The 114,302-nt window shown below is 62.8% G+C and carries 99 protein-coding genes, 1 tRNA gene and 2 pseudogenes (2 of these 102 only partly in view); 43 read left to right on the plus strand and 59 right to left on the minus strand.

What is annotated here, in order from left to right:
* The 5 genes from ssuC to XnspCFBP7698_RS06335 form a co-directional block, all read right to left on the minus strand.
* On the minus strand, window positions 1–299 hold the 5' end (the start) of the coding sequence (ssuC, locus tag XnspCFBP7698_RS06315) for an aliphatic sulfonate ABC transporter permease SsuC (protein WP_123137321.1). It extends 496 nt beyond the left edge of the window; only the first 299 of its 795 coding nucleotides appear in the window; the start codon lies at window positions 297–299; the stop codon falls past the left edge of the window.
* 118 nt (window positions 300–417) lie between these two features.
* Window positions 418–1,530 (minus strand): aliphatic sulfonate ABC transporter substrate-binding protein, encoded by a 1,113-nt coding sequence (locus XnspCFBP7698_RS06320; RefSeq protein WP_123137322.1) that lies wholly within the window; start codon window positions 1,528–1,530, stop codon window positions 418–420.
* Window positions 1,531–1,541: 11 nt separating this feature from the next.
* A complete protein-coding gene (gene mgrA / locus XnspCFBP7698_RS06325; RefSeq protein WP_123137323.1) occupies window positions 1,542–2,582 on the minus strand; it encodes an L-glyceraldehyde 3-phosphate reductase in 1,041 nt (346 codons plus the stop codon).
* Window positions 2,583–2,598: 16 nt separating this feature from the next.
* Window positions 2,599–3,927, minus strand: a complete 1,329-nt coding sequence (locus XnspCFBP7698_RS06330; RefSeq protein ID WP_104579911.1) for an LLM class flavin-dependent oxidoreductase — start codon at window positions 3,925–3,927, stop codon at window positions 2,599–2,601.
* Between the two features lie 49 nt (window positions 3,928–3,976).
* Entirely contained in the window at window positions 3,977–6,124 is a 2,148-nt protein-coding gene (locus XnspCFBP7698_RS06335) for a TonB-dependent receptor (RefSeq protein ID WP_104579957.1), read from the minus strand.
* Between the two features lie 363 nt (window positions 6,125–6,487).
* Between XnspCFBP7698_RS06335 and XnspCFBP7698_RS06340 the strand changes: the two genes are divergently transcribed.
* Window positions 6,488–6,796, plus strand: coding sequence for a GIY-YIG nuclease family protein (locus XnspCFBP7698_RS06340; RefSeq protein WP_039405696.1), 309 nt, complete (start codon window positions 6,488–6,490; stop codon window positions 6,794–6,796).
* 46 nt (window positions 6,797–6,842) lie between these two features.
* On the plus strand, window positions 6,843–7,550 hold the full coding sequence (locus XnspCFBP7698_RS06345) for a glutathione S-transferase (RefSeq protein WP_104579912.1): 708 nt from the start codon (window positions 6,843–6,845) through the stop codon (window positions 7,548–7,550).
* A 156-nt stretch (window positions 7,551–7,706) separates the two neighbouring features.
* Here the strand turns inward: XnspCFBP7698_RS06345 and XnspCFBP7698_RS06350 are convergent, their stop codons facing one another.
* The 5 genes and pseudogenes from XnspCFBP7698_RS06350 to XnspCFBP7698_RS06370 all read right to left on the minus strand — a co-directional run bounded on the left by XnspCFBP7698_RS06350 (window position 7,707) and on the right by XnspCFBP7698_RS06370 (window position 13,275).
* A complete protein-coding gene (locus XnspCFBP7698_RS06350) occupies window positions 7,707–8,522 on the minus strand; it encodes a DUF3014 domain-containing protein (RefSeq protein ID WP_104579913.1) in 816 nt (271 codons plus the stop codon).
* Between the two features lie 267 nt (window positions 8,523–8,789).
* Window positions 8,790–9,959, minus strand: coding sequence for a lysozyme inhibitor LprI family protein (locus XnspCFBP7698_RS06355; protein WP_104579914.1), 1,170 nt, complete (start codon window positions 9,957–9,959; stop codon window positions 8,790–8,792).
* On the minus strand, window positions 9,956–11,557 hold the full coding sequence (locus tag XnspCFBP7698_RS06360; RefSeq protein WP_047695079.1) for a hypothetical protein: 1,602 nt from the start codon (window positions 11,555–11,557) through the stop codon (window positions 9,956–9,958). Before XnspCFBP7698_RS06360 ends, XnspCFBP7698_RS06355 begins: the two co-directional genes overlap by 4 nt.
* A gap of 348 nt (window positions 11,558–11,905) precedes the next feature.
* A pseudogene (locus XnspCFBP7698_RS06365) lies at window positions 11,906–12,790 on the minus strand (hypothetical protein).
* 11 nt (window positions 12,791–12,801) lie between these two features.
* Complete coding sequence (locus XnspCFBP7698_RS06370; RefSeq protein ID WP_047695101.1) at window positions 12,802–13,275, minus strand: DUF3574 domain-containing protein; 474 nt, start codon at window positions 13,273–13,275, stop codon at window positions 12,802–12,804.
* A gap of 202 nt (window positions 13,276–13,477) precedes the next feature.
* Between XnspCFBP7698_RS06370 and XnspCFBP7698_RS06375 the strand changes: the two genes are divergently transcribed.
* The 6 genes from XnspCFBP7698_RS06375 to XnspCFBP7698_RS06400 all read left to right on the plus strand — a co-directional run bounded on the left by XnspCFBP7698_RS06375 (window position 13,478) and on the right by XnspCFBP7698_RS06400 (window position 25,990).
* The gene (locus XnspCFBP7698_RS06375; RefSeq protein WP_047695078.1) at window positions 13,478–15,913 is read left to right on the plus strand and encodes a TonB-dependent receptor; all 2,436 of its coding nucleotides are present in this window, start codon (window positions 13,478–13,480) and stop codon (window positions 15,911–15,913) included.
* Window positions 15,914–16,113: 200 nt separating this feature from the next.
* Window positions 16,114–16,872 carry a trehalose-phosphatase gene (gene otsB, locus XnspCFBP7698_RS06380; protein ID WP_104579915.1) on the plus strand — a complete coding sequence of 253 codons (759 nt, stop codon included), beginning with the start codon at window positions 16,114–16,116 and terminating at the stop codon, window positions 16,870–16,872.
* A gap of 45 nt (window positions 16,873–16,917) precedes the next feature.
* Entirely contained in the window at window positions 16,918–18,696 is a 1,779-nt protein-coding gene (locus XnspCFBP7698_RS06385) for a glycoside hydrolase family 15 protein (protein ID WP_104579916.1), read from the plus strand.
* Window positions 18,693–20,060, plus strand: coding sequence for an alpha,alpha-trehalose-phosphate synthase (UDP-forming) (gene otsA, locus XnspCFBP7698_RS06390; protein WP_039405569.1), 1,368 nt, complete (start codon window positions 18,693–18,695; stop codon window positions 20,058–20,060). Before XnspCFBP7698_RS06385 ends, otsA begins: the two co-directional genes overlap by 4 nt.
* A gap of 791 nt (window positions 20,061–20,851) precedes the next feature.
* Window positions 20,852–23,287, plus strand: coding sequence for a membrane-bound PQQ-dependent dehydrogenase, glucose/quinate/shikimate family (locus XnspCFBP7698_RS06395; RefSeq protein WP_179455795.1), 2,436 nt, complete (start codon window positions 20,852–20,854; stop codon window positions 23,285–23,287).
* Window positions 23,288–24,121: 834 nt separating this feature from the next.
* Window positions 24,122–25,990 carry a methyl-accepting chemotaxis protein gene (locus tag XnspCFBP7698_RS06400; protein ID WP_104579917.1) on the plus strand — a complete coding sequence of 623 codons (1,869 nt, stop codon included), beginning with the start codon at window positions 24,122–24,124 and terminating at the stop codon, window positions 25,988–25,990.
* A gap of 438 nt (window positions 25,991–26,428) precedes the next feature.
* Here XnspCFBP7698_RS06400 and XnspCFBP7698_RS06405 read toward each other — a convergent pair whose 3' ends face one another.
* From XnspCFBP7698_RS06405 to rluD, 4 genes are all read right to left on the minus strand, one after another.
* Window positions 26,429–26,812, minus strand: a complete 384-nt coding sequence (locus XnspCFBP7698_RS06405; RefSeq protein WP_052077045.1) for a thiol-disulfide oxidoreductase DCC family protein — start codon at window positions 26,810–26,812, stop codon at window positions 26,429–26,431.
* A 97-nt stretch (window positions 26,813–26,909) separates the two neighbouring features.
* Window positions 26,910–27,416: a DUF4166 domain-containing protein gene (locus XnspCFBP7698_RS06410; RefSeq protein ID WP_104579918.1), complete on the minus strand. Its 507-nt coding sequence runs from the start codon at window positions 27,414–27,416 to the stop codon at window positions 26,910–26,912.
* A gap of 20 nt (window positions 27,417–27,436) precedes the next feature.
* A complete protein-coding gene (gene pgeF / locus XnspCFBP7698_RS06415) occupies window positions 27,437–28,252 on the minus strand; it encodes a peptidoglycan editing factor PgeF (protein ID WP_104579919.1) in 816 nt (271 codons plus the stop codon).
* Window position 28,253: 1 nt separating this feature from the next.
* Window positions 28,254–29,249: a 23S rRNA pseudouridine(1911/1915/1917) synthase RluD gene (gene rluD / locus XnspCFBP7698_RS06420; RefSeq protein WP_104579920.1), complete on the minus strand. Its 996-nt coding sequence runs from the start codon at window positions 29,247–29,249 to the stop codon at window positions 28,254–28,256.
* Window positions 29,250–29,369: 120 nt separating this feature from the next.
* Here rluD and XnspCFBP7698_RS06425 point away from each other — a divergent pair, with 120 nt between their 5' ends.
* On the plus strand, window positions 29,370–30,251 hold the full coding sequence (locus tag XnspCFBP7698_RS06425) for an outer membrane protein assembly factor BamD (protein WP_104579921.1): 882 nt from the start codon (window positions 29,370–29,372) through the stop codon (window positions 30,249–30,251).
* 148 nt (window positions 30,252–30,399) lie between these two features.
* On the opposite strand, the gene XnspCFBP7698_RS06430 is transcribed toward XnspCFBP7698_RS06425, so the two are convergent.
* Window positions 30,400–32,040, minus strand: coding sequence for an NAD+ synthase (locus XnspCFBP7698_RS06430; protein WP_047695069.1), 1,641 nt, complete (start codon window positions 32,038–32,040; stop codon window positions 30,400–30,402).
* 1 nt (window position 32,041) lies between these two features.
* Window positions 32,042–32,434, minus strand: a complete 393-nt coding sequence (locus tag XnspCFBP7698_RS06435; protein WP_184388242.1) for a DUF559 domain-containing protein — start codon at window positions 32,432–32,434, stop codon at window positions 32,042–32,044.
* A gap of 238 nt (window positions 32,435–32,672) precedes the next feature.
* On the opposite strand from XnspCFBP7698_RS06435, the gene XnspCFBP7698_RS06440 reads away from it, so the two are divergent.
* Window positions 32,673–32,942, plus strand: coding sequence for a hypothetical protein (locus tag XnspCFBP7698_RS06440; protein ID WP_123137324.1), 270 nt, complete (start codon window positions 32,673–32,675; stop codon window positions 32,940–32,942).
* Between the two features lie 30 nt (window positions 32,943–32,972).
* Here the strand turns inward: XnspCFBP7698_RS06440 and sucD are convergent, their stop codons facing one another.
* Complete coding sequence (gene sucD, locus XnspCFBP7698_RS06445) at window positions 32,973–33,848, minus strand: succinate--CoA ligase subunit alpha (protein WP_005921370.1); 876 nt, start codon at window positions 33,846–33,848, stop codon at window positions 32,973–32,975.
* 24 nt (window positions 33,849–33,872) lie between these two features.
* The gene (sucC, locus tag XnspCFBP7698_RS06450) at window positions 33,873–35,042 is read right to left on the minus strand and encodes an ADP-forming succinate--CoA ligase subunit beta (protein ID WP_039405518.1); all 1,170 of its coding nucleotides are present in this window, start codon (window positions 35,040–35,042) and stop codon (window positions 33,873–33,875) included.
* A 232-nt stretch (window positions 35,043–35,274) separates the two neighbouring features.
* Here sucC and XnspCFBP7698_RS06455 point away from each other — a divergent pair, with 232 nt between their 5' ends.
* Together XnspCFBP7698_RS06455 and XnspCFBP7698_RS06460 are read left to right on the plus strand one after the other, a co-directional pair.
* Entirely contained in the window at window positions 35,275–36,888 is a 1,614-nt protein-coding gene (locus tag XnspCFBP7698_RS06455) for a HAMP domain-containing sensor histidine kinase (protein ID WP_047695066.1), read from the plus strand.
* Window positions 36,889–37,435: 547 nt separating this feature from the next.
* Complete coding sequence (locus XnspCFBP7698_RS06460; protein ID WP_199680055.1) at window positions 37,436–38,830, plus strand: sigma-54 dependent transcriptional regulator; 1,395 nt, start codon at window positions 37,436–37,438, stop codon at window positions 38,828–38,830.
* Window positions 38,831–39,254: 424 nt separating this feature from the next.
* On the opposite strand, the gene XnspCFBP7698_RS06465 is transcribed toward XnspCFBP7698_RS06460, so the two are convergent.
* From XnspCFBP7698_RS06465 to XnspCFBP7698_RS06495, 7 genes are all read right to left on the minus strand, one after another.
* Window positions 39,255–39,374, minus strand: a complete 120-nt coding sequence (locus tag XnspCFBP7698_RS06465) for a pilus assembly protein (protein ID WP_104579922.1) — start codon at window positions 39,372–39,374, stop codon at window positions 39,255–39,257.
* Window positions 39,375–39,438: 64 nt separating this feature from the next.
* Window positions 39,439–39,558, minus strand: coding sequence for a pilus assembly protein (locus XnspCFBP7698_RS06470; protein ID WP_104579923.1), 120 nt, complete (start codon window positions 39,556–39,558; stop codon window positions 39,439–39,441).
* Between the two features lie 64 nt (window positions 39,559–39,622).
* Window positions 39,623–41,359 carry a type IV-A pilus assembly ATPase PilB gene (pilB, locus tag XnspCFBP7698_RS06475; RefSeq protein WP_104579924.1) on the minus strand — a complete coding sequence of 579 codons (1,737 nt, stop codon included), beginning with the start codon at window positions 41,357–41,359 and terminating at the stop codon, window positions 39,623–39,625.
* 157 nt (window positions 41,360–41,516) lie between these two features.
* Window positions 41,517–42,116: a methionine biosynthesis protein MetW gene (locus tag XnspCFBP7698_RS06480; RefSeq protein WP_158255439.1), complete on the minus strand. Its 600-nt coding sequence runs from the start codon at window positions 42,114–42,116 to the stop codon at window positions 41,517–41,519.
* Window positions 42,109–43,155, minus strand: a complete 1,047-nt coding sequence (locus XnspCFBP7698_RS06485) for a glycosyltransferase (RefSeq protein ID WP_104579926.1) — start codon at window positions 43,153–43,155, stop codon at window positions 42,109–42,111. Before XnspCFBP7698_RS06485 ends, XnspCFBP7698_RS06480 begins: the two co-directional genes overlap by 8 nt.
* Window positions 43,152–43,946 carry a glycosyltransferase family A protein gene (locus XnspCFBP7698_RS06490; RefSeq protein ID WP_104579927.1) on the minus strand — a complete coding sequence of 265 codons (795 nt, stop codon included), beginning with the start codon at window positions 43,944–43,946 and terminating at the stop codon, window positions 43,152–43,154. The genes XnspCFBP7698_RS06485 and XnspCFBP7698_RS06490 overlap by 4 nt, the downstream gene beginning before the upstream one ends.
* Window positions 43,947–43,950: 4 nt before the next feature.
* Window positions 43,951–44,331, minus strand: coding sequence for an SMR family transporter (locus tag XnspCFBP7698_RS06495; protein ID WP_104579928.1), 381 nt, complete (start codon window positions 44,329–44,331; stop codon window positions 43,951–43,953).
* 345 nt (window positions 44,332–44,676) lie between these two features.
* On the opposite strand from XnspCFBP7698_RS06495, the gene XnspCFBP7698_RS06500 reads away from it, so the two are divergent.
* The 6 genes and pseudogenes from XnspCFBP7698_RS06500 to XnspCFBP7698_RS21320 all read left to right on the plus strand — a co-directional run.
* Window positions 44,677–45,093 carry a pilin gene (locus XnspCFBP7698_RS06500; protein ID WP_199680057.1) on the plus strand — a complete coding sequence of 139 codons (417 nt, stop codon included), beginning with the start codon at window positions 44,677–44,679 and terminating at the stop codon, window positions 45,091–45,093.
* A 78-nt stretch (window positions 45,094–45,171) separates the two neighbouring features.
* Window positions 45,172–47,154 (plus strand): hypothetical protein, encoded by a 1,983-nt coding sequence (locus XnspCFBP7698_RS21315; RefSeq protein ID WP_146093185.1) that lies wholly within the window; start codon window positions 45,172–45,174, stop codon window positions 47,152–47,154.
* 170 nt (window positions 47,155–47,324) lie between these two features.
* Entirely contained in the window at window positions 47,325–48,527 is a 1,203-nt protein-coding gene (locus tag XnspCFBP7698_RS06505) for a type II secretion system F family protein (RefSeq protein ID WP_104579929.1), read from the plus strand.
* Between the two features lie 6 nt (window positions 48,528–48,533).
* Window positions 48,534–49,397: an A24 family peptidase gene (locus tag XnspCFBP7698_RS06510; protein WP_039519369.1), complete on the plus strand. Its 864-nt coding sequence runs from the start codon at window positions 48,534–48,536 to the stop codon at window positions 49,395–49,397.
* A gap of 13 nt (window positions 49,398–49,410) precedes the next feature.
* On the plus strand, window positions 49,411–50,034 hold the full coding sequence (coaE, locus tag XnspCFBP7698_RS06515) for a dephospho-CoA kinase (protein WP_104579930.1): 624 nt from the start codon (window positions 49,411–49,413) through the stop codon (window positions 50,032–50,034).
* 53 nt (window positions 50,035–50,087) lie between these two features.
* Window positions 50,088–50,290 (plus strand): annotated as a pseudogene (locus XnspCFBP7698_RS21320) (SymE family type I addiction module toxin); the annotation flags it as partial.
* Between the two features lie 101 nt (window positions 50,291–50,391).
* Here XnspCFBP7698_RS21320 and XnspCFBP7698_RS06525 read toward each other — a convergent pair.
* The 3 genes from XnspCFBP7698_RS06525 to rimK form a co-directional block, all read right to left on the minus strand.
* Entirely contained in the window at window positions 50,392–51,723 is a 1,332-nt protein-coding gene (locus tag XnspCFBP7698_RS06525; RefSeq protein ID WP_166744818.1) for a HAMP domain-containing sensor histidine kinase, read from the minus strand.
* Complete coding sequence (locus XnspCFBP7698_RS06530; protein ID WP_003490678.1) at window positions 51,716–52,393, minus strand: response regulator transcription factor; 678 nt, start codon at window positions 52,391–52,393, stop codon at window positions 51,716–51,718. The genes XnspCFBP7698_RS06525 and XnspCFBP7698_RS06530 overlap by 8 nt, the downstream gene beginning before the upstream one ends.
* 678 nt (window positions 52,394–53,071) lie before the next feature.
* Window positions 53,072–53,977: a 30S ribosomal protein S6--L-glutamate ligase gene (gene rimK, locus XnspCFBP7698_RS06535; protein ID WP_166752024.1), complete on the minus strand. Its 906-nt coding sequence runs from the start codon at window positions 53,975–53,977 to the stop codon at window positions 53,072–53,074.
* 478 nt (window positions 53,978–54,455) lie between these two features.
* Here rimK and glgX point away from each other — a divergent pair, with 478 nt between their 5' ends.
* A complete protein-coding gene (gene glgX / locus XnspCFBP7698_RS06540; protein ID WP_104579932.1) occupies window positions 54,456–56,588 on the plus strand; it encodes a glycogen debranching protein GlgX in 2,133 nt (710 codons plus the stop codon).
* A gap of 359 nt (window positions 56,589–56,947) precedes the next feature.
* On the opposite strand, the gene XnspCFBP7698_RS06545 is transcribed toward glgX, so the two are convergent.
* The 3 genes from XnspCFBP7698_RS06545 to XnspCFBP7698_RS06555 form a co-directional block, all read right to left on the minus strand.
* Complete coding sequence (locus XnspCFBP7698_RS06545) at window positions 56,948–57,340, minus strand: H-NS family nucleoid-associated regulatory protein (RefSeq protein WP_047693010.1); 393 nt, start codon at window positions 57,338–57,340, stop codon at window positions 56,948–56,950.
* Between the two features lie 88 nt (window positions 57,341–57,428).
* Window positions 57,429–57,821, minus strand: a complete 393-nt coding sequence (locus XnspCFBP7698_RS06550) for a hypothetical protein (protein ID WP_104579963.1) — start codon at window positions 57,819–57,821, stop codon at window positions 57,429–57,431.
* A 378-nt stretch (window positions 57,822–58,199) separates the two neighbouring features.
* Entirely contained in the window at window positions 58,200–58,721 is a 522-nt protein-coding gene (locus tag XnspCFBP7698_RS06555) for an STN domain-containing protein (RefSeq protein WP_146093187.1), read from the minus strand.
* A gap of 895 nt (window positions 58,722–59,616) precedes the next feature.
* Between XnspCFBP7698_RS06555 and XnspCFBP7698_RS06560 the strand changes: the two genes are divergently transcribed.
* The 3 genes from XnspCFBP7698_RS06560 (at window position 59,617) to XnspCFBP7698_RS06570 (ending at window position 60,681) form a co-directional block, all read left to right on the plus strand.
* Window positions 59,617–59,958, plus strand: a complete 342-nt coding sequence (locus XnspCFBP7698_RS06560; protein ID WP_104579934.1) for a hypothetical protein — start codon at window positions 59,617–59,619, stop codon at window positions 59,956–59,958.
* Window positions 59,959–60,023: 65 nt separating this feature from the next.
* Window positions 60,024–60,305 (plus strand): DUF6516 family protein, encoded by a 282-nt coding sequence (locus XnspCFBP7698_RS06565; RefSeq protein WP_017166112.1) that lies wholly within the window; start codon window positions 60,024–60,026, stop codon window positions 60,303–60,305.
* A 7-nt stretch (window positions 60,306–60,312) separates the two neighbouring features.
* On the plus strand, window positions 60,313–60,681 hold the full coding sequence (locus tag XnspCFBP7698_RS06570) for a transcriptional regulator (protein ID WP_042835107.1): 369 nt from the start codon (window positions 60,313–60,315) through the stop codon (window positions 60,679–60,681).
* Window positions 60,682–60,752: 71 nt separating this feature from the next.
* On the opposite strand, the gene XnspCFBP7698_RS06575 is transcribed toward XnspCFBP7698_RS06570, so the two are convergent.
* Entirely contained in the window at window positions 60,753–62,348 is a 1,596-nt protein-coding gene (locus XnspCFBP7698_RS06575; protein ID WP_104579936.1) for a MobA/MobL family protein, read from the minus strand.
* 265 nt (window positions 62,349–62,613) lie between these two features.
* Between XnspCFBP7698_RS06575 and XnspCFBP7698_RS06580 the strand changes: the two genes are divergently transcribed.
* The 4 genes from XnspCFBP7698_RS06580 to XnspCFBP7698_RS21735 all read left to right on the plus strand — a co-directional run bounded on the left by XnspCFBP7698_RS06580 (window position 62,614) and on the right by XnspCFBP7698_RS21735 (window position 65,311).
* Complete coding sequence (locus tag XnspCFBP7698_RS06580; RefSeq protein WP_104579937.1) at window positions 62,614–62,940, plus strand: hypothetical protein; 327 nt, start codon at window positions 62,614–62,616, stop codon at window positions 62,938–62,940.
* 264 nt (window positions 62,941–63,204) lie between these two features.
* Window positions 63,205–63,474, plus strand: coding sequence for an HNH endonuclease (locus tag XnspCFBP7698_RS06585; protein WP_233548946.1), 270 nt, complete (start codon window positions 63,205–63,207; stop codon window positions 63,472–63,474).
* Window positions 63,468–64,028: a hypothetical protein gene (locus XnspCFBP7698_RS06590; protein WP_104579939.1), complete on the plus strand. Its 561-nt coding sequence runs from the start codon at window positions 63,468–63,470 to the stop codon at window positions 64,026–64,028. The genes XnspCFBP7698_RS06585 and XnspCFBP7698_RS06590 overlap by 7 nt, the downstream gene beginning before the upstream one ends.
* A gap of 47 nt (window positions 64,029–64,075) precedes the next feature.
* On the plus strand, window positions 64,076–65,311 hold the full coding sequence (locus tag XnspCFBP7698_RS21735; protein ID WP_233548930.1) for an HNH endonuclease: 1,236 nt from the start codon (window positions 64,076–64,078) through the stop codon (window positions 65,309–65,311).
* 11 nt (window positions 65,312–65,322) lie between these two features.
* Here XnspCFBP7698_RS21735 and XnspCFBP7698_RS06600 read toward each other — a convergent pair whose 3' ends face one another.
* From XnspCFBP7698_RS06600 to XnspCFBP7698_RS21525, 4 genes are all read right to left on the minus strand, one after another.
* A complete protein-coding gene (locus XnspCFBP7698_RS06600; RefSeq protein ID WP_199680109.1) occupies window positions 65,323–65,949 on the minus strand; it encodes a hypothetical protein in 627 nt (208 codons plus the stop codon).
* 64 nt (window positions 65,950–66,013) lie between these two features.
* Window positions 66,014–70,024, minus strand: a complete 4,011-nt coding sequence (locus tag XnspCFBP7698_RS21610; RefSeq protein WP_199680059.1) for a hypothetical protein — start codon at window positions 70,022–70,024, stop codon at window positions 66,014–66,016.
* Between the two features lie 36 nt (window positions 70,025–70,060).
* Window positions 70,061–70,702, minus strand: coding sequence for a DUF1629 domain-containing protein (locus XnspCFBP7698_RS06620; protein WP_104580849.1), 642 nt, complete (start codon window positions 70,700–70,702; stop codon window positions 70,061–70,063).
* A 576-nt stretch (window positions 70,703–71,278) separates the two neighbouring features.
* The gene (locus tag XnspCFBP7698_RS21525; RefSeq protein ID WP_158255457.1) at window positions 71,279–71,509 is read right to left on the minus strand and encodes a hypothetical protein; all 231 of its coding nucleotides are present in this window, start codon (window positions 71,507–71,509) and stop codon (window positions 71,279–71,281) included.
* 21 nt (window positions 71,510–71,530) lie between these two features.
* On the opposite strand from XnspCFBP7698_RS21525, the gene XnspCFBP7698_RS06630 reads away from it, so the two are divergent.
* Window positions 71,531–72,142 carry a hypothetical protein gene (locus tag XnspCFBP7698_RS06630; RefSeq protein WP_233548931.1) on the plus strand — a complete coding sequence of 204 codons (612 nt, stop codon included), beginning with the start codon at window positions 71,531–71,533 and terminating at the stop codon, window positions 72,140–72,142.
* 128 nt (window positions 72,143–72,270) lie between these two features.
* Window positions 72,271–72,630 (plus strand): hypothetical protein, encoded by a 360-nt coding sequence (locus XnspCFBP7698_RS06635; RefSeq protein ID WP_104580848.1) that lies wholly within the window; start codon window positions 72,271–72,273, stop codon window positions 72,628–72,630.
* Between the two features lie 59 nt (window positions 72,631–72,689).
* On the opposite strand, the gene XnspCFBP7698_RS06640 is transcribed toward XnspCFBP7698_RS06635, so the two are convergent.
* The 10 genes from XnspCFBP7698_RS06640 to XnspCFBP7698_RS21615 form a co-directional block, all read right to left on the minus strand.
* Entirely contained in the window at window positions 72,690–73,166 is a 477-nt protein-coding gene (locus tag XnspCFBP7698_RS06640) for a hypothetical protein (protein WP_104580847.1), read from the minus strand.
* A gap of 64 nt (window positions 73,167–73,230) precedes the next feature.
* Window positions 73,231–73,872 (minus strand): DUF1629 domain-containing protein, encoded by a 642-nt coding sequence (locus XnspCFBP7698_RS06645; protein ID WP_199680110.1) that lies wholly within the window; start codon window positions 73,870–73,872, stop codon window positions 73,231–73,233.
* 752 nt (window positions 73,873–74,624) lie between these two features.
* Window positions 74,625–75,245: a hypothetical protein gene (locus tag XnspCFBP7698_RS21325; protein ID WP_131705291.1), complete on the minus strand. Its 621-nt coding sequence runs from the start codon at window positions 75,243–75,245 to the stop codon at window positions 74,625–74,627.
* A gap of 105 nt (window positions 75,246–75,350) precedes the next feature.
* Window positions 75,351–75,557, minus strand: coding sequence for a hypothetical protein (locus XnspCFBP7698_RS21330; protein WP_127459521.1), 207 nt, complete (start codon window positions 75,555–75,557; stop codon window positions 75,351–75,353).
* A gap of 89 nt (window positions 75,558–75,646) precedes the next feature.
* Window positions 75,647–76,366, minus strand: coding sequence for a hypothetical protein (locus XnspCFBP7698_RS06650; RefSeq protein WP_104580846.1), 720 nt, complete (start codon window positions 76,364–76,366; stop codon window positions 75,647–75,649).
* A gap of 140 nt (window positions 76,367–76,506) precedes the next feature.
* Window positions 76,507–76,707, minus strand: coding sequence for a hypothetical protein (locus XnspCFBP7698_RS06655; RefSeq protein ID WP_039732138.1), 201 nt, complete (start codon window positions 76,705–76,707; stop codon window positions 76,507–76,509).
* Window positions 76,708–76,776: 69 nt separating this feature from the next.
* On the minus strand, window positions 76,777–77,256 hold the full coding sequence (radC, locus tag XnspCFBP7698_RS06660) for a DNA repair protein RadC (RefSeq protein ID WP_104580845.1): 480 nt from the start codon (window positions 77,254–77,256) through the stop codon (window positions 76,777–76,779).
* Between the two features lie 395 nt (window positions 77,257–77,651).
* Complete coding sequence (locus tag XnspCFBP7698_RS06665; RefSeq protein ID WP_039732135.1) at window positions 77,652–77,876, minus strand: hypothetical protein; 225 nt, start codon at window positions 77,874–77,876, stop codon at window positions 77,652–77,654.
* Between the two features lie 286 nt (window positions 77,877–78,162).
* Entirely contained in the window at window positions 78,163–78,660 is a 498-nt protein-coding gene (locus XnspCFBP7698_RS06670) for a hypothetical protein (RefSeq protein ID WP_039732237.1), read from the minus strand.
* 36 nt (window positions 78,661–78,696) lie between these two features.
* Window positions 78,697–79,203: a hypothetical protein gene (locus XnspCFBP7698_RS21615; protein ID WP_039732238.1), complete on the minus strand. Its 507-nt coding sequence runs from the start codon at window positions 79,201–79,203 to the stop codon at window positions 78,697–78,699.
* Window positions 79,204–80,172: 969 nt separating this feature from the next.
* Between XnspCFBP7698_RS21615 and XnspCFBP7698_RS06680 the strand changes: the two genes are divergently transcribed.
* Window positions 80,173–81,573 (plus strand): site-specific integrase, encoded by a 1,401-nt coding sequence (locus tag XnspCFBP7698_RS06680; RefSeq protein WP_104580844.1) that lies wholly within the window; start codon window positions 80,173–80,175, stop codon window positions 81,571–81,573.
* A 91-nt stretch (window positions 81,574–81,664) separates the two neighbouring features.
* On the opposite strand, the gene XnspCFBP7698_RS06685 is transcribed toward XnspCFBP7698_RS06680, so the two are convergent.
* The 5 genes from XnspCFBP7698_RS06685 to XnspCFBP7698_RS06705 form a co-directional block, all read right to left on the minus strand.
* Complete coding sequence (locus XnspCFBP7698_RS06685; RefSeq protein WP_104580843.1) at window positions 81,665–82,423, minus strand: hypothetical protein; 759 nt, start codon at window positions 82,421–82,423, stop codon at window positions 81,665–81,667.
* The gene (locus tag XnspCFBP7698_RS06690; RefSeq protein ID WP_104580842.1) at window positions 82,420–84,198 is read right to left on the minus strand and encodes an AAA family ATPase; all 1,779 of its coding nucleotides are present in this window, start codon (window positions 84,196–84,198) and stop codon (window positions 82,420–82,422) included. Before XnspCFBP7698_RS06690 ends, XnspCFBP7698_RS06685 begins: the two co-directional genes overlap by 4 nt.
* 179 nt (window positions 84,199–84,377) lie before the next feature.
* A complete protein-coding gene (locus XnspCFBP7698_RS06695; RefSeq protein WP_046832447.1) occupies window positions 84,378–84,833 on the minus strand; it encodes a hypothetical protein in 456 nt (151 codons plus the stop codon).
* Window positions 84,834–84,835: 2 nt separating this feature from the next.
* Window positions 84,836–85,345, minus strand: a complete 510-nt coding sequence (locus XnspCFBP7698_RS06700; RefSeq protein ID WP_046832448.1) for a hypothetical protein — start codon at window positions 85,343–85,345, stop codon at window positions 84,836–84,838.
* A gap of 108 nt (window positions 85,346–85,453) precedes the next feature.
* Entirely contained in the window at window positions 85,454–85,822 is a 369-nt protein-coding gene (locus XnspCFBP7698_RS06705) for a helix-turn-helix transcriptional regulator (protein ID WP_123137353.1), read from the minus strand.
* A gap of 108 nt (window positions 85,823–85,930) precedes the next feature.
* On the opposite strand from XnspCFBP7698_RS06705, the gene XnspCFBP7698_RS06710 reads away from it, so the two are divergent.
* From XnspCFBP7698_RS06710 to XnspCFBP7698_RS06720, 3 genes are read left to right on the plus strand one after another with little or no spacing between them, the layout of a single operon-like run.
* Window positions 85,931–86,692 (plus strand): hypothetical protein, encoded by a 762-nt coding sequence (locus XnspCFBP7698_RS06710; protein WP_104580840.1) that lies wholly within the window; start codon window positions 85,931–85,933, stop codon window positions 86,690–86,692.
* A gap of 47 nt (window positions 86,693–86,739) precedes the next feature.
* The gene (locus tag XnspCFBP7698_RS06715; protein WP_104580839.1) at window positions 86,740–87,054 is read left to right on the plus strand and encodes a hypothetical protein; all 315 of its coding nucleotides are present in this window, start codon (window positions 86,740–86,742) and stop codon (window positions 87,052–87,054) included.
* The gene (locus tag XnspCFBP7698_RS06720) at window positions 87,051–87,428 is read left to right on the plus strand and encodes a hypothetical protein (RefSeq protein ID WP_199680061.1); all 378 of its coding nucleotides are present in this window, start codon (window positions 87,051–87,053) and stop codon (window positions 87,426–87,428) included. The genes XnspCFBP7698_RS06715 and XnspCFBP7698_RS06720 overlap by 4 nt, the downstream gene beginning before the upstream one ends.
* 543 nt (window positions 87,429–87,971) lie before the next feature.
* On the opposite strand, the gene XnspCFBP7698_RS21335 is transcribed toward XnspCFBP7698_RS06720, so the two are convergent.
* The 4 genes from XnspCFBP7698_RS21335 to XnspCFBP7698_RS06740 all read right to left on the minus strand — a co-directional run bounded on the left by XnspCFBP7698_RS21335 (window position 87,972) and on the right by XnspCFBP7698_RS06740 (window position 92,655).
* A complete protein-coding gene (locus XnspCFBP7698_RS21335; protein ID WP_146093246.1) occupies window positions 87,972–88,961 on the minus strand; it encodes a hypothetical protein in 990 nt (329 codons plus the stop codon).
* 78 nt (window positions 88,962–89,039) lie between these two features.
* Window positions 89,040–90,611, minus strand: a complete 1,572-nt coding sequence (locus XnspCFBP7698_RS06730; RefSeq protein ID WP_104580837.1) for a site-specific integrase — start codon at window positions 90,609–90,611, stop codon at window positions 89,040–89,042.
* Window positions 90,612–90,678: 67 nt separating this feature from the next.
* A tRNA-Gly gene (locus XnspCFBP7698_RS06735) sits at window positions 90,679–90,752 on the minus strand.
* Between the two features lie 118 nt (window positions 90,753–90,870).
* Window positions 90,871–92,655 (minus strand): autotransporter domain-containing protein, encoded by a 1,785-nt coding sequence (locus tag XnspCFBP7698_RS06740; protein ID WP_104580780.1) that lies wholly within the window; start codon window positions 92,653–92,655, stop codon window positions 90,871–90,873.
* Between the two features lie 188 nt (window positions 92,656–92,843).
* On the opposite strand from XnspCFBP7698_RS06740, the gene thiS reads away from it, so the two are divergent.
* The 4 genes from thiS (at window position 92,844) to XnspCFBP7698_RS06760 (ending at window position 96,822) form a co-directional block, all read left to right on the plus strand.
* Window positions 92,844–93,044, plus strand: coding sequence for a sulfur carrier protein ThiS (thiS, locus tag XnspCFBP7698_RS06745; protein ID WP_104580779.1), 201 nt, complete (start codon window positions 92,844–92,846; stop codon window positions 93,042–93,044).
* 48 nt (window positions 93,045–93,092) lie between these two features.
* Window positions 93,093–93,887, plus strand: a complete 795-nt coding sequence (locus XnspCFBP7698_RS06750; RefSeq protein WP_104580778.1) for a thiazole synthase — start codon at window positions 93,093–93,095, stop codon at window positions 93,885–93,887.
* A gap of 238 nt (window positions 93,888–94,125) precedes the next feature.
* Window positions 94,126–94,884: a tRNA (guanosine(46)-N7)-methyltransferase TrmB gene (gene trmB, locus XnspCFBP7698_RS06755; RefSeq protein ID WP_104580777.1), complete on the plus strand. Its 759-nt coding sequence runs from the start codon at window positions 94,126–94,128 to the stop codon at window positions 94,882–94,884.
* Between the two features lie 75 nt (window positions 94,885–94,959).
* Complete coding sequence (locus tag XnspCFBP7698_RS06760) at window positions 94,960–96,822, plus strand: SLC13 family permease (protein WP_047693072.1); 1,863 nt, start codon at window positions 94,960–94,962, stop codon at window positions 96,820–96,822.
* Window positions 96,823–96,992: 170 nt separating this feature from the next.
* On the opposite strand, the gene XnspCFBP7698_RS06765 is transcribed toward XnspCFBP7698_RS06760, so the two are convergent.
* On the minus strand, window positions 96,993–97,334 hold the full coding sequence (locus tag XnspCFBP7698_RS06765) for a Rieske (2Fe-2S) protein (protein ID WP_104580776.1): 342 nt from the start codon (window positions 97,332–97,334) through the stop codon (window positions 96,993–96,995).
* A 251-nt stretch (window positions 97,335–97,585) separates the two neighbouring features.
* Here XnspCFBP7698_RS06765 and XnspCFBP7698_RS06770 point away from each other — a divergent pair, with 251 nt between their 5' ends.
* The 5 genes from XnspCFBP7698_RS06770 to XnspCFBP7698_RS06790 all read left to right on the plus strand — a co-directional run bounded on the left by XnspCFBP7698_RS06770 (window position 97,586) and on the right by XnspCFBP7698_RS06790 (window position 101,922).
* Window positions 97,586–97,861 (plus strand): membrane protein, encoded by a 276-nt coding sequence (locus XnspCFBP7698_RS06770; protein ID WP_047693074.1) that lies wholly within the window; start codon window positions 97,586–97,588, stop codon window positions 97,859–97,861.
* 224 nt (window positions 97,862–98,085) lie between these two features.
* Complete coding sequence (locus XnspCFBP7698_RS06775) at window positions 98,086–98,799, plus strand: fumarylacetoacetate hydrolase family protein (protein ID WP_047693075.1); 714 nt, start codon at window positions 98,086–98,088, stop codon at window positions 98,797–98,799.
* Window positions 98,800–98,859: 60 nt separating this feature from the next.
* Window positions 98,860–99,291: a large-conductance mechanosensitive channel protein MscL gene (gene mscL / locus XnspCFBP7698_RS06780; protein ID WP_039415313.1), complete on the plus strand. Its 432-nt coding sequence runs from the start codon at window positions 98,860–98,862 to the stop codon at window positions 99,289–99,291.
* Window positions 99,292–99,398: 107 nt separating this feature from the next.
* On the plus strand, window positions 99,399–100,817 hold the full coding sequence (locus XnspCFBP7698_RS06785) for a M28 family peptidase (RefSeq protein WP_104580775.1): 1,419 nt from the start codon (window positions 99,399–99,401) through the stop codon (window positions 100,815–100,817).
* Between the two features lie 52 nt (window positions 100,818–100,869).
* Complete coding sequence (locus XnspCFBP7698_RS06790; protein ID WP_104580774.1) at window positions 100,870–101,922, plus strand: LacI family DNA-binding transcriptional regulator; 1,053 nt, start codon at window positions 100,870–100,872, stop codon at window positions 101,920–101,922.
* A 383-nt stretch (window positions 101,923–102,305) separates the two neighbouring features.
* Here the strand turns inward: XnspCFBP7698_RS06790 and XnspCFBP7698_RS06795 are convergent, their stop codons facing one another.
* From XnspCFBP7698_RS06795 to XnspCFBP7698_RS06805, 3 genes are all read right to left on the minus strand, one after another.
* Window positions 102,306–103,919, minus strand: a complete 1,614-nt coding sequence (locus XnspCFBP7698_RS06795) for a glycoside hydrolase family 6 protein (RefSeq protein WP_233548947.1) — start codon at window positions 103,917–103,919, stop codon at window positions 102,306–102,308.
* Between the two features lie 776 nt (window positions 103,920–104,695).
* Window positions 104,696–107,632: a TonB-dependent receptor gene (locus tag XnspCFBP7698_RS06800; RefSeq protein ID WP_104580773.1), complete on the minus strand. Its 2,937-nt coding sequence runs from the start codon at window positions 107,630–107,632 to the stop codon at window positions 104,696–104,698.
* Between the two features lie 142 nt (window positions 107,633–107,774).
* On the minus strand, window positions 107,775–111,242 hold the full coding sequence (locus XnspCFBP7698_RS06805; protein WP_104580772.1) for a LamG-like jellyroll fold domain-containing protein: 3,468 nt from the start codon (window positions 111,240–111,242) through the stop codon (window positions 107,775–107,777).
* A gap of 218 nt (window positions 111,243–111,460) precedes the next feature.
* Here XnspCFBP7698_RS06805 and XnspCFBP7698_RS06810 point away from each other — a divergent pair, with 218 nt between their 5' ends.
* Complete coding sequence (locus XnspCFBP7698_RS06810) at window positions 111,461–113,425, plus strand: glycoside hydrolase family 97 protein (RefSeq protein WP_104580771.1); 1,965 nt, start codon at window positions 111,461–111,463, stop codon at window positions 113,423–113,425.
* A 296-nt stretch (window positions 113,426–113,721) separates the two neighbouring features.
* On the plus strand, window positions 113,722–114,302 hold the 5' end (the start) of the coding sequence (locus tag XnspCFBP7698_RS06815) for a neprosin family prolyl endopeptidase (RefSeq protein WP_158255453.1). It continues 895 nt past the right edge of the window; 581 of the gene's 1,476 nt are visible here — the first part of the coding sequence; it begins with the start codon at window positions 113,722–113,724; its stop codon lies off the right edge, out of view.

A 114,302-nucleotide genomic window follows, 5' to 3' on the forward strand; every position in this document is an offset into this window, starting at 1 on the left:
CTGCTGTCGAGCAGCCGTTCCGCCACCTGCGACACGCCCGTCAACAGGCCCAGTGCCAGGCCGATGCTGCCGCCGATGGCCAGGCCCACCGCCGCGCGCCAACCGCTGATGGCCAGGTGCTGCCACAGCTCACCACTTTGCACGAGCGTGATGCCGGCACGCAGTACCGCATCGGGCGCAGGAAGAATGCGCTGCGGCAGCCAGCCCGTGGCCGCGGCAATCTGCCATGCCAGCAGCAATGCCAGCGGCAGCAACCAGGGCACCAAGCCAGCGCCCAGACGGCGTGCGCGGGCGCTCATTGCAGCACCGTGGCGGCGGCGCATCGCATTACCGCGTGTTGCATCGACACGTGGGCGCTCACCTGCGCGCGCGCAGGTCCCCGGTGCCGCATTGCACACGTGCATGCCATCGAGCGCATCACTTGCCCGCCGGCTGTGCAGCGGCAGGCGCAGGCGCGCGCCACACCGCCGGTGCCACCAGCACGCGCTTGGGCAGCAGGCGCTGTGCATGGAACAGGTCGGCAGTGGCTTGCTGGGCCTTGATGACCTGCGCATTGAGCGGCTGCACGCTGGCCGGCAGGCGGTGCGCCAGTGTGCGTTCGACCACTGCAGGCGGCAGCCCGCTCACCTGCGCCAGCACCTTGATGCTGCCGGCGCGGTCGCGCTCCAGCAGGCCATCGGCCTGGTTGAGTTGCACCATCACCTGTTGCACGAACGGACCCCACGCGGTGGCGTAGCGGCGCGACGACAGGAAGAACCCGCCGGTCAGCCCCAGCCCTTCGCCGTTGGCAAGCAGGCGTGCACTGCCATCCAGGGTCAGGGCCGAATACCACGGGTCCCAGATGGCCCATGCATCCACCTGCCCGGCCGCGAAGGCCGCACGCGCGTTGGCCGGCGACAGATACAACGGCGTGACGTCGCGCAGGCTCAGGCCGGATTTGGCCAACAAGCGCAACAACAGGTTGTGCGCGCTGGAGCCTTTCTGAAACGCGACGCGCTTGCCCTTGAGGTCGGCCACCGTGCGCAGCGTGCTCTTGGTCGGCACCAGGATGGTCTCGGCCTTCGGCGTGGGTGGTACCCAACCCACATACAGCAGGTCGGCCCCGGCGGCCTGCGCGAACAACGGCGGAATGTCGCCGGCGCCGCCGAGGTCGATGCTGCCCACGTTCAAGGCTTCCAGCAATTGCGGGCCGGCCGGAAATTCCACCCAGGTGATCCTGGTGCGCGGAAAGCGCTGTTCCAGCAAGCGATGCTGCTTGGCCAGCACCAGACTCGACACCGCCTTTTGATAACCGATGCGCAACTGCGCGGGCTCGGCCGCAAGCGCAGGCTGCACCAATACGATGCTGGAGAACAGCAACGCAGACACCCACACGGCCACCCAGCCCGCGCGCGCAGCTGTCAGCCGGCGGCGCGCCGCACGCAGCCAGCGCTTTGCACCTACCGTACCCGCCGCCTGCGTTTCGCCGCCACGCGCGGCCAACGGCTGCGTGGCCGTTTCGATTGTCGTTGCTGAAACGCAGTGACGCATCGGCAGCTTCCTCATTGCCAATCGGTGGAGGGTTTTTCCCAGAGGTTGATCCCGCCCTCGACCGCATGGCGATCGATCTCGGCCAACTCGTCTGCGGTGAACGCAGGCGCCTGCAATGCCGCCACGTTTTCGATCAACTGCTCCGGCCGGCTGGCACCCAGCAGGGCCGAGCTCACCCGTGGATCGCGCAGCACCCAGGCCAGCGCCAGCTGCGCCAGGCTCTGCCCGCGCCGCTGCGCAATGGCATTCAGGCCGCGTGCGCGTTGCAGGTTGTCGTCGGACAGGTGTTCGGGCCGCAAGGATTGACCACCGGGGCGATTGACGCGCGCATCCTCGGGAATGCCCTCCAGATACTTGCCGGTAAGCAGACCCTGCGCCAACGGCGTAAACGCAATCACTCCGGCACCGAGGTCGGCGGTGGTGTCCAGCAACTCCTGCTCCGGCCAGCGGTTGAACAGGTTGTAGGCCGGTTGATGGATCAGCAGCGGCACCTTCCACTCGCGCAGCAGCGCGGCAATCTCGCGCGTGCGCGCTGCCGAATACGACGACACGCCCACGTACAGCGCCTTGCCCTGCTGCACCGCACTGGCCAGCGCACCGGCGGTCTCTTCCAGCGGGGTGTCCGCATCGAAGCGATGCGAATAGAAGATGTCCACGTACTCCACGCCTAGCCGCTGCAGGCTTTGATCCAAGCTGGACAGCAGATATTTGCGCGAGCTGCCGCCCTGCCCGTACGGGCCCGGCCACATGTCCCAGCCGGCCTTGGTGGAAATGATCAATTCGTCGCGATACGGCCTGAAATCTTCACGCAGCAACCGGCCAAAGTTGATCTCCGCGCTGCCGTACGGCGGGCCGTAGTTGTTGGCCAGATCGAAGTGGGTGATGCCCAGGTCGAACGCGGTGCGCAGCAATGCGCGCTGGGTGTCGATCGGCGTGCTGTCGCCGAAGTTGTGCCACAGGCCCAGCGACAGGGCGGGCAACACCAGGCCGCTGCGGCCGACGCGGCGGTAGGCGATACGGTCGTAACGGTCGGGATGTGCGAGATAGCTCATGAGTGGTACCGGTTGATCAGCGAGCGCTGAAGCGATTGACGGGGCGTGCCAGCCCCAGATGATCGCGCAGCGTGCGCCCGGCATATTCACGCCGGAACAGTCCACGCCGCTGCAGCTCCGGCACCACGTGCGTGGCCACATCGGCCAGGCCGCCGGGCAGATGCGGCACCAGCACGTTGAACCCGTCTGCCGCGCCCTGTTCGAACCAGGCCTGCAACTCGTCGGCAATCTGCGTGGGCGTGCCGATCAGGCTGTAGTGGCCGCGCCCGCCGGCAATGCGCCGGCCAAGCTGGGCGATGCTCAGCTGTTCCTGCCCGGCCAGCTCGGTGAACAACTGCTGGCGGCTGCGCTGGCCGGTTTCGGTGAGCGGCAATTCCGGTAGCGGACCATCGGCCGGATAGCCGGACAGGTCGAAGTTGCCCAGCATCCGCGACAGCAGCGCGATGCCGACCTGCGGCTCCACCAGGTCCTGGAACTGCTCGAATTTTTCTTGCGCCTCGGCCTGGCTCTGCCCCACCACGATGAACACGCCCGGCAGCACCTTCAGCGCATCGCGCGTGCGGCCGAACTGTTCCAGTCGTCCCTTGATGTCGGCATAGAACGCCTGCGCCTTGGCCAGCGACGATTGCGCGGTGAACACCACCTCGGCGGTCTCGGCTGCCAGCGCACGCCCTGGCTCGGACGAGCCGGCCTGCACCAGCACCGGGTGGCCCTGCGGCGCACGCGCAATATTGAGCGGGCCACGCACCTGGAAGTGCGTGCCGCGGTGGTCCAGCACATGCGCACGCGCCGGGTCGTGATGCAGGCCGGCCGCCTTGTCGGCGATGAAGGCATCGTCGTCCCAGCTGTCCCACAGCCCGGCCACCACCTGCTGGAACTCGCGTGCCCGCGCATAGCGCTCGGCATGCACGTAATGCGCATCGCGATTGAAATTGAGCGCCTCGTCGGCGGCATCGGAGGTGACCAGGTTCCAGCCGGCACGCCCGCCGGAGAGATGATCCAATGAGGCGAACTTGCGCGCCACGTGATACGGCTCGTTGTAGCTGGTGGTCATGGTGGCGATCAGGCCGATGCGCTCGCTCACCGTTGCCAGCGCGCTGAGCAGGGTCAGCGGCTCGAACAGGCTGGAACGCGCCATCTGCGGGGCGACCGGCCCGCCCGCTGCGGCCAGGCTGTCGGCGACGAACACCGCGTCGAACCTGGCGGCTTCGGCAATGCGCACCATCTCGCGATATTGCGCAAAATCCAGCGTCTGCGCATTGACCTGCGGATGCCGCCACGCCGCCACGTGGTGACCGGTGGCCATCAGGAACGCACCCAGCGACAGCTGACGTGGCGCACTCATCGTGGACCGCCGCACGTGTCGCAACTCACCGTCACGTTCAAACCCATCGTCAAAAATCCTTGCGCACTTGCAGGCCCAGGTAACGCTGATCGTCGCGCGGTACCAATCGATAGACATTGCCGGTGGCGTTGGCCAGCAGTGGCGCGTACGACCGATCGCCGAGATTGCGTCCCAGCACCGCCACCCGCCAGCCGTGCGCATCGTCGGCCAGCGCGATGCTGGCGTTCCAGATCGCATACGGTCCCTGGATGGTCTGCGGGGTCTGGCTGAGGTCGTACTGCACGCTGTCCTGCCAGCTCACATCGCCGTTGAATTCGAGCGCCAGGCTGCCATGCAGCGGCAGGCGATAACCTGCGCGCAGATTCCCCTTCCAGTCCGGCGAAAACGGCAGCGGCCGGCCATCGACATTGCAGTTGGCCGCTGCCGCTGCCGGGCAGGCGAAGCGCTGGATGCGTGCCTGCGTATAGGCCAGCGAGGCGGCCAGGCTGAGCCGCTCGGTCGGGCGGTAGTCCAGGTCCAACTCCAGGCCCTGCGTGCGCACCTGGCCGGCGTTGATCAGCCGCGTCACCACCTGCCCGGCCACGGTGTCGAAGAAGTTGGCCTGGTAATTGGCGTATTCGGTATGGAACAGCGCCACGTTTGCACTCAGCCGGTCATCCAGGGCGCGCGCCTTCAAACCCAGCTCCCAGGCGTTGGAGGTTTCCGGCTTCAATGCCGGCGTGTCGCGCGGCTGCATGTTGAAGAACACGTTGTAGGCCGGGCCCTTGTAGCCGCGCGAATAGGTGAGGTAACCCGTGGTGCGCGCATCGAAGTCGTATTGCAGCCCGGTACGGCCCGAGACGCCGTTTTCGGCGGTGCTGCCGCTGCTTGCGGTGGCCGGCTGGATGCCGGTGACCGCCGTTGCGGAGGTGGACGCGCGCCGATGGTCATAGCCCAGCGTGTCGCGGGTGACGCGCACACCCAGCAAGGCGCGCAGATCCGGGCGCCAATGCCAGGTGGCTTCGCCGAACGCGGCATAGGTCTGCGCACGGGTGGCGTAGTCGGCCACGCCGACCGTGCTGGCAGTAGGCGAGGTGACGGTGCGGCGATAGGTTTCATCGCTGCGCGCGTGCAGGTAATACAGCCCGGCCACCGCCTCCACGGCGCGGTCGCGCGGGGTCTGCACGCGCAGTTCCTGCGAGTACTGCGTGTAACCCAGATCGCCCCGGTCATGCGATGCCGGAAACGCCGCACTGCGCTGGGCGGTGCGGTCGCCATCCTGGAATTGCGTGTTGTCCCACTGCCGCCATGCGCTGATCGAGGTCAGCACCAGCTCGCCGATGTGCTGATCCAGCTGCAGCGAGGCGCCCTTGTTGATGTCGTCCAGAGACGTGGGGAAATCGCTGTTGATCTGCCGGTTGTCGGCCCCGGCCCGCACCGGCGCCAGGGCGGCGGCAAAGTCGGCACGCGTGCTGGCCACCACTACCCCGCTGGGCGCATCGCTGTGGGACTGCAGGTAATCGGCCAACAGGGTCGCGGTGAAGTCGGGCGTGGGCGTAAGATCCAGCCGCAGCCGCGCACCGGCGCGTCGGTAGCCATTGACGGTCTGCCCATCGGCCACGTTGCGCACGTTGCCGCCGTACTCGGCCCACAACGCCGACACGCTGGCCTTGAGCACCTCCGGCAGCAACGCGCCCCCGATGCTGGCACGCACGCGGTCTTCGTCGCCGCCACCAAAGTGCGAGTAATCCACATAGCCGCCAACTGTCTCCGGCGCCGGCTTGCTGACGATGTTGAGCACCCCGGCCGAAGCGTTCTTGCCGAACAAGGTGCCCTGCGGCCCGCGCAGCACCTCGATACGTTCGACATCGAGCAGATCCAGCGTGGCCTGCCCGGGCCTGCCCAGCACCACGCCATCGATCACCGTGGCCACGCTGGGTTCCACCCCCGGCGAGGTGGAAATGGTGCCCACCCCGCGCAGGAACAACGAGGTGTCCTTGTTCGACGCGCCGGTGCGGAAGGTCAGGCTGGGCACCAGTGCCGGCAGGTCCGCCACGCTGTTGCGGTTCTCGCGCTCCAGCGTCTCGCCCTGCACCACCGACACCGCCACCGGCACCTGCTGCAAGGTGGTTTCGCGCCGTGTGGCCGTGACCGTCACTGCACCGAGCGTCTGCGCCGCGCCCGCCGGCGTCGCGGGTTCACCTACTTCATCCGCCATGGCTGGCGCACACGCCAGCGCCAGGCTCCATGCCAATCGTTGCGGGGTAGCCAACCACCTTGAAGCAGAAGCGATCCCGGCGGGGATCCGGTGTTGCACAGGCATGGAGGTCCTTGTGGGTGGGCGATATGGCGTATTCCGAGCGCGTTGCGGCCAGTTGTGCGCGCGTCGCTTGGCGTTCTGTCGCCAAGCCGGCCGGACCGCGCATGGCAGTAGGGCATGCTGTTTGCCGGCGCCGCGAGCGTCAAATAACCAATGTTTAGGTGGTTATTCACTCGCGCGTTGCGTGGTCGGGCCGGCCCGCACCGCCATCGTCGGTGCGCTGACGCTGTGCAGGCGCCGGCCAGCGGCGATAATGCGGCCATGGATGCACCCAAGCCCTGGTATCTGTATCTGCTGCTGTGCCGCAACGGCAGCTATTACGCCGGGATCACCAATGATCTGGAGCGGCGTTTCCAGGCGCATGCGCAAGGCACCGGCGCGCGCTACACGCGCGCCAATCCCCCACTGCAGATCATGGCCAGCCACCGCTACCCGGACCGCAGCAGCGCCTCGCGCGCGGAGTGCGCGCTCAAGCGTCAGCCGCGTGCGCGCAAGCTGGCGTGGCTGCTGGCGCAGCCGGCGGCTGTGGCCGGGTCACAGCCCGCTGACGCTGCGGTCACGCCCGACTAGCCGCGCATTGCTTAGGCTGCAGCGCCATTCGAACGCGGAGCAGCGCATGCACTATCAGCTCTACTACTGGACCGGCCTGCAGGGACGCGGCGAATTCGTCCGTCTGGCGTTGGAGGATGCAGGCTCCCGTTACACCGATGTGGCGCGCGTCGACGGCGATGAGGCCATGACAGCATTCCTGCAGGGTCGGCAGGACGGTGCACAGCCGTTCGCACCGCCCTTCCTGCGTGCGGGCGATGTCGTGGTGGCACAGGTGGCGGCGATCCTGCATTTCCTGGGGCCACAGCTGCAGTTGGTGCCCGAGGCCGAGGCCCAACGGCTGCAGGCGCTGCAACTGCAGATGACCATTGCCGACCTGGTGGCCGAAGTGCACGACACCCATCACCCGATCGGCGTCGGGCTGTACTACGAAGACCAGAAAGCCGAAGCGGCCAAGCGCGCTGAGGACCTGCGCGAGAACCGGCTGCCAAAGTTTCTGGGCTATTTCGAGCAGGTGCTGCACCACGCCGGTGGCGCGCATGCGCTGGGGGTGCACTCGTACGTGGATCTGTCGTTGTTTCAGCTGGTCAGCGGGCTGGACTACATGTTCCCCAGGCGCATGGCGACGCTTGCCAAGGACCTGCCTGGCCTCAAGGCCCTGCAGCAGCGCGTGGCCGAGCGGCCGCGGATTGCGGCCTATCTGGCCTCCGAGCGCCGTGTGGCGTTCAACACCAACGGCATCTTCCGCCACTACCCGGAGTTGGATGCCGACTAGACATCTGCGTGAAGCCTTCGCATGGCGGCCTGCAATCGTTGAAGCGTGCGTCGAATGCGCTCATCGCGCTCGCCGCCGCTGTCTTCAAACCGCTCGAAGACATGACAGACCGGGCCGCACGTGTGCGCCGCTGGTACAACGCACCCACCACTACCATCAGCGTCCCTGCAACAGTGCCGCGCGTATGGCGCGCAACTGCGCCTTCACTGCCTGCGCCTGGCTTGGCCCCAGGCGCAGGATCGCCTTCTGCCCGACCGACAAGCCTTCCAGCGCCGGATCCACGAAGCGGTAGCGGCCACGCTCGTCGCGCACGACGGCAATGGGCTGGCGTGGCTCCGGAGTCCGCAGCAGATGGTCGATCACATCGATCACGCGATCGTTGAAGTAACGGTCGGGCGCGCCCAGGTTGGCGTAGGCCTGCTGAAACAACGGGTAGAAGCGCACATAGCTGCGGACCAGTGCCTGCGCATCCACCGTGGTGAACGCGGTGACATACGGCGCGTAGCGCGCGGCGTTGGCCTGATCGATGACACTGTGATCGGCAGCGCTGCTGACTTGGAACTCGCCCGGCACCGGCTGCAGCACCAGGGCACGCCGGCTGATGCTGGGCTGGGTGAGATTGTCGATCATCACCACCACGCGCTCGATCAGGTGGGCACGCAGCACGATCGACAACGCGTCGTCTTGCTGCACCAGTGCCTGCAGTGCCTGCCACGCGGCCTCATCGCTTTGCGCCAACGCCGGAATCGCTGCGTCCGCCGCGTCGGGCGATGGCGTCTGCACCGGATGGCGGGGCCCGGCCGGCGCCGGCGTTGCCGGAGTGACCGCCGCCGCCACTGCGGTGGCGGTTCGGCTGATGGGCGCAGGCAGTGCGCCCGTCTGCTCGGATGGCCCGCTGAACAGCCACCAGGCAGCGCCGGCGATCACTGGCACGGCCAGCAGCCATGGCCAGCGCGAGGACGGTGTTTGCATCGTGGAACTCCTTACGTCGACAACATCCAGGGTGTGACCATGGGATGGCGCAAGGGTTCCATCGCTCTATGGCCGCACGCGCATTCATCGCGCACGCAGGCCCACGCAGGGCACCGCGGCATGCACAGAGTTGCCTGTATTCCAGCGCAAAACCGCGTCATCCCGACCTGGGACCTGCAGCACCACGCTGCAGGCCACGCATCCATGGTGCATGGGCGCACGCACGCATGGCGCTGCAAACGAAGCGTTACCGGCGCCCGGCCGCGCTCATCCTGCGAAATCCAGCCGCGCATTCACCCACGCCGCCACGATGGCGGCCGCTGCCTGCTCGGCCTGTTTTGCCGGCAGCTGCTTTTCGCGGACCAGCCATGCGGCGGTGTCTGCGCGCACCTTCGGTAACAGCGCGCGCATCGCCTTGCGATCTGCGGCCGGCCAATCACTGTCATTGCCGCTCCACGCCGCAATCGCCTGGTCCGGATCATTGCCGTAGCGCTTGCGCAGTGCCGGCTGCAGGTACAGCAATGGCGAAACCGATGCCCGCAGCGCGACGATTTCCCACTCGGCGTAGCTCGCATAGCGAATGGTGCCGGCGTCCTTGCTCATGGCCTCGATCATCCCCGCAAAGCCGGCATCGAGCTGTTTCCAGCTGGCAAGCGCGAACAGCCCGCCCGGCGGCGCGCAGATCGGCGCGAACCCGTCGCGCGTGGAGCCGTACAACGGCCCGAATGCGTCGTATGCCGGCTCGCCCACTGCCGCGAAGATGAAGCAGTGCACGTAAGGTCGTTGATCGCCATTGTCGCGCTCGATCCACATCCGCAGCAGGGTCAAGACACGTTCCTGCCGTGAGCTGGGCGGTGCACCGGCCACGTCATCAAGCAGCGACGCCGCAAACCCATCCACCTTGCGCAGCGCCGTGCGTGCATGCGCAAACCGCGCATCTGCCAGCGCGGCATCCACACCGGCGGCCGGCACGAACTGATGCAGGTACGCCAGCCACGCCGACGCCAGCGGCGCGTCGTAGCCCTGCAACTGGCGCGCCGCGTCGGCAGGGGCGGCGGGAATGCTGGCGATGATGCGGTCCAGCCCCTGTTGCTGGGCTGTGAGCGCCTTGCTCAGCACATCGGCCCTGGCCGTGAGGCTGCGCTGCAGGCAGTCATCCGGCTTGGCGTCCTGCGCGCAGGAATTACGCTGCCGCAGCCAGCCGCGCTGTTGCTCGCGTACACCGGCCACTGCAGTACGCGGCGTAGTCTGCACCAGCGCCTGGTAGCTCTCATCCAGCTGCTCGTCCAGCAGGCCAAGCGCAGGCACCGCGCACAGGCGCTTTTCCACCAGTGTGCTTGCCTGCTTGCAGTCGAACGACGCTGCCCACGCGCCGTTGGCACTCAGCACCAGGGCACCACCAAGCAGCCACCGCAGCGCGCATGCCCGGCGCGTCATTGCACGGCCTGCTTGCGCACCGGCAGCAGCGACAGCAGCAGCAAGGTCACCGCCAGCGCAACGTAGGCACCGACGAACTGCCAGCTGATCACCCGCGCCAGGCCGTGCAGCGACCACGGCAGATAGATGCCGCCACGCGGGTCCACCGAATGGATCAACCCGAACAGGGTCAACCCCGCGGCGACCAGCAGGAACACCGCACCGCGCCGCAGCCGGCCATCGATCATCGCCGCCACCGTGGCGATCCACAGCATCGCGGTGATGATGAAGCCATTGCCCAGTGCGAAGATCACTGCCAGCTCCGGCAAGCCATGGCCATCCAGCGTGGTTGTCAACGCCACCAGCTGCTCCGGCGCGATCCAGCCCGGTGCCTTGATGGTCAGTAGGTACGCCACCGACGGCAGGAACCCGAGCACCATCGCGCCAGCGTGATGTCTGGGCGTGGCCTGGAACGCCTGGGTGGTGATGTCGATCGAGACATACACGATGATCGGCGCCAGCACCGCCAGCGGCAGCCACTGCACCAGCCCGCTGATCACTCCGAGCATGCCGCCAATGCCGACGAACAGCCCCGTCAGCAGCGTGTAGCCCGAGCGCGCGCCCATGTGCTTGTAGGCGGGCTGGCCGATGTAGGGCGTGGTCTGCGCCACGCCGCCGCACACGCCGGCCACCAAGGTGGCGAAGGCTTCCACCAGCAGGATGTCGCGGGTGCGGTAATCGTCGCCAGCGGCCCGTGCACTTTCGCTGACATTGATACCGCCCACCACCATCAACAGCCCGAACGGCAGCAGCAACGGCAGATACGCCACCGTCGCCGGCAGCCCGTCGATGAAGCCCAGATTCGGCAGCGGCAGCACGATCTGCGGCGGCGTCCATGCCGGCACCGTGAAGCCCGGTGCGCCCAATCCGGCCAGGCCAAGCCCGTAATACAGTGCGGTGCCGATCACGAATGCCACCAGCACGCCGGGCAGCTTGGTTGGCAGGCGGCCCTTGGCCAGCAGCACGTACAGCAGCAGGCCCAGGGTGACGAAACCGGCCACCGGCGAGCGCAGCGTTTCCAGCAGCGGCAACAGGCCCATCAGCACCAGCGCGATGCCGGCGATCGAGCCGAGCAGCGCCGCACGCGGCAACGCCCGCGTCACCGCCTCGCCCACGAACGACAGCACCAGCTTGAGCAGGCCCATCACCACCAGCGCGGCCATGCCGAGCTTCCAGGTGGCGATTGCCGCCGCCTGCGGGTCCAGTCCCTGCGCCTTGAAACCGGCGAACGCCGGGCCCAGCACCAGCAGCGCCATGCCGATGCTGGTGGGCGCATCCAGCCCCAGCGGCATGGCGGTGACGTCATCGCGCCCGGTGCGTGCGGCCAGCCGCCGCGCCATCAGGGTATAGAGCAGATTGCCCACCAGCACGCCGAACGCGGTGCCCGGGAACATGCGCCCGAACACCACTTCCGCGGGGAACTGGAAGATGCCCACCAGCGCCATCGCGATGAAGCCGAGGATGGAAAGATTGTCGACCACCAGGCCGAAGAAGCCATTGAGGTCGCCGGCGACGAACCAGCGCGGCGAGGCCGCAGGACGCGAAGAGGGAGCGGACATGGAGGTCTGCGAGACGTGGGGACAGGCGATGGTAGCCGCTGCCTGGTACGCGCGACAGCGGCCCGATGGAACGAGGTGTTGGCGCACCCGGTATGGACGCGCACGGCCATCAGCAGGATCCTGCACGGGCTCTTGCACACACTGCCAGCGCGTTGCGACGGCTTGCAGGATCCGCCTGCGATCAGCCAGCACCCCGCGGCGCAGGCCGTGCCAACGATGCGACAGAGCCGGCACATTGAACAGTCGCTAGCTACATGCAGGCTCGCTTGCAGCGCATCGCATGGCCGCCGGTGCCGCCCCACCGCCGTGGCCGCGCCGGCCCCGACAATCAGCTGGGATGCCTGCGCGCTACTGCTGGCGCAAGGCGTCCACGCTCACCCAGCCCAGCATGTCGCCTGCCGTGGCGCTGCGGTAACGCAGCTTGATGCGCGTGGCATCGGCGCTGACATCCAGCGCGTCGGCGCGATCGCCGCGCACCAGATAACGCCGCGTCGTGGACGCGGTTGCCGTGGCGTAGAAGGGCAGGCGCGCTACCTGCACCCGCAGTTGCACCGGCATCGGCGACTCCAGTGTTTCGCCGATGGCAGTGGCGATCACGACGCCCTGCGGGTCGAAGGTGGACCACACCGACAGCGGATACGCGTCGTCGCCGTCGCGCCCAAGCAATGCCTGGATGTCAGGCGCGTTGATCGGCTGCTGGGAGCGATAGACATAGAGCCGGCCAGCGCTATAGCGATATTGGTCGCTGTACCACATCGGCCCGCTACGGCAGGCGCTGGTCAGGCTGCGCTCCTTGGCATCGGGGGTCAGATTCCACAGCCCATCGCATTGCACCGCCGGGCGCGTTGGCGCGGCCAGCGGCTGAAAGCGCCGTTATACCGGGTCGAAGAGGAACACCAGCGTCGCTTCATTGACCTGGCCCAGCATCGCGGTCACCGCAAGATCGCGGTGCCCGTCGAAGTCGTAGTCGTCGCTGCGCAGAGCGCTCCCGCCTTCGCCGTCATCCACATCCGCGTCCAGCCACTGCGTACTGCCACCCGGCGACAGCACCACCTGCAAGCGCGTGCCGACCAACGTGGCGGTGGCCTGGGTGTGCGCATCGATGCGCACCTGCATGCGGGTGTCGTCGGCCGCAGCCGCCGCGCCGGTGGACGCTCCCAGCGCCACGAACAGGAACGCGGGCACGCAGTGATGGGCGTGCGGCCATCGCCATCGCGGCCTGTTGGTCACCATGCGCGATGTCCTCAGAACGACACCTCCACCGCCTGCCGAGACCACAACACCGACTGGTGTCCGGTGGCCTGCTTCCAGGCCAGGCGGATCGCTTCGATGTCGTTACGTCGCTGCGGGGTGTCTTCGTGCAGGATCACCAGCACCTTGGTGCCCAACCGGTTCGGCTCCTTGGCGCCGCGGAACAACCACTGGCCGTAGGCATCGAACACGGTCAGCCCGTCCGGAAAGCGCGGGGTCACTTCCTTGTCCAGGAAGGCGCGCCACTGGGCTTCGTCGATGGTGCGGGTCTGCGGGCGATCGGCCGGGCCGGTTTCTTCGCCCACGCCGAAATACAGCTCGCTGCGCACCCAACCCCGCGCCGCCGCCGGCCGCGCCGCATCGCCCTGCAGGCTGGCGGTGGCCGCTGCGGGCGCACCGCCGGGCGTAGTGGCGCAGGCGGACAACGCCAGCGTGGCGGCAAGCAGGCAGGACGGCAGCAACTTCATCGACTTCTCCGGATCGGGGGACAGGCTCATGCAGGCCGGGCATCAGCTGATGCCGGCGTGCGCGCACTGTGCCACCTCGCGCCGGCCTGAACAACGCGATAATATCTCTCCATCCGGATGAATGTGGACAATCCGAACCCTTTGCGCCCCAGCCCGGCCGGATGCCAACCGCGTGGCGCGTTGCAGTTGCAGGAGAGAGAGCATGACCCGCCCCACCCTTTCGGTGATCGGCCTGGCAGTGGCCGCGGCACTGAGCGCCAATGCGCAGGCCCAGCAGGCCGACCCCGGCGCCACCACCCTGGACACCGTGATCGTCACCGGTACCCGGGCCAGCGACCGCACCGTGCTGGAATCGACCGTGCCGGTGGACGTGCTCACCGCCGAAGACATCCGCAAGGCCGGCGTGGTCAATGGCGAACTGGGCAGCGCACTGCAGGCGCTGCTGCCCTCGTTCAATTTCCCGCGCCAGTCCAACTCCGGCGGCGCCGACCACATCCGCGCCGCCCAGCTGCGCGGGCTCTCGCCCGACCAGGTGCTGGTGCTGGTCAACGGCAAGCGCCGCCACACCTCGGCGCTGGTCAATACCGACAGCAAGATCGGCAAGGGCACCACGCCGGTGGATTTCAATTCCATCCCGATCAACGCGATCAAGCGCATCGAGGTGCTGCGCGACGGCGCCGGCGCGCAATACGGCTCCGATGCCATTGCCGGGGTGATCAACGTGATCCTGGACGACAACCCCGAACGCGGCGAGCTGGAAGCCAGCTTCGGCGCCTACAACACCGATGTGGAACCGATCAATCGCCGCGTCACCGACGGCCAGACCAGCTACGCCAGCGCCAAGGTCGGCTCGCTGCTCGGCGATGACGGCGGCTTCTTCAAGGTGGGCCTGGAGCTGAAGAACCGCGAGGCGACCAACCGCGCCGGCTTCGACCAGATCCCGCCGTTCGAGGAGCAGACCCCGGCCAACCTGGCGCTGGCCGGGCAGCGCAATTACGTGCTCGGCGACGGCGCCACCAAGGGCTTGAATGCCTGGCTCAACACCAAGGTCCCCTTCAGCGACAGCGGCGAGTTCTACGCCTTCGGCACCTACAACCAGCGCGACACCGAAGGCGCCAACTACTTCCGTTACCCGGACAGCAGCGCCAACTGGCGCGAGATCTACCCCAACGGCTACCGGCCGATTTCCGAAGGCGAAAACCGCGACCTGCAGATCGTCGCCGGTGCGCGTGGGCAGTGGGGCAACTGGGACTATGACGCCAGCGTCAACCACGGCCGCAACGATTTCACCTACCGCCTGCGCAATTCGCTCAATGCCTCGCTCGGCCCCACCAGCACCACACGCTTCAAGACCGGCGACTTTGCGTTTTCGCAGACGGTGGGCAACCTGGACCTGACCCGCGTGTTCGATGCGGCCGGCGGCACCCATACCTTCGGCACCGGCGCCGAGTTCCGCCGCGAGCAGTACCGCACCCATGCCGGCGACCCGGCCAGCTACGCCGCCGGCCCGTTCACCGACCGGCCCACCGGCTCGCAGGCCGGCGGCGGGCTCACCCCGCAGGACGAAGCCGACCTGTCGCGCAACGTGGCCAGCGCCTACGCCAACGTGTCCAGCCAGTTCGGCGACAAGTTCTCCACCGACCTGGCCGGCCGCTACGAGCATTACCAGGATTTCGGCAGCCAGTGGACCGGCAAGCTGGCTGCGCGCTATGCGTTCGCCCCGGCGTTTTCCCTGCGCGGCGCCATCTCCAACAACGTGCGTGCGCCCTCGCTCAGCCAGATCGGCTACGAAGCCACCTCCACCGGCTACGACGCCGCCGGCCGGCTCACCCAGGGCCGCCTGCTGTCGGTCAACAACCCCATCGCCCGCGCGCTCGGCGCCACCGACCTGAAGCCGGAAAAGTCGGTCAATTACAGCCTGGGCTTCACCAGCAAGCTGGGCGATCACTTCGACCTGTCGCTGGATTTCTTCCAGATCGATATCGACGACCGCATCGCGCTGTCCGAAGACATCACCGGCGATGCGCTGACCAGCTTCGTGCAGCAGAACTTCGGCGTCACCGGCGTGCAGAGCGCCAGCTACTTCCTCAATGCCGCCGACACCCGCACCCGCGGCGCCGAGCTGGTCGCCAACTGGCGCCAGTACGCCTTCGGCGGCGACCTGCTGCTCACCGGCACCTACAGCTACGCCAAGACCGAACTGGAAAACATCATCGCCACCCCGGCGCAGGTGCTGGCGTTGAACCCGGACTACGTGCTGTTCGGCGTGGAAGAAAGCAATACGCTCACCGATGCCGCACCGCGCACCCGTGCCGCGCTCGCTGCCAACTGGAGCAACGAACGCTGGAACCTGCAGACGCGCGTCAACCGCTACGGCAGCGCCACCCGCGTGTTCGACTTCGGTGGCGGCTTCGTGCCGCGTCAGACCTACGGCGCGGAGTGGCAGCTGGACCTGGAAGCCGAATATCACCTGGGCACGCACTGGACGCTGGCCATCGGCGGGCAGAACATCCTGGACAACTACTCGGACCGCTCCATCGACGACATCGCCTACTTCGGCAACCTGCCCTACGACGTGCTCTCGCCGATCGGCAGCAATGGCGCGTACTGGTATGGGCGGGTGCGGTACTCGTTCTGAGCAAGAGCGTTAAGCCCCTCTCCCCTCGGGAGAGGGGTTGGGGTGAGGGTACGGGGGCGAAGCCCTTACGGCGTTCAAACTGCGCGAGGCTTCGCACGTACCCTCATCCGCCCCTTCGGGGCACCTTCTCCCGATGGGAGAAGGATGGCAGCCGCCGTTGCATAACCTGAATATCACACTGCCTTGCGCACACTAGCGCGATGGCTGACGTGCACTCCCCCCTTCCCTCGCCGCCATTGCTGGACGATGCCTGCGCATTGTTTCTGGACGTGGACGGTACCCTCATCGACTTTGCCGACAGCCCCGAGGCTGTGCGGCTGCTGCCCGAGGTCCGCGTGGCCATCGGGCGCCTGAGCGATCGCCTCAACGGCGCGGTGGCGCTGGTCAGCGGCAGACCGCTGTCGCAGCTCGACGCCTTGTTCGCGCCGCTGGTGCTCCCGGCTGCCGGCCTGCACGGACATGAACTGCGCAGCGACGTCGATGCGCGCGCCGCCATGCCGCAGGACACCTCCGCCTTTCTGCATGGCCTGCATCAGCGGGCCGCTGCACTCACGCACACGCACACGGGCGTCCTGGTCGAAGACAAGGGCGTCAGCGTGGCCTTGCATTGGCGCGCGCAACCGCTTGCCGGCCCCGACGTGCTGGCATTTGCGCAGCAGGAAATCGCCCAGCTGCCCGGCTATCGCCTGCAGCCCGGAGACCATGTCGTCGAGTTCGTGCCCGAAGGCAGCAACAAGGGCCTGGCCGTTGAACAGCTGATGCAGCAAGGCGCCTTCGCCGGCCGCACCCCGGTGTTCGTCGGCGACGACCTCACCGACGAATTCGGCTTCGAGGCGGCCAATCGCCTGGGCGGGTGGAGCGTGCTGGTCGGCGATCGTGCGCAGACCAGCGCGCGCTTCCGCGTTGCAGGTACCGCCGCCGTGCACGCCTGGCTGCAACACAACGCGCGCACCGCATAACCGCAGGCGCGCCTCCTTTCGTCACTACAGGAACGTTTGCACTTCATGACCGAGCCAAACCTGGATCTGGGCGTCATCGGCAATTGCAGCTTTGGCGCATTGGTCGATCGGCAGGCACGCGTGGTGTGGAGCTGTCTGCCCGCCTTCGATGGCGATCCCGCCTTTTGCACGCTGCTCTCGCCCAAGACCGAAGGCGGCGACTTTGCCGTGGAGCTGGAAGACTTCGCCAGCAGCGAGCAGCACTACCTGCCCAATACCGCCGTCTTGCGCACCGTCTTGCGCGATCGCCACGGCGGCGAGGTGGAAGTCATCGACTTCGCTCCGCGCTGGCGTAATAACGGCCGTTTCTATCGGCCGGTCAGCATCATCCGGCAGATCCGCCCGCTGGCCGGCAACCCGCGCATCGTGGTGCGCGCGCGCCCGCTGGCCGACTGGGGCGGCCGCACGCCGGACACCACCTGGGGCAGCAACCATATCCGCTGGGTGCTGCCGGAGTTCACCCTGCGCCTGACCACCGACGTGCCGGTACGCTTCGTCCGCGACGGGCTGCCGTTCGTGCTCAGCCATCCGGTGAGCCTGGTGCTGGGCGTGGACGAGTCGCTGACCCGCTCGCTCACCGGCTATGTGCAGGAAGCGCAGGAACGCACCGAAGAATACTGGCGTGAATGGGTACGCTATCTGTCCATCCCGCTGGACTGGCAGGAAGCGGTGATCCGCAGCGCCATCACGCTCAAGCTGTGCCAGTACGAAGACAGCGGCGCCATCATCGCCGCAATGACCACCTCGATTCCGGAAGCGCCCAATACCCCGCGTAATTGGGACTACCGCTACTGCTGGCTGCGCGATGCCGCCTTCGTGGTGCGTGCACTCAACCGGCTCGGCGCCACCCGCACGATGGAGCAGTTCATCGGCTACATCTTCAACATCGCCACCAGCGACGGCACCATGCAGCCGCTGTACGGCATCGGCTTCGAGTCGCAGCTGGAAGAGCATGAAGTCGACACCATGGACGGTTACCGCGGCATGGGTCCGGTGCGACGCGGCAACCTGGCCTGGATCCAGCAGCAGCACGATGTCTACGGCAGCGTGGTGCTGGCCTCCACCCAGCTGTTCTTCGACCTGCGCCTGAAGGACCAGGGCGATGCCGACACCTTCCGCCGGCTGGAGCCGCTGGGCGAGCGTGCCTACGCGCTGCACAACGTGCCCGATGCCGGCTTGTGGGAATTCCGCGGCCGCGCCGAAGTGCACACCTATACCGCCGCGATGTGCTGGGCTGCGTGTGACCGCCTGTCCAAGATCGCCGACCGATTGGTGCTGCCGGAGCGCGTGGCGTACTGGCGCGAACGCGCCGACAGCATCCGCGAACGCGTGTTGACCGAGGCGTGGAGTGACGAACACGGCCATTTCACCGATACCCTCGGCGGCCATCGGCTGGATGCCTCGTTGTTGCTGCTGGCCGATATCGGCATCGTGGCCAACGACGACACCCGCTTCGTGCGCACGGTTGAAGTCGTTGGCCGCGTGCTCAAGCATGGCGATGCGCTGTACCGCTATATCGCACCGGATGACTTCGGTGAGCCGGAAACCAGCTTCACCATCTGCACGTTCTGGTACATCGATGCGCTGGCCGCGATCGGGCGCAAGGACGAGGCGCGTGAATTGTTCGAGCGCATCCTCTCGCGCCGCAATCACCTCGGCTTGCTGTCGGAAGATCTATCGTTCGAAGACGGCGAAGCCTGGGGCAACTTCCCTCAGACCTATTCGCATGTCGGTTTGATCATCGCAGCGATGCGCTTGTCGCGGAGCTGGCAGGAGGCGTCATGAGTCGTTTGGTAGTGGTATCCAATCGTGTTGCAGTGCCTGGCGAAAATCGCGCAGGCGGTCTGGCGGTCGGGTTGTTGGCAGCGCTCAAGGAGCGCGGCGGCGTGTGGTTCGGCTGGAGCGGCAAGACCGTGCGCGGCGACAGCGGCGGCATGCACGAGCAGACCGAAGGTGACATCAAGTTCGTCACCATGGACCTCAACAAGCGCGACATCGATTCGTACTACAACGGCTTCGCCAATCGCACGTTGTGGCCGCTGCTGCACTTCCGCCTGGACCTGGTCGATTACGACCGCGCCACGCGCGAAGGCTATATGCGCGTCAACCGCCTGTTCGCGGAAAAACTGGCGCCGTTGCTGAAAGACAGCGACACCTTGTGGATCCACGATTACCACATGATTCCGCTGGGCGCGATGCTGCGCGAGCTGGGGGTGGGCTGCAAGATGGGCTTCTTCCTGCACGTGCCGATGCCCTCGGCAGATCTGGTGCAGGCCATGCCCGATCACGCGCGCCTGTTCAGCACCTTCTATGCCTACGATCTGGTCGGCTTCCAGACCCAGCGCGATGCAGAACGCTTCAAGGCCTATGTGCGCCTGTTCGGTGGCGGGCGCATCCTGGAAGGCGATCTGGTGGAAGGTCCGGGCGGGCGCCGCTTCACCGCATCGTCGTTCCCGATCGGCATCGACACCGATCTGATCGCCACCCAGGCCAAGGCAGCAGTCGGCAAGCAGGCGGTACGCGACCTGCGCGAGAGCCTGCGCGGTCGGCAGCTGGCCATCGGCGTGGATCGGCTGGATTACTCCAAGGGCCTGCCGGAACGCTTCCAGGGATTCGAGCGCTATCTGGAGCGCTATCCGGACCAATCCGGCAGCCTCACCTATCTGCAGATCGCACCGGTGTCGCGCGGCGATGTGGCCGAATATCGTCAGTTGCGCGGGCAGCTGGAACAGATTGCCGGACATATCAACGGTGGGCATGCGGGCCCGGACTGGACGCCGTTGCGCTACGTCAACCAGAACTTCAGCCATGCCACCCTGACCGGCTTTTATCGCGCCGCGTCGGTGGGTCTGGTCACACCGCTGCGCGATGGCATGAATTTGGTCGCCAAGGAATTCGTCGCGGCGCAGGATCCGGAAAACCCCGGCGTGCTGGTGCTGTCGCTATTGGCAGGTGCAGCCGACGAGATGAAGGAAGCGCTGCTGGTCAATCCGCACGATCTGGACGGTGTGGCCGATGCAATCGCGACGGCGGCCAGCATGCCGCTGGCAACGCGTATCGAGCGGTGGCGCGCGATGATGGATCATCTGCGCAAGAACAACATCAACGATTGGCGCCAGCGTTATCTGCAGGCCCTGGCCGACGTCTGATCTCTCTTCCTGCAGCTGAAGGCACTGCAGGGCCGATAAGGGGCGAAAGTGCTGTTGCGGTGTTGCAGCGGAGCCCGCGCCATTTGCCATCCGCTGCACGACACGCACGCGATACCGCTCCCTTCTCCTCCGGGAGAAGGTGCCCGATGCGATAGCGCTCCCTTCCCCTCCTGGAGAAGGTGCCCGATGCGATAGCGCTCCCTTCTCCCACCGGGAGAAGGTGCCCGATGCGATAGCGCTCCCTTCCCCTCCGGGAGAAGGAGCCCGATGCGATACCGCTCCCTTCTCCCACCGGGAGAAGGTGCCCGAAGGGCGGATGAGGGGACGGCTGACGAAGGCCTCCGACGGTTGTCTCCAAAACGCGACAACGCGGGGCCTCAAGCATGACCACCGCCGGATCAAACGATTCGACGCCTTCCCGACGCTGGTGCTATAGCCAGCGATGCTTGCAGCCACCATCCCCCCGGAGTAGGCGCTGGTCATCGACCCGATGGGTGACCACACCGCGTTGGGGTCCTCGACTTCCATGCAAATCCGGTGCACCCGGCGTGCAGGTTGGAACGGTGGTTCCCATTCCGTCACGGACAGGCAGCGCGTGGAGGTCTAAAATATTCACATGAGTAGCGCTGAGGACCCTGGGAGGGGCTGCGCGTTCATATCCAGGTCGCCGGCAGCCCTGTGCCAACGGGCGACCTCTCTCCCTCCACGACTTGTCGCCCGGTGCGGCCCCAAGTCCTTCCTGACATCTCAAAATGACTGATCAATCCTCAAAACGTGGGCTAGGCACCTGGTTGCTGGTGGCCTATGCGGTGGTGATCGCCGTGCTCGGTGCGGTGCTCGCCTACGAAGGCGGCCGCCTGGTGGCCGTCGGTGGTTCCTGGTACTACCTGCTGGCGGGCATCGCCCTGCTGGCAGCCGGTGTGCTGCTGGCACTGGGCAAGCGCGCCGGCCTGTGGCTGTTTGGCGCCACGCTGGCTGCAACGATCGCCTGGGCGCTGTGGGAAGTGGGCCTGGACGGCTGGGGCCTGGTCCCGCGTCTGGCCTGGATTTCGGTACTGGGCCTGGTGCTGCTGCCGTTCTGGGGCGTGGCGCGTCGCCGCATGCAGCCGTTGTCCGGTGTCGGCTACGCCGTCGTCACCGGCGTGCTGCCGGTGCTGGGCGCCGGCCTGATCCTGTGGCCGCTGTTCCTGCCGCGCAATGTCGAGCTGGCCGATGCCTCCAAGCAGGCCGCCAACCCGACCGCCTTCAGCCGCGGCAGCGTACCCAGCCCGGACGGCAATGTGGCGGCCAATCACGACGCCAGCAACTGGACCGCCTATGCCGGCTCCAACCTGTCCAACCACTACACGCCAGGCGCCCAGATCACCCCGGACAACGTCAAGAACCTCAAGATTGCCTGGGAGTTCCACACCGGCGACCTGAAGCCGAAGGACTCCAAGCTGGGCTACGCCTTCCAGAACACCCCGCTCAAGGTCGGCGACCTGCTCTACATCTGCACGCCCACCCAGAAGGTGATCGCGGTGGAAGCCGCCAACGGCAAGGAGCGCTGGCGCTTCGATCCGCAGACCAATCCCAAGGCGATGGCTGGCGTGGCCGCCACCACCTGCCGTGGTGTGTCGTACTACCAGGCGCCGGAAGGCACCGCCGAGTGCCCGACGCGGATCTTCTGGCCGATGGTCGATGGCCGCCTGGGTGCGCTGGACGCGCAGACCGGCAAACTGTGCGCCAGCTTCGGCAACAACGGCTATGTGGATCTGAATGCCGGCACCGGCAACACCAAGCCGGGCTTCGTCGGCCCGACCTCGCCGCCGGTGGTGATGCGCGGCGTGGTGATCCAGCCGACCGGCCAGGTGCGTGACGGCCAGGAAGGCGATGCACCGTCGGGCGTGGTGCGTGGCTTCGATGCGCTCACCGGCCAGCTGCGCTGGGCCTGGGACCTGGGCAACCCGGCAATCACCGCCGAGCCGCCGGCCGGCCAGACCTACACCCGCTCGACCCCGAACGTGTGGTCGCTGATGGCCGCCGACGATGAGCTGGGCCTGGTCTACCTGCCCACCGGCAATGCCTCCGGCGACTTCTTCGGCAAGGGCCGCACCCCGCAGGACGAGGAATACACCGCCTCGCTGGTGGCCGTGGACGCGGCCACCGGCAAGGAGCGCTGGCACTTCCGCACCGTCAACCACGACCTGTGGGATTACGACATCGGCCCGCAGCCGAACCTGGTCGACTGGCCGGTGGCTGGCGGCGGCACGCGTGCTGCGGTGATCCAGGCCACCAAGTCCGGCCAGGTCTTCGTGCTGGACCGCGCCACCGGCGAGCCCATCATGCCGGTCAAGCAGATCCCGGTGCCGCAGGGCACCGATCATGGCGACTGGACCGCTGCCACCCAGCCGATCTCGCCGGGCATGCCCAACACCGTGGGCGCGCCGAGCCGTGAGTTCGAAACCATCATCGAATCCGATGCCTGGGGCATGACGCCGTTCGACCAGCTGGCCTGCCGTATCCAGTTCAAGCAACTGCGCTACGAAGGCATGTTCACCCCGCCGACCCTGCAGGGTTCGCTGGCCTTCACCGGCAACCACGGCGGCATCAACTGGGGCGGCGTCTCGGTCGATCTGCAGCGCGGCATCATGGTGATGAACAGCAATCGCCTGCCCTACACCCTGCAGGTCTACACCCGCGAAAAGATGGACGAGCTGGGCGTGGTGTCGGTGTTCGACGGCAAGAGCAAGACGCCGGGCTACATGGCGCAGAAGGGTCTGGCCTACGGCGCCCGCAAGGAGCCCTGGATGTCGCCACTCAACACGCCGTGCGTGGCACCGCCGTGGGGCTATATCGCCGGCGTGGACCTGCGTACCCAGCAGGTCTTGTGGCGCCGTCCGCTGGGCACCGGTTACGACCAGGGCCCGATGGGCATCCCGTCCAAGACCAAGTTCGAGATCGGCACGCCCAACAACAGCGGCTCGCTGACCACCGCTGGCGGCGTGACCTTCATCGGCGCGACGCTGGACGATTTCCTGCGCGGCTTCGACACCCGCACCGGCAAGCAGGTCTGGGAGACCCGCGTGCCGGCCGGCCCGCAGGCGGCCCCGCTGAGCTACACCATCGATGGCAAGCAGTACATCGTGGCCGCCGTGGGTGGGCACGACCGCATGGAAACCAAGTCCGGCGACAGCGTGATCGCCTGGGCCCTGCCGGACGATGCGCCGGCCGCGCCGGCGAAATAAGCGCCTGCCGGACGATGCAGTGACACATAAGCCGGCCGTCGTGAGACGGCCGGTTTTTTTGTGGGTCTGCCGCACCGAGCGGATGCATTGCTTCATGGGCTCGGGTGCGAGAGCAGCGTGGCCATGCCATCTGCCCGACGTCATTCTGGTGGGCCTTTGCACGTTGCCGCGCAGCAGTTGCAGGCCCCGGCGACGCAAGGTCGGCTGCATGTCGCCGCGCCTGTAGGCATTGGATGGCACCGCCGTCGCACCTCCGCCAGCAGCAACCGCCCTGCCCGTCGCCCCGGTCGATGCAGTGCCAGGCGCGATGGCCGCGGACGCCACGCAGCCTGTTGCCAGCCGCAGGCCAGGCGCTTGGCGCGCTCCGGCTCATCCCTGCACCTCGCCCCCGATTCAGCGGACCGATACGTTGCCGTATCCGCATCGGGCGTCGGGTACGCACCGCTGCCGCGTCACAAGCCGGTCGGCACTACCGGGCCACGCACTGCAAGCGCTGCAGGAATGTGGCTCGACCGATCCAAAGCGCGCGGCACACCATCAACGATGCTCTGCCGGACGATGTCGAACGGCACGGAGCGACATCGTGATTTCACCCGATATTTACATTTTGATGTTAGCGCAAACACATCCCCCGTCCGCTGCTGCGGCCTCGACAATGACTGAAACCGCTTCCAAATCAAGGATTTCCAGCACTTTACGGTCTGCTCGGCCTTATTCCGACAAACGGTACCTTCACGCCATCATGATTCGGGCTCAGCCGCCGATACCCCCCTTGCAGCCACGCACTGCCGGACACCGATCCATTCCCTCAGATCACCTAGTTGGACTCAGCCTATGTCGCCTTCACATGATGCCGCCCACGTTGCCCGCCCATCGGCCGGCCCCGACGTCGCGCGCACCCGCTGGGCTGCCGGGCTGCCCGCCGCTGCGCAGATCGGCTTGCTGGCCTTGCTGACGCTCTACGCCGCCACACTGGTGCCCGGCGGTCTGGCAAGCGCCCTGACGAAGCTGCTCCCCGCGCTGTTGGTGCTGGGCGCGGCCAGCGCAGGCCTGTGGTGGTGGGCGCGACGTCGCAGCAACGTGCAGCTGCAACAGGCCGTGCGCGCGGTCATCGCAATCGGCGAAGGCCGCTTCCACCGCCTGAACCTGCGCAGCGCCTCCGGCGAACTGGCGCCGCTGCTGCACGCCTTGCAGGACACCCAGGACAAGCTCGCCATCCGCCTCGATGTGATGGAACAAGGCCTGCGCCACGGCCAGTTCGTGATCAAGGCCCTCGACGATCTGGACACCATGATCCGCATCGCCGACGACGACGGCCAGGTGCTGTTCGCCAACCGCAAACTGCTCGCGATGCTCAAGCTGATCGAGCCGGACGTGCAGAGCTTCCGCCCCAGCTTCCACGCCGAAGGTTTCGTTGGCGGCAGCATTGGCGACATCTATCCGGACAGCCAGGCCGCGATCGACCGCATGCGTGCGTTGACTGCCTCCAAGGCCGTGCGTGCGCCGTTCTTCGGCCGCCAGATCGACTTCGTGTACAGCCCGATCATCGCGGCCGACGGCACCAAGCTCGGCACCATTGCGCAGTGGATGGACGTCACCGCACAGGTCAACGCCGAGCAGGCGCTGATCCAGATCATCGATGCCGCCGCAGCCGGCGATTTCAGCCGGCGCATGCAGATCAATGGCATGGATGGGGTGTTGCTGTCTTTGGCGCAGGGCATCAACCGCATCTACGACTCGGTGGAAACCCACCTGGCCGCGTTGGCGCGCGTGATCGGTGCACTGGCCGAAGGCGACCTCACCCAGCGCGTGGAGGGCGACGCGCACGGCATCTTTGCGCGCCTGCGCGACGACACCAATCAGACCGTAAGCCGCCTGACCGAGATCATCGGCGGCATCCAGACCGCGTCCGACACCATCCGCCAGGCCGCGGTGGAAATCGCCGCCGGCAATACCGACCTGTCCGAGCGCACCGAACAACAGGCCGCCAACCTGGAAGAAACCGCCAGCTCCATGGAGGAGCTCACCTCCACCGTGAAGCAGAATGCCGAAAGCGCGCTGCAGGCCAATCGCCTGGTCGTGGGCACCGGTGACGTCGCCCAGAGCGGCGGCCAGGTGATGGACGACGTGGTCGCCACCATGAGCCAGATCAGCACCGCCTCTCGCAAGATCGGCGAGATCATCGGCGTCATCGACGGCATCGCGTTCCAGACCAATATTCTGGCGCTCAACGCCGCGGTGGAAGCTGCGCGCGCCGGCGAACAGGGCCGCGGCTTTGCGGTGGTGGCCTCGGAAGTGCGTGCCCTGGCGCGGCGCTCGGCCGATGCCGCCAAGGAGATCAAGACGCTGATCGCCGATTCCACCGACAAGGTGGAACTGGGCTCGGGCCTGGTGCACCGCGCCGGCGCGACCATGCGCGAGATCGTCGGTTCGGTCAAACACGTCACCGACATCATGAGCGAGATCACCTCGGCCAGCGCCGAGCAGTCCAGCGGCATCGAGCAGGTCAACCGCACCGTGGCGCAGCTGGACGAAGTGACCCAACGCAATGCCGCGCTGGTGGAAGAAGCCACCGCTGCCGCGCGCAGCCTGGAAGAGCAGGCAGTGGAACTGGCCGATGCGGTGTCGATCTTCCGCCTGCAGGCCGCGCACAGCGGCAACCCGAAAGCAGTGCACGCAAGCTTCAAACACGCAGCCGCGTAAGCCGCCGTCACCCCACGCGCAGAATCACCGTATGAGCGCACCCGGGCGCGACCAAGCTTTCCCGGTAATGCCGCATCGCGCCCAGGTGCGCTCCTACGCCAAACAGGCGTGCCTGTCCGCCACCACAGATCCAACGCACGCGGCCGAACAGCACTCCGTATCAACAAGCCATCATAGAAATCAGCGCGCAGTCGTAGGAGCGCACCCGGGCGCGACGGAGCTTTATCGGTAATGCCCGATCGCGCCCAGGTGCGCTCCTACACCAAACAGGCGTGCCTGTCCGCCACCACAGATCCAACGCACGCGGCGAACAGCACTTCGTATCGACAAGCCATCATAGAAATCAGCGCGCAGTCGTAGGAGCGCACCCGGGCGCGACGGAGCTTTATCGGTAATGCCTGATCGCGCCCAGGTGCGCTCCTGCGCCTAGCTGGGGCGCTAGTCCAGAAACCGCTCGCGCTGCTGCGGGGTCGGCAGCATGCAGTGCTCGGTGCGACCGAACCAGCGGTAGCGGTTGCGTGCGATCAGGCGGTAGCCGATGTCGCGCACACCGCGCGGCAGCACGCGCACCACCGTGGCCAGCCGCCAGGCGCCGCCCAACCCGGACAGCACCCGCACGATCGCATCGCTGTCGGTCCACGCACCGTCGGCATCGACCAGCAGGAACGACAGCGGGTCGTCCGGATCCAGCCCGTGCTGCTGCAACAACGCGCGCCCGGCCTGGCCCTGCATCGCCGCAAAGCGATAGCGCCCGCGTCGATCGTGGCGCAACAGAAATTTGACCCAGCCGTTGCAGAGCAGGCACACGCCATCGAACACGATGGTTGCGGGCGCAGCGCGTGGCTCCCCGCCGGGCGGCGCCCCACGAGGCGGCTCCGGGCACGCCGGCTCCAGGTGAGCGCGTTCAACGCCCGGCGGATCAACGCGGTTCAAGCCAGCCCTCGTAGCGAATGAACGGCCCTACCAGCGGCAGGTGCACGTCGACGAAAAATCCGTAGCGGCCGGTGTCGGCATGCTCGCGGCAGCGCACCTGCTCGAACCAGCGTGCAGGCAGCGGAATCCAGCCAAACGCCCACACGCCGGTCGCCTGCCAGTACAACGCGTCGGCATCGGCGTGCAGCGCGAACTCGAACCGGACCGCGCCAAGGTGCTCGCGCAGAGCGCGGCCATGCCGCCATAACCTCGAATGCATCGGCAGGCCGTCAAACCGGCGATGCCAGCGCTCGCCCTGTGCATCGACCAGAAACTCCACGTCCACAGCGACCGTGCCGCTGCGTGGCAAGCGGCTCAGCAGCGCCAGCAACGGCACCAGGGCATGGCGCCCGCGCTGGATCTGCGCCCTGCCGGCGAAGGTCTGGCGCTGCTGCACCGAATGCAGCGCCCGCACCGGCGCGGGCAATTGCGCGAATGCGGTCTGGCCCAGCACCTGCGCGAACAGTGGCGTGCTCAGGGCGCGATCCAGGCCAGCGTGGCCATGCGCCCGCTGCGGCGATCGCGGCGATGCGAAAAAAAGCGCCCGGCATCGGCAATGGTGCACAGCCCGCCGCCATGAATCGCCGCAACCGGCACGCCGGCACGCTGCAGGCGCTGCCGCGCAAGCGCATACAGATCCACCCGCCAATGGCCCGGACGGGTAGCGACAAACGCCACCTGCGCCTGCGCGTCGTCGCCGACGAAGGCGTTGAACACGTCTTCGCCGATCTCGTACATGTCTGGCCCTGCCGCCGGTCCCAGCCACGCCATGACCTGTGCTGCAGGCGTGCGCATGGCGGCCACGCTGCGCTCCAGCATGCCGTCGGCCAGCCCGCGCCAACCCGCATGGGCGGCAGCCACCTCGCTGCCATCCCGCGCAGCCAGCACCACCGGCAGGCAATCGGCGGTCAGGATCGCCAGCACCACGCCCGGCACCGCGGTCACCGCCGCATCGGCGCTGGGCTCGTGCGCGCCCGGCACTGCATCGCCGCCGCCGCCTGCCTGCCCCACCAACCCGGGCGGTGGCGTCTCCACCCGCAAGACCTCGACACCGTGCACCTGCCGCAACCACCACGGCGCGCTGGGCAAGGCCAGCGCATCCGCCAGCAGCGCCCGATTGCGTTGCACCCGCTCGGGCGCATCGCCCTGGGCACTGCTGCGGTTGCCCAGATTGAGCGTGTCGAACGGGGGCACCGATTCGCCCAGGCCGTAGCGCAAGGTGGTCAGGGCCCGGATGCGTGGGGGCGCCGGCCAGTCGGCGGGCAGGACGAACGGCGCGGACACGGTCACTTCAGCGACGCGCCAGTTCGGCCGCGCGTGCGCTGTCCTCGCGCAGGGCAGTCATCAGGCGCTGCAGATCGGCCGGCACCGGCGCGGTGGCGCGCACCGGCTGGCCGCTGACCGGATGCAGGAATTCCAGGGTTTCGGCGTGCAACGCCTGCCGCTTGAAGGTCCGCAGCTCGTGCACCAGCGCGTCGGTGGCCCCCTTGGGCAGCTTGAGCGCGCCGCCGTACAGCGGGTCGCCGACGATCGGCGATTTCAGGTGGGCCATGTGCACACGGATCTGATGGGTGCGCCCGGTTTCCAGACGGCATTCCAGCGCGGTATGCGCCCGGAAGCGCTCCCGCAGGCGGTAATGGGTGACCGCATCGCGGCCGTCGTCGCGCACGGCCATCTTCAGGCGATCACGCGGATGGCGGTCGATCGGCGCATTGGCGGTGCCGCCGGACACCAGCGCACCGACCACCACCGCCAGATACTGGCGATGCACGTCGCGCGCAGACAGCTGCTCCACCAGCGCGGTCTGCGCCTGCACGGTGCGCGCCACCACCATCACGCCGCTGGTGTCCTTGTCCAGGCGGTGCACCACACCGGCGCGCGGCACCGCCGACAGCGCCGGGTCGCGGAACAGCAGCGCATTGACCAGGGTGCCGTCCGGGTTGCCCGCGCCCGGATGCACCACCAGGCCGGCCGGCTTGTCGATCACCAGCACCTGGTCGTCCTCGTACAACACGTTCAGCGGGATGTCCTGCGGCGCAGCGTGGGTCTGGGTTTCCAGTACCACCTGCAGCTGCACGCTCTCGCCGCCGCGCAGGCTGTCGCGCGGTCGCGCGATTTCGCCATCCAGCAACGCATCGCCGGACTTGATCCACTCCGCCAGCCGCGAGCGCGAGAATTCGGGAAACAGCTCGGCCAGCACCGCATCGAAACGGCGCCCTGCGGCGCTGTCGGGCACGGTGGCCTGACGGATGGACGGGTCGGTGAAGTCGGCGGAGGGGTCGGACATGGACACGGGCACTCAGGCAAAAACGGGAATTTGGGGGTCCGGACGGCAGGAGTCAGTCGCCGGACAGGCCACTAGGCTATCATCGCGCTTTCGTTTTCCTGATGCGTCCTGCCCAGACCCATGATCCGACGGTCCACGTTTTCCGCGCCTGCGCGCCTGATTGCCCTCATGCTGGTCATGGCGTTCGTCGTCACCGGCTGCCACCGCGGCGCCAAGGACAAGAATCCCGACGAGGGCATGCCGGTCGAGCAGCTCTATGGCAAGGGCCATGGCCTGATGGAGAAAGGCAACTGGGCCGGCGCCGAAGCCAGCTACAAGCGGCTGATCGCCCAGTACCCGTATGGGCCCTACACCGAGCAGGCGATGATCGAAACCGCCTACGCGCAGTACAAGGCCGGCAAGCACGACGACACCGTTTCCAGCGTCGACCGCTTCATCCGGACCTACCCGACCCATCGCAACATCTCGTATCTCTACTACCTGCGCGGGCTGGCCAACAGCAACCGCGACACGGTGTTCCTGCGCCGGGTGTGGTCGCTGGACCCGAGCCGCCGCGACCTGTCCTCGCCGCAGCAGGCCTACAACGATTTCAACACCGTCACCGACCGCTACCCGAACAGCCGTTACGCCGCCGATGCGCGCAAGCGCATGATCGAGCTGCGCGACATCTTCGCCCAGCATGAGCTGGACAACGCGCTGTATTACCTGCGCCGCAACGCGTGGGTGTCGGCGGCCGGCCGTGCCAACTACCTGCTGGAAACCTACCCGCAGAGCGCCTATCAATACGACGCCGTCGCGGTACTTGCCGAGGCCTACACGCACCTGGGCAACAAGACCCTGGCCGCCGACGCACGCCGTGTGCTCGAGCTCAACAGCCCGCAGCACCCGTGGCTGACCGGCAACTGGCCGAAGTACCCCTGGGCCATCCGCAAGCTCAACCCGTTCGCTGGCGAGAAGTCCGCCGCCACCGGACAGCGCAACGCACAGATGAATCGCGACTGAGATTTTCGACCGTCGCGTGAAGCACAACAAGGGGCCGCAAGGCCCCTTTGTTTTATTGGGCAGGTCCTGCCGGGCGTGAGGGAGGCCGCCGCCACGCGCGCGCCGGCAGCCAGTTCTACGACATTGCTGCAACAGGGCCTTGGGAGCGCTACTGCCCGCTATAGCCGTTGGTGATCGGGTAGCGCCGCTCGCGCCCGAACGCACGCCGCGATACCTTCGGCCCCGGCGCAGCCTGGTGACGCTTCCACTCGTTCAGCCGCACCAGGCGTAGCACGTGCTCCACCGTGTCGGCCGCGTATCCGGCAGCGACGATGTCATCGCGCGACTGCTCCTGATCGACATAGCGATACAGGATGCCGTCCAGCACGTCGTACGGCGGCAATGAATCCTGGTCGGTCTGATTGTCGCGCAGCTCGGCCGAGGGCGGGCGCGCGATCACCGCCGGCGGAATCACCGGCGCGCCGCCCACGGTGTTTCGCCACTTGGCCAGGCCAAACACTTCGGTCTTGTACAGGTCCTTGAGCGGGGCATAGCCACCGCACATGTCGCCGTAGATGGTGGCGTAGCCCACCGCGTATTCGCTCTTGTTGCCGGTGGTCAGCAACAGCCCGCCGAACTTGTTGGACAACGCCATCAGGATCACGCCGCGGCTGCGCGACTGCAGGTTTTCCTCGGTGATGTCCGGCTGGGTGCCCTCGAACATCGGCCCCAGCGCGGCGAGCAGCCCCTCGAACGCCGGCTCGATCGCGATGGTTTCCAGTTTGACGCCCAGCGCGCGGCATTGCTCGTCGGCCAGGTCGTTGGACAGGTTGGCGGTATAACGCGAGGGCAGCCGCACAGCGGTCACGTTCTCCCCGCCCAGCGCATCCACCGCCATCGCCAGCACCAGCGCCGAATCGATGCCGCCGGACAGGCCCAGCCACACCTTGCTGAAACCGTTCTTGCGGCAATAGTCCTGCAGCCCGCGCACCACCGCACGCCACGCCAGCGCGTCCATGCTTTCGTCGCCGTCGTCCACCCACACCACCGGGGTGAAGCTGCGCTCGCCGGCCGCGTAATCCACCACCAGCCATTGATCCACAAACGCGGCGGCGGCCGGGTGCACTGTACCGTTGCCATCGGCCACCACCGACGCGCCGTCGAACACCAGCGCATCCTGTCCACCGACCACGTTGAGGTAGGCAATCGCCGCCCCGCTCTCGCGGGTGCGCTCGGCCAGCAGCGCATCGCGCTGGGCATGCTTGCCGCGCTCGTACGGCGAGGCGTTGGGCACCAGCACCAGCTCGGCGCCGGCCTGCACCGTCTTGGCCAGCGGCTCGGCGAACCACAGGTCCTCGCAGATCACCACGCCCACCTGCACGCCCTTGACCGTGACCACGCAGCTGTCGCCATCCGGATCCACGTCGAAGTAGCGGCGCTCGTCGAACACCGCATAGTTGGGCAATTCGCGCTTGCGGTAGGTCGCCTCGATGCGCCCGTCGCGCAACACGCTGGCCGCGTTATAGACCACGCTGCCGGCACTCTGCGGCCAGCCGACCACCGCCACGATGCCGCGCGTGGCGGCGGCGATCCGCGCCAGCGCCTGCTCGCAATGCGCCAGGAACCCCGGACGCAGCAGCAGGTCTTCCGGCGGGTAGCCGCTGATCGCCAGTTCGGGAAACAGCACGATGTCCGCATCGAACTCGTCGCGTGCGGCTGCGATGAAGTCGATGATGCGATCGGTGTTTTGGGCCACCGCGCCGACCGGGAAGTCGAACTGGGCCATGGCGATGCGGAGCGTCTGGGACATGTCAACGGCCTTGTGCGTGTGTTTTCCGAAGCACGGAAGCGGGAAGGGAGGAACGAGCCGCAAGCAGACCCCGCGCGATCATCTCGCAGACGTCGTCGCCGCTGGCCAGAACTGCATTATTCCAGAAGCGCAGCACCTGGAAGCCCTCGCAGCGCAGGAAGGCATCGCGCGTGGCGTCCGCGCCGGGCAGCAGGTGCTGGCTACCGTCGATTTCGACGATCAACGCCCGGGCGAGGCAGACGAAATCGACGATATAGGGCCCTACGGGAAACTGACGCCGGAACTTGAAGCCGAGCAGGCGTCGATCTCGCAACCGATACCACAGCGCGCGCTCGGCGGCGGTCATTTCACGACGCAGGTGTTTGGCGAATCCGGTCTTGGCGGCGTGGCGCATGGACATTTCCGGCAGGAGGATGGCCAAGATGGCTTGCGCCGCCCGGGTGGCGCTATCGGTGTTGATGGCGCTTTGGCGTGGGAGATCGCCGCGAGGGAGGCTGCCCTCACCCCTACCCCTCTCCCGCAAGCGGGAGAGGGGATGTCGCAGCCGGCGGGGGTTGAGCTGCGAAAGTTGCGTGGCCGTGACGTGCTCTGTCTATCAAGCAGGCAACGATCGGCCCGGCATTTCTTGGACCATGATCCCAGCAGCATCTCTTGCTGTTGCTCTTGCTCTTGCTCTTGCTCTTGCTGTTGCTCTTGCTGTTGCTCTTGCTGTTGCTCTTGCTGTTGCTCTTGCTGTTGCTCTTGCTGTTGCTCTTGCTGTTGCTATTGCTCTTGCTATTGCTCTTGCTATTGCTCTTGCTGTTGCTTCCTTCTCCCGCCTGCGGGAGAAGGTGCCCGAAGGGCGGATGAGGGAACGCTTCCAAACACCCACAAAAAAGGCCGCCCGAAGGCGGCCTCTCTAACGCTCACACGCGTACGCGCGCGGGACGTGCTTACTTCACCAGCGCAGCGATCGCCGCACCCAGATCGCCCGGCGAACGGACGGTCTTGACGCCGGCGGCTTCCATCGCCGCGAACTTGCCTTCGGCAGTGCCCTTGCCGCCCGATGCGATCGCACCGGCGTGGCCCATGCGCTTGCCGGCCGGCGCCGAGGCACCGGCGATGAAGCCGACCACCGGCTTCTTGACGTGGTTCTTGATGTACTCGGCACCGGCTTCCTCGGCGTCACCACCGATTTCGCCGACCATGATGATGCCTTCGGTCTGCGGGTCTTCGTTGAACAGCTTGAGGCAGTCGACGAAGTTCAGGCCATTGATCGGGTCGCCACCGATGCCGATGCAGGTGCTCTGGCCCAGGCCCACTTCGGTGGTCTGCTTGACCGCCTCATAGGTCAGCGTGCCCGAACGCGACACGATGCCGATCTTGCCCGGCTTGTGGATGTGGCCCGGCATGATGCCGATCTTGCACTCGCCCGGGGTGATCACGCCGGGGCAGTTCGGCCCGATCAGCACGGTGTCCGGATGCGAGCGGGTCAGCACGTTCTTGACGCGCAGCATGTCCAGCACCGGAATGCCTTCGGTGATGCACACGATGACCTTGATACCGGCCGCAGCCGCTTCCAGGATCGCGTCGGCCGCGTACGGCGGCGGCACGTAGATCACCGATGCATCGGCGCCGGTGGCCTCGACCGCATCGGCAACGGTGTTGAACACCGGCAGATTGATATGGGTGGTGCCGCCCTTGCCGGGCGTCACGCCGCCGACGACCTGGGTGCCGTACTCGACCATCTGAGTGGCGTGGAAGGTGCCCTGCTGGCCGGTGAAGCCCTGCACGATCACCTTGGTGTTCTTGTTAATCAAAACGGACATGGATAGTTCCTTCGGTGTCGTGAATCAGGCGGCGTTCTTGACAGCTTCGACGACCTTCTTGGCACCGTCGTTGATGTTGTCGGCCGGGATGATGGCCATGCCGCTGTCGCGCAGCAGCTGCTTGCCTTCTTCCACGTTGGTGCCTTCCAGGCGCACCACGACCGGAACCTTGACGCCCACTTCCTTGACCGCGGCGATGATGCCTTCGGCAATCATGTCGCAGCGGACGATGCCGCCGAAGATGTTGACGAAGATGCCTTCGACCTTGTCCGAGGACAGGATCAGCTTGAACGCCTCGATGACGCGCTGCTTGTTGGCACCGCCGCCCACGTCCAGGAAGTTCGCCGGCTCGCCGCCATTGAGCTTGATGACGTCCATGGTGGCCATGGCCAGGCCTGCGCCGTTGACCATGCAACCGATGTTGCCGTCCATGGTGACGTAGTTGATGTCCAGCTCCGAAGCGGTCACTTCGGTCTCGTCTTCCTGCGTCTTGTCGCGCATGGCGACCAGCTGCTTCTGACGGAACGCGGCGTTGTCGTCGCTGTCGAACTTGCCGTCCAGCGCGTACAGGTTGCCGTCGTCCAGGATCGCCAGCGGGTTGATTTCAACCAGCGCCAGGTCCTTTTCGTTGAACAGGCGGTACAGATTCACCATGATGCTGGCGAACTGGCCGGCCTGCTTGGCGTTCAGGCCGAGCTTGAAGCCGAAATCGCGGCCGTGGTAGCCCTGCACGCCTTCGACGAAATCGACGTTGAGCGAGTGGATCAGCTCCGGCGTTTCGGCCGCCACCTGCTCGATCTCCACACCACCCTCGGACGAGGCGATATAGGTGATGGTCTTGGTGCCGCGGTCGACCAGGATCGACAGGTACAGCTCCTTGACGATCTCGCCGGCGGTGGTCACCAGCACCAGGTTGATCGGCAGCTCGACGCCGGCGGTCTGGTAGGTCGACATCTTGGTGCCGAGCATCTTGGCCGCTGCGGCCTTCACATCGTCGGTGGTCTTGCAGAACTTGACGCCGCCAGCCTTACCGCGGCCGCCCGCGTGGATCTGCGCTTTCACCATCCAGGGGCCCTGGCCCAGGGAATTGGCGACTTCAACCGCTTCGTCCGGGGTCGCCGCGACCTTGCCGGCCGGAACGGGGATGCCGTACTCGGCAAGCAGCTGTTTTGACTGGTATTCGTGGAAATTCATGCGTCACCGTGGGAAAAGGAAACGACCGCTGCGTGCAACGCAGTCCGCCTAGGCGGCACGTCATGGGACGCGAACGGGCCGCCTATTGTGGCCGACCACGCCGTGCGGCGCAAAATTCGCCGGAATTGGCCGAGCAATCGCACAGCTTGCGCGCCGCCCGGCAATGTGTGCACACGCTGTGCATGCCGCCGCACCTGCCTATACTCGCGGCTTGTTACGGCGGGGAATCGGCTTGGCATCCAGCGCATCGCTCATCGACCGGATCCAGTCCGCGCCGCAGCGCGAGCTGTACTTCTTCTCGCTGTACCGGGTGCTGGTGGCCGGCCTGATCGCCGCGCTGGTGTTCAGCCCCCTGTCCGACGCCATCCCGGAGCCGCGCTACCCCCGGCTGGGCGCGGCGGTGGCGATCGGCTACCTGTGCCTGGCCATCCCGCTGCTGTTCTGGGGCCGCAACGAACGCCGGCTGACCGCCACCGTCCTGTGTGCGGTGATCGCCGATATCCTGGCCGCGACCCTGGCCACGCATGCCCTGCCTGGTGCCAGTGCGGGCATCGCGATGATGCTGCTGTTCAACGTGGCGGCCGCCTCGATCCTGCTGCGGCTGCGTTACGGCATGGGCATCGCGGTACTCGCCAGCAGCGGCATGGTGCTCGAATACCTGTGGACGTTGCTCGAAGGCGGCGGCGCCACCCGGCCGCTGGCCGAGCTGGCCATGTTCGCCACCAGCTACGTCGCGGTGGCCTTCATCTGCGAACAGATCGCCTCGCGCGCGCGCAGCAACCAGGTGCTGGCGGAAGAACGCGGCGCGCAGGTCGCCAATCTGTACGAGATCAACGAGTTGATCATCCGGCGCATGCGCACCGGCGTGCTGGTGGTGGATGCGCACAATCACATCAGCCTGGCCAACGAAGCGGCGCTGGCGCTGCTGGGCGATGGCGACCAGCGCAAGGCACCGACCGACCTGTCGCTGGCCGCGCTCACCCCGGAACTGGCGCGCCGGCTGCAACGCTGGCGCAGCGGCTGGCGGCAGGAGGAAGCGCCACTGCAGCTCGGCGCCGACCGCCCCGAGGTGCAGCCACGCTTCGTCCGCCTGCTGGCCGACAGCGACCTGGTGCTGGTGTTCCTGGACGATGCCACGGTGGTCTCGCGCCGCGCCGAATCGCTGACCCTGTCGGCGATGGGCCGCTTCTCTGCCAGCCTGGCGCACGAAATCCGCAACCCGCTGGCGGCGATCAGCTACGCCTCCCAGCTGCTGGAAGAATCGCCGGACATCGGCGACGCCGACCGCCGGCTGCTGCAGATCATCCACCAGCAGTGCCAACGCACCAACGGCATCGTCGAAAGCGTGCTCGGCCTGGCCCGGCGCGAACGCGCCAGCCCGGAGAATCTGGACCTGGCCGCGTTCGTGCGTCGCTTCGTGGTCGAGTACCGGCAGACGCTATCGATGGAAACCGACATCCTGGAAGCCAGCATCCAGGGCAGCTCTGTGCATGCCCTGGTCGACCCCAAGCACCTGCACCAGATCCTCACCGCCCTGGTCCACAACGCCCTCAAGTACGGCCGGGTGCTGGACGAACCGGCGCGGGTGAAGCTGCGCGTCGAACGCCTGGAGCGCACCGCAGTGATCGACGTGATCGACCGCGGCCCGGGCATTCCGGAAACCGTTGCCGCACAACTGTTCCGCCCGTTCTATACCACCTCCGAACATGGCACGGGGCTAGGCCTGTACATCGCCCAGGAGCTGTGCCGCGCCAACCAGGCACAACTGGACTATGTCTCGGTGCCGGGTGGCGGCGCCTGTTTCCGGATCGTCCTGCAGGCACCCAACGGCTTGCTCGGGAAATAAGCAGGACGGTAAGAAGCGACATGCGCACGTCCGGCTGGCGGGATTGGCTGGTTCGCAGTGCCGGGCATCGTCAGTGCCGCAGGCGTCGATGGCCGCAGACGATGACTACACCTTGCCGCGTTGGGCACTTGAGCTGCAGCGATGGCCGCACCTCTCGCTGCGCCAGACCAGGGCCGAAGGGCTGCCGCCCGAGCGCAGTTCGCGCCAGTTGCAGCGCGTGTTGCGCATCCGTTCCTGCGCATCCGCGAGGCGGTGATCGGGCCAACGAGCAAAGCCAGCGCTGACCGCGCGGCATCGCGCGACACAGGTCCGGCCCGAGTGGTGCAGCCTGAAATGGCTCGCGCCCGCACGTCCCTTGCGGAGGTGGACTGACCCAGCGTTGGAAAGCACCGGCTCTTCCGCAGCGTGGGCTCTGCACACGCTGCCCACGCTGCCGCCAAGTCTCACAGCGATGAAGCGCAGTCGAGCTGCGCGCACCAAGTGAATCGTTGAGCCCGAAGGGCGCGGCAATTGTCGATTGTCATCGCGCTGGGCTATCGTGCGCAGGATGAACGAACCCAAAAGCGCTCTGGTTGTCGATGACGAGCGAGATATCCGCGAGTTGCTTGTTCTCACCCTGGGCCGCATGGGCCTGCGCATCAGCACCGCCGCCAACCTGGCCGAAGCGCGCGAGTTGCTGGCCAACAACCCGTACGACCTGTGCCTGACCGACATGCGGTTGCCCGACGGCAACGGCATCGAACTGGTCACCGAAATCGCCAGGCACCACCCGCAGACCCCGGTGGCGATGATTACCGCCTTCGGCAGCATGGACCTGGCTGTGGAAGCGCTGAAGGCCGGCGCCTTCGACTTCGTGAGCAAGCCGGTGGACATCGGCGTATTGCGCGGCCTGGTCAAGCACGCGCTGGAATTGAACAACCGCGACCGCCCCGCCCCGCCACCGCCGCCACCGGAACAGGCCAGCCGCTTATTGGGCGATTCGACTGCGATGGAAAGCCTGCGCGCCACCATCGGCAAGGTGGCGCGCAGCCAGGCACCGGTCTATATCGTCGGCGAATCGGGCGTGGGCAAGGAGCTGGTGGCGCGCACCATCCACGAGCAGGGCGCGCGCGCGGCCGGCCCCTTCGTGCCGGTCAATTGCGGCGCCATTCCTGCAGAATTGATGGAAAGCGAGTTCTTCGGCCACAAGAAAGGCAGCTTCACCGGCGCACATGCCGACAAGCCGGGCCTGTTCCAGGCCGCACACGGCGGCACGCTGTTCCTGGACGAAGTGGCCGAGCTGCCGCTGCAGATGCAGGTCAAGCTGTTGCGCGCGATCCAGGAAAAGTCGGTGCGCCCGGTCGGCGCCTCGGGCGAAACCCTGGTGGACGTCCGCATCCTGTCGGCCACCCACAAGGACCTGGGCGACCTGGTCTCCGACGGCCGCTTCCGTCACGACCTGTACTACCGCATCAACGTGATCGAACTGCGCGTCCCGCCGCTGCGCGAACGCGGTGGCGACCTGCCGCAACTGGCCGCTGCCATCATCGCCCGGCTGGCGCATAGCCATGGCCGCCCGATCCCGCTGCTGACGCCCTCGGCGCTCGACGCGCTGGACCAGTACGGCTTCCCCGGCAACGTGCGCGAGCTGGAAAACATCCTCGAACGCGCCCTGGCCCTGGCCGAGGACGACCAGATCAGCGCCAGCGACCTGCGCCTGCCCGCCCACGGCGGCCACCGCCTCGCCGCCGCCCCCGGCAGCGCCGCGGCCGAACCGCGCGAAGCCGTCCACGACATCGACCCGGCGTCCGCCGCACTGCCCTCCTACATCGAGCAACTTGAGCGCGCCGCGATCCAGAAAGCGCTGGAAGAAAACCGCTGGAACAAGACCAAGACCGCCGCGCAGCTGGGTATCACGTTTCGAGCGTTGCGTTACAAATTGAAGAAGTTGGGGATGGAGTAGGAAAGCTGGGAATCGGGAATCGGGAATCGTAACAGCGCAGGCGCAGGCCGCAGTGGTTCCCGCGGGAGACGCCGCCATGGATCGGCTCATGCATGCATCACCTTGCCTGTAGCCCGCTGCAATGGTTGACGCTTATCCAGCCAAAAAGGCCCAGGACGTACAGATCCCAGGCTTTTCCCATTCTAGTTCCCGTTCCCCATTCCCGAATCCCCAATCCCTTCTCGATTCCAATCCCCGGCCTTTAGTCCTTGATTACGCGATCGATCTTGGCCAGGCGAGTCACCCGTGCGCAACCTTCATCAAAACCGCATGCCGCGGATCGCGGATACCGATCTTCTGCAAGGCCTCAGCGATTGCATCGCATTTACCACCGCCTCCTTCTCCCGCCTGCGGGAGAAGGTGCCCGAAGGGCGGATGAGGGCCATCAGTCCTTGGTCACTCGATTGATCTCAGCCAAGCTGGTCACCCCGTGCGCAGCCTTCATCAACGCCGACTGCCGCAGATCGCGGATACCGATCTTCTGCGACGCCTCGACACTCTGCATCGCATGCCGCCCGCTCCCTTCTCCCGCCTGCGGGAGAAGGTGCCCGAAGGGCGGATGAGGGCCCTCAGTCCTTGGTCACCCGATTGATCTCAGCAAGGCTGGTCACCCCGTGCGCAGCCTTCATCAACGCCGACTGCCGCAGATCGCAGATACCGATCTTCTGCGACGCCTCAACACTCTGCATCGCATGTCGCCCGCTCCCTTCTCCCGCCTGCGGGAGAAGGTGCCCGAAGGGCGGATGAGGGCGCTCAGTCCTTGGTCACCCGATTGATCTCAGCCAGGCTGGTCACACCGTGCGCAGCCTTCATCAACGCCGACTGCCGCAGATCGCGGATACCGATCTTCTGCGCAGCCTCGGCGATCTGCATCGCATTGCCACCTTCCAGCACGATCGCACCGATCTCATCGGTCATCGGCATCACCTGGTAGATGCCGGTACGCCCCTTGTACCCTTCAGTGCACTCGTCGCAGCCCACCGCCTCATACAGTTCGATCCCCGCAGCGATCTGCTCCGGCGTAAAACCCTCGGCCAGCAATGCATTTTCAGGCAGCGACGACTTGCGCTTGCAGTGGTTGCACAACCGCCGCGCCAGGCGCTGTGCGATGACCAAGGTCACCGACGAGGTAATGTTGTAAGGCGCGATGCCCATATTCATCAGGCGCGCGATGGTCTGCGGCGCATCGTTGGTATGCAGCGTCGACAGCACCATGTGACCGGTCTGCGCCGCCTTGATCGCAATTTCGGCGGTCTCCAGGTCGCGGATTTCGCCGACCATGATGATGTCCGGATCCTGACGCAGGAACGAGCGCAGCGCCGCAGCAAACGTCATCCCGCGTTTGACGTTCTGCTGCACCTGATTGACGCCAGGCAGGCGGATTTCGACCGGATCCTCAGCCGTGGAAATATTACGGGTCTCATCATTGAGGATGCCCAGCGCCGTATACAGCGACACCGTCTTGCCCGAACCAGTCGGCCCGGTCACCAGCACCATGCCATAAGGCTTGTGGATCGCTTCCAGGAACAGCTTTTGCTGATCCGCCTCGTAGCCCAGCTTCTCGATACCCAACTTGGCCGCACTGGCATCCAGGATACGCAGCACTACCTTCTCACCAAACAAGGTCGGCAAGGTACTCACACGGAAGTCGATCTGCTTGGTCTTGGACAGATTGAGCTTGATGCGCCCGTCCTGCGGCACCCGCTTCTCGGCGATATCCAGCTGCGACATCACCTTCAAACGGGCCGCGATGCGCTGGTTCAACTTCACCGGCGCCTTGGCCACATTCTTCAGCAGCCCGTCGATGCGCAACCGCACCCGGTAGTCGTCTTCATACGGCTCGAAATGGATGTCGGAGGCTCCCCGCCGGATCGCATCCACCAGCACCTTGTTGACGAACTTCACCACCGGCGTGTCGTCGCCCTTGGCATCAACCCCGGAATCCCCGCCGGCGCCCATGTCCTCGTCTCCGGTGGAGACGTCTAAATTTTCCATGCCCTCGTCGTCGTCGCCCATCGATGAGCTGAGTGACGCATTACTTGCTTGCCATTGTTCCAAGGTTCGCCGAATCTGATCCTCATCGACAAGGATCGGCTCAACCACCAGGTTGGTGTGGAACTTGATGTCGTCTAAGGCCCTTGTCTGAGTCGGATTGCTCACCCCTACGAATAGGCGATTGCCGCGTTTGAACAGCGGCAGTACTTGAAACTTTTGCAGCAATTCTTCGCTAACCAATTTGATTGCATTCTGATTTGGGTCAAACGACGACACGTCAAGCAGCGGCATCCCGAACTCCACCGAGTTGGCCGCGGCAAGTTGCGAAGCGGTTACCAGCTTCTTCTCCGAGAACCATTGAGGCAATGGAACCTTGGCAGTAGCGGCCTGATCCATCGCAGCACGCGCCGCGCCTTCATCCAGAGCACCGTCCTGCACAAGACGCCGGGCAATTCCGGTAATGCCAACCAAGTTAGCCGTGACGACGCTATTCATAGATCCCTGTCCTGATTTCTTAGTAGTTATAGTATCGCGGCACTAGCAGCGGCACATGCCTGCCTGACCAGCCTGGCCGCTTGCATTCCGGCACTCCGTGACTCCGTGACTCCGTGACTAGCATCTTGGATCAACTCTGGAGCGAGGTGGTCGCGCCTCAGAGGCCACTTAGATAGAGTGCCTGCATTTCGTGATGCGTGAACCAATCGCCCAGCCAGCGTTGATCGAATGGAAAATAGCGTGTTCTTTCCAATCTGAAACCTGTCTCGGCCAGCAGCTCTGAGCGTGAAAGGAACTCGGCGTCAATGAAGGTAAGATGTGTAGGATCGCTGCGAAAACCCGCCTTACCCGGCACGATCACAAGCAGTCGTTGTACGCCCAAGCGACGAGCGGCTAGAGCCAATTTGCTGAAAATCGCTGCCGGCGCCTCAAGATGCTCGAGGACATGACTGACCACCATCGATTCGAACCGAATCGAATCAGGGATCACGCTCAACTGCCAGTCGTCGGCGAATCCGTCGTAGTGATCTACCGCGAGCCCCAGGCTACGACAGTAAGTAACAGTGGCAGCGTTGTACTCAAGCCCTCTGGATCCCTCGGGCAACCGTCCAAGTAACTCTCCCACGCCGCAGCCGAAATCCAACGTCGGGCCGCGCAACAACGATTTCGCACTGCGCAGATAGAACTTGCGTATCAGCTTCCTCAGCGGTGCGCGATCGGTCTGATAGCTAGTGTAGCGCTCATCGAAGTCAGCCACGTCGACCCTCACCCGCCTTTCTATTGACCAACAGGTGCAGAGTCCGAGCAGGCACGGCAGCGATATCGTAGGCGAGGAAACCCAGAATAAGCTGGATCCCCACGATCACCTGCAGCGCTGCAAGCATCACGCTACCAGCAGAACTGAAATACCCGGTCTGCGCCGATTGCAGCCAGAAGAACACGCCGGTCGTCGCACCGGAGAACAGGAACAACACGCCTGCAACCAGCTCCAACGATGCAAGGGACAGGTCGCGCAGGAAATAGTTGTAGAAGATCCGCTTTCCAAAATTGCGTAGATGTCGGATGGCGAAATCCAGGACGATCTTGCGCACACTCAGGTTGCTGACTTCGTCGCCATACCGTGCGTCCATCGGCACATCGACCACCACTGCCCGGATGGTATTCAGACGAAACAGCATGTCGCTTTCAAAAAAATATCGGCGGCTGATCTTGTCCAGCGGCATACGTGCCACTACGCTCGCATGCACGGCCGTGTAGCCATTGGTCGGATCGAAGATGTCCCAGTAGCCAGAAGACAGCTTGGTCAGAAACGACAATGCGGCATTGCCGATAATCCGCATCTTGGGCATCCGGCCGATCTGCGCCAGGTCGTAGAAGCGGTTGCCCTTGGTGTAATCGGCTTCGCCTCGAACGATCGGCCCGATCAGCTCCGGCAACGCATCCGGATCCATCTGACCATCGCCATCCATCTTTACGATGATCTCCATGCCATCGGCAACCGCGGCCAGATAGCCAGCGATCGTGGCACCCCCGACGCCCAGGTTGGAGGGATTGCGACACACCACCACCCGCGGATCCGCGCAGCGCTCCTCTACCCAGGTGCCACTGGCTTCGGGGCAATGATCGTCGACCGCGTAGATGCGTTCGACCTGCGCGGGAATGGAAGCCAGCACATCGAGCACCTTGGTCCTGACCCGGTAGCAGGGAATGACAACCGCCAAGCGCACCTCGAACCTGGCTTCGTCGGTCCCGGGCCACGCATTGGTGGCGTACTGCACTGCAGCCTGCATCGTCATCCCCCGGCGCTGTAGGAGAGACGATAGACGCGCGCCAACAACGCGGCAACCGCAGGCGGCCAAAAACGTTGGAACATCATCAGATCCTCCGTGGCTCGCATGCCCGACAACACCCCGTCGCTGGTGGTACTTGCGGAATGCACACGATGCAGCATGGATACCTTGCGCACACGCACGAACGACCCTTGCTGATCGGCTGCGCGCGTCCACGCGTCCCAATCCAAGTTCAACCTAAGATCTTCCCGAAAAACGCCCCAGCCGGCGTCCTTGCGAACGGTCACCGACGGGCATGGCACCGCGCACCCGAACATCAACAGGCGCCGCTTCGAAGCCCTTGAGCGAATCACGGATGTCCCCAGAAAACCCATCTCCTGCAAGATCCACTTGACCGTCAACATCGGCGTCATTATGCGCCGCTGCTCGCCCGCCAGTTCGCCGTAACCGGTCATGACCAATACGGCACCAGGCTCCTGTGCGATGGCCGCCTTGGTCTCGCTTGCGAAGTCGGGCAGATAGACATCGTCCTGATGCGCCAACGTGACCCAGCGCGCAGACGCCGTACCCAGCGCCAGATTCCAGTCGTGACCGATGCCCCGCGGCGCATCGGTATGCACCACCAACCTGGCGCCGTAGCGCGCCGCTAGTCCCGCAATTTGCGGGCTGGGAGTGGACGTGCTGATCCAAATGGGCGATGGCGACGACTGCGCTGCCAGAGAGCGCAGACACGCGTCCAGATAAGGCGAATCGCCGTATGCGGGCACTACGAACGCGTGGTCGACAGTGGCGGGCATCCCCTCAGCCTGCCTGCGCGGTGAGCGAGACAAGCGCAACCCCGGTGGAGATCAACACCAACCCAACCCATTGCCACGGCGTCAATCGCTCCCCGTAGAGCAACCAACTGAGCAGGGCCAGCAGGAGATAGAAGAAGGCGCCGGAAATCGCAAACGCAACACCCAGCTTGACGTGGCGAACCACCAGCATCCAGACCAGAAACCCGATGCCCTGCACCGCCACCGCAGTGATCACGCTGGGCGACAGCACCGCGGCCAATAACCAGTCGCGTCCCCTAGGCGCTGGCGTCCGCGCAGCGATTTGGGTCAACCCATGCTTTACCAGCAACTGGCTTCCGATAGTCGAACACGTCACGAAAAAAATTAGAGGTATTTCACGTATCATCACATTGCCGCGTTCGGGATGGGGCCTGACCGCGCATCGAATGCCTGCGTGTCGTCGCGAACAGCATAAGTGCTGCGAACCGACCGCACCACTTGCGCAAAGGGGCCAGAAAGAGTGACAAATTTGGTCACCCTCTGACCCTTTTGGTCGCCGCGCAGAGCTGCAGTTCCGGAAGAGTCCGCCTGAGCGCTTGTTAAACGGCAAGCTGCTGGAGTTGGCACGCCCTTTGCTTTGATCAACACGTGGTGGTCACGCACAGCCACGGCCCGATCCCTGACGCTCAGGGCAACGGTCACCGAAGTGCTCTCATCCTGTCCCAATCCAATCCAAGCCAAGGCCGAATCAATGAAGAAGAATATGCAGCAGGGCTTCACCCTGATCGAACTGATGATCGTGATCGCTATCATCGCCATCCTGGCCGCCATCGCGCTGCCGGCCTATTCCGACTACACCAAGAAGGCCAAGGTCTCGGAAGTCGTTCTGGCCGCCTCTGCAGGACGCACTGCCCTCTCGGAGTTTTCGGCTGCGAACAATGGCGCCTGCCCCTCGGGCAACATTATTGAAAGTCAGACAACTGCTTACGTAGGCGGCGTCAGTAATTCTGGTTGCGTCATTACTGCAGTGAGCAATGTCTCGGGCGCTACGGGCAATATCGTACTGCGCGGCACCCCGAACTCGGTCAACTTCCAGATTGACTGGACATGTGGCGGCACGGTTGACACCAAGTATCGCCCTGGCTCTTGCCAAGGGACCAAGCAATAATATTAATTTTTAATTCAAGAGAACCCCGGGAAACCGGGGTTTTCTTTTTGAGATATTTAGTTTATAACCACGGTCATTATGCGAATCCAAATCCCCCCATTGGCTTGGTTTATTACTGCAATAATTCTCTCAATTGCAGTTTATTGGCCCGGATTAAATGGCCCGTTCTTAATGGATGACGGCCGGCATCTCGCACTGATTCAATCCTGGCAAAAAGGCCAGATCGACCTTTGGGCGGTGGTCGCCGGCAACGATAATTGGCTATTCCACCGCTCTTTAGCGATGCTGACTCTCGCTGCAAATGTCGCATTTGGCGGTGACACAAGTTTTTCTTTAAAGCTTGGCAATCTGCTACTACATTTAATCTGCAGCTGCATCGCCTATGCGACGTTGAAACGCATGCTAGCTCTAGACAAAATTCTATGTAAAAATTTTAATTTATTTTCCGTTCTAATTTGTGCAATTTGGCTACTTCATCCACTGAATGTCAGCACTGTACTGTACATAGTACAGCGCATGAGTCAGATCGCAACAATCTTCCCTCTCCTCGGCGTTTGGCTTTACATCAGCATCCGCAACCGCATGTTGGCAGGAAGAATTTCCGAAAAAAACGCAGCATGGATACTTCTCTTAGGAATCCCATTTCTTACCTTTCTTGGTGTCCAAGGGAAGCAAAGTGCGATCGTACTTATTGGCCTTTGCCTAGTAATAGAACTAGGTTGGTATCAACATCCCAAACAGTGGGGGACAACACTCAGATTACTGTACGCATCTCTGCTACTGCTGCCACTTTTGATCATAATCGGCCTTTTAGTATGGAAATGGCAAAGCCTTCACTCTGCAATGCTTGAGTGGGGCATGACGCCAACCGAACGCCTGCTCAGCCAGCCAAGAGCGCTTTGGGAATACTGCAGGATGTTACTCATCCCTTACTCCCCCGCCATGGGCATTTACAATGACGACTTCAAGATCTCTCACAGTTTAATCGATCCCATAACAACACTATGGGGTTTATTTGGGCTAATCGCCACTAGCTTGGCCGCGATATCTGCTCGCAAAAAAATCCCAGGAATATTCGTCGGGTGGTTTTGGTTTCTAGTTGCGCACTCGGTGGAGGCGAGCATTGTTCCTATCGAACTCTACTATGAACACCGCAACTATCTACCGCAGTTCGGGCTATGGTTAATGATTGTCAGTCTCATCGTGGCAGCACTACAGGCACTTAATAGATACGGAGTGCGCGTGAGGGCTATAGGATGGCTGATATCTGTGGGCTTCATAGCAGTCATCTCTGCACAAACGTTTTCACGGGCACTGGTGTGGCGGACTTCGCTCGGCATCAGTGCGTCAGCAATTGATAAGCATCCCGACTCTACTAGAGCAAGTGTGGCGTTTGGCTTCGCAGCTATGCAGGCCGGGCTTGTGAAAGATACTTACGAGGTATTTCAGCGTTTAGCCGAGAACCCAAACCGAAGTATTTCTAGCGTCGGCAAAATGGAGCTTACTGTCCTTAACTGTTCCATCCATCAGGATAGTGATCCTACTCTATTGCTATCGGCTGCAAATCGACACCCCAGGACCCTTGATCCTGTTATGCCATATGCTGTGGGCAATTTATTGGAGATTCGCCAACGTAATGGCTGTGGACGCATAACACCGCGCCTTTTGGCCGATACAATTGTAAGAATTGCAGACCAGGCAATAGACGCAAGCGAAGCCTCGCAACCAAAAGTCACCCTTCGCTATAACGCTGCGCTGGCATACTACCAAGCTGATGAATGGCGTCTCGCGTTGCGTCAAACACGCTTAGCGTGGCCCTACAGCAAGGATCCCTCAATCGCGTTATTCTACGTGAAACTGCTACTGCAGGAGGGCGACCTGACTGAAGCGAAGAGGGCGTTTTGGGAATTGATGCAGCGTGCCGGTTATGAGCGCCCAAGTCAGCTTTCGGGCGCTGCACGCGGCGCCGCACTTAGAGCAATGTTGAAAGAAATTAATCAGTACTCAGCTATGCATGGGATGACTGGCTTGGGCGAGACTGAGAGCGCTTCGCAGAAGTAGCTTGTCCAACTCCAAAGAGCGCCCCATGTGTACAGTAGAACGAGCCATTTGTTCCACGAGCAGCTATAGTGGCAGGACTATGCCGGCATGGGGTGCCGGTGGGGAGACAGACATTGGCCGCGATCACTACGAAAAAAAAAGCGCCTTCAGCGAGTAACCGTACTAGCCAAATGGCGACTTTTGTTTGGGAGGGGACAGACAAGCGCGGCGTCAAGATGAAGGGCGACGAGCTTGCCCGAAATGCCAACATGTTGCGCGCCGAGCTCCGGCGGCGCGGCATTACGCCGACAGCGGTCAAGACCAAGCCCAAGCCGCTGTTTGGCGCAGCTGGCAAGCCAATCAAGCCGAAGGACATCGCATTCTTCAGTCGGCAGATGGCGACCATGATGAAATCAGGCGTGCCGATTGTGGGCGCGCTCGAAATCATCGGCGAAGGCGCCAAGAATCCGCGCATGAAAAAAATGGTGGGTGGAATACGTACCGACATCGAGGGAGGCTTATCACTTAATGAAGCAATCAGCAAGCATCCTGTGCAATTCGATGAATTGTACCGTAACTTGGTCAGAGCCGGCGAGAGTGCGGGCGTTCTCGACACCGTGCTGGAAACGGTTGCTACATACAAGGAAAATATCGAGGCGCTGAAAGGCAAGATCAAAAAAGCGCTGTTCTATCCAGCAATGGTGATGGCCGTTGCGCTCATTGTTAGTTCCATCCTGCTCATCTGGGTGGTTCCGCAGTTCGAAACCGTGTTCTCCAGCTTCGGCGCGGAGCTACCTGCCTTTACTCAGATGATCGTAAATTGTTCACGCTTCATGGTCTCTTGGTGGCTACCAATGCTGCTGGTCGCGATCGGTTCGGTGGTTGGGCTAGTCATGGGCTATAAGCGCTCGCCGAAAATGCAGCATCTGTTCGACAGGCTGATCTTGAAGGTGCCAGTCATAGGGAAGATCATGCACGACAGTGCCATTGCCCGGTTCGCGCGCACCACGGCGGTGACATTCAAGGCTGGTGTCCCGCTAGTGGAGGCGCTGGGCATTGTGGCCGGCGCCACCGGCAACAAAGTCTACGAAGAGGCGGTGCTGCGCATGCGCGAAGACGTATCGGTTGGCTACCCGGTCAACTTGTCGATGAAGCAGGTCAATCTGTTTCCGCATATGGTGATTCAGATGACCGCAATCGGCGAAGAGGCCGGCGCATTGGATACCATGCTTTTCAAAGTGGCCGATTACTTCGAGCAGGACGTGAACAACGCCGTGGATGCATTGAGCAGCCTGCTAGAGCCGATGATCATGATCTTCATCGGTGTCGTTGTCGGCGGCATGGTGATAGGCATGTATCTTCCGATCTTCAAACTCGGCGCAGTGGTTGGATAAGACGTAATGGCATTTCTCGACCAGCATCCCGGTCTCGGCTTTCCTGCCGCGGCCGGACTGGGACTGCTGATCGGCAGCTTCCTGAACGTGGTGATCCTGCGCTTGCCCAAGCGTATGGAGTGGCAGTGGCGGCGCGATGCGCGCGAGATCCTGGAACTGCCGGACATCTACGAGCCGCCGCCGCCGGGGATCGTGGTGGAGCCCTCGCACGATCCCGTTACCGGTGACAAGCTCAAGTGGTGGGAGAACATCCCACTCTTCAGCTGGCTGATGCTGCGCGGCAAGTCACGTTACAGCGGCAAGCCGATCTCCCTACAGTACCCGCTGGTGGAGTTGCTGACCTCGATCCTGTGCGTGGCCAGCGTTTGGCGATTCGGCTTCGGCTGGCAGGGCTTCGGCGCGATCGTGTTGAGCTGCTTCCTGGTGGCGATGTCGGGAATCGACCTGCGCCACAAGTTGCTGCCGGACCAGTTGACCCTGCCACTGATGTGGCTGGGCCTGGTCGGCTCGATGGACAACCTCTATATGCCGGCCAAACCCGCCCTGCTGGGCGCGGCGGTAGGCTATGTGTCGCTATGGACCGTGTGGTGGTTGTTCAAGCAGCTCACCGGCAAGGAAGGCATGGGCCACGGCGACTTCAAGCTGCTGGCTGCGCTTGGTGCGTGGTGCGGGTTGAAAGGCATCTTGCCGATCATCCTGATCTCCTCGCTGGTCGGCGCCATCCTGGGCTCGGCCTGGCTGGTGGCCAAGGGCCGCGACCGCGCCACCCCGATCCCGTTCGGCCCGTACCTCGCCATCGCCGGCTGGGTGGTGTTCTTCTGGGGCAACGATCTAGTGGACGGCTACCTGCACTTCGCAGGCCTGCGTTGACCAGGGCACGACGATGAGCGACTTCATCGTCGGCCTCACTGGCGGCATTGCCTCCGGCAAGAGCGCCCTGGCCTCCGAGTTCGAGAAGCTGGGCGTGCCGGTTGTCGACGCCGATACTGTTGCACGGCAGGTTGTCGCGCCGGGCCTCATCCTTGATGCAATCACGGCCCGTTTTGGTCGAGGCATCTTGTTGCCGGATGGCACGCTGGACCGGCAGACCTTACGCAAAATCGTCTTCGGCGATGCAGCCCAACGCAGAGCACTAGAGGCGATCACTCATCCTGCCATCCGCGCTGAGCTGCAACGCGCCGCACAGGAAGCTGTGGGCCCTTACGCCATCGTCGCAATCCCCTTGCTGACCGAAGCGGGTGGCCGAGCAACTTATTCCTGGCTGGACCGCATTCTTGTCGTCGACGTGCCGGTGGAACTTCAACACGCTCGCCTGATGCAGCGCGATGGCGGTACATCGGCACTGGCTGATCAGATGATTGCTGCCCAAGCCTCTCGCGAACAGCGGTTGGCCATCGCCGACGACATCGTCAGCAACGAGGGCAATGCGGAACTGTTAGCGCAAAGCGCTCAACGATTGGATGCGGTTTACAGAAACGCGCTTCAAGCACGTCGAAGCCAGCTCTGAGCGCCTGAAAACTCTGTATTCGAAATTCCGCTGCGGTGAATCTGCAGTCATTGCCGCCTCGCACAGCGTGCACGCCCACGCGGTGCACGGCAGGTAGAGTGTCTACGAAGTAGAGCGCGGCCGGTCGCACAGCCAGCGGGTTCCCAGCGTGCGCCTGCGCGGGCTGTGGCCGGAGCAGTTGGGGTTTTCGGTTGGCTGCAAGCTGCAGATCACGGCGCGCGAGGGCGAACTGGTGGTGACGGTGGTCGAGCGCTGAGCTGTGTTTTGGTGCGGTTGTTGGCTGAAGCCGTTGCCTTGGGGCGCTATGGGCAAGGCTGTCGCGCCCGGGTGCGCTCCTACGGGAGTGCGGGTGGTTGGTCAGCGATGGAAGGCCAGTGTGGCGATGACGCCGCGCTCTTGGCCTGGGCGCACGCTGACGCGCCAGCCGTACAGGTCGCACAGGCGGCTGACGATCGACAGGCCGATGCCGCCGCCTTGCGAATGACCGGCGTGGGTGCCGCGGTAGCCGCGCTGGAACAGCTTGGCGGCGTCTTCTTCGCTCAGGCCGGGGCCGGAGTCGATCACCTCGACAGCATCGGCCAATACGCGCACGCGCACCTGGCCGTCCTGGGTGTATTTGACCGCGTTGCCGATCAGGTTGCCCAGCGCCACCGACAGGGCAGATTCGGGGGCGTCGATGACCAGGTCGCGTTCGCCTTCCAGCAGCAACTCCAGTGGTTTGCCGCCGAGCTGGGCGCGGTGCGCGTCGATCAATTGTTCGGCTACCTTGGCCACGTTGCTGCTGCCCTGCCCGCGTTCGTTGCGCGAGAGCAACAGGAGCGAGCCGATCAGGTCACTACATTGCTGTTCGGCGCGCTGGATGCGCTGCAGCCGCTGCAGCACCTTTTCGTCGAGATTGGGCTTGGTGAGCAGCAGTTCTGTGGCGCCGCGGATCACTGCCAGCGGGGTACGCAGTTCATGGCTGACGTCGGCATTGAACTCGCGATCGCGTTGCACCACCTCGGTGAGGCGCGCGGAGTAATCGTCCAGCGCTTCGGCGAGCTGGCCCACTTCGTCATCGGGGAAATGCGCGGCCAGCGGCTTGGGCTCGCTCGTGCCGCCGCGGTAGGCGCGCAGGCGTGCGGCCAGGTCCGACACCGGGCGCATCACCTTGGACGCCGACCACCAGCCGATCAATAGCGAAAACCCGCTGAACACCAGCACCGAGAGCATCAAGGTGCGCTTGAGCTGGATTTCGCCCTTGAGCGTCTGGGTCATGTCATAGGCAAGGAAGAACCACTCGCTGGGCGTCTTGCGCACCGCCAGTTTGTACGAGTACGCATTGCCGTTTTCGTCCACGCCGGAAATGGTGTGGATGCCATCGGGAAACTGGTACCACTCCGGCTGCTCGAGGCGCAGCGCTTCGAACTTGTCGCTCTTGACCACGCGCCCACGCATCTGCTGCACCGGCAGATCCGGATTGTGCAGCGGGTCGGAATAGAACCGCTGCGCGAATGCGTCGATGTTGCGGTTCATCACGTCTTCGACCAACTGATTTTCCACGCGCGCGCGTGCCCAGTTGGTGGCGAAGGCGAACAGTGTGGTCAGGCAGAAGCCCAACAACACGAACGACAGGATGATGCGGCTACGCAGGCGCCGCCGGTAGCGGCCACGCCTGCGCGCCGGGCGCGCGCTTGTACGTTCAGGCATCAGGCGACGCGATGCGGTAGCCGATGCCGTGACGGGTCTGGATCATCGGCACGTCGAAGGGCTTGTCGACCACCGCACGCAGGCCATGGATATGCACGCGCAACGAATCCGAATCCGGCAGCTCTTCACCCCAGACGCGGGTTTCCAGCTCCTGGCGGGTGACCACGGCCGGCGAAGCTTCCATCAGCGCCTGCAGGATCTTCAGCGCGGTCGGGTTGAGCTGCAGAAGCTTGCCGCGGCGGCGCACTTCCAGCGTGTCCAGGTTGTATTCCAGGTCGCCGGTTTCCAGCACGCGGGTGTGCACGCCCTTGCCGCGACGCGACAGTGCGTTGAGGCGCACTTCCACTTCCTGCAGCGCGAACGGCTTGATCAGGTAGTCGTCCGCACCGGAGTCGAAGCCGGCCAGCTTGTTGTCCAGCGAGTCGCGCGCGGTGAGCATCAGCACCGGGGTCTGCTTGCGTGCTTCGTTGCGCAGCTTGCGGCAGACTTCGATGCCGTCCATGCCGGGCAGGTTGAGATCCAGCACGATGGCGTCGAACTCGTGCACCACGGCCAGGTGCAGGCCGGTCACGCCATCGGCGGCGAAGTCCACGGTGTGCCCACGGTCTTCGAGATAATCGCCCAGGTTGGCGGCGATATCGCTGTTGTCTTCAATCACTAGAATTCGCACTGGAACCTCATTCGTTAAACTGTTTTTAGCGCTGGCGCCGAGAAATATCGTGTCATTCACAGTGGTCAGACTGCACGCCAGGCGAGCGTCATGCACTGCTTCGTACTCATCTGCACACCAGGTGCTCGCTCGCGCCAGCGTTCTGCCGGTCATCTTCGCTTGCCCTGGACAAAATTCGGGTGACGAGCTTCGGAGGGTTGCAGGTGGCTATTGGCTGGTTTGGCTGCAGCTCCTGTCGCTCCGGCTGCGCCACCAATACCGCTCCAACTCCGACCGGGCACCCCGCTACCTTAGCGCGCTGTTCCTGACTGACATCGGAGCCATTACTTGCTCGCCCCCTGTCGCTATGCCTGTGCCTTACCCGCAGCCGGCAGCGTGCCTGCGCGGTCGGCAACACCGACGTGATGCGCGCTGATCGCGCGCACGGCAGTAACACGTTCAATTGCCTCGCCATACGACCCTTCCCTGCGTCTGACCGGATTTAACAATTGGGGAATGTAGACGCGAACCTCCGGAGCAGCAAGCCATCCACAAAAAGGCCCAAGTGCGACACCGCACTTGGGCCAAAAGTTCATCCCGATCACCGTCACTGCCGAGAGCGGAGCTACGGTTGGCAGAGGCTAGCGAGCGAAGGATTAGATTTTAGTTAAATTTTCGGTAAGGCCGCTATGGCGCAGATCAATGGGCCGACTGCTCCAGGTGCTGGATGATGGCCGCCGCCACATCGACGCCACAGACCCCTTCCACCCCCTCCAGCCCGGGGGTGGAATTGACCTCGAGCACCAGCGGACCGCGTCTGGAGCGAATGAGGTCGACCCCGGCCACCGCCAGGCCCAGCGCGCGCGCCGAGCGTACCGCGACCTCCTGCTCCTGCTCGGTGGCCTGCGCCACTGCGGCCGTCCCGCCCAGGTGCAGGTTGGAGCGGAAGTCGCCCTCGGCCGCCTGCCGGCGCATGGCCGCAACGACCCGGTCGCCGACCACGAAGCAGCGCAGGTCCGCACCGTCGGCTTCGCCGATGAACTCCTGCACGATGAAGTTGGCATAGAGCCCACGCAGTGCCTCGACCACGCCGCGCGATGCGCTGGCCTTTTCGGTAAGGATCACCCCGGCACCCTGGGCGCCTTCGTTCAACTTCACCACATGCGGCGGCGGGCCGAGCATGGACAACAGGTCCTGGGTATCGTCGGGGTTGTCGCCGAACACAGTGACCGGCATGTCGATGCCCTGCGCGGCCAGCAGCTGGTGTGCACGCAACTTGTCGCGCGAACGCAGGATGGCGTCGGAGGGATTGGGCGTGTAGGTGCCCATGAATTCAAGTTGGCGCAGCACCGCGGTGGCGTAGCGCGTCACCGAAGCACCGATGCGTGGGATCACCGCATCGAACCCGGTGATCGGCTTGCCCTTGTAGTGCAGGCTGAAACCGTCGGCAGCGATGCGCATGTAGCAGCGCAGCGGGTCGAGGATGCGCACGGTGTGGCCACGCTTGCGTGCGGCTTCGATGAGCCGCCGGGTCGAGTACAACTTGCTGTTGCGCGAAAGAATGGCGATTTTCATCGCAGCAGGGACACGGCGCGGCCTGGACATGGTCGGAGTCTGATGACGAGGTGACCCAAGTCCACGCATCTGCCGGTCGGGCGCGCGCAGGACGCCTATGCCCTGCTCGCGCCGCGTGACCCGGTATGCGACGGCCCCGAGGATGGAAACGCGCAAGCGTTTCAGCGATGTTGCAGCAACGCAAACGCTGCGCAGCCTCAACCGGATCGATGCTAGCAGGGCGCGCGCGCAGCGCTCAAGCAGCACGCGCCCTTCGACTCGGTCGACGGCCCTAAGCTAGCGCATTGCCGGTCGCAGCGCGTCGTGCGTCACTGCTCGCTTGCGGCTGCCATTGGTAACGCACAAGCAAGCGCCACCGCTCCACGGCGCAACAATTTCTTTTGACGACGCACGGGCTCAACGCCCGCCCTCACGCCGCGCCCGTATTGCCGTAACGCGTTTTGCACAGTTGAAACCGCAATGCTTGAGCCTCCTCAATGCCGGCATGCCGGCGCACCCGAGACTCTCCATGCGACGTCCAGCAAGCGCGGCTTATGCCAACCCCTCCCGCATCCGTCAGGGGCGCCCGTTCCCCCGCGGTGCCGTCTTCGATGGCAAGGGCACCAACTTTGCGCTTTTCTCCGCGCATGCCACACGTGTGGAGCTGTGCCTGTTCGACGAACAAGGCAACGAAACCCGCGTCGACCTTCCCGAATACACCAACGAAATCTGGCATGGCTACCTGCCCGATGCCAAACCCGGCCAGCGATACGGCTATCGCGTGCATGGCCCATACGAGCCGACCGAAGGCCATCGCTTCAACCACAACAAGCTGCTGCTCGACCCGTATGCGCGTGAGCTGGAAGGTGACCTGATCTGGGCCGACGAGCTCTATGGCTACACCGTCGGCCACCCGGACGGCGACCTGAGCTTCGATGAGCGTGACAGCGCGCCTTTCATGCCCAAGTGCGTGGTGGTCGAAGACACCTACGATTGGGGCGACGATGCACGCCTGCTCAAGCCGTGGAACGAGACGGTCATCTACGAAACCCACGTGCGCGGCTACACCATGCGCAACCCGCAGGTGCCCGAAGCGGTACGTGGCACGTTCGCCGGCCTGGCGCAGCCGCAGGTGCTGCAGTACATCAAGGACCTGGGCATCACCGCGGTCGAACTGCTGCCGGTGCACGCCTACCTGGACGACCAGCATCTGCTGGACAAGGGCCTGCGTAACTACTGGGGCTACAACACCATCGGCTTCTTCGCACTGAAGTCGCGCTACCTCTCCAGCGGCCATCGCGATGAATTCCGCGACATGGTCAAGGCCATGCACAAGCAAGGCCTGGAAGTGATCCTGGACGTGGTCTACAACCACACCGCGGAAGGCAGCGAGTTGGGCCCGACGCTTTCGTTCAAGGGCATCGACAACGCCAGCTATTACCGCCTTGCCGAAGACAAGCGCTACTACATCAACGACACCGGCACCGGCAATACGCTGAATCTGAGCAATTCGCGGGTGATCCAGTTCGTCAACGATTCGCTGCGCTACTGGGCCGGTGAGATGCACGTGGACGGCTTCCGTTTCGACCTGGCCACCATTCTTGGCCGCGAGCCAAGCGGCTTCGACCAACGCGGCGGCTTCCTGGATGCCTGCAACCAGGACCCGCTGCTGTCGGAGGTCAAGCTGATTGCCGAGCCGTGGGACTGTGGCCCGGGCGGGTACCAGGTAGGCCACTTCCCGCCGGGCTGGTCGGAGTGGAACGACAAGTTCCGCGACAACGCACGCGAATTCTGGAAAGGCGAAGACGGCAAGCTGGCCGAGTTTGCCACCCGCTTTACCGGCTCGGCCGACCTGTTCGACCGCCGGGGTCGCCGCCCGTGGGCGTCGGTGAACTTCATCACCGCGCATGACGGCTTCACCTTGCGCGACCTGGTCAGCTACAACGAGAAGCACAACATCGACAACGGCGAAGACAATCGCGACGGCTCGTCCAACGATGGCTCGTGCAACTACGGCGAAGAAGGCGAGACCGACAACGCCGACATCCTGCAGATCCGCGAGCGGCAGATGAAGAATCTGCTGGCCACGCTGCTGTTGTCGCAGGGCACGCCGATGATGCTGGCCGGCGACGAGCGTGCGCAGTCGCAAGGCGGCAACAACAACACGTATTGCCAGGACAATGAAATCACCTGGCTGGACTGGGAAAACGACCCGACCGACGGCCGTCTTACCGACTTCGTAAAGGCACTGACCCGGCTGCGCAAACGCTACCCGATCCTGTCGCGCGGCCGTTTCCTCAACGGGCAGTACAACGAAGAAGCCGGCCTGCGCGATCTCACCTGGCTCAATCCTGGCGGCACCGAGATGGAGGATGCGCACTGGACTGACGCAGGCGCGCGTTCGGTCGGTTTGCTCCTGGAAGGCAAGGCGCAGACCTCCGGCGTCAAGGAGTTGGCCAACGACGACACCTTGTTGATCGTGATCAATGCCTACCACGAGGGCGTGACCTTCACCCTACCCTCCACCGACGAGCCGGTGCACTGGAAGCTGGTGCTGTCGACCGATGAAGCGCTTGAGGTGGACATGATGCCGGCAGGCGCCAGCGAATTCCTGGCGCCGCCGCGCAGCGTGTCGGTGTTCGAGTGCAAGAGCGACCAGTAAAGCGCGCTTGCTGATGCGGCTCGCTGTCTGCCGGGAGGTGGGCAGCGAGCTTTTTTATGCGCAAGGATCGGGCACAGGGCTTTGAAGTTGGTCGGCTACCTGCTCACGCACGATCCAACGTTGGTCATCCGGCTTTCGAACCTGGCCAAAGCAGCATTGCGCAGCCGCGCACCATCGATGCGCAAATGATGTGCGCCCCAATCCATGCGCTCTGATGCAATCGCCAAGCCACTTCCCCAGCGCCGATGGGGCACCCAGGCGTATTGCGTAACGAGATCCACCGGACCTGCATACGCAACGGTGAAGGCCACAGCAAGTTAGACGTGTTCGACGAATCCGCTATCCGGTTGACTGAAGACTCAACCCGGGTACAGCGGAAAACGCTTGTCCGGATGCTTGGACTTCCATTCCTTGTAGGAACTGGTGCCTTCCCACGCCTTGAACGCCCGTGGGGTGCGGCCACGCCCGGACCAGGTCTCGCCCGAGTGCGGAAGCCAGTATTTGGCAGCTACTTCACCGGTGGAGGTCAGCGGCCCCTTGGACTTGCCGGTCATGGCCAGCGAGGCGATCTGGGATTTCTGCTTTGCATTGAACCGGCTGCCGAACTGGGTCAGCACCTCGACCACCTGGTCGAAGGCTTCCAGGGTCTGGGCATACTTGAGCTGAGCTTCTTCCTGCTCAAGCTTGCGCAACTCTTCCAGCAATTGGGCTTTGGCGGCAGCTGAGGATGAAGCGGGCGGAACCTGGCGCATTGACAAAACTGAGGTTGGGCGGGTCAACGAGTATTGCCGCTATGCCGTCCAGCGTAAAGCGCCCGGTCCTTTCCGGGCCGACTTGCGCTCAGCCATGCCGCAGCAAGGCGTGTTCGCGGGCCATGGTCAGCACCGGCCCGATGCGTCCGGCGCGAATCAGCTCGCTGCAATGCTTGCCGACAAACTCCACCCGGGGGGCGGTGAACCATTGCACCACCCGGTCCAGCTGACCGGCGTTGATCGACCACGCATGGCAGACCGTTTCGCCCAATTCTTCCACTCCGATCAGTCCCATGTGGCGAATCTGTTCGGGGTCGAGCTTGAACATTTCGAGCACCTTGCCGGCAGTGTCAGGCGTGCCCGGGATGCTGGCCTTCGCCGGCAGGCCCGGGCGGTGGGCGATCGAGGCCGCCTGCGCGGATTCGGCGCGACGCATGCCCTTGAGCAGCGCACCAACCAGCTGTGAATGAGTCGTTGTCATGGTGACCGCCAAATGATGGGGACACTATGGCTGCCAGCTCGCGCTTGCTCAATCAGGAGCTTCCTGACTGCAAGGAAGGAAATGACGAAGCTGCAGTGCCATTTTTACCGGGAAAACCGCCTGCAATCGTCGTCATTGCAACTCGTTCGACGAGATGTGTGATGCACGCATCATGCCCGGATGGCACAACGCCGGGCCACAACGCAGCGAACCCCTCGCAAGGGAAAACGCACCAGCACGATCTGCACACAGCTCTGCCAGCGTCATCGCCACCCAGTGCGCATGGACGGGCCACGGGCACCCGAACCTCGAAGGACCAAAGGTGCCGCCAATCTGCCCCCTACGTGACCGCGGCGCACATCTTCGCTGCGCCCGACCTCAGCCCTGCAGGACCTTTTCGATCTCCTTCAAGGTGCGCTCGTAGGAGGCGCGCTCGGCTGCGCTCAGAAAACCCTGCTGACGGACAAGCTTGGGAACCTCCACCGCCATCTTCGATAGTTGCGCGTTCATGGTTTTTGCCTGACGCCCGGTAATCGCGTTGCTCTTGCGCGCATCTGTAATCGCGCTCTGCAAGGTCTCGACACGCTCGGCAAAATACAGCTGTTGCGCGCGATTGACGCGCCAGTGATCGCTGGCATAGTCCGCCTCCAGACCGCTCCCGCGAACCGATTGGATGAATGCCTGATCGGCGGTGAAGGTTCCACTCAAGGCCTGTACGCGCTTGTCCTGCAGCAGCGAGGGATCCACCTCCACCGCGCATCCCGTCTGGTGGGCCAGATCCTGCAATCGTTCGTCCAGCCGCTGGGCCGACAGCGCAAGCGTGAACGGCCCAGGCTGACAGGCAGCCATGACCGGCCCGGCACACATAACAGCACCCACTGCAATGACGATCGAGGACAAGCGACGGCGAACAGCAGACATGACAGCACCCGAAACACACGGACATCCGTGCGAGGCCAACGCTAGACGCTCGACTCCGAACGGAACCGGAATCAACCGCGCCCCACCGCCAGGGTGCGGAGATCGCCGATGACCTGGTTGGCCTGCGCCGACGCGCTGCTCAGGCCGGGAGGCCCGACCACTCAGCTTCCGGACGCACACTGGCTCAAGCCACTCGCCAGATGCCCCGATCCATGCCGGACGAAATCCTGTGCTCCCGTACTTACGCGATACACCAGGCGGCAATGGCAGCCTGGCCCGCGAGTACGTCGGACAACGGCGCCGACACCTTCCGATGACTCCTTGCAAGAGTCTCGGTGACGTCAGCCACAGCTCGACCATACAGCGTGCAGCGCACGCCTACGTCGGTGGCAACCAAAGATCTTCAAGGGAATGTCGATGACCAACCACACGCCATTGCGGCAGTGGAGCGGGCGATGGGAACAGAATCCTCCCACGCCAACCAATTGATTTTCCTAGCTTATCCCGGAGTGGGGTGATCCAAAAATGATACCTTTTGTGATACCCCGCGTGATACCCGATCATAGCCAAGCGAGCCGCAGCTCTTCAAGTCTCTGAGCCTGCGCGCCCTGGACTTCTTGGGGACCGGATAAGCCCCGGAGGGAGGCTAGCCGTCCGGTCCCCCCAGTCTGGTAGGCGCCTATCCTCCAGCGACGCAGAGCCCACTATTTCCCGGCTGACCAGGAGAGCGACGGCACTCCACCTATCAAAATTGGGCATACTAAAAATGAAATCTTTCCTCGTATTCAAATTTGTGAAATAGACCCACAAGCGAGCTCTTGCGCAGTCGGGAATTGTTGATTGGATGAGGGCTTCCCCACACGCAGGAGTTTTCATGACCACCAACCCCCAACAACTTGAGATCGCCGGCCACTTGCTCGCCGGTCTGATGAGCCAGACCCTTTCAGACGAACCGCTCGTGCGACAACGCAATGTCTGTAATGCCTGGGCGTCTGCTGGCGAGCTGATCGTCTACAGCCAGAAGAAGCCGCCAGGCGGAGGCAACGCTACTCAATCGTTGGACCATGCTCCTCCCCAGCCTTCCCACCCGGTGCGCACCCGGGAGGCCGTCATCGTTCGGGAGCTTCCTTCAGTGGAGGAATGGCGAGCGGGCCGGAAGAAGAAAGACGCGCAGCTGGATCCAGTCCGCAGCAAGAAGCGCCCGACCCTTCACTGAATCCTCCATAGGGCCGAGGGTGATGTAATCTTGACAACACCATGGGTTGTTGTCAGGATTACAACATGCGCAGCAAAGGCAAGGTGCTGACCGATCGTCGCGTCAAACTCAGCGACGATGCGTTTGCGGAGATACGTATCGTGCTTGTGCCCGAACCTGTGCGCGGCAGTGCCCATAGCTACAAATATGGGCTGGCGTATGTGGTCGCTGGCAAGTGCGTTTTGCGTTACGACAATGAAGCAGGCAAGGGCGACCACAAGCATGTAGGGATTGTGGAAAAGCCTTACAACTTCACCACCCTGGATCAATTGACTGATGATTTTTGGGCCGATGTGGCCCTACTGTGAGGACAACATGGAAAAGAACATTCTGACCATTGGAGTCGCCACCATAGAGGAAGTGAAAGCGCAGATGAAAGCTGCAGCGCGCGGAAAAGGCGACGCCGTGCCGCGCTTCACTTTCACAAGCGGCGAAGATCTTCTGCGAACGTTGAATGCCAACCGCTGGAGTCTGCTCGAAGCTCTTGCCGGCACCGGCCCTCTGGGCGTGCGAGAGCTTGCTCGACGGGTAGACCGTGACGTGAAAGGCGTCCACACCGATGCGACTGCCTTGGTGGACTGCGGCCTGATCAACAGAACCGAAACCGGTGCTCTGCATTTGCCTTACGACGGCGTGCATGTCGAGTTCGAAGTGCGAGCGGAAGCAGAAGCTCAGGCAGCGTAGTTTAAGTGGTGCCATCGTCCGATCATTTAGAACCACATCAAGACGAGCCCCGCACTGCGGGGCTTTTTGTTTCAGTGGAAGCGCGGCGGCTTGGGAACGTAGACAGGAGCAGGGGAGGCGGAGATGGCAGGCGTTGGACGGGCCTGTTCGGGTTCAATCGCCATGTCGAGCTGGAGGGGATAGCGCTGAAGCATGTCCCAGCTCCAGGCCTCCAGGTGCGCCGCGCTGCCCGACGCCTCTTTCTCGCAGAGGGCTTGTTCCTCCGGGGTCACCCTGGCGTTTGCATAGGCCAGCTCTGCGGTTCTACTTTCCAGAGTGCTCAACCGACGCCCCCGCCGCTGCTTCCAGTCTCCCTGCGTCCACGAGGTCCCTGGCTCGGGATTGTTCGCCAAAAAGTCGTGCCACGCGTTCTCGGCCATGTGGTGCAGCTTCTCGGCTCGGCGCACCGCCAATAGCCTCCGGGCGAACTTCATGACGGCTGCCTTGAAGCGCCGCAACCGCAGCAATAGCTCGTTGAGGTCCGGGCGTAGCCGGGCCTCCTCGGCGAAGGCAGCCACGTGTTCCCTGATCCACTGCATCAAGGCCAGGGTTGCTTGGAGCGTTTGAGCCAAGCGGGGATCCGCTTGAACAGCGACTCCCCATTCGTCGCTGGCCTCCTCCGCGAGCTCGGAGACCGAACGCGGCTCGCGCGACGGCTTGGCCTCCTCGGCCTCCAGCAGTCCCAGCCCACGGGCAATGGGCGCCATGCTGCGGGACACCTCGATGCGCCCTGCCCCAGCCCCGAGCGGCAAGGACAGCACATCAGAAGGCCGGCGAGCCTCGCGCTCGGCCTGGGCCTGGCTGTGACCGTCAGGCACCGGCATGGCGCGCCCTTCCTGCTCAAACACGGCGATGAGCTTTTGGAAGGTCTCCTCGTTGGTCTCCTCGATTCGACGGTTTGCGTCGGAACGCTCCGACGGCTGGCCCCGTCGAGCCAGCGCGGTGCCGTTTTTGCCGACGTGCTTGGTGGGCTCGCGGGACAGGACGGCAGCCGCGGCCAGGTCGCCGCGCGCCAGGGCGTCACTTGCCTGTGCTTCCAAACTGCGGTGGTCCACCCGAATCTCAAGCGCCGCCTTTTCGAGATGGGCGTTGATGGTGGAGGCGATGAGTTCGCGCACCCATTGCACCTCGACACGTCCCGATGGCCCGCCGTCCAGCTCCTTGGTTTTGTCCGTAAGACCGTCTGGTCCCATGCGACGGGTCGTCGCCAGGACATGGACGTGCCAGTTCAGGCCGTCCTTGCTGCCTGGGCTGTGGATGCTGGCCTGGGCCGCGAACCCGTAGCGCCCGACCAATGCGCGGGTGACTTCCACGGCCAGCTCGGAGCGCTGGAGGTCATCGAGTTCGTGCGGCAACGCGAACTCGAACTCCCGTGCGACCGTCGAATCTTTGCGACGCTCAGCCGCCTCTGCTGCCGGCCAGAGCTCAGCGGGGACCAGAGCCCAATCGGGCGCGTCCTCGGGAGCGATGCAGCGCGTTTCGACGACGCCGTCCCGCCGGCGGTAGTCGTGACGCAGGCCGGTGAGCGCGTCCTCGAGCAGCAGGCCGGCACGGTAGGCGGCCGCTGCGACAGATGAGTGCCCCTTGGCGCGGCTGAAGGTTTTGACGTTGGCGTGGTAGATGGCCATGAGGCGTTGCTCCGAAGCGGCTGGGTTGCTTGGTTTATGCCTCGGCTTTGGATTTTCGCAAGCGCCCCCGGCGCTTGGGGTTCAAGGGGCGGAGCCCTTTGCGCACGTGTCACCATGTGACACCTAGGTGCGCTCTTGCTTCTTTCTTTCAAGCCTTGTTTTTCAGCTTTTTTGATTCTCGGGGCGGACGAAATTGGAGACCAGCCCAACGCTTGACGCAAGCCGTTTTCCTGGTTGACTCATTTCCACCAGGCAGGAGAAACGCATGACCGCAACGAATCACTACCGAGACCAAATCCAAAGAGCCACGGAACGCTTGGCTCAGCATCAAGCGCGCGAGCTTTTAGCGCAACAGCGCCAAGCGGTAAAGGCCAAGGAGATGCAACGCCGCGAAGAAGCCAAGCGACGCACGCGGGTGGCAGAGCTCGTGTTTCTTGCGGGAGCAGAATCCCTGGAGGATGCCGAGTTGGTGGGTGCGCTTTTGGCTCACGTAGGAAATCGGAGCGACGCGGCAATCCGTAACCAAGCGAGCTCCCTCGGCGCGTTGCGAATGGAAATCTCGAACGCTGAAGAAGGTCACAGCACGCATTGAACCTGCTCGCCCGCCCTGCCCATCACGCGCCGAAGGGTTGCAGCCGCAACGATGGTCGGTTAAAACGTGTCTGCCAGTGGGGGCATCCCCCCGGTTTTGTGCCCGCATAGCCTCTAGGCTCCGGGTGCCCGAGGTTCTCCTCTAGGAGGCACGGGAATCTTCTTTTGATTCCGGAGCCCTTCCATGAGCAACAAGCGCCTCAAATCTCTTCGCATCCGTGCCTTTCACGCCCAGTCGGGTTGCTGTTTCTATTGCGGCCTCCCGATGTGGCTCGCCTTGCCTAACGAACTGGGCTTAAGCCCCCGCTCGGCCCTTCCTTACCAATGCACGGCCGAACACTTGATAGCCAAGCAGGACGGAGGCCTGGACGTGCCCGAGAACATAGTAGCCGCACACACGCGGTGCAATCAGGGACGCCACAAGCGGCAAGGGCCTGCTCCATCTCCTGACGTGTTCAAGCAGCTGGTTCGAAAGAGACTTGCAATGGGAAGATGGTGGCCCACGCCTCCAACTGGAACTCACATCGGATGTTGATCCGTCGCCTGCTCCCCAGTGCCGTATTCCTGCTGACTGCCTGCTCCCAATCCTCTCCGCCGCCGGCCGAGCCATCGCCGGCCCCGGAAAGCCCAACGCAGCAGCCGGCCGATCGTTCAGTGGTCACGCCCTTCCAAAAAGAGGTCGAGCGCAGCAAGGCAGTGCTTTCATGCAAGTCAACCAAGATCACGCCAGGAAGTTCAGGCTGGGGGGCCCTGTTTGGCTGTATCGGCGGCGAGGCCGAGACAGTCAAGTTCTTTATCAACGAAGAGCCGGAAACCGGCAGGGTGTCCACTACGAAATTCCTATGGAACGATTGGTTCAAGGATCGCGGCTATGGGCTCCACGCAGACGCCAAAGACGCAGACAGGATGATCCACGACCTCATCAAACTTTATCCCAGCGACCACGACAAAGCCCTGCTTAAAGCGTTCAAGGGCAAGAAGAACTTTACCGTGGAAGGCAACGGCTACCGCTTCGAATACACGTTCGACCGAGGGCCAGCCATTGACGAACGCATGATTGTAGTCACCCCGCTTGGCTCGACCCCATAGCACCACGCCTGAGCACCCATTGCCGAGGACACTGACATCCTATGCGAATGAGCGATGCCTTTCGCCGATATGGCGTTGAGATCAAGGACCCGCAATTCAACTCGTCCGCCCTGTCTGAGAATCCGCGCCAGGTCATTTTGAGCCTGTGGTCGCACAACTTTTCTCCCGACATGTCCCGCTATGCGATGGAGACCGTCCATTGGAAGGGCAGTGGCAAGCACACTTTTCGCGCTCATCTCGAGCAGGCCCTCGCAGAAAACTTGCCAATCCGAGTCGTGGTGGCCACCTCCGACAACCCGACGGAAGTTAGGGCTGGCAATGCCACCCGCGCCTCCAAGGACTTCGAGCCGGACTTCAGCCTGGTCGGCCAGGTGGTATCGCTTGAGCCCAATTCTTTTGAACTTGCGTTTGAGCGCGACGGCGAGCTCCCTGAAACAGAGGTGATCCTGCGCGACCGAGCTACCGTGAAATACTGGCACGTGGCTGAGGCCGTGGGAGCGCTGGCCAAGCCTTCCCCCACCTCAGAAATTCGGGAGTGGCTTGGTGCGCACTATCCAGGCGAGGATCACTCCGACCTGGGAGCGAACTTGTCTTTCCTGACCGTCAACGACACGAATCGTCGGCATTACGACAAGACGCGGAAGGATTGGCGCTCAAACTCCAATCATCCTCGTGATCTCCTTTTCAGACGAGGCAAATCCCGAGGCGTGACGTATGAGCCCTTTCGAGCAAGCATCCATGGCCACTGGACTTTGCAGCCGAACGACGGCGGCGTTTGGGAGGCTGTGCAGTTGGCCGCCACCGCACAATCGACAGCCGAGGCAGAAGGGCAGGACGCGGCATTTTCGCATCTGCCTCCATTGGATTCAGACCATGACGCACGTGTCTGGGCCATGCGTGCAGTAGCCCAGCGCCGCGGTCAAACTTTTTTCCGAAATCAATTGCTAGACGCGTATGGCAGCAGTTGTGCCATTACTGGCTGCTCGGCGAGGGAGGCCTTGGAGGCGGCTCATATATTGCCTTACCGGGGAGACCACACCGACCGGGTGGACAACGGCTTGTTGCTCCGCGCCGACCTCCATACCCTTTTCGACTGTCTGCTGCTCTGGATCACCCCAGAGAACAAGGTTGCGTTGGCCGCGTCGTTGCTTACCACTGATTACCTTGCTCTCAAAGGCCAGGCCGTGCGTCAGCCGGAATCAAAGAAGAACCACCCCAATCCCAACCATCTGAGAGAACACGCCCGGCGCTGTCAGGAGCTCTACGGCGCACCAAGCCCATAGGTCGATGAGCATCATCGCGCATTCGAAACGGTGCGCAGGCTAACGGCACGGTATTGCTTCTGACTGCCGAAACGCGGCCCGTTCTTTTCGAACGTTGCACAGATCCTTCCTTCGCCACAAGGTGCTAAATCAGCGCGCGCAACCCGCTCCCAATAGTCGATTGAGGTGCGGAGCTGCACTAGCTCGTTCCGCTTTTCGTTGATGATGCCCACCGAGTAAGCCACTGCACCCAACCCCAGCACGCCCGCCACGAGCATCGTGGCGGATGCAATGCCCATGCGTCGAGTAATCTTTGTTTCCAACGACTGCTGGGCCTGCGCGTAACGCCGAGTGGCTTGCTGCAACGTCTCGTCCGCACGGGCCATCTCTTTGTTGAACCGCTTGGCGGCCGGCTCCAGCGTCTGCGTCAACGCCTGATTGGTCAGCTGCGTCAGCCTTGGCAGTGCGTTGTCCAATACTCGAGTGACCTTGGCATCGGCGCTGCTGGCCGCGTTCTGGAGCACCTGGAGTTGTTCGGCGATCACCTCGCGCAGCCGTTGTTCGCGCTGCTGCGTGGATGCAACCAGCGTCGTCAGCACTTTGACCGTCTCCTGCAACGAGGCGTTCGATGCATTCAACGTGGCCATCATTTCCGCCATTGCGGCCGCGTCTTGCCTGTCCATGAGGTCTCCTAAGCTCGACTAATCACGGAGGCGATTTTGACTAACCGCCGCCGCCTCCACCACCACCACCACCGCCTCCTCCCCCGCCGCCACCGCCGTCTCCACCCCCACCGCCGTCCCCTTGGGGACCGCTCTGCATCGGTCCCTTGGCAAACTCCGGCAGCGTCATCACCATGACCGGCCCGCGGCTGGTGTTGATTTCCGCTGAGACATCCATCCCCAGCGCCTGACGTGTGGCGGCGAGCTCCTGGGCCTCCTGCTGGGCCTGCGCTTCCAGGAACTCATTGCCTCTTTTGATCAGCGCCTGCGTCGCTGCGCTGTTTGCCACCCGATTCAAGGCCTGCTCGATCGCCAACTCGTTCTTGCTGTCGAGCGCGTAGAGGACCTCGTCCACGTCGGGGTCACCGGTGATGGATTTCCGCGCCACCTGCGAAGAATCGTCTGGCGCATCCCTTCCCCCTGGACCGACGAAGCCCTGAGCCTGAGGCGGGAAGACATAGGTTTGCTCAGCCGTTTCGCTAGGAGAGCGGCGATCCAGTTGGTGCGCGCTGAATGCATCGATGCTGCCACCCTCTTGGTCTAGCGCCCTCTTTTGAGCGAAGGGATAAGGTTCTCCACGATCGCGATACTCCTTCCATTCCTGGTGGAAGCGTTCGTCTTCTCGATCAGCCCGCTCAATCTCCTGTTGCAGCTGGCGCAGCGAGCGCATGGTCTCTTCCAGGAATAGAGCACCGCCCGGGTCTGCGGCGCTGCGGTCCTGCGCTGGGGTCGATTGCGTTTGTTGGTTTTCTGCGTCTGCTGCCCCGACGGAGGAGCGACTCACGGCACTGGCTTCTGGGGACTGCTCGTGTGCTTGCGCGAGGTGTTGAGGTGGCAGCAACGGCGCACCATGAGCAGCGATCAAGGTGTCTGAAGGACGGAGCTGCTCTGCCTTGGTCTCTTGCTCAGGAGTTGAAAGCGCCCTGGCCTGTGGTGCCATCCATGGGTCTGCTGTCGCAGGCGTTGTTGGAGCCATGACGCGAACCGGCTCTGTCTCTTGCTCACGTGCCGCGTCTTGCTGGCGGATCGGCGCTTGCTCCATCTCCGCCCGCTGCGTTTGCACCTGATGATCCAGCGCCGGGATCACCGCATCGGCCTGCGCACTTTGCAAAGGTGGGTTGCCCGATTCCCGGTCCTCGGAGGGAGGCACCTGGATGCGCGCGGTGTCGCGGCTTTGCAACGATTGCGGTTCGAACGCGCGCTCCGCTTCTTGTGCTTGACGCAGCTGCGCATCACCTGGACCAGGGGTTTGCTTCAGTGGGCCAGATGGGTTGTGAGCCAGCTGTTCGCCTGTCTGTTGGTTCTGGACTTCAGACTGCTGACGCGCGTCTTCCTGCGGCAACTCGGGCCGTGGCGTTTGTTGAGACAGCGCCGCATCTGGAGCTTGCAGCTGAGCGTCTGGTTGCTGCGAGGCGTGCTGGCTGGGGGCTTGCTGCTGTGCTTGCTGAGCCTGGCGTTCCTGGACCTCAGTTCGCGTTGCTTCTTGAGCCTGGCGGTCTTGTTGCTCCCGCTTCTGATTGTCAGCTTCTCGTTCCTGCGCCTGCCGTTGCTGGACGTTTCTCTCCTCACGCTCCTCCAGCTCGCGTTGCCGGCTGGCCTGCGCTTGGCGCTCCTGCACCTGGCGCTCTTCTAGCTCACGCTGCTGCTCGGCTTGGCGTTGACCTTCCAACACGGCCTGCGCCTGGACCGCTTGTTCGCTTTGTGACCTGTCTTCGTGCTCAGGCTGCACCTGCTGGAGGTGCTCGCGCACCTGCGCTGTGTGTTGCTCTTGCGCGAGGCGATCTTGCTGTTCGCGTTCTTGCCGAGCCTGCGCCGCGACAGAGGCTTGCATGCGTGCCTGGATATCCAGCACTTGCTGCGGATTGGACGACTCGGAGGTCGAGGCGTCCCCATCTCCCGTCGCTTCGGACGCCCGAGCAACGGTTGCCGATTCCTGTCGGTGGTCCCGCGCTTCACTCAAAGCCTGCCGGATCTCGTCGCTACTCGTAATGGCCACCACACGAGTGACGCCATCGCTGCCGCGTTGGAGGTGCGCGATGGGGCTGTCATACCCATATTGCCCCGACTCATTGCGTTGTAGCTGCTGCATCGTTGGCCCGGTGATGCCGTTGGCCTCCATGGTCCGCTGCGAGGCTAGCTCCACGGCCTGCTGGGTGTCTGGGTTGACGTTCAAATCGACGCCGGCGGCCCGGTAACGGTGCAACAGCTCGTTGTGCTCCATCTGCGCAACCGTGGGCGCAGGAAGCGCCTGGATCGCCGCCAGGGTCTCCTGAGCGCGCTCCAGCGAGGGCTGGCGGATCTGGTTGGTGAGCTCCAGCTCAGCCGCCAAGTTGCCGCTGGCAACGCCATCCTTGCCGGACCACTGTCCTGTCTCAGCGCGCTGGTAAAGCTGAGCATCTGAGCCCACCACCGCGCCTGACTTGGCTTGGGCTGCTTGCACCGCCGCCGGCACTTCCACTCCATAGGCCCCGGCACGCTGCGCCGCATGGTTTTCCATGTAGGCAGCCGCAATGGCTTCTCGCCCGGTAGCGATGTTGCTTTCGATGCGGCTAAGGGCTTCTTGGTTGAGCTGCTGCGCGCGTTCCGGGGAGGCGGATTGGTGTTCGTAGCTGCCCCGGTCGTTGGCACCGGACACCGCGGTTTTGACTTGGCGTTCCCATGCTTGGCTCTCGGGATTGCGCTGCCAGTTTTGGTTGTCCAGTCCTACCTGGTCGCTAGCTCTTGCAGGGAGGTTGAACGGGTTCTGGGGTGGCGGCGCTTTGCCCAACGCCAGTTCCACCGCTTTGGCGTTGGCCAGAGCGCCCAGTTCCTGGGATTTTTCGTAGCTGGCGACCACGGGCTGCTCGCCCGACGTGCGCCGGCCACCCTGGGCGAGGTCGATGGCCGCTTCACGCTGCCAATTTCGACCGTTGAACTGCCACTCCACCCCAGCCTTGTCGGTCTGGTGGTAGATGGCGCGGTTGTCCAGCAGATCGGCACCTTTGTCGAACGCCTTGCTCATCAACAACGCATCGCCGACCACCAGCGCCGCAGGCACGAATCCGCTTCCGCCCAGCGCTGCGGCCGTGGACGCACCGCCGGCCCAGCCGCCCGCATTGCGGGCAATGGCATGCTGAACTTCCGATTGCGCGGCGGTGGCGTTGCCTTCTTCCAGCAACTCGGCAGATCGGCGAGCGGTTACCACCGCATCCGCGCCAGTTGCCAACAAGCCGCCCGAACGCACCAGGCTCCTGGCCGATGCCTCGCCCAGCAGCAGTTCCATGGATACGCCACCGCGCTGGCCTCTGGGGACGCGCAGGTTGTGTGCGGCCTCCTCACCGAGAACCTGCTCGACCTTAAGGATGCCCCGCTCGGAAAAGACCACGCGCCCGTCATGATGGGCATTGGCGATGGCGAGTGACAACCCATGGCGCTGAAGCTCAATGTCCCCGCCTCGAATGATGGCGGTATTGCTGACATGGATCTGGTTGAGCGTGGTGACGATGCGCGACTCGGAATGCGCAACAGCTCCCCAACCGTGGTCCACGCCCGTGAAGCCCTTCAAGGCTTCAATCTGTTGGGCATGGGTCTGCTGGTAGGTCGGGATATCGCGGAAAAAGTCTTGAACCCTCTGGCTAGTCTGCGCAGGGGTTAAACCAATAGGTGTATTGGTGTTCAAGTCGCCGTTGATTAGGCCTACTTTGACTGTATCGCGTAGTTGCTCGACGCGCTGGACAACGCGGTCCATTGCCGCTGGGTCGCCCTCCAACATGGCTTGTCCATCTCGAGACGCGTAAATATCTTCAAGGCGATCAAGCAGCCCATACTGGTATGCGCCAAGAGGGCCGCCGCTGTGTGGCGTGATGCCCATCGTTTGAGCGAACGCGGGATTGGCCGGCAGGAACAGTCGGTTTTGCGGTGCGTGGATATCGAACTTTCCCGCCCGCTGAAGCTCATCAAGCAACTCGCTGTTCTTCAGCGTCTGCTGTTCAATATTGTGGTGATCCTGAAAAAGCGTTCGGTAGTTCGGCACGGATCAGGCTCCTTCCTTGCGACCTTGTGGCTCGCCTTATCGGTTGACTACGTCGTAGAACCAGAGGCCGTCCGAATGACCTTGCGCGCCTATCCCGGCTGCTTTCACAGCATCCTTGAACACCCGGTCACAAAAAACACCGCCGTGAAATGGCAGCCTGAACACGTGCGCCAACCCCAGCACGTCGCGTTTGAAGGCCAGCCGAGAGCCCCCCGCCAGGCTGTAATATTTACCGTCTTCGTATTCGTCACTCACCTTGATATCGAGTTGAGAGGCATCTTCATCCAGCGCGTCCACCGTGCGGACCACATCGCACAGATAGACGTTTGGCCCCTTCGAGCCATCAGCCAAGCGGTAGTCGGTCTCGGCAAACTCGAACGCCGCAGGATCTACCATCTCCATCACTCGACGTAGGCGCTCTGACACCAGCCAGTAACCACTGAATCCCCCTTCCAGGTCTTCGGGAAGCACGCCTTTACTGGGGTGGTAGACAAGGTGTGGGATCTCGCGCAAAGCGGGAAATCCGCCGTCCTTGGGCTTCAGAATTAGCCTTGGCGGAGTGAGGAGAGCGTCTCGGTTCTCAAAGACAACCCCATGGCCTTTTCCCCCGCGCCGAACGTCCGGCTGCAAGTGGAAGAACTCCCCTTTCTTAGGCTGATTGGTCGTCGTTGTTTCCATGCGTTGCGTCTCGTCCAGTCCACTAGGGTATGGTCTCCACCTCAGTCGAGCAGAGTCTACCGTCTCGATAGCAGACTTGGGCAGACAACGGGGCTCAATTCCGACTTATCGCAGCTCGCTCTACCGCAGCCCGGCTTCGTCTACTCAAGCGCAGGACGAATTCCTCCTGACGCCAATATGGCCCTAACCTCCAACGGCCCATTAGGCGAGCGCAAGGAGACGCCTAGCTCGTTCAGGATGCTGCACCAGCAACGGTCAGACGCTAAAAGATCGACCGGACGGCTTGGCAGCTGTCCTTTGGTCTCGCACCTTAGGACTAGACCACGAACCACTTAAAATTCCTGATGGTTTAACCTACATTTTGGCAATGGTGACATTGCTACGACTTACCTAGAACCTAGGTTAGACGCGAGAAGCCTTTGGTGCCTGAGCAGAATAGCGTGCTCGATGCTTTGATCGCTCACCAGTGGCGGTGGGAGGCAAGAGCTTGACAATACGAAACAATTCGTATATTTTGAAATGGAGTTCAGTATGGGGTTCAAGGCAGTAAAACAGAAGGTAGTCGCGGGACTGCTCTCAGGCGACTACGCCCACGATGGTCGAGCTGACATTGATGACAAGAACCTGCTTCAAACAGGCAAGGTGAGTCCGCAGGAAGTTGCGGAAGTGCTCAAGAAGAGCAGCGGCAAAAATCACTCCAGCAGCCTTCATCATCAAGACAGCTCCATTGAGGTGCACGTGATCAAGTGTAGGGCCTGGTATGTCAAATTCTACTTTTACCCCGACACAGTCTTTATTAGCGTTCATCAGTAAAATGGGATCCTACAAATGAATTTTTTCATGCCTGGCGACAAAAAGAGCGCTCTCTGCCACCGAGACGGCAGAGTAATGACTACTTTTGGTTACAGAGACGTGCCGTTCCGAGACGGCAATGGGGTGGTGCAGAACGTATTGGTCGGCACTTGTGACGTGTGTGGCGATGCGATTCTCATCCCAGCTCAGTCAACCCCAGCAATCGCAGCTGCGCGAAAGAAAGTAGAGCACTCGCTAGAAGTGAACATCCCGGCCACGTTCGTAGATGCATTAGACGCGGCCATTGTGCGCGTGACTGCTCACCCGAGCCCTGACTTCCGAAAGCAACTGCTGGTCTATTACGTCAACCGCTACGCGGCTGGGGAGGAAGATTCTGGTGAACTTAAGCGCCTCATCAACGGCACTTCTGTCCTGCTCAAGTCTAAAACAGTTCCGAAAAGACGCCTGTCGATGAAATTCAATGGCGTCATTGATGGCCGAATCGAGAAGATCAGAGAAGACACGCTGCTGTCCAAGACAGACTTGGTCAAGTCGATTGCTATCAAGATCTACGACGACATCGTGCAACCTGATGAGCCAAAACACCACAAGGCACTGTCTGAAATCGCAGATGTGCTTTACGCCTGACACAGGTTCGACACTATATCGTGTATCGCTGGCTATCATTTGTGTAGGCAAAAGTGTAAAAGCGGCCTGAGCGCTTGCCTCCCGTGGGTTAGAACACCCTCTTAACCGAAGTATCAGGGATTTCCATCATGGCAGATAAAGAAAAAGAAAATACTTCCAAGGCGCCTTTACTGAAGAAAACTGATCTTCAACACGAGTATTCCTGGAAAGCGTCGAAAGGCGACAATCCTCACGTCGTTGGCGCCCCCGACAGCACACTACTCAGTAGGCTCGAGGGTTACGAAGTATTGGACTTCATTAATCATTTTGCGGAGCAGCACAACCTAAAGCAGAAAAACAGCGGAAAAAAGACGGAATGGCTCATTAAAATAAAGCTCCCCTCTGACGTCCGCAGCCACGCTAACGTTAAAAGTTGGCTAGAGAAGAACTGGAAAACCTTCAACGACGAATGGGACAACAAGCTAAAGCGCGGCGACATCATCGGTTGATTAGCGGCAATAAAGGCCGGCGATATCGCCAACTTCTAGAATTTCTGCAGGAAATCGGCTCATCGCACCCGATCGAGGACGTTGCGGATCTCATAGAGTTTACTACTCGCGTCATGCAGCCTTGAAATGAACTGATCGAGGAACGAGTTGGAGACCTCAAAACTCTGGCCATGCTTGGGCTGCCGATAAAGTATCTGGGCATTCTCTCCGTTGGTGATTGGATAAGCATGTACAAAGTGGGAGCGGTCCTTATTGAGGCTTCTGATAAGGCGAAGTGCCATCCCTCCTGCTTCCTCGGTGTAAATACCCCTATCATTAGCATCTGCTAGTGCCTTTTCGAACTTACCACACAATTTTCCCGTTTCTAGAGCACTGAGTTCGTCCTGGCTCCCATTAGGAACAAGACGGCAAATGATCTCAATCATGAAACTCGTGATCGATGCGAAGCCGTAGAGCGCGACTCCAAGGCGGTAGAGGTAGAAGTCATCAGCAGGGAGAGCAAGCCTTGTCTGCTCGCGGACAATGTCGAAATTCATAGTTAAATTACTCCAATTTGGTTGGTTGTGCGGTCGACTTCTCTTTTTTTGCGCTTTAGGGCAGCTAGATACCCGATGCGTCGATAAAAGAGATGCCGCTTTCACCAGCATCATCAGGAATCCCCGCGTCATGGACCGCGTCTTTGAAGGCCCGGTCGCAAATTACAAATGAGCTGAACGGCGTAAGGAATACGTGTGCTTGACTCACGACTTCCGGCCTAAAGGCCAAGCTGGCTCCTCCTCCCACCGAGTAGAACTTGCCATTGACGTAGTCGTCGTCTACTTCAATTTGTAGCTTCGAGGCAACTTCGTCCAAGGCATCAAGCTCGCGAACAACGTCGCACAAAAAGTGGCGCGGACCTCTGGCTCCGTCGGCCAAGCGGTAGTCCACCTCCGCAAAAGCAAAGGCGTCGGAGTCCACCGACACCATGACATCGTGGAGTCGCTCGGAAACCAACCAATAACCACTGAATCCCGGCTCTAGATCGCGCGGGGCCGGGCCTGTCTTGGGGTCGCAGGTCAGCTGAGGTGTTTCGCGGAACGTCGGAAATCCTCCTTCCCCCGGCCGCAAGATCAACCGCGGAGGGGACAGCAGGTTGCGGACATTCTCAAACCTCACCCCACAGGGCGGCCTGTTGCTCTCCATGTCTGCTTCGAACATGTAAAAGCTCTCGGCCTGCGGCTGATTGGGTGTTGTTGATGGCATGCGTTTCATCCCGTCCGTGCGCGGTGGTCTCAGCTGACAGAAAGAGCTTAACTCGGCAGCTTTGCCGACCCAAGCAATGAGGCAACGGAGAGCCCACATCCCACTTGCCGACCGGCCATGACCAAATGGTCTAGGACCCAACTGTCGAGAGGTGCCAGCGTCTGCTCTCCTAGATTGGGACCTGAGTAAGAAAACACCTACCGTCCAGCCCGCCTTTCACTGATAGTGCCATCGCCCTTTTTCTTCATGATGACGTTCCGCCTAAGGCGGGGTTTGCCTGTAGGTGTCTGGCCTAGCGTCAGACACTCAGAGATTCTTAACGCCATCAAGGAGGATCGCTATTGGGCGCTACGGCAACTCGGCAGGTGGGCGATTACCTGCTTACAGCTCACATCATCCCGTCAGACGGGAAGTTCTTACCAGAGCTCTTAATTTCGAGGCCCGGCGGCATCACGCTTCATCGCCACCCGGCCACTGGTGCGGCCTTCCCTAATCGAGACGCGGCGTATAACTATGCCAAGCACTGGATGGCCACGTGCTACGTGTCGAGCACAGGCTCGGTGGCCATAGCCTAATAACTGCATAGCTTCAGCCTTGACCGTCGGAATTTGCTAGCCCGTGCCGGGATCAAGATTTCCTCGGCGCGATGGACGAAGAACTGCACGTCCTTCACTTTTCCCCCTAGCTCTCAATGGCATCGGCCATGCTGGCGAAGGCTTGCCAACAGTGGCGGCGATCAGGAGGACCGTAGCCTAAAGCTTCAGATTCATCCGCGCCTTAGTTCGATACCAAGGTTCAACCTCTCCAGCCTGCATAGCGATTTCTGTCACATTGCGCGTCGATTTCACCACCCTCCAAATAAACCGCTTGCCATCGGACGGCTTATGCCAAAACTCCGCATTTCCGGCGGAAGGATCAAGCACGAAAAAAATAGTTTTTGGACGTGTCGTGTTCCTTTGGCCATGAAATTCATCCGCACAACAAAGGAGCATATAAGGAATCAAATTCACATTGAAATCCTTAAATGACCACGCATTCCAATCAGTCGCCGTCTCCAGCAAAGGAAGAAACTCCTTCCACCTGAGCTGCGGGCAGTTAGCAGCCGCCCGATAGTAAATGCTCTCGATATTATCAAGTGCATACTGCTTAACCTTCCTGGCCTCAGCGAGACCAGACCTTTCCACGGCTTTAAATATCGAGTAGGCATTGGCAGCTGCCTTGACAGTGGGGCACTTGGAGCCCTTCCGATGCGCAAAATGTGTTGCCCGCTCGGTCGAGAGGTCCGCCGAGATCCTCATGGCTTCGCCACATATGGGGCACGACGGAGTGTCGCCATGGTTGTGGACTACCCACTTATCGATATCGATGATCAAGCTTGACGACGTTGCTCTATTGACCGCGACCCTCATGACTATCCTGCCGCATCCTGGATTCGGCATAGTTTAGCAATCGAGGTGAAGCCAATTGAGCACGAACCTCTATTTTTTTGCCAACAGGCGCTTTGGCAGCAGAAATTCCGTGGACCAAGCAATCAGCTCATCATCTCTGAAGAAGTCAGGCTCGCCTGAGCCTGGGCTTTTTTCAGGTGAAAAAAGCAGCCAGTTCGATTCATGGCGCTCTCGAGGATCCGGCTCAACTGTGTAACCGATCCGCCTGAGCTCGCGGATGCATTCGTCAATTTTCATTGACATCTTTTACTGCGAAATCAGAATAAGTCAATGCCTGCGCGGCATACACTTATCGAACAAGGCAAGGCCAAGCCAAGCCAATGACGTTAGCGTTCGCTCGGCCGATACTCGCAATCGGCTGACAACAAAGGGGCGGCCGGTAGTTCATGAGGCTGCTGCGGCAACTCAGGCCCACCGAACCCTCTATAGAGCTCTCCTGCCAGCTGATCACGTCTTGCAAATCCATAGTTTGACAGGTGAGGATTCGGAGCGAGAACAGTCTCCAGGCAGCCGGCCAATACGCTAAAGAGGTCGGCGCGGATCAGCATCAACATCACGTCGCCTTGGGTCCAACCCGGCCCGATTCTGCGATTGAGCTGCGGCGTTCCCCCGTGCGCATACTTGTGGAGCCACTTAGCAGCGCCTCCTTTTTTAAACCCATCCACTATGGCTTGGATGCCCGGAAACGTAGAGGTCAGCTTAGCGGCCATGTCTCGCAACATCGGGACATCATCGATGGGGTTGTCAGACCCATCCAGTTGAAGGCTCTGAATCTCCTCGAATGAAGCCACGTAGACGAACCAAAAGCCAATCGTTGCGGCTTCCAGAATAGGGCGCAGCAACGCAGCCGCAGCGCCGTATTCGCCCGCTTCAACCACACGAATCAATGCCGAGTGGTGCTCCAGTGCTAAATCGATGGCAGATCGAGCAAAGCCTACTCGCAACGAGCGTAATCCCTCCTCGGGCAATAGGGACCTGAAGAGTTCGTTCTGCTGCCGCGACTCAGCACAGCGGATCAAGATGATATTGAGAGATTCGGCTTCCACGGCTTCTCGTAGTGCGGTCGGTTCTGTCGGTATGGCGCCAGACCAACGACTGCCCACCTTATTTAGGCTACCCCGCGAGCTAGTCCAATAATCGCTTTGCATCCCGTCTTAAACGACTCATCTGCGCTTCTACCTTCCCTTCACTCCGCCCCCGATTCGTTGGGAGCACCGGCCCTAATCTCCTCTACGGCGGAAATCTCGCTCACCAGCCATCCATATCTATCGCTGAGCGCTTCGGCGATGCCCTCTTCGCTCTCGCATTCGACCGTGGCTTCAGTGGGCAATGACGGACGCTTGCCGTCGGTCTCCCAGACAATTCCTCGCACGCGAAATGCCTTCATTCCTGCTCCATGGATGTGGATCTACCTTGGCAGTCTAGCCCTGACAGGCCAAAGAGGTGAAGGGGCGGGCTATACCCACCCCCTTGCCGCCAGGCTGACGTGCTGCCGGCCGCCGATAACCAGGTGGTCAATGACCCGAATGTCCAGGAGGCCCAATGTTTCCTGCAGGCGCTTGGTGACTTGGCGGTCGGCTTGGCTGGGCTCCGGGTTCCCGCTCGGATGGTTGTGGAAGAAGATGACAGCGACCGCGTTGAGCTCCAGCGCGCGTTTGGCAACGACTCGGCTATGGACTTCGCAGCCGTCGATGGTGCCGCTGAAGAGATGCTCCGTAGAAATGATGTGGTGCTGGTTGTCCAGGAAGACGACACCGAAGACTTCGTGAGGCAGGTGAGCGCAGCGGGTAATCAAGTAATCGCCGGCTTGGTCGGGGCTGTGGATGCGGCCTTGGCGTTGAAGGCGCTGTTCCAAGATGGTCGCGGCGGCGAGCAAGATGCCCTCCTCGTCCATCTGGAGTTGATACTGGACTGCTCGGTCTTGGGTGCGCTTCATCGGTTTGTCTCAACCAGCGCGTTGTGCGCCTCGTGGGAACCGACAGGCGAAGCGTAGGCTCGACCGCACCCGGGAGTGAGCACCGTTAGGCGCGCAGCGGAGGGCCGCAACAGAGCGCCAGCGTCGAGGAGGAGGCCTGCACTTGCGGACAGGGACAGCGAAGCTAGGATTCCCTTTAAGAGGCCCAGCGCTGGTTGAGACAGGCCCATGCATGCCCTACTAGGCCTGCGGGCCGAGCGGCATTCAGATGGACGGAGTGACTGATGTCAGCAGCGATGGCTTGGCTTTGCGGCCAGTGATCGAGCTACTGCGGACCTGTGCATGCTTGCCCTACGCAGCATCGCTGCGCTTGAGAAGCACGCAAGCATCGAATGGGCAGGTCCGAGCCGGCGGACTCAGACGTGATCGCCCAAATTTTCAAGCCCATGCCAAGACAAGATCTCCTCGGCCCTGCGGCCGACGAACTGCGCGTCCTCGCTCGTCGCTGCCTTGCTCTCGATGACAGCAGCCATGTTGGCAAAGGCTTGCCAAAAATGACGGCGATCAGGACTTGAGGCCCGCAGAGCGGGCACCGCAGCGTCCAGGCGTTCGAGATGATGGCGCAGCTCGGCTCTGTCCATGGGCTCGAGTATCGGCAGCTTGGTCGCACCACTTGAGACGCATCGTCACGAGGGCAGCACGGGGTTAGTTTCTTTCAGGTGACGGCACGGCGCTGCTCAAGCATTCCGTGGGTGGGAGATTTTTGAGGCCTGGCAACAGCCAAGCTCGGCCTTAGGCAGGCGAAACACTCCTGGCCGCGCAGCGCTAAATCTCTTCATCCGTTGCAGAACTATAAAATCAACGTGCAGCAAAGAAAAACGCCCCAGCGATTGACTGGGGCGCTCTTGGCTAAACTAAATCGTATCGTTAGCCCGGCAGGGTTTCGATTGGACCCACATCACCAGTCGGAATTCTGCCACCACATGAGCCGTAGCAGCCGCCGCCGATCAGCACCCCGCCGCCACCACCACCCGTTCCAGCGGAGCCGCCACCACCGCCACCGCCGCTCGAAGGCTGCTGAGCAATCTTCTCGGCCATTTCCTTTGCCTTCTTTCCGCAAGGCTTCTCAATGTAGACCATGCCGCGGCCAGTATAGTTGAGAATCTTTACGGTGTAGGAAACATATCCCTTGTAGGAGTTTGTGACCCAGTTTCCCTCACCCAACAGTTTGGAGGCTGCCGAATCAAGCCTATCCATAAAAACGGCATTGGCAGGATTCTTGCTGTCGCTAAACTTAGGCAGCTGCGACAAGGGCACCTGAATTGGCACCAGTGGCGGCATCGGGAGTTCCGAGCACGCAAATGCAACCCCAATAAGACCCGTCAGTGACATCGCAGCGACGCCAACTTTCTTCATAATTCCCATTTACGCACCACTCCTTTGAAAAACCAACCAAACAACCTACTGACCGATTGGACGCTTATCCAAAACGGGCGCCCTACCGTGCTTCGACGTATAGATCCGGTCTATTTCAGCGTTGAGCCGCAATGCCTCTGATTCGCCAAGCATCTTTTGCTCTGTTGAAAGCGGCTTAGACATCATGACATCGCGCGTGATTGCTGCACGACTGTCGCCACGCATTTCAGCAACGCGGGACACGGCATATGCCGCCACGGGATCACCACTGGAGCTGCCACCCTGGAAGGACGCCAGCATGTTCAACGCAAAAAGGTTGCCTTCCGCTCCGGCGTCTACCAAGCGCTGTTGCGCCATGGGATCAGACGGCAGAAGCCGCGCATCCAAAATCGTCTGAGCGACCTTATCCCCAGCCTCTGAGGCCTGCTTCAACAGGGCCTCCGGGGCGCCCATGTAAGCCTCTAGCTGCTTTTCATTGGGATAGCCATGACGATCCAGCCACTTCTGCTCGGCCTTGCTTTCGGCATAGCCAGGGTCATTGTCGAAGCTCATTCCATCTCGGGTTTGCGGAACCTCAGGGAACGGATGCCTGACGCGAGAGTCACGTCGCAGATCGGAGCCCCTGTCAATCGACCGAGATGCGACTTGGTCTTCGACTGAATCGCTCGACACAGTCGAGGTCTCATTCCGAGATATGTCGTGCGTTGAGCCATCGCTCTTACGCGATTCGTGCATCCAGATGATGCCCGCTACTACAACGGCCAGTGCTGCTGCACTTAGCGCTACTGCTTTGTTACCCATCTCACCTTCTCGTAATTCCATTACAGCTGCGTATGCGCAGTCCCAAGGAGGATAGCGTTGCAGATCAGCTCGCTTCACGCAAGCTTAATCTTTCAAAAAACTTAGCTTCGTATCGGAGCAAAGGCCTGTCGAAGCAGCGGACGATGAAGACGTGAGCGCGACTCGGATCTTCTTGCTCATTCGGGGCCATGATCCCGAATGAGACCAAGCCTCGCCGTGTTGTGACGGGTGAACTTCTTGCAGGGTGCCGACGTGACGCTGCTCAATCGTCCGCGAGGAGAGCGACCATCGGTCTCGCGTCCGGCAATGTCATATTTCGCTTAGGTTGTTTCGTAATCCACAGGTTTCAATTGCCTCGCGATGTAGGGAATTTCTGAATCGACTCCACCGCCACAGCCACCGATAAACTTAATTAAACTAACAATAATAGGCTAACATTTAACTTATATTCATTTCTAAAATCGACCGTAAAGCTCATTTAGTTAGCTTATTTACTGCAAACAGTACGCAATTGACTGCGATAAATCGGCCTCAATTCGCTGCAAACCTTTGGCCCATAAGGCTTCCCACCAGATAATAGATTGGCGAGTCTGGTAAGCATCCCAGCGGCGATTCCTCAACGCCTAAGGACTTCGCCGTCGCCGCAAATTTTTGTATCGCCCCCGTTGACGAATTTCGGTGGTGTCATATCCCTACTTCCATCTCCGATGGAAGTGACCCATGACCGCTCTACCCTCCGCAGCACTCAACGATTACATCGCTTCGCCCTTCGGCCTCCTGCACTTGGAAGGCATCCACATCGGCCGGTTCCGCATTGACCGCGCCATCATCCGAGGCCGGGAAGCGGCCATCAACCTGCAGGAATGCATCCTTGCCGCGCTCGACGAAACCGGACGAAAGAGCGGCCTGAAGAACAGCACGCGCTACCCCGCCCAGCTGCCCATGGGCACCCCGTCGCGCCCTTTGGCCAAGGAAATCGAAGACCACCTAGAGGACATGCGTCGCCGCCAGCTTGACCCGAAGACCGTCCAGTCCACCGAGCGCACGTTGAAGCTTCTGCTTCTTACCTGCGGCAACATCTCCGCGGCTCGAGTGGACTATCACCACATCCAAGCGCTCTGGACGCTGCTGCGCTGGGCCCCAAGGAATCTATTGTCGGATCCGCTGCTGAAGGACCTCTCCTTCGATGAAGCGATCGCGCTGGGGAAGGAGCAAGACGTGCCGCCGCTGGCGCCTGCCACCGAGGAGCGTCACCGCCGATTCCTTGTTGCCTTCTTCAACCACTTGGTCAACGGACAAGCCATCGACTTGTCACCGATGAAGGCATTCCGAAAGCCCAAGAAGGACGACACCATCGATCCCGACAAGGCGATCCGACTGTTCGAGGACGCAGACCTGCAAGCCATTTTTGACCCCGCGACATTCATTCCTTGGGCCAAGAAACCGCAGTATTGGTGGGCACCGATGATCGGCTTGTATACCGGTGCCAGGGTCAACGAAGTCTGCCAGCTGAAGTTGACCGACATCATCGAGGAACGCGGGGTGTGGTGCATCGCTTTCCAAAAGACGTTGGACCAGGACTTGGCCGCGGACCCGAAGCGACGGCGGCGCAGCCGGCAAAGCATGAAAGGCGCGGGGTGCATGCGCATCATCCCCATTGCCAAGCCGTTATTGGAAGCGGGCTTCCTGGAGTTCGTGGAAGACTTGAAGGAGACGGGCCATCCGCGGCTGTTCCCGCTGCTCTCTGCTGGCGTAAACCGCACGACAGGGGAAACCAATGCACGTTACAGCCAGCAGTTTGTGGTCGATTTCGGCCGCTACCTAAAGAGCCTGGGCTTCCCCAAGGGCGTCGGGTTCCATGCTTTCCGCCACACGCTGGCCACTGAGCTCGACGTCAACGACGTGCCGGAGAAGGAGATTGCCTTGGTCACCGGCCACAGCACCGATCCCCGCGACCGGGTCCAGGTCTTGCGCCAGCACTACCTGCACAAGAAACCGCAGGTGACGCGGAGCAAGCAAATCAGCGCCTTGGAGCTCTACCAGCCCAACGTGGAGCTGCCGCGCTACCAGCGGGGGCAGTTTGCCAAGTCCTTGGCAGATTCAAGCAAGTTCTACCCGTAACGCATCGAAAACGCTGACCAGCGAGAAGTTCTCGCTGGTGCGCGACAGGATGTCTGGCCTGTTGATCCGGAGGGCTGAAGCTAGAGCTGGCTTAGGCCAAATCTTTTGCGCGCGCGGCTGCTAGCTCCTTAGGCAACTTTAGTGACGCAGTGGCATCGAAAACCAACTCTTTTGGGACACTTTTCCAAAAGGACTCAATGGCGTTTGCGAATTCGTCCAAATGCGTGTCCGTCACCTTCATACTGGTGTCGTCAGGGAATGCTCGAACCCATCCATTGACCACTGGAACGAACTCTGGGTAGGCCAACCGGAGATCATCCATCGACCTCCCCTCTCCATGCTTGAACACATTGACGACCAGTCGCATTGCATCCAGGCGAGCATATCCTGGGAAGGTCGCAATACTCAGTCCAAGTGCCTCCAAAAATCTTTCTAGCTGGATGCTATCCATCGTCCACATTGCCCTTCTCGTGTGGATACCTATAACAAACCCAGGTAGCCGAAGCTGATCCACCAAGAAACGTCGCCAAGCTTTGTCCCAGTGATGGAACATACCAGCGACAACGCTTAGGCGAGTCCGCTCATGCATTTCCGAGAGCAGCTCGTAGAAAATGATTCCATGATTTTGCGCATCCTCAGCCTGCTTCCCCTCGTCGTGGATGTCGGGATTGAAGTTGCGGCCGGACTCCTCCCAATGAGCGTCTGCTGCCGCATCTGCCTCCGCCGAGATGTTCCCGAACTTCGAAAGCAGCCTGTCTTTAGCCTGTTGGACATAGAAGCGATGCGCTGTGATCAGCGAATGCCTAACTGGATCATCTAACATGAAAGCAGAACGCATCTTGGAGGTCATGCTTCTTCCTCGACTTCAACCGGAAGCTGAGACAACCAATTCACCATCTCACGAACTCCTGCTGCATCCGCACAAGTAGCATCCACGCCCTTGGTCTCAATATCAATCTGACAAGTAAGCCAAGCGTGTTCGGTTTTTTGCCCGAGGCCAACGTGAGGCTCTATAGCACCACGACTCCAGAGCCAGATGGCTTGACCACGGAGCTTCGCTACTAACGAATCGATGTGAGCAATGGCATCCGCCTCCGCGGCTAGGAGCTCAAATGCCCTGGATGCCGGACCACGCGCGTCTTTCTTAGGCAGGCCGCTTGCGTCCAGAGTGATCACATCATTCTGAGCAAGTCTCGCAAGGATTTCCCTGCAAGCAGCGATGTCAGGATCATCATCCGCGAGGAACCCATGCGCCTGCGCATTACGGAAGGCGTAATCAAGATCCACAATGGCGCACGCGGGAAGACCCAGAGCCGCGAGCACCTCTATCGATTTCTTGGTGTCGGCTACACCGCTCATTGGCACAATCGCCAGCGACGACTGGCCCAGCGTCTTACCAGCAATGGCCTGGAAGAGACATGGGAGCAATCGAAGCTCTGTTTTTCCTTCCGCCAACACCACCTTGTCAGCGAACAACACCTGAGAAGAGTTGGTCAGACTAAAGATTTGGTGCATCTGGTGGGTAGGATTCTCCACCAACTGTTCTATGACGGATAGCAGGCGCGGCCTTGCTTTTGTCCCGTGGGGATGTTTCTTGGTCATCAACAACGCGTTCTTCGCATCCTTGGCAAGGATCATCTGGGCGGAGTGCGTCGAGAACACAACCTGATACCCCAGGTCCGACAAAGCGCGAAGTGCTTCACGCACCTGTTCCACGGCGAAAGGGTGCATGAATAGCTCTGGCTCATCCACTAGAAGCAAGGTGGCCCCACCGGCGGCTGCCGCCCCTCTCTTCAAGTCAGCCAAATGCCGGACCATGGCCATCTGAATAGCTCGCTGCGCTCCATGCCCATATGAACCAAAGGAACGCCCCTGCCCTTCACCCTCGTAAACCTTGACTGTCCCCGCCTTAATCAGATCGTTGAAAGCAGGAACAGGAAAATCAAGTTTGATGCTGATTCCGGGGAAGAGGTTCGAGATCTTGCCATTGATGGACGCATCGATACGACCCAACTCGTCAAAGCGGTCACCGCCCTCAGCTGAAATCATCCCCAGAATTGCCGCCAAATGAGGAGTCAAGGTCTGCTCATGCTGCTCTTGAATAGCAGACAGCATCGATGCAAGCAGCTTTCCGATGGTCGTAGTCGTCTTGGCCTTGCTCGCGTCCTCCTCCGCATTCTCCATCGCCCCAATGCGGATGGGATCCGGGAACAGAGCAGTGATGGCGTTATCGATTCCAGCAGGATTAGGGTCCCACTGGTTGGTGGCCGGGTCCAAAATTGTCAAAGTCACCTCACCACCAGGCACCTCCTGGACTCGCCGAATTTGCAGGGTGCCGTTGTGTATATGTGGCTCGATCTTCTTACGGTGCTTGCCCTCCAGAACATCTAGATCAGCATCTGTGATGCCGACCAGCACCCCCGTAACCTGGACGGGTTGAGCCGGGTCATGGAAGTCTTCAACGGCCAACTTGGCCTTTCGGACTAACCACTGCAACGCCGTGAGGCAGTTGCTCTTTCCGCAATTGTTCAGACCGACCAGTGGAGTGAAGTTGGTTAACTGCAAGGAAGTAGCAACGCACGAGCGAAAATTCCGGATATCCAACTCTGAGATGTAAACAGCCATTCCTTTGCCCCCTAGTTCAGCGGTGAATTACTGAAAGCTGCCCTCATTTGATCCTTAAGGCAATTGTTGTGTTCGCCACCAAGCTCGACTCACGTAGCCGCGTTTTTCTTTGCTGTGCTGCTTGCATAGACAGAACACGCGCTTTCCGTGGCCAGTCAGTCCCGCCGCTTTTTGCTTAGTTACAGGTGGCCGGCTTGTAATGGCCTGTCATCGATAAGCGAGTGTCCCAGTCGCATGTGCCCCGGCCCAAGCCTCGAAATGGCATCGAAGCGCTGCCGATAGTCTTCAACCTCCCAGAGCCAAGCCTCCTGCATTTCATAGTGCGGGTTGTATAGCACCCAGATCAGCCGATCCCACTCGTAGTTCGACGGCTTGGGAACCCGGGTCACTGTGCTGCCTCGCTTACCACTGGGTCGGTTTCCCTTCACTTGGTAGCGCAGGCCCTGATAAACGAAGTCATGGCCCCGCTGGACAGCAGTCGCACCGCACATGCAAGCAGAGTAATCAGCCAGGGAACATCCCAACAGCACGGCAGCGTCGTATTCCGACAATGCAGAGGTGATGGCTGGAGCATTCCCAAAGGCGGCCTCCCAAGCCAAGGAGGCCTCAACTAGCTGCTGGCGCATGCTCTCCATCACTACTTCTTCAGTCCCAGCCAGGTCAGCACAACTGTTAGCGCAATCGCGAACAGAAGGCCAATCACGGCCTTGCCCAGATTATCGGCCAGCCATGATCCCAGCCTGCTGTAAACACTTGCCTCACCTGGGGGCCCATAGATGTAGCTCCCCGTGACGTCCGCGCCCTCACCTATCAAATCCTCGTTGCTCCAGAACAAGTGCCCCATGAACATGACTGGGCCGCCCCGGTTGTTGAGCTCATCGGTGTGGCGGCGACTATCTTCTTGCAGCCTCTCAAGTGTGGGCTCGGCAGCCTCCACTGTCGTGCGAATCGAAGTCCAAGTGATGTCGCGGGTTTGGACCACGGTGTGGTCGATAAGCAGGACCGGTTTGCCCCGCTTGTAGGGCCTCACAAAACGCTTCTTCAGTTCGCTTGGCGACAAGTCAACAAAGAGGGCTTGCTTCTTGTCGGCACCCTTGAGGGTGACGAAAACGTGGTGGAAGCGTCCGCTACCTTCTTGGGCGGTCATGCTTCATTCCAAGAGCAGTTTCTGCGCCAAGTTCTGATTCTTTTGGTGTAGCCCTTGTGTGACCACTCCATGGTGATTCTTGCTCATTCGGATAGCGCAGAGCAGAGATTACTTCTTGGCTTTGCTCACGGCAAAAGATGCCTTCTCCGAGGCACCGGCAAACTCACGCATGTGGTGCAGCAGCTCCTCTTGCTTCGCTGGAGTCAACTGGGAAAGCACCAAGATGGCCTCAGCCATCGTGTCGCTGACAGCGTGGAAATAGGCCACAGGCAGCTCTAACGCCTCCGCCAGCTTTGCCATGCTTTCGTTGTCGGGCATGCGGTCCCCCCGCTCGTAGCGCGAAATCCTGGGAGCTGCCGAGTTCTGTTCCTCGAGCCCGAGAACAGCCCCCAAGGCGGCTTGGTTCATGCCCCGCGCAAGCCTGGCCTGACGAAGGCGACGGCCAAAGGTGTATGCGGGAGGCAGCGGAGCAGGCATGAAGACCAACGAAGGATGAATTGACCCCCAAGTCTGCCGCTTCCAATCCTGCGCTGCATTTGCCATATTTGCAAATACGCCAAACGGGCAGTATTGCAGGGGTTTTCGATGAAGCACGCAGGACACGAAGCGTTCACTGCGCTCTTGGCGTTGACGATCGTCTCGCCGTTCACCATCTACGCCCAAGATGTGCCGGCACAGAAGCCCGGCTTCTTCCGTCAGCTGGGAAAGGGATTGGGCGACGCCGGGAAACAGATGGTCGGCATCAAGCCGAACGCGGCAAGCAAGGCCGGCAGCCAAGGCACTGGCTCGATTTATGAACCCCTTAGCGGTGCCGGGAAGCTGCGCGGGCTCTTCAAGGGCGACAACCACCAGCAAGCCCAACTCGGGAAGTTGGACTGGCCCCGAGCCGCGTTGACCTTCACCGAGTGGGGCGCTTCGCTGCCCTGCTGGACGGCGGAGGCCCGCATCTGGACCAACGCCACGGCGTCTACCACCGAGACCTTCCGCACCTGCTTCGATGCCGCGGTGACCGAGACCGACGACCTGGGCGACACCGCCGAGCTCAACACCTCCGCTCTCTGGAAAGGCCGGGACACGCTCAACGGCATCCGGGTGCCTTCCAGCAAGCCCAATACGGGCGCCCAGCGCTCCACGGGCCCCAACCCTCCGGCCCAGCCCTTTGTCGTCAACGTGAGCCGGCCCGGCGTGGCTGACCGCGCCGTCGATGTCGCCCTGCGCGTCGCCTGGGTCTCGGGATTTCTCCAGACCGCAGACCTGCACCCGGGGTCGTCGGGAATGCTGACGCCCTTCAAAGACACCAGGCTCTGGATTGCTGGTTTTAAACCCGACGGCAATCGCGACAACTAGCAGGCCCCGGCTTTGCCCGCTTTCCCATCCCTCAGAAAAGGAACGACATGAAAAATGCATGGATCGGCCTGGTCGCATCGACCGTGGCCCTGGGCCTGACCGCCTGCAGCGGCAAGCCGTCGAACGGCAACGCCAAGGAAGCCTTTGTCCAACTGCTGAAAGACAGCGGTGCTGGCCAAGTCACCGACGTTCAGAACTTCGAGCTTTCCGCCTGCGTGGAAGCGGAGGGCGCCGAGGGCTACCGGTGCGACACCCGTGGCCAAGCCTTGCTCAACATTGAGGGCCGGCAGGTGCCGATCCCCGTCAGCAAGAACCTGAGGTATGCCAAGGAATCCGGAACCTGGAGGGCCTACGCCAAATGAGCATGAAGGCCGATTCGATGGCAGGAACGTCCGTCGACGCCCTGGGGGCCGGCGGGGACGCCGCGCGGCGAGCTGTTCCCAGGAAGGTCATGACCCCGCACAACCGCTTCTTCTGGTGGTTCTCGCTGAGCCTGCTCTTCCTCGGCCCCTTCGGCTTCATCGTCGGGCCACTCATGGCGAGGCGAGGATTGCGGAAAGCAGAGCGCTTTTACGCTTTCGAGGCTCATATGGCACGTCAGCATGATCGTGGCTTCAGCTGGTGGCAGTGGTGGGTCATGACGCCGCTGACCGTCATGGGAGCTTTCTGGGTCACCTCGGTGCTCAGCGGGCTTCCCATAGTGCTGCTGGTGCTTTGGGTGCAGCTCACACAATAAAATTTTTTAGCTAAATGCCTCAAAAGCGCAAGGACGCGCGCTCGCTTTATCGGCTTCTTCTCTATGAGGGTAAAACCGGCGTAATGTCTGCCTGGATGCTAAGCATCCAAGAGCAATGTCACCTTTGAATCGCTACATACTTGATTCGCAAGTGCCGACAGTTATACGAAAATCTACCCGTTCAAAACTTTTCGAAAATTATGCTCTTCAATTCCAAGCATGAGCGATGCTTCGGTCACACTAAGGACTCCGGAGTATGCCTTGGCCTGCGTTCTAAGCAAATAGCTGGCTGGGTCCCTTGGATTCATTATAAAACCAAATGCAAGCCTGGCCAAAATCAAACTATCGAGACGGCGGTGGCTCCTCCAGAGAGCTTCTCGCCGTCCACTCGGAAAATCAACTCCGAGCCGATAGTCAATTGCTAAGTCCAACTCGCGACGCATGATTTCACGCTGCTGAGCCCTCTTGACAATCGGCGGATATTCGCTCCGGATTCGGACCGACGCAGCGATGTATTCAGCGCGACTAAGCCGCCGTCCATAGCTAGAGTCCGGGCGGCCGGGGGCGATTGGGGGATGATCCGGGGGAGTACGCATTCTTTACGATCTCTGGGTCTGAGAGAACAATGCGTTCGTTTGGGGAAATGTCAAGCAAGGACGTGTAGTCCCTATCGCTTAGGAGATGCTGGAGCTCCACCTGAAAATCAATGACCAACTCGTCAAACGCCTCCACAAACGCTACCCATCTGTTAACGGGGTCCACTGCTAATGACAACTCAAGACGAAGCCTATTCACCTCAAATTTTCTACGAATGCTTATCATTTCCATATAAATCGACCTATCAAATTCTCCTTCTTCCCGCACGCGGCTTCTATAGCGCAATAGCAAGCCGAAATGCTTTAACTCAAAGGCCAGAGCCTGTTGTGCCCGTTCATCCCAAAGCTTCCTCAAATTTTTTTCGAGAACGTCAGGAGATGTAAATTCATCAAGACTAATTTCACCTTGGATGCTCTCAAGCCATTTCTTCTCCAATTCATGTAGCACAAGACTTTCGCGCATGAATGCTCGACTGTGCCTTCCCGCCGCAGACCCAGCGGGTGTGTTACCGATACTGTCAGCATAAGGTGAGGACAGACATTGACCTATGTCCCCTGAAACGTCAGCATGCTCAAAGAATGGAGCTTTAAAAAGGCCCAAGCCAGCAGATTCACGACCATAAATATGGAATAGCGCTACAGATAGTAGATAGCCTCTAGCATTTTCCGCAACGATGTCAGCCGGCTTAAGAATCCTGTTTGCAGCCTGATGGCAAACCCCATTGACAAGATAATGGGTGATACCCGCTCTTTCATCTGGCTCTGCAATTTTTTCTGCACGCAGTGTGCTCCCGTTCCCAACGTCTACTACTGTCCCGCCCTGCTTGCCTCCCCAACACCCCCATGCAAAGGCACCGCTCCCACAAGAAACATAGGTGTGATCGGCTAAGTTAAGAGCAATTGTTGTCGGGTAACAGCATACTTGCAATATTCCCACGAAAAGCCCTCGAAGATTATTGAACGGCTATTACGTCGCCAGCATAGAGCCACTAGAGATGCATCCCATTCGTTGGCGCTAAGTTAGAGAGTCCCTTAGATTGTTTTCAAATTGCCATTGGCTGTAGACGGGAAGCGAGACAAGCAGATTTAATTTCGTAAGCGTAGCCACCCGGTCTGGCAAGCTCCGCCGGTCAATGTAGAACTTCTCCAACACGGTCTGCCCAGTCCCGTGCCCCGTGAGGGCCCCAATCGCTGAAGCAGACACCCCCGCCTCGTCGAGCTTTGAAGCGATGGTATGGCGGAACCCGTGGAAACCTTGCCCCTTCTCCGACACCCCTTGCCGCTTGATGTAGACGGAGAACTGGCGGCTCAGCTGCCGTCCGTAACCCAGCCCTGTCGAGTTGGGCAGGTCCGGGAATAGCCGCTCCACTCCAGCCTGTCGGGCCTCTTCTACGTAGGTCAGGAAGCCGCAATCGATTACCGGCTGAGCCAGCGGAATAAACCGCCGGCTGTGCTTGTTCTTGATGCTCTGCTTCTTCCCGAGCTTGCGGACGAAGAAGCCGGGCACCCCATCAATGGTGTCGATGTCCTCCAGCCGAAGCTGTGCGATTTCGTTGACGCGAGCGCCGGAGTAGAGCCCCAGGATCGGGCCAAACCACCGATGGGGGTATTTCGACGCCCACTTCGGGAACTCTACCGGGTCAAAGATGGCCTTTAGCTCGGCATCGGTGAACGGCGAGCCGGTGTCTTCCGAGTCAGGCGTGGAAATCGCCCGGATGCCTGCCAGGGGATTCACCGTCAGATGCTTGCCCTCGACCAGCGACACCAGGAACACGCTCAACCGTTGCCGGTGCTTCGCCATGGTCCACGCCGCCGGTTCCGGCTCCTGGTTCTTCTTCGCCAGCTTGATGACCTCGGGCACCGGCAGGTCGCGGTAAGCCGGCCGCTTGGTCGCATTCGACGGCCAGTAGCGCACGCCCTCAAAGAAGGCCCGCACGTGATCCTGGGTCAGCGAGGCCACGGGCACATCCTTGCCGATGATTCCGGCAAACAGCCGCAGGGTGTGACGGCTTTCCAATACGGTCTTCTGATGCAGGCGCGCGCCGGCCAAGTCCTTCAAATGATCGGCCATCGCCTTGGACAGCATCAGCGCCTTGAGTGCATCGCCGCCGCCGGAGATGCGTTGACTGCCCTCGCGCAACTGTTGCCGACGCTTGGCCACCCTCGCCTCCATGACCTCGGTGGGCTCTGTCTGCCGCGCCCGCACCATCAGGTCTCCGAAGATCCCGGCATCAGCAGGATTGTCCAACTGCGCCTGAGCGATGCGCGTGCCGTCCGGCAGCGTCACATCTTTCAGGGTCAGCTCTTTGATGTCCCCACTGCGAACCTTTTCCAGCAGTTCTTCCAGATCCACGGTCATCCCTTTCCGCATGGCATCGAATGCCATCGATAGTGCCATCCCCATCGTGGCGGCCGCCAGCCTGGCGTGGTCCCCACGACGGTTTCCCAGCGACCGGACAAGGTAACGCGAGCCAATCGAGGCTCGAAGATCGGTGGGAACAAAGAAGCGCGCATACAGGCCGGCCGAGCGCGACATCATCAGAGGCTTGGGCAAGATTGATACCTCGATTGATACCTCAAGGGGCATCGCTCGGAATCATCAATCGGCCAAAATACCCAACTCAATCAAGCGGTTAAGGACTGAGTAGAAGCTCTGGAGCGGGCGATGGGAATCGAACCCACGTCAGTAGCTTGGGAAGCTACAGCTCTACCATTGAGCTACGCCCGCACGGCGTTGGGAGAGTTTAGGCGGGTGTAGGCATCGGGCGCAATGCGCAGACGTGACGGGGGCCGGTTGCCCGGCCCTCGTGTCTTGCAAGGTGCTGCCTGCAGCGGTTCGGCGTGGCTCAGAAATTGCCGCTGAAGTTCACGAACAGCGTCGCATCGCGGGCACTGCGCTGGGCGGTGGTGGTGCTCAGGCCGATGTTGCTCTGCAGGCCCCACAGGCCGGTGCGCGCGCCCAGCACCACGGTGGCGTAGTTGCGGTCGAAGTTCTGGCCCGGGACGGTGTACATGCCCACTTCCGGCATCGACTGCAGCCAGGCGCTGGCTTCGCCACCGTCCTTGAACTCGTGGTCGTAGGTCGCCTGCAGGTACGGCTTGATCGCGGCGCCGTCCAGGCGTACCTGGAAGCCGACGCGGCCGATCAGCGAGTCGATATCCTGGTCGGCATAGCCCAGCGCGGTGGCACTGGCGTCGCTTTCGGTATAGCCGTCGAGCTTGATCTTCTGCCAGGTCAGGCCGGCCACCGGGCCGTACTTGACGTTGCCTTCGCCCAGCGAATAGCCGGCGTTGAGCGCGGCGGTGAGATTGCTGCCGTCCGGCGAGCCGCTGTGCACGCGGGTCGCTGGCCCCAGTTGCACTTCACGGTCCACGTCGTAGCTCAGCCAGCTGTAGCTGACCTGGGCGTTGACCCACACCGGGCCGGTGTACCAGCCGAAGAAGCCACCCAGGGTGGTGTCGTCCTGCTTGAAGCTGCCGCTGCGGTTGCCGAAGTCCGCGTCCATGCGGCCGAAGCCGGCAAAGCCGCCGAACACCAGGTCGCCGGCCGTCCAATCCACGCCGAACAGGCCGGCCGGGGCCATGCCGTCGTACAGGTCGGCGTGGTCGTAGCGCTGCATGTCGCCGCGCACGCTGCCCCACCAGCGCAGCCCGTCGGCGTCCGGCTTGCCGTCCAGATGCCAGGCCACTTGATCGGCACGGGCGCGGCCACCGGCCTGCGCCGAGTGCGTCAGCACCTGCTGCAGGCGCGGCGCTTCCAGCAGCGAAATCGCGTACTCGCCCAGGATCTGGTGCACCGCCGTGGTCGGGTGGATGCCGTCGGCGAAGACGTAGGTGGTCGGTGCGTTGGCGGCGACCAGGCTGGTCGGGTTGCAGGCCGGCAGTTGCAGTGCCGGGTTGCAGGCGGTGTTGGTGACGTTGGTGAAGCCGAAGGTGCCCGGCGCGGCGACGATTTCCTGCAGCATGTGGAAGGTGTCGAGCGGGATCACGCGCAGGCCGGCCGATTGCAGCCCGTTGAACAGCGCGGTGTTGTAGGTGGTGGCCGCTGCGGTGCCCTGGGCCATGGCGGCTGCGCCGCCGGCGCGGAAGCGCGGGGTGATGCCGATATCGGGAATGGTCGGCACCATCACGTAGCGCGCGCCGGCAGTCTGCAGCGTGGCCACGGCGCCCACCTGGGCGGTGACCGCGCTGCCAATGATGGCCTGTGCCTGTGCCGGCACGGTAGCTGCGGCCAACAGGTCGTTGGCGCCACCCCACACGCTGTACAGCGCGTTCGGGTTGGCGCGGCCGCCATTGGCGGTGAGATAGGTGTTGATCTGGCTGGTCACCGACGGCGCGGCACCGAGTGCGCTGACCGAGCTGGCCTGGATGCGCGCGCCGCCGGCAGCGTAGTTGTCGCCGGTCTGGCCATTGCCGTTGGGCGCAGCATTGGTGCCGAAGTGGTCGCCGACATATTCGGCCCACACCCAACCCGGGTTGGTGGTGAACTTGCCGGTGACCGGGCGCGAAGCAGCCGGCAGCAACGGGGTGTAGTAGCCGCTGTCGGTGAGGCTGTCACCGAAGAACACGGTCTGGTCGAAGGCCTGCTCGGCCATGGCCGGGGTGGCCGCGATAGCGATGGCGACCGCCATCAGGGAGCGGATCGGGCGAAGTGTTGAAGCCATGGGAGTGCCTGCTTGAAAGTGGATGGGACCGGACCGGCCTGCATACGTACGCCGGCGAATGGCAATGGTTTCACCCTCGCCGCCCGCGCTCACGCTGCATCGCCGCATAACGCAAAAACGCGCGCCCTGACGGCGCGCGATGCAACAATGATGACATGAACATTCGACTCAACGGCGCCCCGCGCTCGCTCCCCGACCACCTGCCGCTGGCCGCCCTGCTGGAACAGGAAGGCCTGACCCAGCGACGCGTGGCAGTGGAGGTCAATGGCGAAATCGTGTCGCGCGGGCGGCACGCCGAGCATGTGTTGCGCGAGGGTGATGTGGTGGAGATCGTGCACGCGTTGGGCGGCGGTTGATGCCCCGCGCGGCCGGCGCATCCGCGCCCGATCGGTGATAATTGCCGAATGACGAATTCCGCCCCCTCTGATGCGCTGGTCATCGCCGGCAAACGCTATCGCTCGCGCCTGCTGACCGGCACCGGCAAGTTCAAGGATCTGGACGAGACCCGCCTGGCCACCGAGGCCGCCGCGGCCGAGATCGTGACGGTGGCCATCCGCCGGGTGAACATCGGCCAGGACCCCAACGCGCCCAGCCTGCTCGACGTGCTGCCGCCGGAGCGCTACACGCTGCTGCCCAACACCGCCGGCTGCTACACCGCCGACGACGCGGTGCGCACCTGCCGGCTGGCACGCGAGCTGCTGGACGGCCATAACCTCACCAAGCTGGAAGTGCTGGGCGACGAGCGCACGCTGTATCCGGATGTGGTGCAGACGCTCAAGGCCGCCGAGCAGCTGGTGGCCGATGGCTTCGAGGTGATGGTCTATACCTCCGACGACCCGATCCTGGCCAAGCGCTTGGAAGAGATCGGCTGCGTAGCGGTAATGCCGCTGGCCGCGCCGATCGGCTCCGGCCTGGGTATCCAGAACAAGTACAACCTGCTGGAAATCATCGAGAACGCCAAAGTGCCGATCATTGTCGACGCAGGCGTAGGCACCGCCTCGGACGCGGCGATCGCGATGGAGCTGGGCTGCGACGGCGTGTTGATGAACACCGCCATTGCCGGCGCGCGTGACCCGATCCTGATGGCCAGCGCGATGCGCAAGGCGATCGAGGCCGGGCGCGAAGCGTTTCTGGCCGGGCGGATTCCGCGCAAGCGCTATGCATCGGCATCGAGCCCGGTGGATGGTGTGATTGGATGAGTGGGTGGTCTGCGTTGACATTGGGGCCGAGGCGCAATGATTGGCAGTACGGAGTGCCGGATATGACCGCTGCCAGATCGCGCGTTGCTGCGAGCGCCCCCCTCACGCCGTACCCTCACCGGACCCCCGGGCCGCGCCTGCGTCGCGGGCGCTCCCAGGCACGCGCGCCCACGGCGCGCACGCTGTGCCTCCTCGCCCCGGTGGAAGAGGGGCTTTCGTTTTGCTGATGACTTAATTCATGACTGACCCCTTCACCAGCGACGGCGCCAAGATGCCGCCCAAACCTTTCACCATCGAAGAAGGCCGCCGACAGGTGCGCAGCTTCGTGCTGCGCCAGGGCCGCTTCACGCCTGCGCAGCAGCGTGCGTTCGATGAGTTGTGGCCGCGTTTCGGGCTGGACTACACCGGTGCCCCGCGCGATCTGGCTGCCACGTTCGGACGCGACGCGCCCAAGGTGCTGGAAATCGGCTTCGGCAATGGTGCGGCGTTGCGCTTCGCCGCGCAGCAGGACCCCAGCCGCGATTACATCGGCATCGAGGTGCATGCGCCCGGCGTGGGCCGTCTGCTCAACGCGCTGGACGAGGACGGCAGCACGCATGTGCGCCTGTATCACCACGATGCGGTGGAAGTGCTCGAACACGAGATCGCCGATGGCGCACTGGACGAGGTGCGCATCTATTTCCCCGACCCGTGGCACAAGAAGCGCCACAACAAGCGTCGCCTGATCCAGCCGGCATTCGTGCAGCTGATGGTGCGCAAGCTGCGCGAGGGTGGCCGCCTGCACGCGGCCACCGACTGGGCCGATTACGCCGAGCAGATGTGGGACGTACTCGACGCCACACCGGGCCTGGTCAACCGCGCCGGCCCGCGCGGCCACGTCGAACGCCCCGCCTGGCGCCCGCAGACCCACTTCGAAACCCGCGGCCAGAAGCTTGGGCACGGCGTGTGGGATCTGGTTTATGACAGGGATTCGGGAATCGGGATTGGGGATTCGTAACGGCGCCTTCCCGCACACTCGACGCCGCAGCAGCTCAACGAATCCCCACTCCCGAATCACGAATCCCGGCCCCCAATGGACACCGCGCTGACGCTGACCAACGATATGAAGCTCGTCCTCGGGCTGGTCGGTTTCACGATGGCGATGTTCCTGTTCGAGCGCATCCGCGCCGACGTGGTGGCCTTGATCGTGCTGGTAGTGCTCGGCGTCACCGGGTTGGTGGCGCCGGAAGAACTGTTTGGTGGTTTTTCCGGTAATGCGGTGATGAGCATCATCGCCACCACCATTCTTGGCGCGGGGCTGGAGCGCACCGGTGCATTGAACCGGTTGGCCACCTGGCTGCTGCGGCGTTCGCACGGCAGCGAGCAGCGCCTGATGATGATGACGCTGGCCATCTCCGGCTTGAATTCGTCGTTCATGCAGAACCCGTCGGTGATGGCCCTGTATCTGCCGGTCGCCTCGCGGCTGGCCGCGCGTACCGGGCTCACCCTGCAGCGCATGTTGTTGCCGATCGCCGCGGCGATCGTGATGGGCGGCGCGCTCACCATGGTGGGTAATTCGCCGCTGATCCTGCTCAACGACCTGCTGGTCTCGGCCAACAACAACCTGCCCTCGGGCATGGCCAGCATCGAACCGTTGACCATGTTTGCGCCATTGCCGATCGGTGTGGCGCTGCTGATCGCCGCACTGCTGTACTTCCGCTTCTACGGCGACCGCAAGCTGATCGAAGAAGAACGCCTGATCAACGAAGGCGTCACGCCCTCGCGCACCGAAAGCTATTTCGCCAAGACTTACGGCATCGACGGCGACGTGTTCGAACTCACCGTGACCGCCGAAAGCCCCTTGGTCGGCATGACTCTTGGCGAGGCCGAGGCCATCCATGACGCGCCGTTGCTGCTGGCCCTGAAGACTGGCAACGACACCCGCCTGGCCCCTCCGGCGGACATGCGCATCTGGGTGGGCAGCGTGCTCGGCGCCATGGGGCCGCGCCAGGAGGTGAACGATTTTGCGCAGAACCACTTCCTGCGCATGTCCTCGCGGCTGCGCAACCTGGGCGACCTGTTCAACCCCAGTCTTGCAGGCATTTCCGAGGCGCTGATCCCGCCCAACTCGCGGTTGATCGGCAAGAGTGCCGGCGAGCTGCGGCTGCGCAAGCAGGCCGGCATCAGCCTGCTGGCGATCAACCGCGACAAGCAGGTCATCCGCGAGGACGTACGCAACGTGCCGCTGCGCGCCGGCGACATGCTGGTGTTCCACAGCATCTGGCAGGACCTGGCGCAGGCGGCGGAAAGCCGCGATTTCGTGCCGGTCACCGACTTCCCGAAAGGCGAGCAGCGCCCCCACAAGTTCAAGATCGCGATGGCGATCTTCGCCTTCACCATCTTGATCGCACTGACCTCGCGCCTGCCGGTGGCGCTGACGCTGATGACCGGCGTGGCCTGCATGCTGGTGAGCGGCGTGCTGCGCATGGACGAGGCCTACGCCTCGATCAACTGGAAGACCATCTTCATGATGGCCGGGCTGATCCCGCTCGGCTGGGCGATGGACAGCAGCGGCACCGCGGCCTGGGTGGCCGGCCACACCATCGACCGGCTGCCCGAAGGCATCCCGGTCTGGGCGCTGGAAATCAGCCTGGCCTTGCTGACCACCGCGTTCTCGCTGGTGATCAGCCATGTGGGTGCGACCATCGTGATGGTGCCGATTGCGGTGAATCTGGCGCTGGCCGCCAATGGCAACCCGACGGCGTTTGCGCTGATCGTGGCGTTGTCGGCATCCAACAATCTGATGACCGCCTCCAACCCGGTGATCTCGATGGTGGCCGGCCCGGCCAACTATCAACCGCGCGAGCTGTGGCGCGTGGGCGCACCGTTGTCGCTGATCTACATCGTGGTGATGGTGTCGATGATCAACCTGATGTTCTGGTGGGCGGCGCGTTAGAGCCGGGCCCAAGGCCATGATGCTGGCGCTCTGCTTCGATGGCGCGGGCATATCGCAGCCAAGCCCGCAGTAACGCCCACTGCGCGACACCGTCGCGTTGAACAGCATTGCAATGCAGCGGCGCATCCCTGCGTGCGCCAGTTGCCAGCGCTCACGCACCTGGTGCAGCGCTACCCCAGCACCACCTGCTCGCCCTCGACACGCACCGGCACCGCTACCAGCGACTGCCCGCGACAGGGCCCGCTGATGCATTCGCCGGCATCAAGCTCGAACGCGGCGCCATGGGCTGCGCAGACCAGGTGGCCATCCTTGGTCGTGAGGAACTGCCCCGGTGCCCAGTCCAGCCGGCGGCCGGCGTGCGGGCAGATGTTCAACCACGCGCGCACCTGCAGGCCCTGGCGATACACCACCAGCGACTCGGTGCCCTCGCCCAACGCTGCTTCGACTTCCAGCAATCCGGCATCGGGAATCTGCGTCAACGCGATGCGTGTGGTCGAGGAAGACGAGGACATAGACCTGAAAGAGGTAAGAGTGGCCGCCGATTGTGGCATGCGACTGCGCGCGCGTCGGCGCGCTGCGTGCCGGGCGTGAGTGCCCGCAGGACCGGACGGTAACTCGTACACCTTGGCTACGGCAGACCTCGGTCGTCGCGCCACATGTGATGCGTTTAACAAAACTGGCGTTGGATTAACGAAGTTTTCACTCAATGACATGAAACCGCAACGATACTTCGCGCTTGTTTCCTGCCCGGCAGCCCACCGCCATGCCTGCACGCTTGTTCCAATACGGCAACCTCCATTCCCTGTTTGCGCCCCGCAAGCCGCGTCACCCATTGGTGCGCGTTGCTGCCGGCCTGGCAGGCCTGGCGATTCTTGCGGTGCTGATCTTCTTCAGCGTGTTTGTCGGCGCGGCCATGATACTGGGCGGTATTGCCTGGAAGGTCCTGAGCAAGTCGCACCGTAGCCCCCCGCAGCAGGCGCGCGTGGTCGATGCCGAGTACCGCGTGGTACGCAAGCCCGCGTTGCCGATGTCGCACTGAGCGTCCACACGCTTGCGCTGTACATCCCGCATCGTCTGGCCGCGGGAATGAAACCCCGCTACCTCCATCGGCATGTGCTCGCACATGCCGTTCTGCATTGCGGGGCCTGAACATGTTGGGTCCTCGCCGTGCGGGCCACCGTCCAAGCGCGTTTCAGCAGTGAAGGTTCCGTCGTACACAGCCGAGCGGCTAGACTCACGCGTCCCCCGTTCGAGGATGCGCGCATGACCCACGATGTGATTCCCGCCGCCGATGTTCCGCGCATTCCGGTGGTGGGTGGCGGCAGCTTTCCGGTGCACCGCATCTATTGTGTGGGGCGTAACTTCGCCGACCACGCGCGCGAGATGGGCGCCAGTGCGCCGGCGTCCAAGGCCGAACGCGGTCAGCCGACCTTTTTCATGAAGCCTGCCGATGCCATCGTGGTCGGTCACGGCGACCAGATCCCCTATCCGCCCGGTACCAGGGAGCTGCATCACGAGGTGGAACTGGTGGTGGCGCTGGGCAGCGATGCACCTGAGGGCGAATTGCCGGTGGAGCAGGCCGAGCGCCTGATCTACGGTTATGGCGTGGGCCTGGATCTGACCCGCCGCGATCTGCAGGCCGCTGCCAAGGCCAAGGGCCTGCCGTGGGATATCGCGAAAGGCTTCGACCATTCCGCACCGGTCAGCGAGTTGGTGCATGCCGGCGAAGTCGGCGCGCTGGAGGCGCTGAATCTGTCGCTGGAGGTCAACGGACAGGTGCGCCAGCAATCGTTGCTGGACCAGATGATCTGGAACGTGCCGGAGATTTTGCACGAGCTGTCCAAGCTGTATGCACTGCGTGCGGGCGATCTGATCTTCATGGGCACGCCGGCCGGCGTCGGCCCGCTGCTGCCGGGTGATCAGTTCAGTGCTCGCCTGGAAAACGTCGCCGAACGCCACGGCATCATCGCGGGCTGACATCGGCCGGGCTACGATCGGGCTGCGGCAGTTGGTCCGCGTCCGCATCAGGAGTGCGATATGGGAATGGTCAGCGAATTCAAGCAATTCGCGATGCGCGGCAATGTCATCGACCTGGCTGTCGGTGTGGTCATCGGTGCGGCGTTCGGCAAGATCGTCACCGCGCTGGTGGAAAAGATCATCATGCCGCCGATCGGTTGGGCCATCGGCAATGTGGATTTCTCACGCCTGGCGTGGGTGCTCAAGCCTGCGGAAGTGGATGCCACCGGCAAGGAGATTCCGGCGGTGGTGGTCGGCTACGGTGATTTCATCAACACCGTGGTGCAGTTCGTGATCATCGCGTTTGCGATCTTCCTGGTGGTCAAGCTGATCAACCGCCTGAGCCATCGCAAGCCCGACGCGCCCAAGGGCCCGAGCGAAGAAGTGCTGCTGCTGCGCGAGATTCGCGACTCGCTCAAGACCGACACGCTCAAGACGCCAGGCGCGCTGTAAGCGGACGCAACCAACGCGCGCTTCGCGCGCAGGGATGACTTTTCGCACGCCGACCGGGGACCTTGCGCTGATAAGCTCAGGGTCCCCTCGTCGTTGGAGCGTCCTGCATGCGTCGCCTCGCTGTTGCCATCTCTGCCCTACTCGCCTGCTCCTGCGCGCTCGCCGCACAGACCAGCATTTCCGACAGCGCATTGCGCACCGCGGCGCAGTTGCGCGAGCAGGCCCTGGCCGATGACACCGGCTTTGCGGTGGTGCAATCGCTCACCACCGAAGTAGGCCCACGCATTGCCGGCGGCGAAGCAGATCCGCGTGCGGTGGCCTGGGCCAAGGCCAAGTTCCAGTCGCTGGGCTTCGACAAGGTGTGGACCGAGCCGGTGAGCTTTCCCAAGTGGGAACGCCGCAGCGAACATGCGGCGGTCGTCGGCGCGCACGCGCAGCCACTGACCGTCACCGCGCTGGGCGGCAGCCCCGGCGGCACGGTCGAAGGCGAGGTGGTGCGGTTTGAAAACCTGGCCGCACTGCAGGCCGCGCCGGCCGGATCGCTGGCCGGCAAGATCGCATTCGTCGACTACCAGATGGTCAAGGCGCGCGACGGCAAGGATTACGGCAATGGCGGTGCCGTGCGCAGCAAAGGGCCGTCGGAAGCGATTCGCAAGGGCGCAATTGGATTTGTGATGCGCTCGGCCGGCACCGACTCGCACCGGGTGCCGCATACCGGCATCACCCGTTTCGATGACGGCCTGACGCCGGTGCCGGCCGCGGCGCTGTCGGTACCCGATGCCAACCAACTGGCTCGCCTCGCTGCGCTGGGCACGACGCGCCTGCGGCTGGCGCTGGACTGCGGCTGGGACGGCACGGCCACCTCGTACAACGTCATCGGCGAGATCACCGGGCGCAGCAAGCCCAAGGAAGTGGTGGTGATCGGCGGGCATCTGGATTCGTGGGATCTGGGCACCGGTGCGATCGACGACGGTGCCGGCGTGGCGATCACCATGGCTGCCGGCCACCTGATCGGCCAGCTCAAGCAGGCACCCAAGCGTACGATTCGTGTCGTGGCCTTTGCCAACGAAGAGCAAGGCCTGTACGGCGGCAAGGCGTATGCCGCCGCGCACGGCAGGGATGCCAAGGACCTGGCGCTGCATCAGATTGGCGCAGAGAGCGACTTCGGCGCCGGGCGCATCTATGCGTTCAACACCGGCTCTGCCGCCCCGGACGACTCGCGTGCCGCGACCAAGCAGATTGCCGAGGTGCTGGCACCACTGGGCATCGCGTATACGCCGGACAAGGGCGGCCCCGGTCCGGATGTGGGGCCGATTTCCGCCAAGGGCGGCGCCTGGGCGTGGCTGGCGCAGGACGGCACCGATTACTTCGACCTGCACCACACCGCCGACGACACGCTGGACAAGATCGACCCAAAGGCGCTCGCGCAGAACGTGGCCGCCTACACCGTGTTCGCCTATCTGGCAGCCGAGGCAGATGGCGATTTCGGCAGCCGCGCAAAGTCTGTGCAACCGCCGAACGAGTAATCTGGGAACGCAGCACGGCGTTGGCGTTTCTACTCCAGGACGAGCACACACGATGGTGGCCAAGCGGCAACGCAGTGCAAACAACGCGGCGACGTTGCTGGACGTCGCCAAACATGCAGGCGTGTCACCGATGACCGCATCGCGCGTGATCAACCGGCATCCGCATGTCGGCCAGGACATGCGCACGCGTGTGGAAGCGTCGGTGCAGGCGCTGGGCTACCGCCCCAATCTTGCAGGCCGCTCGCTGCGTACCAGCGGCCTGTTGCGCATCGGCGTGCTGTACAGCAATCCCAGTGCGGCCTACCTCAATCAATTCATGCTCGGGCTGCTGGAGCAGAGCAGCCTCAACGGCAGCCAAGTGCTGGTGGAAAAATGCGGCGCCATCCGCAGCCAGCGCGCAGCGACCGAACGCCTGCTCGCCGCCGGCGTGGATGGGGTGATCCTGCCGCCGCCACTGTGCGATTCGCGCCAGACCATTGCCGAACTGGATGCGCGCGGCATCCCGGTGGTGGCCGTGGCCAGCGGCGCGCCGATGGCGCAAATCAGCTCGGTGCGCATCGACGACTATCAGGCCGCACGCGCCATCGTCGCGCACCTGATCGAGCTCGGGCATCGCCGTATCGCGCTGATCAAGGGCGACCCGAAACACACCCCAAGCGCGCTGCGCGCCAACGGATACCTGGACAGCCTGCAGGCCGCCGGCCTGCCGATCACCGACGCGTTGATCGCCGAGGGGCTGTTTACCTACCACTCCGGTCTGCTCGCAGCGCGTAGCCTGCTGGCGCAGCCGCACCCACCCACTGCGATCTTTTGCAGCAACGACGACATGGCTGCCGCAGCGGTGGCGGTGGCGCATGGTCTGGGCCTGCGCGTGCCCGAAGACGTGTCGGTGGCCGGCTTCGACGACACACCGGTCGCCACCACCATCTGGCCGGAACTCACCACCGTGCATCAACCGGTCACCGCGATGGGCCGTGCAGCGGTGTCGTTGCTTGCCGACGCCATTCGGCAACGGCGCAAGGGCGATGCCGCCCACGGGGTGCATCAGGTGATGAAATACACCCTGGTCAAACGCGGTTCGACGGCTGCCCCGCCAAAGGGGTAGCCACCGCACCGGCAGTGCCGCGCGCGCCGCAGCGACGCAATGTCATCAAAGAAGATACTGCTGCCCGGAATCATCGCACTGGCCCTCGTGGCGACACATGCCAATGAATTTACGAGCAAGGCGTCATTGGTGCGATACGGGTGGTTCATAGAGACAGAATCGGTATGGTGTTGGATCCGTATCGCCTCTTGCTCGGTCTATGCGCAGACAGACCAACGATCGAGCGAGGTAACGGGCCAACCGCACCTGCGGTATCCCCGGCAGCCGAGTGGCTGCCGGGGACATTTACACAACATCAGCGACACAGCGGTAGCACCCTTGCAGTGGACGCCATCGCAGACCTCAGGATCGGCGATGCGGGCACGCTGGGTGCGCCTGCCGCGTCACCTGTTCGGCTTGGCTCGCACGACAGCTGACGGGGCGCTCGCTCCTGCCGCGCTGTTTGCAGTCACCACATAGTCGTAGTCGGCGCCATTGCTGACCGATTGATCGACATACGATGCCGCTGCGACATTGGCACCCACCGTAGTGAATGCACCGGCTCCACCGGCACGCCGCTGCACCGTGTAGCTGGTAGCGCCGGCCACTGGCGACCAGCTCAGCCTGACCCGGCTGTCGCCGACGGCGGCGGTGAGGCCGCGCGTTGCGCTCGGCGCGGCGACCGCTGCCGCGGTGGCCACCGCGGTGCTGGCAGTTGCGATGACCGGGTACGCGTTGTTCACCAGTTCGATGAACTGGTTATGGAACCATGCACCGGAGATCGGCGCACCGGCGAGCGCGCCGGTCAACACGCCATCGGCCGTGGTGTACGTGGGGTCGCACATGCGGTCGAAGCCCTTGCCCTCGTTGTTCGGAATCAGGGTGCTGGACCCATCGGACTCGCCCGGCGGCTTGACCCAGGCATACGCGTCCAGATGCGGGCCCGGCGCGGCGGTCGGAAGTGCGCCGATGCCTGCGCCACTTTGATTGCACCAGTTGCCGCGATGCAGGCGGCGATCGATGCGGCCGGTATTGACGTACGAATTGATGTCGCTACCGAAGGCGCTGGTCGGGCGATTCGGACCACCCCAGCCGTTACGGCCGGTATCGATGATGAAGCCGATCGTGCTGGGCCAACCCGCGCTGACAAATCCGTTGTACAGGGCCTGGGTGAAATCGGTCTCGTCGAAATACGGATTCCATTCGTAGAATTTCGCCGACTTGATCGGCTGACCATTCACGCTCAACTCGGGATTGGGCAGATTCGGCTCATTCAGCGGCGTGGTGTTGGCGGTATTGGTGACAAAGCCATCCACGCTTGCCAGACCCGCATTCGTCCCCTGCACCACCCGGGTATACAGCGAGATGGACGGGCCGCGGTTGCTGTCCCAGCCCAGCCAGCCGGAGTGGCCGATATCCAGATAATTGTAGGTATTGGGTATCGCGTGCAGTTTATTGAGCGCGTACTTGATGCCTTCTTCGTAGATCCCGGTCGAATTGGCAAGCGCGCAGCGCATGTCATTCAAATTGGTGACCAGATTGGGCAGGCTGTCGGGCTCAATGACATTGACGATGCGGATATCTTTATATTTGGGATCGGCAAAGATGGCCGCAATCACATCGATATATTCCTTCTTGTAACGCTCCAGCGCGGCGGGCGTGAGCGGCAATTCACCATTGGACGCCAGCGCATGGCAATCGCGCCCGGGTAGATCGTAAATGACGAAGCTGGCAGTAATCGGCGTATTGGCCTTTTTCTGCGCCAGCGCCGCATCCAGATGCCCCCTCAGACCGAGCCGCCCGGCATTTTGCGAACCACCGGCGATTGCCGCAATACGATCCAGCCACACTGCGGTCGGCAGGGTTTTGACCACGCCCATCTTGGCCTTCAACGGAACGCCCTTTATCTTCCCGATCGATGCATCGACTTTCTTGGCGTAATCCGGATTGACATAACCGGTGGCACCAACGAATGGATTATCGACGTGGGCCTGCGCGCAGACCGTCGCCACGACCATCGGGTTCAATGCCAACAGCGATAACGCCATGGCGCGCTTGACGTGACGATGGATGCCCTTGCTGGAATTCATGATATTCACCTGGTTTTATTGGATGGTGTTTATGCCGATTCACTGCAGCACTGCCTGTCTTTGGCTTGCGTTCTTCCTTTGTCGGGGCACCCATCGGAGATAGCTGGAGCCACTCAAACACGCTCCGTCGGCGTCCCGCCGAAGAGCATTTGCATGGCATTACGTTGATGATGCCCAGGCAGAAACGCAGGCCAATGGCCTGTTTGTCTCTGAGGACAGCACCCAAGACCTCGGATTTGGCGGCTAGCGCGCTCGCAACGCGATCATCCTTGCGATGCTGGCCACCGTGATGTGCGGAGTATCTCCAGGGAGCGAATGAGCGATCAGCATGGGAAGCTGTGCCTGCGAACCGGGGGGTCGGGTTCGCCATGCGGAAACTACGCTGCATAACAAGCATAAGCAATCGTCAAACATTGCGGTTGCACACAGATCCAGCCACTGCCCGCGACCGAGTTTCAACAGCAGGCAGTACTACACAAATGGATGTGCCATTACGCACAAAAAAAACGGCCACATCGCTTCCCGACGATGCGGCCGAATGGGAGGGTACCCAACGTTGCCGTCGGGCGTACTGCAACACCGGTAAACCGGTGACGGGAAGAAAGCGCAATGACCGCTTGGAGAGGGAGAAACAGAAAACCATGTGCGACACGGCGCAGGGGTGCGCCGTGTCGCACATTGGTACATCGCATCAAACCGTCACATCAGAAGCGCAGACGCAGGCCGGCGTAGTAACGACGCTCGAAGATGTTCTGGTCGTAATAGTGGTTGGTCCACTGCGCGTAACGCCGCTCACTTTCGCCAGTGAGGTTGGTGGCTTGCGCGTAGAGCGTCAGGTGATCGTTGACGTCGTAACTGAAGGAGGCGTCCAGGTAGCCGACGTCGTCGTTCCAGATGGCCAGCTCATCGCCCCACGCACCGCTGTTGACCTGACTGAAGCGCTTGCTGCGCCAGTTATAGGCCACACGCGCCTGCAACTTGTCCTTCTGGTACCACAACACCGCGTTGGCCTGATGCTTGGAGTTGTCGCCGATGGGCAACGTATTGCCTTCGATATCGGTGTTGTCGGTGTCGGCGTCGGAGAAGGTGTAGTTGATGTTGGTGCCGAACCCGCTCAACCAGCCTGGCAGGAAGTCGAACGCCTGCTGGTAGCCGATTTCGAAACCCTTGATCTTGCCGCCACCGCCGTTGACGATGCGCTCCACCGGGCCGCCCAGCCGCACCACGCCATCGGCGTCGGGCTGGGGCTCGATGTTGGTCACCGTGGTCGGGAACGACTTCACATCGATCAGGAAGGCACCCACGCTGATCAACGACGCGTCGGAGAAATACCATTCCCACGAGGCGTTGTAGTTGGTGGCGCGGTACGGATCCAGATCCGGGTTACCCGAGCGTCCGTTGAGGAAAAGCACCGCATCGGAGGGCAGCGCCGGGTTGCGCGGCGGGGTGCCGTTGACGGCATAGAAGCTGACCAGGCCGCGACCCAGATCGGGCAGGTCCTGACGCGCGACAGCCTTGTTGTAGGCAAAGCGCAGCTTCTGCGCGTCGGTGATGTCCAGCGACAGGTTGGCGGTGGGCAGCACGTCGGTGTACTGACGGTTCAAACGGTTGGTCCCGATCGCCGGGCTGACGCCATTCCATTCCACGTTGCCGATAAACACATTGCCGCTGCTCAGGTACTGATCGATCGCCAGCTTGGTCTGCACGATGCGTGCGCCGATGTTGGCCGTCCACGGCACCGCAGTGCCGGTGCCACCTTCCAGGTTCGCAAGAAAGTACGCTGCAGTGCTCTTCTCGGTGACCTTGTACGAGTCGGCAGCCTGCTGGTACGCCACGTTGCCCGGATACAGGCTGTTGAGATACGCCACCGGGTCCTTCATGACCTGCGGGTTGATTGCCGGCAAGCCCTGGCTGCCCAGGCCGGTGACCTTGAGCGGATCGAAGTCGTTGAAGTACGCCCAGTAGCCGGGAATCGAATTGAACGGCAGCAGGCGCGCTTCCGAGACACCGCTGCAGGTGTCCACGATCAGCGGGTCCTTGAAGTAATACAGCGAACGGTTGGGATCGGCGCAGCTGGTGGACACCGGCGACAGGTACCGATAGGTGTCCAGCTTGACCTCGCGCTCGCCATAGCGAACGCCGAACTGGAAGCCGCGCACCACGCCTTCATCGAACTCGAAGGTGCCGTCGGCGCGGAAGGCGTCCATCGTCGCTTCGATCTTGTTGCCCTGCGCCCAGGTGGACATCAGCTGCCAGTTGTCCGGATTGGACACGTCGGTGCCGAGGTTGACCGCCGGGTAGGTGCCACGGAAATCCACCGAGGCATCCACCGTGGGCAGGCCGTTGGCATTGGCCCATTGGGTGACACCACCGGCACGCGTGATCTGGTCGCCACGCGTCACCACCGCATCGGCACGCGCTTCGTCGTAGGTGCGCTGCGCATCGCCGTGCACCCAGCGGAACGATGCACGGAACGGGCCGCCATCGTCGAAACGCAGTTCCAGATTGGTATTGAGCGAATCCGAATCGGCAACGCCGGCCATCGAGTGCGCCTGGAACCGGTTGTAGCGGAACTGGCCGTATTCAAGCACACCGTTGGAATCGACCACCGACCCCGGTTGCAACTGGTTGGTCGCCCAGCCGGTGTGCAGCTGCGCGGCCACCGAGGTGTCCTGGTCTTCGAGCTTGGTGTAGGCCGCATCGGCCAGCACCGTCCACGAGTCGTTGATGTTGAACTGGAACGAGCCGTTGACGCCGGTACGCTGGCGATCGGTGCTGCGGTTGTCCAGTTCCGTCGCCACCCAGTTGTAGAAGTAATCCCGCGGCAGGTTGGACGGATCGGTATTGCTGCCGATACGGCCATCGCCATTGAAGTCGAAGCCCACGTTCTGCTCGGTGGATTTCTGCGCGCCGTTGGAATACACGCTGGGGTGCTTGTTCTCCAGCGTGGCATCGGAATACGACACCGCCAGCAAGGCGCCCCAGCGCTCGGTGCGGAAGCTGGCCAGCCCCGAATACAGCTCGTTGAGTTCCTGCACGCGATCGCCGTAGGAGCCCTCGGCCTGGCCGCTGAAGGTCCAGCCTTCGGGCAGCTCGAACGGGCGCCGCGTCTTCAGCGACACCGTGCCACTGATGCCGCCATCCAGATCCGCGGCGGTAGGCGACTTGATGACGTCCACGCCACTGAACAAGGTCGGCGGAATATCGACGAAGTCCGGCTGCGCGCGACCGATGTTGGGCTGGCCGAACTGGTCACCGCCACCGGCGCTCAGATACAGCTCACCGTTCATGGTGGTCTGCACCTGGGGCATGCCGCGGATATTGAGCTGCGAGCCTTCGCCGGCCGAGCGCCGGATCTGGACGCCGGGCACGCGCTGCAGCGAGTCGGTGATGGTGACGTCGGGCAGCTTGCCGATGTCTTCGGCCGAGATCGAATCAATGATCTGCGCAGCGGTGCGCTTGTTCTCGATAGCCTCGGCCTGCGCGCCACGCACGCCCTTGACCATGACCTTGTCCAACTCGGTGACGCCCGGGGTACTACCGGCGTCCTGCGCGGCGGCCTGTGCAGCCGCCAGGGTGAGTGCAACCGCGAGCGCGGCGGCCAGCGGGGTGTGGCGGGTACTGCGATGCAGCTTGTTCATGGTCCCCTCCCAGGGATGACGACAATCCACGACCGTTTCGAATGGCAATGCCGGGGGGCACTGCGGTGTTGGCTGGCACGCCGGGTGGCGCGCCAGTGCAAACGCCGTGCACGGCGCACGGCGTGGCAAGGTATCGGCGCGGCTACGGAAGCCCGCTCGCAGCGCCGGTTGAGGGTTCGACATTCCAGCCGCGCACCTGCAGCGTGGCGTTACGCAAGGTGGCGGCCGATGGCACGCGGATCTCCACCTCGCGCTGCTCGCCCGGTACCAGGCTCAGGTAGTTGTCGCTGTAGTACGCCGGCAGGATGCGTTGGCCCTGCGCATCCACCAGGGTCAACTTGGTGTTGAGCGCCACCTGCTGCGAGGGGTTGCGCACGGTGGCACGCAACACCGGCTCTGCGCCGTCTTCCAGCCGCGTGGTGAGCTGCACCGGTACCGCGGCCAGCGCATCCAGGCCGCGCATGGCAGCCGCATCGCGCGCTACCCAATAGAAGTTGCGCGAACGCACCACCGCATCGCGATCGAGCAACTGCAAGCGCACAAAGCCCAGCCCGTGGGTGTCCTTGAGCAACGGCGCCAGCTGCATCACCGGTGCCGAGACGGCAACAGCTGCGGCATCGACCGCTTGTTCGCGTTGCTGCAGCAGCGCACCGTTGGTGCCATAGATCTCCGCCCGTACCCGCAAGCCGCGCACCGGGTCGGTGGCGTTGTTGACCACCACCACCTCGTGACCCGGCAGGTTCATCTGCACATGCAGCATCTCAGCCGCGTTGCGCACACCGTAGTAGGCGGCATGGGTGTCGTAATCGTGGCTGTAGATCTGCCACATGTTGCTGGGCCAGGCGGGATGGCTCATCCACAGCAGGCGCCCGCTGTTCTTGGTCCACAGCTGCGCGTTGAAGCCTTCGAAGATGGCACGATGGGTGTCGTAGTTGAGCAGCTGCGCCTTGCGCTCGAAGTCCTCCAGGCTGGTGGGCGCACCAAGCTTGTCGGTGAGCGAGCGCATGAAGCTGGCGGTATCGCCATTCCCGGACTGGTGCCAGTCGTGGTACGCCCAGGCATCGCTGATCGGCCACTGATCGCCCACTGCCGGGACCGAGGCCTTGAACGACTCCAGGGTGGAAAACGACGGCGTGCCCACCTCTACCGAAAAGCCCTGCGCCAAGGCGTTGAAGTAGCCCACCGGCTCGCGGTAGTTGTACGGACCGCTGCCCTGCAGATTGACCTGATTGGAACTGCCGGTATACCAGCGCGTGCCGTCAAGTTCGGCCACGAGCTTGTCCAGGCCTTCGTTGAGGATGGGGGCAGGCACGCCTTCGTTGCGGCCGAACCACAGCACGATGGAAGGGTGATTGCGGAAGCGCTTGATCACCTCGGCCGCGTTGTCCAGGAACAGCGCCGCGTCGGCCGGCTCCATGTTGTAGTTCTGGGTGGACTGCCAGAAGTCATTGAGCACCAGCATGCCGTACTCGTCGGCCAGATCGAAGAAGCTGCTCTGGGTGTTCTGCCCCACCCAGTTGCGCACCACATTGAAATGCGCATCGCGCTGCAGCCGGAAGTACGGCTCCAGCCGCTCGCGCGATACGCGCTTGCGCCAATCGTCCATGCCCCAGTTGCCGCCCTTGACGGCGATGCGCACGCCATTGATGCGCAGGGCCAGGTACGGCGCCAGCGCATCGTCCTTCAGTGGTGTGACCGCCGGCGACACGGCGGCACCGGGATAGAACGATTGCGCATCGCCACCGGGCACGGGACGGATTGCACTGTGGCGCGCATCCACAATGCGCTCGCCACGCAGGCGCGCCTTGTTGAAATCCACCAGCACCCGCCGCAGCGCGCCATCCTCATCGAACAGCGACAACTCGTAGGTGACCTCGCGAATGCCGAAGCGCAACTGCTGCGTGTCCGAGTGCCCACCGGCAACCTCCACCCCCACCTGCAGGGTGTACAGCGCCGGCTCGCCATAGCCGTTGGGCCACCACAGGCGCGGGTTGGCGATGATCAATTGCGGGGTGTCGGCGGCGCTGAGCTTGAGCGTGGTGCCGCCTGCCGGCACGTTGACCTCGCGCTGGATGCGCACATCGCCAATGGCCAACTGCACGGTGCCCTGCACGGGCGCAGCACTGTCGTTGCGCAGCGGCACGCTGACTTCGAGCTCGGCGCGGCGGTGATCCGGCGCCAGGCGCGCGGTGACCACCTGGGTGTCGCCGATGGTGACCGGCCCGGTGGCATGCAGCTGCACGTCCTGCCACAGACCGGCATTACGGTCGCGCACGGCCGGAATCCAGTCCCAGCCCTCGCTTGCGATGAAGGTGGGCCCGTCCAGCGCCTGCACGCCGCCGTTTTCGCCGACGCCTGCGGTCATGGACTGCTCATGCGCAATGCCCGGATGCGGCGGTGGCGATACGCGCACTGCGACGACATTGCGGCCGGGCCTGAGCTGCTTGCTGACATCGAAGCGACCGCGTGCAAATGCACCGCGCGTGCGCCCGACCTGCGTGCCGTTGACCCAGATTTCGCCGGCATAGTTGATGCCGTTGAACAGCAGCTCCAGCCGCTTGCCTTGCGCGTCGGCGGGCAGATCGAAACTGCTGCGGTACCACCAGTCCTGCCGGCTCAGCGATTCGGGAATGGCCATGTTGTTGAGGCCGATATCCGGATCCGGATACACGCCGCGATCGACCAGCGTGGTGAGCACCGTGCCCGGTACCGTGGCGACACGCCAGGCGCCGCCAACGGCCGTGTCGCCACGCGACAACGTGGCGCCGGTGGCGGGCCCGAGATCGGGCGCGGCAGCCAGTTGCCACGCGCCTACCCGCCAGGCAGCGGCATCCAGCGGCTGCAATGCCGGAGCGTTCGGCACCGGCTTGGCCACCGGCGCAGAAAACGCCGCTGCACTGCGCGGCAACGTTGCGGGCGCCTGTGGTGCTACCTGCCCGGCCATCTGCTTGACCTGCACCTGCCACGCTGGCGATGCATCCTCGAAGCGCTGCAGCGCCGGGTCCGGCGTGTGTGCGGCCAGCTGCGCGACGGCGGCCGCCTCCAGTGCCTGCGCCTGCGCGGTGAAGCCGGCGATCTCGCCACCGAAGTGCTGCGTGTAGGCGCCCGGTTGCTCGCGCGGGCCGAACATCAGCACCGGCGCCACTGCACGTTGCCGGGCGGCACCGCTGGCAACCTGGCGGCCGTTGGCGTACAGCGTCAGACGCCCGCCACGGGCGACGGCGGCCACCTGCGTCCACTCGCCTGCGCGTAGCGACTGCTTGCTGCGGAGCACGCTATCGGCACCCTGCACGAAGCCGAGCGTGCCGGCATCGATCGCGAAGTAGCGGCCTGCATCCTTGGGATCGCCGACACCGGCAATCAGGGCCGGCCCGGTGCTCGCACGCGACGGGCGCACCCACGCCGACAGGCTCCAGTCCGCGTTGGCGGCCAGCAGCGGTGCATCGGCGGCGAGCTTCTTTGCCAGTCCCATCCCGCCCGCGAGCACGCGGACATCGTAAGGCCCCGGCGGATTCGCATCGGCGGGCGCAGCCTCCACTGCAGTCCAGCTCATGCAACCACACAACAACCACAGCGCTCCACGGCGGAACGCCTTGCGAACCATCAGCATTAGAGGCCTCTCCCAAGCTCTACTGCCACGCAACGGTGCACACCACGTCCGTGCAAGCGACCAGCGTCCATCCGGACAGTGCGTCGCTCGCGCTTGGTGATGCAGCCCGTGGCTGCCGCCCCTGTTTCAGCGGCCATGGTGCGAGGTAACGTTACCCCAAGGTGATATCGACGACAACCTTTCTGCGTTAGGGTTGGCGCTCCCAGGAGGAGGGACTCATGCGAAACCTGATCCAGTCCGCACTACCGGCGGCATGCGCATTGCTGTGGTTGATCGCAACGCCCGCAACCGCGCAGCGCCTGCGTGTGCAATCGCCCGACGCACGCACCGAAGTGGAATTCACCCTGCGCGAGGGAGGCGTGCCCAGCTATCGCGTGCTGTACCGCAACACGTTGGTACTCGACGACGCACCGCTCGGGCTGGATCTGGGCAACGCCGGCAAACTCGGCAGCGACATGCGCGTGCAAGACAGCACCACCGAAACGCATGACAGCCGGTTTGCCTTGCAGGTCGGCAAGACGCAGCAGGTCCGCGATCACTACCGCGCGCTGCGCGTGCACTTGTCCGATCGACAGCAACGCCGGCTCACCATCGAACTACGCGCATACGACGACGGTGTGGCACTGCGTTACGTATTGCCGGAAGCTGGCGAGGTGCGCATTCGCGACGAACTCACCAGCTTTGCGTTTCCACGCGACTACCCCTGCTGGAGCTTGAATCTGGGCCGGTTCGGAACCAGCCACGAGGGCGAGTACGACGCCATCGCTGCGTCCAGATTGCGCCCGCACAACCTGCTCGAGTTGCCGCTGGTCTGCCAGACCGATGCCAAAGGCACCACGCTGGCGATTGCCGAAGCGAACTTGCGCGATTACGCCGGGCTCTACCTCACTGGCCGCGCCGATGGCAGCCTGGGCGTCTCGGCCAGGTTGTCGCCACAGTTGGACAACCCCAGGCTGGCGGTCAGCATCGACGCCAAGGGGCGCGATTTCGCAACGCCGTGGCGGGTGATCATGCTGGGCGACACGCCTGCCAGCCTGATCGAATCCAACCTGATTTCCGCATTGAATCCACCGCCGGCGTTCGATGCGCGCTGGGTGCGCGCGGGCAAGTCGGCATGGGACTGGTGGTCGGGCAATCTGGCCAGCGGGGTGGCCAACCCGGGCATGAATACCGCCACGATCCAGCGCTATATCGACCACGCGCAGCAGTTGAAGCTGCAATACATGCTGATCGATGACGGCTGGTATTACGGCAGCACCGGCGATGGCCAATACAACGCAGACGCCGATATCCGCCGGCCGGTGGAGCAACTGGATCTGCCGGGTCTGGTCGGCTATGCGCGCAAGCGCGATGTCGGCCTGTGGCTGTGGGCACACTGGCGTGCGCTCGATGCACATATGGACGACGCACTGGCGTGGTACCAGCAACTCGGCATCAAGGGCATCAAGGTCGACTTCATGGACCGCGACGATCAGCAGATGGTGGACTTCTATCATCGCCTGCTGAGCAAGGCTGCCGAGCACAAGCTGCTGGTGGATCTGCACGGTGCGTATCACCCGACCGGCCTGACCCGCACCTATCCCAACTATCTGACCCAGGAAGGCGTGCTGGGTGCGGAATACAACAAGTGGACCACCCGCATCACCGCCACGCATAACCTCACGCTGCCGTTTACGCGCATGTTGCTCGGGCCGATGGACTACACCCCGGGCGGCTTCCGCAATGTGCGCCCGGCCGAATTCAAGATGCAGCACATCGCCCCGCAGGTCATGACCACGCGTGCGCAGCAGCTGGCGATGTATGTGGTGTACGAAAGCCCGTTCGCGGTTGTGGCCGACAGCCCGGAGCAATACGAAAACGTGCCGGCCGCTCAATTCCTGCGCGATGTCCCGGCAAGCTGGGACGAAACCCGCGCCCTGGACGGTGCGATCGGCGAACATATCGCATTGGCGCGGCGCAGCGGCAAGGACTGGTATCTGGGCGCGATGACCAACGAACAGGCACGCACGCTGACCCTGCCGCTGTCGTTCCTGGGCAAAGGCAGCTGGACGGCGACGATCTATGCCGACGGCCAGGCTCCGACCGACGTGCGGATCGACACCCGCACACTCACCCGCAACGACACCTTGCAGTTGGCATTGGCAGCGAATGGCGGCGCGGCAATCAGACTGCAGAAAAAGTAAGTAGAGCCATGCCGAAGTGACGTGACCTCACGCACCTTTGCGCAGCGGCAACTGTCGTCTGCACGGATGGGCGTGACTTTCGACACGGCCTCCGAGCAATGCATTGCGCTCTGCGTGTGTGCGATATCACGCAATGCATATTTGCTTCTGCGTGCGCAGTGGCAGCCGCTAGCATGCGCACGCCCTCATCGCAGGTCTGGATGCCACCGTGCAGCGTCAGGCCTGCGCAATGACGGCACTGCACTGCACGTCCGCCGCGTGCAGGCAGTCTCGTTCCGGCGCAAGGGGAATTACGCATGACCTTCTATCCCACCCGGCCGATGCTGATCGGCCGCACCATCGCTGCGCTCGTCGTCTGTTCATTGGCGCCTGCCGGCGTCGCCAGCACGCTCGTCCCACCGTCGATCTCTCCCGCCCGCGACCGCAGTATCGATGCGCTGATGCCGCCGCTGTCGCACATATCTGCCACGGCATCGGTGACAGACGCCCACGCCGATGCCGTACACCACAGCACTGCCGCCGCATCGCGCGCGTTTCCGCAGGTCACTGCCGAGTTCAAGCAGTTTCTGAACACTCAGGCGCACATCACTTACGCCACGCATAGCGCTACCGCAAAGGTCGCCGACCCGATTGCATTCGCCGAGATGCAGCGCTACCTGTTCAACCGCTACAACGGGCTGACCGTGATCAGCAGCCTGCATGACGGCACACGGGTGTTCGACTGCATTCCTCAGGCTCAGCAACCGGGTCTACGCAACGGCGACCACATCGCGCTGCCGCCCAGCATCGCCCCGGCCAAGGCACCAGGCGACTCCGATCCAGCGGCGCTGCGCTGCGATGCCGGAACGATTCCGTTGCAACGGGTTGGAATGGCCGA

Origin of the sequence: Xanthomonas sp. CFBP 7698, from assembly GCF_003600855.1 — a bacterium.
Taxonomy (GTDB): domain Bacteria; phylum Pseudomonadota; class Gammaproteobacteria; order Xanthomonadales; family Xanthomonadaceae; genus Xanthomonas; species Xanthomonas cannabis.

Excerpts from the sequence above, each read along its gene's own strand:
- XnspCFBP7698_RS21315 (WP_146093185.1), top strand. The coding sequence starts at position 45,172 with ATGCGAATCCAAATCCCCCCATTGGCTTGGTTTATTACTGCAATAATT.
- XnspCFBP7698_RS06385 (WP_104579916.1), top strand. The coding sequence starts at position 16,918 with ATGACCGAGCCAAACCTGGATCTGGGCGTCATCGGCAATTGCAGCTTT.
- XnspCFBP7698_RS06360 (WP_047695079.1), bottom strand. The coding sequence starts at position 11,557 with ATGTCCGCTCCCTCTTCGCGTCCTGCGGCCTCGCCGCGCTGGTTCGTC.
- XnspCFBP7698_RS06655 (WP_039732138.1), bottom strand. The coding sequence starts at position 76,707 with ATGAAGGCATTTCGCGTGCGAGGAATTGTCTGGGAGACCGACGGCAAG.
- XnspCFBP7698_RS06495 (WP_104579928.1), bottom strand. The coding sequence starts at position 44,331 with ATGATACGTGAAATACCTCTAATTTTTTTCGTGACGTGTTCGACTATC.
- XnspCFBP7698_RS06425 (WP_104579921.1), top strand. The coding sequence starts at position 29,370 with ATGATCCGACGGTCCACGTTTTCCGCGCCTGCGCGCCTGATTGCCCTC.
- XnspCFBP7698_RS06490 (WP_104579927.1), bottom strand. The coding sequence starts at position 43,946 with ATGCCCGCCACTGTCGACCACGCGTTCGTAGTGCCCGCATACGGCGAT.
- otsA (WP_039405569.1), top strand. The coding sequence starts at position 18,693 with ATGAGTCGTTTGGTAGTGGTATCCAATCGTGTTGCAGTGCCTGGCGAA.
- XnspCFBP7698_RS06320 (WP_123137322.1), bottom strand. The coding sequence starts at position 1,530 with ATGCGTCACTGCGTTTCAGCAACGACAATCGAAACGGCCACGCAGCCG.
- XnspCFBP7698_RS06570 (WP_042835107.1), top strand. The coding sequence starts at position 60,313 with ATGGAAAAGAACATTCTGACCATTGGAGTCGCCACCATAGAGGAAGTG.
- pilB (WP_104579924.1), bottom strand. The coding sequence starts at position 41,359 with ATGAATAGCGTCGTCACGGCTAACTTGGTTGGCATTACCGGAATTGCC.
- XnspCFBP7698_RS06330 (WP_104579911.1), bottom strand. The coding sequence starts at position 3,927 with ATGAGTGCGCCACGTCAGCTGTCGCTGGGTGCGTTCCTGATGGCCACC.
- XnspCFBP7698_RS21735 (WP_233548930.1), top strand. The coding sequence starts at position 64,076 with ATGAGCGATGCCTTTCGCCGATATGGCGTTGAGATCAAGGACCCGCAA.
- XnspCFBP7698_RS06505 (WP_104579929.1), top strand. The coding sequence starts at position 47,325 with ATGGCGACTTTTGTTTGGGAGGGGACAGACAAGCGCGGCGTCAAGATG.
- XnspCFBP7698_RS06640 (WP_104580847.1), bottom strand. The coding sequence starts at position 73,166 with ATGAATTTCGACATTGTCCGCGAGCAGACAAGGCTTGCTCTCCCTGCT.
- XnspCFBP7698_RS06740 (WP_104580780.1), bottom strand. The coding sequence starts at position 92,655 with ATGGCGGTCGCCATCGCTATCGCGGCCACCCCGGCCATGGCCGAGCAG.
- sucC (WP_039405518.1), bottom strand. The coding sequence starts at position 35,042 with ATGAATTTCCACGAATACCAGTCAAAACAGCTGCTTGCCGAGTACGGC.
- XnspCFBP7698_RS21330 (WP_127459521.1), bottom strand. The coding sequence starts at position 75,557 with ATGAAAATTGACGAATGCATCCGCGAGCTCAGGCGGATCGGTTACACA.
- XnspCFBP7698_RS06460 (WP_199680055.1), top strand. The coding sequence starts at position 37,436 with ATGAACGAACCCAAAAGCGCTCTGGTTGTCGATGACGAGCGAGATATC.
- glgX (WP_104579932.1), top strand. The coding sequence starts at position 54,456 with ATGCGACGTCCAGCAAGCGCGGCTTATGCCAACCCCTCCCGCATCCGT.
- XnspCFBP7698_RS06800 (WP_104580773.1), bottom strand. The coding sequence starts at position 107,632 with ATGAACAAGCTGCATCGCAGTACCCGCCACACCCCGCTGGCCGCCGCG.
- XnspCFBP7698_RS06700 (WP_046832448.1), bottom strand. The coding sequence starts at position 85,345 with ATGACCGCCCAAGAAGGTAGCGGACGCTTCCACCACGTTTTCGTCACC.
- XnspCFBP7698_RS06680 (WP_104580844.1), top strand. The coding sequence starts at position 80,173 with ATGACCGCTCTACCCTCCGCAGCACTCAACGATTACATCGCTTCGCCC.
- XnspCFBP7698_RS06805 (WP_104580772.1), bottom strand. The coding sequence starts at position 111,242 with ATGCTGATGGTTCGCAAGGCGTTCCGCCGTGGAGCGCTGTGGTTGTTG.
- XnspCFBP7698_RS06430 (WP_047695069.1), bottom strand. The coding sequence starts at position 32,040 with ATGTCCCAGACGCTCCGCATCGCCATGGCCCAGTTCGACTTCCCGGTC.
- XnspCFBP7698_RS06645 (WP_199680110.1), bottom strand. The coding sequence starts at position 73,872 with ATGCCATCAACAACACCCAATCAGCCGCAGGCCGAGAGCTTTTACATG.
- mgrA (WP_123137323.1), bottom strand. The coding sequence starts at position 2,582 with ATGAGCTATCTCGCACATCCCGACCGTTACGACCGTATCGCCTACCGC.
- XnspCFBP7698_RS06485 (WP_104579926.1), bottom strand. The coding sequence starts at position 43,155 with ATGACGATGCAGGCTGCAGTGCAGTACGCCACCAATGCGTGGCCCGGG.
- XnspCFBP7698_RS06465 (WP_104579922.1), bottom strand. The coding sequence starts at position 39,374 with ATGCAGAGTGTCGAGGCGTCGCAGAAGATCGGTATCCGCGATCTGCGG.
- thiS (WP_104580779.1), top strand. The coding sequence starts at position 92,844 with ATGAACATTCGACTCAACGGCGCCCCGCGCTCGCTCCCCGACCACCTG.
- otsB (WP_104579915.1), top strand. The coding sequence starts at position 16,114 with ATGGCTGACGTGCACTCCCCCCTTCCCTCGCCGCCATTGCTGGACGAT.
- XnspCFBP7698_RS06685 (WP_104580843.1), bottom strand. The coding sequence starts at position 82,423 with ATGACCTCCAAGATGCGTTCTGCTTTCATGTTAGATGATCCAGTTAGG.
- XnspCFBP7698_RS06470 (WP_104579923.1), bottom strand. The coding sequence starts at position 39,558 with ATGCAGAGTGTTGAGGCGTCGCAGAAGATCGGTATCTGCGATCTGCGG.
- XnspCFBP7698_RS06695 (WP_046832447.1), bottom strand. The coding sequence starts at position 84,833 with ATGGAGAGCATGCGCCAGCAGCTAGTTGAGGCCTCCTTGGCTTGGGAG.
- XnspCFBP7698_RS06730 (WP_104580837.1), bottom strand. The coding sequence starts at position 90,611 with ATGCCCCTTGAGGTATCAATCGAGGTATCAATCTTGCCCAAGCCTCTG.
- XnspCFBP7698_RS21615 (WP_039732238.1), bottom strand. The coding sequence starts at position 79,203 with ATGAGCTTCGACAATGACCCTGGCTATGCCGAAAGCAAGGCCGAGCAG.
- XnspCFBP7698_RS06590 (WP_104579939.1), top strand. The coding sequence starts at position 63,468 with ATGTTGATCCGTCGCCTGCTCCCCAGTGCCGTATTCCTGCTGACTGCC.
- XnspCFBP7698_RS06355 (WP_104579914.1), bottom strand. The coding sequence starts at position 9,959 with ATGACGCGCCGGGCATGCGCGCTGCGGTGGCTGCTTGGTGGTGCCCTG.
- XnspCFBP7698_RS06790 (WP_104580774.1), top strand. The coding sequence starts at position 100,870 with ATGGTGGCCAAGCGGCAACGCAGTGCAAACAACGCGGCGACGTTGCTG.
- XnspCFBP7698_RS06665 (WP_039732135.1), bottom strand. The coding sequence starts at position 77,876 with ATGGACAGAGCCGAGCTGCGCCATCATCTCGAACGCCTGGACGCTGCG.
- XnspCFBP7698_RS06600 (WP_199680109.1), bottom strand. The coding sequence starts at position 65,949 with ATGGCGGAAATGATGGCCACGTTGAATGCATCGAACGCCTCGTTGCAG.
- XnspCFBP7698_RS06370 (WP_047695101.1), bottom strand. The coding sequence starts at position 13,275 with ATGAAGTTGCTGCCGTCCTGCCTGCTTGCCGCCACGCTGGCGTTGTCC.
- XnspCFBP7698_RS06775 (WP_047693075.1), top strand. The coding sequence starts at position 98,086 with ATGACCCACGATGTGATTCCCGCCGCCGATGTTCCGCGCATTCCGGTG.
- XnspCFBP7698_RS06550 (WP_104579963.1), bottom strand. The coding sequence starts at position 57,821 with ATGACAACGACTCATTCACAGCTGGTTGGTGCGCTGCTCAAGGGCATG.
- XnspCFBP7698_RS06565 (WP_017166112.1), top strand. The coding sequence starts at position 60,024 with ATGCGCAGCAAAGGCAAGGTGCTGACCGATCGTCGCGTCAAACTCAGC.
- XnspCFBP7698_RS06510 (WP_039519369.1), top strand. The coding sequence starts at position 48,534 with ATGGCATTTCTCGACCAGCATCCCGGTCTCGGCTTTCCTGCCGCGGCC.
- XnspCFBP7698_RS06715 (WP_104580839.1), top strand. The coding sequence starts at position 86,740 with ATGAAAAATGCATGGATCGGCCTGGTCGCATCGACCGTGGCCCTGGGC.
- XnspCFBP7698_RS06375 (WP_047695078.1), top strand. The coding sequence starts at position 13,478 with ATGACCCGCCCCACCCTTTCGGTGATCGGCCTGGCAGTGGCCGCGGCA.
- trmB (WP_104580777.1), top strand. The coding sequence starts at position 94,126 with ATGACTGACCCCTTCACCAGCGACGGCGCCAAGATGCCGCCCAAACCT.
- XnspCFBP7698_RS06690 (WP_104580842.1), bottom strand. The coding sequence starts at position 84,198 with ATGGCTGTTTACATCTCAGAGTTGGATATCCGGAATTTTCGCTCGTGC.
- XnspCFBP7698_RS06545 (WP_047693010.1), bottom strand. The coding sequence starts at position 57,340 with ATGCGCCAGGTTCCGCCCGCTTCATCCTCAGCTGCCGCCAAAGCCCAA.
- XnspCFBP7698_RS06340 (WP_039405696.1), top strand. The coding sequence starts at position 6,488 with ATGGATGCACCCAAGCCCTGGTATCTGTATCTGCTGCTGTGCCGCAAC.
- XnspCFBP7698_RS06560 (WP_104579934.1), top strand. The coding sequence starts at position 59,617 with ATGACCACCAACCCCCAACAACTTGAGATCGCCGGCCACTTGCTCGCC.
- XnspCFBP7698_RS06785 (WP_104580775.1), top strand. The coding sequence starts at position 99,399 with ATGCGTCGCCTCGCTGTTGCCATCTCTGCCCTACTCGCCTGCTCCTGC.
- XnspCFBP7698_RS06400 (WP_104579917.1), top strand. The coding sequence starts at position 24,122 with ATGTCGCCTTCACATGATGCCGCCCACGTTGCCCGCCCATCGGCCGGC.
- XnspCFBP7698_RS06635 (WP_104580848.1), top strand. The coding sequence starts at position 72,271 with ATGGCAGATAAAGAAAAAGAAAATACTTCCAAGGCGCCTTTACTGAAG.
- sucD (WP_005921370.1), bottom strand. The coding sequence starts at position 33,848 with ATGTCCGTTTTGATTAACAAGAACACCAAGGTGATCGTGCAGGGCTTC.
- XnspCFBP7698_RS06585 (WP_233548946.1), top strand. The coding sequence starts at position 63,205 with ATGTGGCTCGCCTTGCCTAACGAACTGGGCTTAAGCCCCCGCTCGGCC.
- XnspCFBP7698_RS06760 (WP_047693072.1), top strand. The coding sequence starts at position 94,960 with ATGGACACCGCGCTGACGCTGACCAACGATATGAAGCTCGTCCTCGGG.
- XnspCFBP7698_RS06795 (WP_233548947.1), bottom strand. The coding sequence starts at position 103,919 with ATGGTCGTGGCGACGGTCTGCGCGCAGGCCCACGTCGATAATCCATTC.
- XnspCFBP7698_RS06440 (WP_123137324.1), top strand. The coding sequence starts at position 32,673 with ATGATCCCAGCAGCATCTCTTGCTGTTGCTCTTGCTCTTGCTCTTGCT.
- XnspCFBP7698_RS06620 (WP_104580849.1), bottom strand. The coding sequence starts at position 70,702 with ATGGAAACAACGACGACCAATCAGCCTAAGAAAGGGGAGTTCTTCCAC.
- rimK (WP_166752024.1), bottom strand. The coding sequence starts at position 53,977 with ATGTCCAGGCCGCGCCGTGTCCCTGCTGCGATGAAAATCGCCATTCTT.
- XnspCFBP7698_RS06770 (WP_047693074.1), top strand. The coding sequence starts at position 97,586 with ATGCCTGCACGCTTGTTCCAATACGGCAACCTCCATTCCCTGTTTGCG.
- rluD (WP_104579920.1), bottom strand. The coding sequence starts at position 29,249 with ATGTCCGACCCCTCCGCCGACTTCACCGACCCGTCCATCCGTCAGGCC.
- XnspCFBP7698_RS06580 (WP_104579937.1), top strand. The coding sequence starts at position 62,614 with ATGACCGCAACGAATCACTACCGAGACCAAATCCAAAGAGCCACGGAA.
- XnspCFBP7698_RS06435 (WP_184388242.1), bottom strand. The coding sequence starts at position 32,434 with ATGCGCCACGCCGCCAAGACCGGATTCGCCAAACACCTGCGTCGTGAA.
- XnspCFBP7698_RS06335 (WP_104579957.1), bottom strand. The coding sequence starts at position 6,124 with ATGGCGGATGAAGTAGGTGAACCCGCGACGCCGGCGGGCGCGGCGCAG.
- XnspCFBP7698_RS06670 (WP_039732237.1), bottom strand. The coding sequence starts at position 78,660 with ATGGGAATTATGAAGAAAGTTGGCGTCGCTGCGATGTCACTGACGGGT.
- radC (WP_104580845.1), bottom strand. The coding sequence starts at position 77,256 with ATGAAGCGCACCCAAGACCGAGCAGTCCAGTATCAACTCCAGATGGAC.
- XnspCFBP7698_RS06705 (WP_123137353.1), bottom strand. The coding sequence starts at position 85,822 with ATGCCTGCTCCGCTGCCTCCCGCATACACCTTTGGCCGTCGCCTTCGT.
- XnspCFBP7698_RS06750 (WP_104580778.1), top strand. The coding sequence starts at position 93,093 with ATGACGAATTCCGCCCCCTCTGATGCGCTGGTCATCGCCGGCAAACGC.
- XnspCFBP7698_RS06765 (WP_104580776.1), bottom strand. The coding sequence starts at position 97,334 with ATGTCCTCGTCTTCCTCGACCACACGCATCGCGTTGACGCAGATTCCC.
- XnspCFBP7698_RS06575 (WP_104579936.1), bottom strand. The coding sequence starts at position 62,348 with ATGGCCATCTACCACGCCAACGTCAAAACCTTCAGCCGCGCCAAGGGG.
- XnspCFBP7698_RS06630 (WP_233548931.1), top strand. The coding sequence starts at position 71,531 with ATGAATTTTTTCATGCCTGGCGACAAAAAGAGCGCTCTCTGCCACCGA.
- mscL (WP_039415313.1), top strand. The coding sequence starts at position 98,860 with ATGGGAATGGTCAGCGAATTCAAGCAATTCGCGATGCGCGGCAATGTC.
- XnspCFBP7698_RS06710 (WP_104580840.1), top strand. The coding sequence starts at position 85,931 with ATGAAGCACGCAGGACACGAAGCGTTCACTGCGCTCTTGGCGTTGACG.
- XnspCFBP7698_RS06345 (WP_104579912.1), top strand. The coding sequence starts at position 6,843 with ATGCACTATCAGCTCTACTACTGGACCGGCCTGCAGGGACGCGGCGAA.
- XnspCFBP7698_RS21525 (WP_158255457.1), bottom strand. The coding sequence starts at position 71,509 with ATGAACGCTAATAAAGACTGTGTCGGGGTAAAAGTAGAATTTGACATA.
- XnspCFBP7698_RS06350 (WP_104579913.1), bottom strand. The coding sequence starts at position 8,522 with ATGCAAACACCGTCCTCGCGCTGGCCATGGCTGCTGGCCGTGCCAGTG.
- XnspCFBP7698_RS06810 (WP_104580771.1), top strand. The coding sequence starts at position 111,461 with ATGCGAAACCTGATCCAGTCCGCACTACCGGCGGCATGCGCATTGCTG.
- XnspCFBP7698_RS06525 (WP_166744818.1), bottom strand. The coding sequence starts at position 51,723 with ATGCCTGAACGTACAAGCGCGCGCCCGGCGCGCAGGCGTGGCCGCTAC.
- coaE (WP_104579930.1), top strand. The coding sequence starts at position 49,411 with ATGAGCGACTTCATCGTCGGCCTCACTGGCGGCATTGCCTCCGGCAAG.
- XnspCFBP7698_RS06720 (WP_199680061.1), top strand. The coding sequence starts at position 87,051 with ATGAGCATGAAGGCCGATTCGATGGCAGGAACGTCCGTCGACGCCCTG.
- XnspCFBP7698_RS06500 (WP_199680057.1), top strand. The coding sequence starts at position 44,677 with ATGAAGAAGAATATGCAGCAGGGCTTCACCCTGATCGAACTGATGATC.